Consider the following 115,343-nt stretch of genomic DNA (forward strand, 5'->3'; position numbering starts at 1 on the left):
AAACGGTAATGTCATTGTTGGCACCAATTGTTTTAACGAGACCCGTGCCTGTTACCACAAGTACGTTGGAGGCACCATCGAAAGTAGCCGAAGTGATAGTGGGCGTGACGACATTCGAGACAGTGATAGCGTTGCCAGTCAGATCGGCAGAGGTGGTGCGGCTGGCATCCCATGAGGCAGCAGCAGCGAGGTTGAAGCTGGTGGTATCAACAGCGGATGTGCCATTCTTGTTCAAAATACCGTTGATATTGAGCTGATCAACAGCATTGAGTGTCACCGTAAAGGAGGTCGCACTGGCTGCGGTGACGTTCGGTGAAGTCAGGGTGTAGGAACCGCCCTGGCCAGCAATCGACAACTTCGAAACATCAATCGTGTCGCCCGTGACCATGTTGGCACCGGTGACCACTAAGGTACCTGTGCTGGCATCATAGGTGGAGCTGATAACGATAGGCGCGGCATTCGACACAGTAATGGTATTGCCCGTCGTGTCTGAAATATCGCCCCCCGTGATGACGCTGTTCCAGTCATCGGCCGCAGCCAAATTATAGCTGGTGGCACTGGCTGCCGAACTCGTTCCGTTTTTATTGAGCAGCGCATTAACACCCGTAATATCAGCACCAGAGAGTGTCACACTGAAGCTAGTGGCCGAAGTGATTTCAACATTGGATGTGGTGGACAGCGTATAGGTCGCACCGCTTTCGCCAGTGATAGTCAGTTTAGTAACAGTGATGTCGTTGGTGGCGCCTACCGTTTTTACCAGGCCTGCACCCGTCACTACCAGCACATTGGTAGCTGCGTCATAGGTCGCCGACGTGATGGTGGGCGCACTCGCGTTCGAGACAGTGATGGCGTTGCCCGTCAGATCGGCAGAGGTGGTAACGGAGGTATCCCAATTGGCTGCCGCTCCTAGGTTGAACGTTGTCGTGTCTACCGCACTAGTGCCATTGTTGTTCAATACGCCATTCACTGCGATTTTGTCAACGGCACCTAGGGTCACTGTGAAAGCTGTTGCACTGCTTGCCGTAACATTTGCAGTAGCCGCGGTCAGAGTATAAGAGCCGCCTTGACCTGTGAGGGTCAACTTGGTCACGTCAATCGCGTCACCACTGCCCATATCGGTGCCAGTAACTGTCAAAATGCCTGTGCTAGCGTCGTAAGTTGCTGAAGTAATCGTTGGCGATACAACATTTGATACGGTAATGCCGTTACCTGTCGTGTCGGCAATATTGAGCGCTGCATCAGCGCCATTGGCCCAGTCATCTGCAGCAGCCAAATTGTAAGTCGTACCACCTACAGACTGCATGCCATTATTATTAAGCAAGGTGCGTAAGCCAGTTTTATCGGTCGCGGACAGCACGAGCGTGAAGCTGGTGTCAGAAGTGATTTCTACGTTTGCTGTATCAGTCAATGCGTAAGTACTACCGCCTTGACCAGTCAGCGTGAACTTATTGGCGATAATATCGTTGGTTGCACCTGCTCGATGCGTAAATCCAGTACCGGTCACTACCAACGTACCTGAACTAGCATCATAGGTGGCGGAAGTTATAGTAGGCGCGGCAACCGTGGCGGTTACGCCGTTACCAGTCAGATCAGCAACGACGACTGCTGCATCGGCACCTGCCGCCCAGTCTTCGGCCGCGGCAATATTGTAGGTTGTGCCACCGGTAGAACTTGTCCCGTTCTTGTTGATGATCTGGTTGATTCCTGATTTATCTGTGGCGCTTAGGACTATGGTAAATTGGGTATTGCTAGTAGTGGCGATATCTACATTACTGGTATCAGTCAGGGCGTAGGTGCTGCCACCTTCACCTGTAAATGTAAATTTATTAGCGGCGATATCATTGTTAGCACCAGTCAATTGCAAGAAACCTGTGCCTGTAACAACCAGTGTTCCTGTACTCGAGTCGTAGGTGGCTGAAGTAATCGTGGGTACAGGTACATTTACTACCGTCAGCGGATTGGTAGAGTCGGAAATATCACCACCAGTAATACTACTATTCCAATCGTCAAATGCAACTACATTATAGGTTGATCCACTAGTCGAGCTGGTACCGTTCTTATTGAGCAGGCTATCAACAACAACCCTGTCATTGCCACTTAACTGCACAGAAAAAGTGGTGGCATCCGTAATTTCAACATTGCTAGAAATGACCAGTGTGCGCCCAGTCCCTCCTTCACCAACGATGCGAAGTTGGTTCACTGTGATGTCGTTGGTCGCGCCTATGGTTCTTACCAGGCCTGTGCCCGTGACAGACAGGATACCTGTTGCAGCGTCATAGGAAGCAGAGGTGATGGTCGGTGCGGTGACGTTAGTAACGGTTACGCTGTTGCCAGTCAAATCAGCAGGTGATGCGGCTGTCACATCCCAGTTGGCCGCGGCTGCCAGGTTGAACGTGATGGGCCCCGTTGCGGAACTTATGCCGTTTTTGTTCAGAACGCCGTTGACAGCGATTTTATCTGCGGCACCCAACGTTACTGTGAATGAAGTAGCACTACTAGTCGTCGGATTGCTAGTTGCCGCAGTCAGCGTGTAGGTGCCGCCTTGTCCAGTCAAACTGAGTTTGGTGACGTCGATCGTGCCACCGTTGGTCATATTGGTGCCAGTTACCACTAAAGTGCCAGTGCTGGCATTATAGGTGGCACTCGTTACTGTTGGTGGAAGTGCTCGTATGTTGGAGAGAGAAAGATCATCAATGGCCAAATAATGAATTTGGTTGCTGTTGGAAGTAGCAGTTATCTTTATATAAGCGATGTTGACGAAACCTGAGGTACTAAAGTCGACTAATTGCATTGCCCCGTTACTACCCGTATTAGTCGTGAAGTTTTTGGTCGTACCGATTTGATTGTTGCTGGCATCATAGGCTTTGAATACCAAATTCTGCGCTGCATAACCAGGCACATAGTTTTCAACCTTAATGGAATTTGCTGTAAATAAATTTCCGCCGATAAATGACAAAGTTACCGAAGTTTCGTTATTGCCAGCCGAGGCAGCTTTTGAAGCCAGCAATGCATATGTGCCCGGATTTGCGTAGCTATAAACCCCTTTGGTAGCACCATCAATTTTTAATTGATAATTTGAATTTCCATTTACTTTATAGATGATGTCGCCGGCTGCACTGTCTACAAGTCCATAAGAAACAAAGTTCGAGCCAGCAGTGAAGGTCACCGTTGCGCTGGCGATGTCCAATACGTTGCTATACAGCGCGGCTAACTGTTGGTCGACAACAACAGCCGTTTCAATATTGCCTTGTCTAACTTCAAGATCCCAGTTTGCATTAAAGATCTTGCTGCCTGTTAAGTCGTTTGAGGAAGCAATGTCGGCAGAAGTTAATGTTGCTAACTGAGTAGTAAAATTTTTCCCTGTATTGGCGCCGATATTACAGCCGTAAAGCAAAATATCAGCATCTTCACTCAAGCTTTGTCCAATTGCATTTAACTCTGTCGCATGCGCTAGTACGTTTGATTCATTCAGAATCAGCGAGCCAAGATTGATAGACGCTTCTTTTCCGTATGAGAGCAAATGGAGCGCATCTATACCAGTCCGTCCCGTTAGGATATCCGCAATTTGTTTGAGACCGTCTTTTGTTGAATCAAGGACATGGATCTCTTTATCCTGATCAATACCTTGTAGCAAGGTATTGAGGTCTTTGACGTTATCCTCAATAAAGATTATTTCAGTACGCAGTTTTGTCCCCGATGCAGGAGGACTTTGCAATGTCTGCCCCAATAGCGGATCACTCTTGATAACCAGTTCACCGTTCAATGATTTAGAAGGATTCGCCGCGTGGTTATCATCAAGACGTTCTTGTTGAATGCTCAGATCGAAGTTGGAGTGTTTCATGCTTCATTTCCTTTACTATTGAATTTAGGGGCAATCACATTTGCCGAGCTGCCGCTTGGATCAGTCCAAAAACTCATTTTGGAATATTTATCAAAAAGATCTGGCGGCAGAATAGTTCGTCGCTCAGTGAATTCAACTTTTGGCTTTACTCTGTGCATGCCAGGTATTCCCAGCTGCAAATCAAAGTCAGGGGCGTCATATTCAACGTTATTAAAGTCATGTTGAAACAGCGGCTCACCTATAAATTCATAAACGAGAGGAATCACTTTCTCTGGTGCTTGAGCCAGTAATTCATAGTCAATAACCAGCAGAGATTTTGCATTTTCACCATAAAAGGCCTCTCGTAAAGCAGCCCACGCAAATCCGACTAGTTGCTCGTGTTGCGCCAAACCTTCACACCGTTGATATACCGTGCTGCGCCCCATGTTGCTACCAAATAGCTTGGTATATTCATAAGGATTACTGCGAAATCTGCGCTCTATGCTGTCCATGACCCAGGCTACATTACGAACACATGCAATAATTTTGGCGTCCGGGAACATATCTAATATCGTTGGCAATTTTGCGCACCACATTCTATTCGTGTCAAAAATAACGTCTTTGTCAGACTCTGTCTGGTAGTAAGAGTTGAAGAGACCACATAAGAGATTTTTTCTTTGATCGGTATTAACTTGCGAAGAGAATTCGCTACCTGCGCTAACTAAAGAAAGTATCGAATTGACGAATGAGCCTACAGGACTGCTCATGCCAGCATGAAACCTAGGATTTTGTAGAAGCAGCGCAGCTAATAGTGTTGAGCCGGATCTTGGTAAGCCTGTGATGAAGTGATAGTGACGATTAGACATGGTGAAAATGAGATTATTTAATTTTGATGAAATTTTTTGAGGCGGCAAACTGCTTCTTCAAGGGCGAGTATATTTGTATCAATACTGTCATCTGGTTCAATGAGAATTTCGTATGGACTGTGTACCCTGGTAAGTTGTAAGTCGTTTTGGTGTTGAGCTTCTGCATATCGGCCTTTACAGTCTCTCTGCTGGCAAATGTTGCGCGGAGTAGAAATATAAATCGCTTTCATCTTGGTTTCGCCAATAATCTTACTGGCTTCGTTTCTACCTGCTGATGTGGGAGATATTAAAGCTACTATTATAAAGATATGGATTTGATTTAGTAGCTTTGCCATTTCTGCGACACGAAGGTATGGCTCTTCTCGGTCTGCAGTGCCAAAAACTAGATTTTTTAATATACCTCGGCGAAGCTCATCGCCATCTACGATGTAAACAGGGCGATTCACACTGCGTAAGTCAAACGCTAAAGCTTGGGCGAGTGTTGTTTTGCCTGCCTCAGATAGGCCTATGAGCCACCAAGCAATTGGAGTCGCGGACAGCGTGGTAATTCCAGTGTTTAAATTTAAATTCATCACATGTGAATCGCTGATTTTCTTGATTGGTTTTCGAGGCTTACTTTAGTCCGCAACATATCTGCGATTAAGCGAGAAGGGGCGGTGTTGTAAGTGTGTTTTATATGCAATCTAAAATTTAAGCAATTATTGTGCCTGAATTTTAAGTTATGCCATTAATGGTAAATATTTATTGTCTTTAATTGTCGTGAATTCTCATGTAAAAATATCTAAATTACATGTTAAATAAAATATTACATGTAATTAATGGAGGGTGTTGTGACTAGTTAAAGATTGCCTGGTAGAACATTAGTGGGATGTTCTTGACAGTTTGAGGAGCGTTCGTTGGCGCTATTACAGGGGTTAATGTCCAAAAATGTCTCCCAAGAATCGTATGGTCGCAATAGTAATTGTCTTGTGCCAGAATAGGGGAGCTTGGTGCTGAAAAAATTAGCAACATCGGTGTTCGGAACTCATCCGACAAGCCTTTACGAGGTAATTCTTTAGCTTCAATCAGACGTAATTCAACCGTGCCCTCTGAGGTGTGGGCAATAAAACTAGAGTGCAATGCACTGAGTGCTTGAGAATAAGAAATGGACATAAGCTCGACAATTTATTTGGGGGTGATTGTTTAACACACTATCAGAGAAATACTGAAAATTCTAAACAGGCCTGAAATTTTGTAGCAGCAATTGCTGTGCCATTTACTCGATTCATAGGAATGAAAATTGCTAAATTAGTTCCTAGCATTTCAAGTTGACATCAATGTTTGTGTTGAAGTTGTATTTTTTTGATTTAAATGTCAAACACTTTCAAGGGGGTGTGCTGCTTTGTTATTCTTGCCCAAACCATTGTCAATCCGGCATGCTGTTATCGAAGATAGTGATTTCTTTTTGATGTTATATCGTGATAGCCGTGATGATTTGCTTGCTGCGCCTATTGCTGGTGCTGTTAAAGAGCATTTGATACAAATGCAGTTCTTAGCACATCGCAGAGGTATAGAGCAACAATATCCGAATGCTATATATTTTGTTGTAAGCAATAATGCACAACCAATTGCTCGATTAGTGATTAGTATTGAAGAAAACGAACTTCGATTAATTGATGTGCTCGTCCACAGTAGTGCCCGTTTGCAAGGAACAGGTTCACTTTTAATAGCTGCTTTAAAAAATTATGTGGATCAGAATTTGTTGAGTATGAGTTTGTCGGTTATTCGTACCAATTCGGTGGCTTTGCACATCTATCGAAAGTATGGATTTGTTGATATTGAGGATGATGGTTTTGTAATGCAGATGTGCTACCGAACTGTCGGCCAAACGGCCAGTATGTGAGATTTAAATAATTTGATTATGAATGCCTATGTCTCCTAGTACGTACCTGCGCCTACCATTTTCCTTTGATCTTCAAAAATTAAAGAATGATTTGGCGATTGCAAGTCAGGGGAAGTGGATTTCCCACTTTAATACGAGCGCCTATGAACGTGATTGGTCTTGTATTCCCTTACGTTCAGTCGGAGGACATGTTGACCATATTTTGCCCATTGAAAGTGATCAGTTCGCAGACACATTTATCCTTGAAAGATGTACTTATTTTCAGGAAGTGATTCAGCAGTTCGCTTGTGAAAAAACATCAATTCGGTTGATGTCGCTAGCGGCAGGTGGCGAGATCAAAGAACATAGAGATGCAGGGGCATGTTTGGAAGATGGCATTACCCGCTTACATATACCAATACAAACAAGTCCAGATGTTTTATTTCGTATTGACGGCGAGGAGGTACATTTTTCTGCTGGCAACACTTGGTATTTGAATGCAAGTTGTCTGCACGGTGTACGTAATCCAAGTCCATATGCGCGGGTGCACTTGATGATGGATTGCATTACAAACCCATGGCTGGAAAAGATTTTTTTGGAAAATAATTGGGTTGCCAGAGAAAAGTTTGCGTATGAGGATCCGACTATTGATGACGCTAACGTGACTCGAGTGATTGAAATGCTACTGCGAAGTGAGCATGCGAGCGCGCACACAAGAGCGAAACAGTTACAAGATATTTTTGAAACTAGAAATCGTGCATCTATTAATACAATTTAATAATGTTGTTAAGCTGTAAGTTTTATCTTGGCACATCGTTTGCTTAGTGATGTAAGTGCATAGTGAATATGCATAGTAAAAAATGAAAAGATGAAGTGAATGTTTGATACCAATAGAGAATGATTAATTTTACAGAAAAGGAATAGCAATGGACGTTTTTATTGGAACAGTAATGGCAGTTGGCTTTAACTTCGCGCCTCGCGGCTGGATGTTCTGTAATGGGCAGATTTTGTCAATTGCTCAAAATTCTGCGTTGTTTGCACTTTTGGGAACAACTTATGGCGGCGATGGCATGAGTACATTTGGACTGCCAGATTTGCGTGGACGTGTTGCTGTTGGTGGTCAACCCGGCGGCCCAGGTCCTGGTCTCACGAATATTGTCATGGGAGAAAAAGCTGGAACAAACAATGTAACTGTTATCGCTACTGGTAATGTCTCAATTTCTTTGACTATTGCGAATTTGCCAGCACATAGTCATCCTGCGACAGTAGACATTAGCGGCTTGGGCGCGACAACCCACGTGACGGTTGGTGCTGGTACTACAGGGGTGCTTGCAGCCGCGAGCAATAACGGTGGATTAACTGCCACTTCAGGTGGCCAAAGTGGGGCTGCTATTTATTTACCAGCTGGAACGGCGCCAACAAGTCCAGTTGACCTAGGCGGTGTTACTACGGCAATTACCGGTTCTGCAAGCGCTGCCACCCAAAATACTGGAAGTGGGACGCCTTTGGTAGCGCCGGTGTCAACTTCTGCGCTTACATCCATTATGCAGCCATATATCGGATTGAATTATATTATCGCGACCGAAGGAATTTTCCCTTCAAGAAACTAAGTTTAGGCACTGAGTTTTACTATTATTTTTTTATACCCTACTCTTCACAGCCGGATTGTTCACTGCAGTCCGGTTTTTTTTATTCTTTTTTTCGCCTTCGCTGATATTGCTTGTTGTTTCTTTCGGTTTCATTAATTAGGTATCGCATAATTCATCAAATTCTTGTGACATTGGCTAAGTTATAGGAAAACCACAGACTTGGTACGCTCTGTTAAAGTTAGTTCCGCTAGAATTCAAATTCGTGTAAATTCCAACATTGGCTTGGTGACTAGTTTTGTTAAAACTAAGAGTGGAAACTGGTGCAAATTAGAACACTTTTCTTTCTAAAAATAGCGATTAATAGCACAGTTGGTTTTGATAAATTTTTATTGATTTTGTAGTGAAAAAAACTTCATATTCATTATTGCCATTATTTTGTGCGGTCTTTTTTTCTGAGGCTAGGGCAGATATTTTTCGTTGTACCAATGCCGAAGGGAAATTGGTGACCTCTGATCGACCAATTCCAGAATGCGCGAATCGCACTGTGAAGGTGTATAAAAATAACGGATATTTTAAAAAAGAAATTGCTCCACCCATGTCAGCGGAAGAGAAAAAGCGTCTTGAGATTGAGGCTGAAAAAAGAAAAGCGCAACAATTAGCCGATGAAGAGAGAAAGCGCGAAGAACGCTATTTACAGGCGCATTATGAAAGCGAAGCGGATATTCAAGTTGCCCGCAAACGAGCCACTGATGCTTTATTAGAAAAGAAGCGTCTAGCCAATGAGCAACTTCAGGGCTTGAACCAAATTATTTCTGGTTTGCAGTTGGAGTTAAAAAATACCAAAAAACCGTCCAAAGAATTTGATTCTATGCGACAAAGGGCGGATGATTTAACGAGCAGCATTAACAAAAGTCAAAATGCGATAACGTTTTACGACCAAGAAATTGCTCGCACCAATCAAGAGTACGATCAAACCTTGCAACGCTATCGCCAAGTCGTCAGAAAAGCGAAATAGCAAGTCGTCAGTCTGAATCACAAACCATCGCAACAAATTTGGCTCGAGGTGCGAGAGCGATAATCCTCAATGAATTCGTCAAAACTACCTTGCTGTGTTTGTTCCATTTGTGCTTGCTGTTCGAGAGAGCTACGTGTTAACTCGGCAAAGTAGGCACTGGTCTCAGCGTCCGGTGGATTAGCTTTGAAATGCTCAGCGAAATGACGGCTTTGCTTCAATGCGAATTGATTAAATGAACCCTGCTCTTGTCGAATCGCAGCTAGCACTTTCGCGGATGGGGTTAAATCTGGGTTTTGCAATTTGCTTCGCTGAGTCTGCAAACTCTGCTGATGTTCATTGCCTCCAGCTTGCTTGTCCAATAGTGCCGCTAACGGAGCGATTTGCTCGATGATTTGTTCACCCCAGTGTTGTAAGCTGATGGCTGTGCCTTGATTTTGCAGCATCAAATTGGGCGCTCTGCCATGTTTCACCGTTAAAGCGAAATTGCTCAGATTTTCTTCGCCCTCGGTATTGTTAGTTGAGGCACTTTCATCGAGCGCGCAAAATAAAAGGAATGCATCGAGGAAGCGTGAGGTTTCTAGATTGATGCCAAGTGCTTCAAATGGATCGACATCCATACAGCGTACTTCTATATATTGCACGCCACGCGCGCACAATGCTTCGACGGGACGCTCACCTGTTTTGATGACACGCTTGGGACGTATCGTCGCATAAAATTCATTTTCTATTTGCAGCACATTGGCATTAATCTGCATCCACTCGCCGTCTTTTTTTATGCCTAATTTTTCATACGGTGGATGTGGCTTTCTCACTGCCAAAGAGAGGCTGCGCATGTACTCCAGTAAGCTATTGTAAGGCGGCACTAAACCATCTTGAACATTGTTTTGATAGCCGAGATCACTCATACGCAAGCTAGTTGCATAAGGTAAAAATAGCGTGTCATCTGACAAGCTTTCTAAGTTGTGCTGACGACCACGTAAAAAGTCTTTTGATAAAGCTGGCGAAGCTCCGAATAGGTACATCAGCAGCCAACTGTAGCGATGGAAATTGCGGATCAATGCAACATAGCTTTCCGATTGATAGTCGCGATCGGAGCGCTCATCGTTGGCTTCTGTTTTGAGTAACTTCCACAAGTCTTCAGATAAAGAATAATTGTAGTGAATCCCCGCGATGCATTGCATACTTTTACCATAGCGCAAGGCTAAACCTCGACGATAGACATGTTTGATCATGCCTATGTGCGAGGTGCCGTACCAAGCGATAGGAATATCTTTTTCTTCTGGCAAATCGCAAGGCATGGAATTATTCCATAACATTTGTTCGCCAAAGTGTGCGTAGCTATAGCGATGAATCAAATCTAGTTTGTTGAGCGCGATAGAAATATCAGGTTCCGCTGGGGTAATAAATTCTAAGAGCGATTCGGAATAGTCTGTAGTAATTAGCGGATGAGTTAAAGCCGATCCCAGCGCGACAGGATGCGGCGTTATCATCAATTTGCCCTGATCATTGACTCGTAAAGTCTCTCGCTCTATGCCTCGCAAGCCTTGACTGAGCAAAGGTAAATTGGCATCGCTGTCGATTAATTGTAGGCGCTGTTTGAGCAAATCGCTGATTGAACTTTTCAAGGGAACATCCTTCTTGTGTACGGTATTTCATCGTCTGAAATAGCTAAGGTCTATAGGATAGCCGAAATTTGGAAAACGCATATTGATCTGAGATTTTTCCGCCTGTGCTTGGCGAGCTCATCCTTAGTTTTGTAGATAGCAGTCAATTATTTCAAGCGCATGAAATCTCGTCGAATAAATTTCTATCTGATTTATTTTAAGTAAGTGAAGCTTAAAAATAGAACAAGCTATATTTCTGATGATGCAACAGGTCGGTAAATTTTACAGTGGAAGGGGCAAGTAGTTTAAGATCTCGCCTGGAAGAAATTTTGGGATATTTTTGCGATGAATGCAGTGTGTGGTGTTGATTTTGGAACCTCGAATTCTACTGTTGGCTTGGCTAACGGTGGACGGGTTCAGTTATTAAATCTAGAGGATGGCAAGGCGACTTTGCCTTCCGTTATTTTTTTCAATGCAGATCTGGATGAAGTGAATTACGGTCGTGCTGCCTTGATGGCTTATTTGGATGGTTATGAAGGGCGCTTAATGCGTTCCATGAAAAGTTTGTTGGGAACCAGTTTGATTGAAGGCCAAACCGAAGTATTAGGACGTCGTCTGCCGTATAAGCAATTGTTAACGCAATATATCGCTGAATTAAAACGACGTGCAGAATTGGCTGCACAACGCTCGTTTTCGCAAGCGGTTTTTGGGCGTCCTGTGCATTTTATTGACGATAGCCAGAGTGCCGATCAGCTAGCAGAACAGACTTTGCGGGAGATCGCTCAGGCGGTTGGTTTTAAAGAAATTTCATTTCAGTTTGAACCGATTGCTGCTGCTTTAGATTATGAGTCGCGCATTGATGCGGAAGAGTTAGTATTGGTGGTCGATATCGGTGGTGGTACTGCAGATTTTTCTGTGATTCGATTGTCACCGGAACGTCGCAAAAAGATAGAGCGACACGAGGATATTCTCAGTAACACTGGGGTGCATATTGGTGGCACTGATTTTGATAAATACCTCAGTCTTCAGCAACTCATGCCTCGTTTGGGAATGGGCGGGCGACTTAGCAATGGGATAGAAATGCCGTCGGCGAATTATTTTAATTTAGCGACGTGGCACACGATTAATTTGGTCTACTCGCAAAAAGTGGTGCGTGAAATTCAAGATATTTGTCGCGATGTTAATGATGCAGTTTTGCGTTATCGCTGTGAGTGTTTCTTGAATTTGATCGAGCAAAGAGATGGTCATTGGCTAGCTTTAAAAGCAGAGCAGGCGAAGATTCTATTAAGTGATCACCCTAGTATTTCAGTAGAGCTAGAGCGTTTGCGTAGTAAGTCTAAACCAGAGCATACAGCTGAACTGTTAGTGATGACACAAGAACATTTACAGCTAGCGATAGCGCCTCTATTTACACAATTAAATCAAACCATCGCCGCCGCAATCTCTAATGCCAATGTCAAAAATGAACAAATTGACACAGTATTTTTTACTGGCGGTGCCAGTGGTGTACGAGGTTTGCGTGAAGATTTGTGCCGCTTGTTGCCACAAGCTAAATTAGTGCAGGGAGATATCTTTGGTAGTATTGGCGCGGGTCTGGCTTGGGATGCGCAACGCCGTTATGCTTAAGCTGAAAACATAGCATCGCATTTGATTTCGGGGGTGGAATAAATTCTTATTTGTGTTGTAAAGTCGCTCCGATTTTGTTGTTGCACGGCAAAGTAGGTGTTATATACTGAAAGCACTTTGTTTGTGTGAGTTTCCAACAAAATTTGGGGGCGGCATGTCAGAAAATCTTGAGGATGACGAGATACTTATTGAGGAAGACCTCGATAACGACGCCTTGGCCAATATCGCTCAACGTACCTGGAAAATCGCGATTGTCGATGACGATGAAGACGTTCATCGCGCAACCGAATTCTCACTGCTGGATGTCAAAATCCTAAATCGTAGACTCGAATTTATTCACACGTATTCTAAAGCTGAAACCCACCAGCGTTTTGCGGTGGAGTCTGATATCGCCGTGGTTTTACTTGATGTGGTGATGGAGACGGAACACGCTGGTTTGGATTTGGTTTGCTTTATTCGTGACGACTTGAAATGGCGCGATACACGGATTATTTTGCGCACGGGTCAGCCTGGTTATGCGCCAGAAGAAGACGCGATCCGTGATTACGATATCAATGATTACAAAACCAAAAACGAACTCACCCGCAAGAAATTGTTGACTGCATTGACCGCCGCGATTCGGTCTTACGATCAATTACGAACGATAGAGGCAAGTCGGCGTGGCCTACATCAAATCATCACATCCAGTTCGGCGTTCTCAATGCAAGATGGCATTGAAGGTTTTGCTTCTGGTGTTATCACTCAAATCGCTGCTTTGTGTGGAGTACCGTCGGAAGGCTTGTTATGTGCTCAGTGTGATGAAGCGCTGCAGTTTGATAATAGTTTTCGTTATAGCGTGATTGCATCTGCCGGGCATTACAGAAATTTGATGAATCGTCCGATCGATGAGATCGATAATCCCATCATTCGGGACGCTCTGCGTCGTGCTTTATCCGAACGTGTTTCCTTGTTCCAAGAAAATAATATGACTTTGTATTTTTCGGGGCGAGGCAAACGTGCAATTGCTGCATTTATAGAACTACCCTATGCATTGACTGAAATCGATCATCAATTACTAGAGATATTTTGCTTTAATTTGGGTGTTTGTCTGGACAACCTCGGCTTGGTCAGTCAGTTAAAAAACTATGCGTTCCGCGATCAACTTTTGATGCTGCCAAATCGCCTGAAGTTTATTGAGCAACTCAATAGCGCGATCGACAATGTGACGCCAGATCAAATGTTGGTATTGATCGATATCGACGATTTTGCCGAGATCAATGATGTATTAGGACACCGGTATGGTGACTTGTTATTACGTGCGGTGGCGAATCGATTGCAGCAATCTTTGGGGAATCAAGTTTTTATCGCGCGCATAGGTGGAGATATCTTTGGCTTGTTGGGAAATACCGCAGCCTTGGTGCCCGAAAAATTGCAGGCGCTTTTTGACGCACCTTTTATTATTGATGACACTTCACATTCTGTGTCTATGTCGATGGGCTTGGTTGCCTTGGATTCGTATTCGCAATCCGGTGCCGATGTATTGAAGGACGCTAGTATCGCATTGAAGCGTACCAAGTCGTATCAGCGAGGCTCGCATACTTTGTACACGCGTGAGATGGGAATTGAGATACGTGAACGCGCATTGCTGATGCAGCATCTGCATAAGGCATTTGATGCTGAGCGTTTGTTTCTGATGTATCAGCCGCAGATACGATTAAGTGACCGTAAGGTGATTGGTTTTGAGGCTTTGTTGCGTTGGCGTACTGACGAAGGGCAAATGATTGCGCCTACTGATTTTATTCCGTTGGCCGAGCATTCCGGTCTGATTATTAGTTTAGGTGCTTGGGTCTTGCGCACAGCTTGTTATACCATGGCGCAGTTACTGGAAAAAGGTCATACGCTCGATCGCATGGCGGTAAATGTGTCGGTAATTCAATTTCGCCAGCCTGATTTTATTGAATTGGTAAAACGAGCTTTGCATGATAGTGGTTTGGCGCCGCGTTATTTGGAATTGGAAATTACTGAGTCGGTCACCATGAGCGGTACCGATCAATTTGAAGATGCATTAGCGAGCTTGAAAGCCATCGGTGTGCAGATTGCGATTGATGATTTTGGCACCGGATTTTCTTCCCTCAGCTATTTGGATAAGCTGCCCGTTGATCGTTTAAAAATTGATCGCGCCTTTGTGATGCAAATAGATACGGTGGGTGGCCCAAGAATCGCAGAGCTGATTACTCAATTGGGTAAAAAACTAGGGCTCAGTGTGATCGCCGAAGGTATAGAAACGGAAACCCATTTCGATGTTCTCCACAAAATGGGGTGTGAGGAAGGCCAGGGCTTTTTGATTGCCCGTCCTATGCTGGACAACGCGATAGATACTTGGCTTATGAATTGGAGGCAGTGAACTTAGGCGTAGGCAGCGTAGAGCTAGTGACTCAGATCCAAATATGAGATCTTTACTAATCTCGCCTTTGATCGTAAATGAAGATTTTCCATTAACGCTTATTTCTCTTTGCTTCGAATATATTCCAAATAGCCTTTCGCTCGTAAGTCGCACGCTGGGCAGCTACCGCATCCATGTCCCCAAGGATGCAAGGCGCCACGTTCTCCGAGATAGCAAGTATGAGTGTCTTGCCGTATGACTTCAATCAAGGCTTGACCACCTAATTGCTCTGCCAAGTGCCATGACTGGGCTTTGTCTATCCACATCAATGGCGTTTCTATAGTCAGGCGACTTGCCATGCCCAAATTGATAGCGACCTGTAAAGCTTTCAGACTGTCGTCCCTACAGTCTGGGTAGCCAGAAAAATCCGTCTCGCACATGCCGCCTACCAAAACTTCTAATTGCCTGCGGTAGGCGAGGGTTGCTGCAGTCAGCATAAACATTAAATTGCGACCCGGTACAAAGGTATTTGGCAAACCATTTGCTTGCATTTCTATGGCGATGTTTTCCGTCATCGCAGTTTGAGAGAGCTGAGAAATTAAAGACAAATCTATGATGTGATCTTCGCCTAATTTACCGTCCCAAACGGGCGATAAGGCACGCATTTTTTGTAAAAGCTGCGGCCGCATACTCAGCTCGATGGCATGCCGTTGACCGTAATCAAAACCTATAGTTTCCACATAATCATAGCGTTCCAGAGCCCAAGCGAGGCAAGTGCTGGAGTCTTGCCCACCACTAAATAAAACTAAAGCGCGTTTGGATATATTGGTCATAAATAGTCGAGGAAAATAATACGTAAGGATAGTTTAGCTTGATCATGACAGCAAATAGATCGGTCAGTGATTTTCGCTGAGAAAGCGATGCTCGAATTATCTCATTGTTTTTTTATGGAGACGATTTTTTGCTCTACCTGATCGCCGTTGGCGTCATGGAAGCTAATGCGTACGGGATAGTAATCAAGTGTTGTCGCTAGCCATAACTCGATTTGCTGACCTTTCGCATCGGGCGGTGGCGCCTTTTGGATGTGTAATACCTCAAGCTCGCCTAGCGTGGTTTGAATTTTGTGGGTCTCGACTAATTTAAAAACCCAAGGATCGGCATCGCGTAAACCAGCCACGAATATCTTCCATTCATGACCTGTTTGCAATTGAGTTCCAGCCGTTCTTGCTAATGCGACTAGTTGCCAAGTTGCGCTCAGTCGGTCTTGCTCGCCGCCTTTAATGGGGTAAGTGAGGTCGACATCAGAAAAACTGATGATCTTGCTTTGCCGATCAAATGTGGTGCTGGCTTCATCACGGCGAAAGCGCTTTTCCAAGAATTTTTCAGGCGCTAGTCCGTATTGATCAACACTACCTGTGCTACTGGTTTTGAGAATTTTTCCAAAGATGGCGACACTGGTTTCAGAGTTTATGCGGTAGCTTTTATTTATGCTGTTTGCTTCGTTGATTTGCCAAGATACTTTGGCTTCACCGCTAACGGGAATACCTTTTTGACTTGATTTAACGGCGTAGATTAATTCTGCTGATGGAGGTAGATCAAGGAGTTTGGTTTGGGCGTGACATTGCTCAATTGATGCACCTAGCGTAATGAGCATCATTAAGCTTGCTGATATTGTGGCGCTGATATTGAAAGTATATTTTTTCAAAAAACTACGGGACTCATTTGTCATCTTCAACTACTCGCTTTTTAAATTCTGTCACTACTTGGTTGGTCACAGTGCCATTGCTTTCAGTATTTCTGATCTGCACCGGATACCAATTCAGCGAGGGTGCGAGCCAAATATCCAGTTTGGAATTGTAGGCCCCTGGGCGTGGCGGGCGAACAATATGTATGGCTTTTAGTTTTCCACCGTCTGCGATTAATTTACTTTCAATTTCTTCTTCACCAATAATCTGAAACAAAAAATCACTGGCATCACGACCTTCAGCAACTTGCACACTGAATTCGCGACCCGCGGAAAATTGCGCTGGATTTCCATTTCCCATTGCAGCTAATTGCAGCAATAAACTGACGGCATCTTGCGCGCCATTTTGCATAGGTACAGTCTTGTTGCTGGCAGAAAAGGTAATCGTCTTAGCAAAATGATTGAAATGTATTGCTGTTGCTGCTTTGGTTTTTCTCTCGTCCGTGCTGGTGCCGGGCATGAGTCCAAATTCGCCAATATCCCCTTCACTGCTGAGTGTATATAAATTAAATGTCGTCACAAGTAAATTGACGCCAACTTCCAGTTTAAGATTGTATCGGTTGTTATAGACCTGCCAGGATAAAGTAGCAACGCCCCGGGTTGGGGTATCGTTGACTTTAGTATGCGTGACATCTAAACGCATTTCTATTGAACTGGGTATTCGTATACTGACTTGGCCAGTGTGATCTTTATCAGATGAGTTACTGTCGACAGGCAGCGCTTCGCTGGTGGTAATAACTTCTTGTAATAAGTCCTCTGGTTGAATCGTGGAGGGATTGAGTGGTTCGAGAACCAGCTCTTTGGTTTTTGTTTGAGAAATACGTTTCTGAATTTTTGCGCTAGGCTTAGCTTGCAATAGGGGCTTAGGGCTGGTTTCCTGAGGTGCTGTTTCATTGCTTGTCGTGATGGTTGGACGCAAGCTGATTTGAATAGCGGGCTGAGACTTTTGTAATGTCTGTGGCGTCCAATCGGCCCAGATGGTAGATCCGAAAAATAGGACGTGCAGTAGGATAGTTGCAAGCGAAAAAACCACAGTTTTACGCTTGATTGCATGTTTTAATTGCTGAAATAGAAAAAAGACTTTTGCCATAACGCTAGTGTAATCGTTCTGGCTTATTCTTGCGACAGGTGCCAGCACTCAGTACTTGGCTTCGAGGTCGTTAAATTGGTTGTTGCTTTTATTGGGAAAAGGAAAAATGATGCAAAATCCGTTTCAGAATCATACTGCGGGAAATATGGGAGCAATGAACGATCCCTTGGCATTTGTAAAAAAACTATGGGGCGACATGCAGTTACCCGGCATGGTGACGCCCACGCTTTCCATTGATGAACTGGATAAGCAAATTAAGGATTTAAAAACAGTTGAATCCTGGCTTACCGTTAACATGAATATGCTGAAGGGAACGATCCAAGCTTTAGAGGTGCAACGCGCGACTATTGCCGCGTTAAAGAGTATGGGGGAGAGTTTTGCCCAAGCGACCAGTCCTGATACGGATAGTACCAATAAGTCTGCGCCAACTGGATTTTCGTCACGGTGGCCTATGCCGGAAACCAGCGCCCCGAAGACAGCGCCACGGCCAGCGGTGCCAGAGCCTACGCTAGAAGATGAAATGGATGAGGACGACGAGTCCGATCTGGGGGCGCCGGAAGAGGATGCGCCAGTTGCGGACGAGCCAATCTTAAAAGCTGCCGCTAAATCTTCGGCTGTGTCCGAAACTGAGGTCGCAGCGACACAGAAAAAATCTGACTCCACTCAAGATTCGGCAAGTCAATCTGAGCGTAGCGGTTTTAGTAATCCAGCGGCGTGGTGGACGGTTTTGCAAGATCAGTTTAAGCAAGCTTTGTCTCACGCGATGCAAGACGAGGTGGCGGCTAAAACCGCGAAGGACGCTGCACCATCAACTAAATCATCCGCTAAGGCAGTAAAGGCTTCAGCGAAAACAGCGCCGAGAACCAAGTCCAAGGTGGTGCAAGCTACGGTCAAAGAAAGCAGCGCTGGCAAAAGCCTAAAGGCGAAGGCTGCTGTGAAAACAACTACGGTTAAGACGACATCACCATCCAAGTCGCTCCCTAAATCGATTCAGAAAACACCATTAACTTCTAACCGTAAGCCGAAGCTAAACTAAGTTTGGAAGAGTTGTTGTTGAAATTCTGTAGCTAGTACAACTAAAGATATTATTTGACCGCAAGCTGACTTCTTGTCGTTGGCGTAATCGGCCAGTTCGCGGTGCTATTTCTTGTGACATTAGGAAAATTTATTTTCCTAATGCTTTCTCAATTTCTGCAACCAAGCCTTTGTTTTCAGGGGTTGTGGTGCTGGCATAGGCCGCCAACACTTTGCCATTGCGGTCAATTAGATATTTGTAAAAATTCCATTTGGGGGTTGTGCCCGTTGCTTTGATGAGTTGCGCATAAAATGGATTGACGTCACTGCCTTGTACCGATGATTTGGCAAACATGGGAAATTTTACGCCATAGGTATTGAAACAAAAATCGGCAATTTCTTTGCTAGTGCCTGGTTCTTGTTTGCCAAAATCATTGGAAGGAAAACCGAGTACAACCAATCCACGTTCTGCATATTGGGCGTAGAGCGCTTCTAAACCTTCATATTGTTTGGTAAATCCACAATAACTCGCGGTATTGACCACCAACGCGACTTTACCTTTGTACTGGCATAAATTTTGTGGCGCTTCATCTTGCAGGCGATTAAAGCTATGCTTCAGAATCTCGGGACATGCTGCTTCTTGTGCGGATGCTTGACCCGGATTGAATGTCGCAATGCTGGCGAATGCGAATGATATGCCGATAATTATTTTTGAAAATGACATGATGACGCTCCTGAGCAAAGAAAAATAAAGTAGAAAATAAAAAGAAATTGTAAAAAATTATCTTAACGTACTTTGCTGATTGTTGCTTGGCGGGTTAAAGTGCGGAATTAAGCGTAACTCAGCGGACTTTAGTGGACTTTTTAATTCGGTATTTATGCCTCATTTTGAAAATAAGATTTGTAATCCAACTCAGCTTCACGCGCAATTATCTAAGTTGGCGAAGCCCATCGTTTTAACTAATGGCGTATTCGATCTCTTGCATCGTGGTCATGTGACTTATCTGGCGCAGGCCAAAGCGCTGGGCGGGTCTCTGGTGGTTGCGGTGAATACTGATGCTTCGGTGCGCCGACTGGGAAAAGGTGCGGAGCGACCCATCAATACTTGTGCAGATCGTATGGCCGTGTTGGCTGCGTTGGAGTCCGTTGATCTGGTCATGTCATTCGATGAGGACACGGCATTGCAAGCGGTCGAGATGGTACGGCCAGATATCTATGTAAAAGGAGGGGATTACGATATGCAGGCGATTCCCGAAGGCCAAGCTGTTTTGGCATATGGTGGACAGGTTCGTGCGATTGATTTTGAGCACGATCGTTCCACCACTAAAACCTTGCAAAAATTACGCCAAACAGTCACCTAAATTAACTCGTCAATTCTCATTCATCAATTTAAATGATTGACAGATATTGCTAGGATTAATTTCCGCCTGCGAAGTCATTTTGACGCCAGGCTTCATACACTACGATGGCTACCGTGTTAGATAAATTCAAGCTACGATTATCGGGGCGCATAGGAAGGCGTATCCGTTGTGCATTTGGAAAAGATTCGCGTAACTCAGGCGCGAGTCCGCGAGTCTCCGCGCCAAATACAAAATAATCGCCAGGTTTAAACTGTGCTGCGGCAAAACTCGAAGAGCCGTGTGTTGTGAGCGCAAACATTCTCTCTTTCGCTGGCTGTTCTGAATCTAGAAATGCAGCCCAATTTTTATGCACTTTCATTTGTGCATATTCGTGATAATCCAATCCCGCACGTTTTAGTTTGCTATCTTCCAAAGGGAAACCAAGTGGCTCAATTAAATGCAATTGCACGCCGGCATTAGCGCATAAGCGGATGATGTTGCCCGTGTTGGGAGGGATTTCTGGCTCGACTAAAACGACGTTAAACAAGATGCAGCCTCTTTCTTTGTTGACTTTAAGTTGGAATTTTAAGTTCACATCATAGCGCAACATAGGATAATTTTGCTGGATGCGAGGATATTGCAATCAGGCTTCATACCCAAATTGTGCGCGCAAAAACGAAGTTGCTGACTTTCTTTGCGCCAAATCGTTTTAATACTTTAGCTGCTTCGTTGAGCGTTGTTCCGGTTGTCATGACATCGTCGACAATCGCGATGTGCTTGTTGTGGATTAAGTGGCTCATCGCTGGCGGAATGGTGAAAGCATTGCGAACGTTTTTATGTCTAGCGTCCGGGTGTAAGCTGCTTTGTTGCAAGGTGTCGCGTGTGCGTAAGAGTATATCGTAATGAACCGGAACGCCGAGATCGGCACCCAATGGTTTAGCTATTTCTAGGGATTGATTAAAACCTCGTGCGATCAGTCTTTGCCTGCCTAAAGGTATGGGGCAAATGAGATCAGGTAAGGTGTCTTGCGGAGTGTTTTGCGGCAGGCTGCTGATTTGATTCCTGAGCTCTGTAGCGAACGCTCTTGCTAAGCCTAGATGGTGTGCAAATTTGAGTGCCAGTACCAAATGATCAATCGGCGGCACGTAGTTGCAGGCAACGATGGTTCGGTCAAAATGGGGTCGCTTCTTTAGGCATGCACCGCACAATGGATTTCTTATTGATGTGGCGGGGAGTGGTAGGGCGCAACTATGACAGCGCTGGCTCAATTTGGGAAAGAAATCATGCTGACATTGCTGGCAGATTAAATTATCACTTTGATCCTTGCAAATCGCGCAGTAGTTGGGTAGCACGGATTGCAGTAATGGTTGCAGTAAATTGCGCCACATTTTGTGATGACTCCCTAAGCGAGATGTATTGCGAAGTGATGCGGTGCCATGCTAATTGGTATGAGAATTTGGTCTGTAATATTGTTTAAGGGGGGAATTAAGTTATTTAAGAGTGGCAGTCAAAGTTGGCCTGCAAGCTAGCGTAATTTAATGTTCACTTTAGTGGCCAAAAATGCCCATTGAAATAGGCTCTGTCAGAATCCGATGCGCACAAGGAGAAACAGGTAAACTACGTGCTTTCCTATTTTTGTCATTGGTGTGACTTTAGCATGCCAATTTTGAATTATGCTCAGCGCGCCTATCCAGTTATCCACCGTCCGTCGTTTGTTTGCAACTCCAGAGCGCTTGCAAGGCTCGCAATTTTTGCGCCGAGAAATTGCAAATCGCATGCGAGAGAAGTTGGAGTTAGTCAAAATCGAAGCGCACGCAGCGTTAGATGCGGGTTGTGGCGACGGTATCGATTTACCTTTGCTTGGCACGCGTTTTCCGCAGGCGCAGATTTTTGGATTAGATGCTTCTTGGTCAGCCTTACGTAGTGGTGCGCAGGCGCAAAGCGGCGCACGTCAGGGATTGCGTCGCATGTTGGGGCAGTGGCTGGTCGATGGCGTTTTAGGGAAATCTGGTTCGTCAGCGCTATCTAATTCTAATGCGCATTTGATTTGCGGAAATTTTGCACAGCCGAGTTTGAAGAAAAATAGTCTAGATGTGTTGTGGTCGAATCTGGCCTTACACTGGCATCCACAGCCCGATTTGGTGCTGGCTGAATGGATGGGGTTGCTGCGCGTCAATGGCTTGGTGATGTTCTCCAGTTTTGGCCCCGACACAATGATAGAGCTACGTCAGGCTTTTTCCAAAATAGATGATTTTCCGCATACTTTGCCCTTTGTCGATATGCATGATTTGGGCGATATGTTAGTGCAAGCGGGTTTTGCTACGCCTGTCATGGATGTCGAAAGAATTACTTTGCGTTATCAAGACGTGAAGCAATTGTTTGCCGACGTGCGGGCATTGGGCGGCAACCCATTATCGACGAGGCGTTCTGGTTTGCTTGGTCGTAACGACTATGCAAAGTTAGTGGCTGAACTGGAGAAAACACGTGGGGCAGACGGTCGCATTCCTTTGAGTTTTGAAATCGTCTTCGGTCATGCATTTAAGCCCCAGCCGAGCAAGTTGGCCACAGGGGAGTCAATTATCCGTTTCGATTTTCCCAAGAGAAATGAAAAGTAAATTGCCATTTTGGCTAATTAATGTATTTATTACTTGGTTTAGGCTTGCGACTTTCCAATACCAGAATTGCCGTTTGTCAATATGATTTTGCGCAGACGAACCATGATTTCTTCTTGATATAGCTCAGCTTTACGCTTTATACTCTCGCAGTTGTGGAAGTTGCAGGCATTTTTTTTGTGCAACTTCTGTTGAAAATTCTAATAGGTTTTTGGGGAAATCATGAAACATGCTATGCGATTAAAGTCGAGAACGCTGGGTGCCTCTTTGGTGCTGGGTGCTTCGCTTTTGGCTGCTGGGATGCCAGCTTGGGCGGTAAAAGATAGCCCAGGTGGTCCTGCCGTCAAGCAGTTAAACCTGCAAACACCCGTGACACAAATCGCGGAGCAGATTTATTCCATCCATAACCTCATGCTGTATATCTGCTTGGCGATTTTCGTTGCAGTATTTGGTGTGATGTTTTATTCCATTTTGAAACATCGTAAATCTTTGGGTCATAAGCCTGCTACTTTCCATGAAAGTACAACGGTAGAGATCTTGTGGACTATCGTACCTTTCTTCATCGTTATTGGTATGGCATTGCCTGCCACTAAAACGGTGGTGGCGATGAAAGATACCGCTAATGCGGATATCACGATCAAAGCCACTGGTATGCAGTGGAAATGGGGTTACGATTACCTCAAAGGCGAAGGCGAAGGTATTTCCTTCTTGTCCACTTTGTCCACGCCACGTACCCAAGTTGGTGCGCCAGGTGTAGCACCTACCGAAGCACGTAATTTGAATTATTTGCTGGAAGTCGACAACGAAGTCGTGGTTCCTGTGAATAAGAAAGTACGTATTATCACGACCGCTAATGACGTGATTCACGGCTGGACTATCCCAGCTTTCGGCGTAAAACAAGATGCGATCCCAGGTTTTGTCCGTGATACTTGGTTCAAAGCTGAGAAGATCGGTACTTATCGCGGTCAATGCGTTGAGTTGTGCGGTAAAGAACATGCTTTCATGCCTATCGTTGTGAAGGTTGTTTCAGACGCAGATTACACAGCATGGGTTGATGGCAAGAAAAAAGAGATGGCTGCGAAAGCTGACGATCCTACTAAAGTTTGGACCGTGGATGAATTGAAACAGCGTGGCGAAAGCGTTTACGCCGCTAATTGCGTTGCTTGTCACCAAGCGAACGGTAAAGGTGTACCAGGTGCATTCCCAGCTTTAGATGGTTCAGCAGTCGTAGCTGGTCCGAAAGCAGCCCAAGTTGATATCTTGTTGAACGGTATTCGTGGCATGCCAGCATGGAAAGCGACTTTGTCAGATACAGAAATTGCAGCGGTAATTACTTATAGCCGTAATAGCTGGTCGAATAAGTCCGCAGAAAATATCGTCCAGCCAGCCGAAGTTTTGGCTGCGCGTAAGTAATTGAACAGGAGATAGAGATGAGTAATACAGTAGCTGATCACGCACACGATCACTCTCATGGTCATGATGACCACGCGCATGATCACCACGATCATCCACATGGCTGGCGTCGTTATTTATTCGCGACTAACCACAAAGATATCGGTAACTTGTATTTGTGGTTCGCATTCACGATGTTGATGGCCGGCGGTGTCATGGCCTTGTTGATTCGTAGTGAATTGTTCCAACCAGGTTTGCAATTGATGCAACCTGAGTTCTTCAATCAGTTAACTACCATGCACGGTTTGGTGATGGTTTTCGGTGCGATTATGCCGGCTTTCGTTGGCTTCGCTAACTGGATGATTCCTTTGCAAATCGGCGCGTCCGATATGGCGTTTGCCCGTATGAATAACTTTTCATTCTGGTTAATGCCACCTGCAGCTATCTTGTTGATGGCTTCTTTCTGGGTGCCAGGCGGCGCGACTGCAGCGGGTTGGACTTTGTACGCGCCATTGTCGACACAAATGGGACCTGGTATGGACATGGCGATTTTCGCTGTGCATATCATGGGTGCTTCTTCCATTATGGGTTCGATCAACATCATTACAACCATCTTAAACATGCGCGCTCCTGGCATGACCTTGATGAAGATGCCAATGTTCTGCTGGACATGGTTGATCACAGCTTACTTGTTGATCGCGGTAATGCCAGTATTGGCAGGCGCGATTACCATGACTTTGACAGATCGTCATTTCGGTACTTCTTTCTTTAACGCTGCTGGTGGCGGTGACCCAGTCATGTACCAACACATTTTCTGGTTCTTCGGACATCCAGAGGTGTACATCATGATTTTGCCAGCGTTTGGTATCGTTTCTCAGATCATTCCAGCATTTGCACGTAAGCCTCTGTTTGGTTATGCGTCTATGGTGTATGCAACTGCTTCTATCGCGATTTTGTCCTTCATCGTGTGGGCGCATCACATGTTTACAACGGGTATGCCAGTGACGGCGCAGTTGTTCTTCATGTACGCAACCATGTTGATTTCTATCCCAACTGGCGTGAAAGTGTTTAACTGGATCGCGACAATGTGGAAAGGTTCGATGACTTTCGAAACGCCTATGTTGTTTGCCGTTGGTTTTATTTTCGTATTCACGATGGGTGGTTTCACCGGTTTGATTTTGGCGGTAACACCAATTGATATCCAGTTGCAAGATACTTACTATGTTGTCGCTCACTTCCACTATGTATTGGTAGCAGGTTCTTTGTTTGCCTTGTTTGCAGGTTTCTACTACTGGGGACCAAAATGGACAGGCTTCATGTACAACGAAACTCGCGGCAAGATCCATTTTTGGTTGTCTTTGATCTTCTTTAATATCACCTTCTTCCCTATGCACTTCTTGGGCTTAGCAGGTATGCCACGTCGTTATGCAGATTACCCAGCACAATTTGCTGACTTTAATATGATTGCTTCAATTGGTGCTTTCGGTTTTGGTTTGATGCAGGTGTACTTCATCTTGTTCGTGGTCATTCCATCGATCAAAGGTGGTAAGCCAGCAGAAGCAAAACCATGGGAAGGTGCCGAAGGTTTGGAATGGACAGTACCAAGTCCAGCACCATTCCATACATTTGAAGAACCGCCAGTTGTCAAATAAATGTTGCGATTGACCCCGATGTAAATCGGGGTCGAAAAATAAAGAACGAAGATAAAAAACAAAAATGAAAAACCAAAAGAAAAGTAATCTCACCACGGCACTAATTTTAGCCTCGGTTGTGCTAGTGTTTTTTATTGGCATTTTTGTTAAGCAGACTTTGTTTCGCTGAGCTTGAATCGGATTAGGCATGTCGGATGAACTAAAGCAAGAAAATAAGCAAGAGAACAAGCAGGAAAATAGGCAAGAGATATCAGAAGTTCAAGTTGAGAATAAAAAACTTAATTTCCTGATGTTGAAGAAATTAGTTGTCATTGCCGTTGTGATGTTTGGTTTTGGCTATGCTTTGATTCCGATTTATAAGCAGATTTGTGAAATTACGGGCATCAATATTTTGACGCCTAAAGATATTTCTGCTGATGCGGTAGTGAATTCGCAAGTAGATAAGAGTCGCTTGGTAACAGTTGAATTTGATGCGAATACACAAGGTCCATGGCGGTTTCGCCCTACTGTGTCGAGCTTGCAAGTTCATCCTGGTGAAATGGCGCAAGTCGTGTACGAGGTTGTGAATAAGCAATCTTATAAAATGGATGCGCAAGCGATTCCTAGCTATGCGCCGCAGCAAGCTGCAGCATTTTTCAAAAAGATGGAGTGTTTCTGTTTTAAGCAGCAGACTCTGGAAGCAAATGAAGCACGTCAAATGCCCGTATCATTTTTTATTGATCCTGCATTGCCAAAAGAAGTAAAGACTATTACTTTGTCTTATACTTTTTTTGAGGTTGGCCTCCAGCCGACGACTGGTAAAACTGGATCATAAGATACGGGCAAGAGATGGATGACTTAAAACAGGCAAGCAAACGCAAAGCCTCATTTTTAGCAACAATGAAGGCGGTGTTGTGGTCGTTTTTGGGCATACGTAAGAGAAGTGCCTATGAAAAGGATGCAGCACAGTTGAATCCAGTTCATGTCATTATTGCAGGTTTGATAGGTGCGGCGATCTTCATTACGATCCTGATTGTGATTGTAAAAAACGTCGTAGCGAAATAAAAAATTAGTGAATTTTAGTTAATAAATTAGTTAATAATTGAGTTTAAAAAATTGTATCGGGAGATGGAAATGAGTTCTCATAACGCTAGTGCACCGCACTATTTCGTGCCAGGTCCTTCACAGTGGCCAGTATTAGGTGGCATTACTTTACTGCTGACTATGCTTGGCGCATCCGCTTGGGTAAATGGCGCAACTTGGGGTGCTTACCTGAATTTCGCAGGTATTCTCCTGACATTAGTCGTTTTGTATAAATGGTTCGGTGATGCTATCGCAGAATCTGAAGGCGGCAAATACAGCGCTCGGATTGATACATCTTTCCGTTGGAGTATGAGCTGGTTCATTTTCTCTGAAGTGATGTTCTTCGGCGCATTCTTCGGTGCCTTGTTTTATGCACGTAGCATCACGATGCCGTGGTTAGCTGATTTGGATCATAAAGTATTGTGGCCTGATTTTGCTGCAGTTTGGGGTGGAGTTGGTCCAGCGGGTACTGTGGAAACATTTAAGACCATGGGACCTTTCCCTATTCCAACGATCAATACAGCGTTGTTGTTGGCGTCAGGTGTTACTTTAACTATTTCTCACCATGCTTTACGTGAAGGTCATCGTGCGAAAACTTCATTTTGGTTGTTTGCGACGATCTTGTTGGGCGCAGTTTTCATGGGCTTCCAAGCTTACGAATACATGCATGCATATAGTGAATTAAATCTGAAATTGACTTCTGGTATTTATGGTTCTACGTTTTATATGTTGACAGGTTTCCATGGTTTCCACGTTACTATGGGTGCGATTATGTTGTCTGTGGTTTTATATCGTCACTTAAAAGGCCATTTCACTCCAGATCATCATTTTGCGTTTGAAGGCGCTGCTTGGTATTGGCACTTTGTTGACGTAGTATGGCTGGGCTTGTATGTTGTTGTGTACTGGTTGTAATGCATTGATTTAATTAAACAAAAAGCCGCACTAAGTGCGGCTTTTTGTTCATACAGAGATACGGTATTAATGAATGCTAATGAATATTAGTGAATGCCAGTCGGCTGTATTAAGCCAAAGTGATGCGCGATCAGAATTAAGATAAACAAACTAACTGAGAAGCCGACACGAAAAGCCAGAGCTTTCACTGTACGGTTGCTCTTACCTTTATCTTTCATTAAGTAGATTAAAGCTGAGCCCAGACTGAACAGTATCAGTAAGAAGGCGATGGCGACCAAGATTTTCATGTGACTCACTTTTTCTGCAAAAGCCTTATTGTAATGCTTAAGTCTATTTTGATCCGTATCTTGCCTTTTGTTGTGACCGCTTTGTTGTGCGCCTTGGGTATTTCTTTGGGAAATTGGCAAACCAGGCGCGCGGAAGAGAAGGAAATTTTGGCGCAGCTCATGCAAGAGCAAATGCAAAAGCCAGCACTGAACTTCACTAAGGACATGTTAGCGACGGACTTGAAAGTATTTCAACGACTTAAATTGCGAGGCCAGTTTGTCAGCAATTGGCCTCTGTATTTGGATAATCGTCCCTTACATGGCACAGTCGGTTTTTATGTCTTGATGCCATTCAAGTTGGAAGATAGCGACGTAAGCATTTTGGTGGCGCGCGGTTGGTTTCAGCGTAATCCGGTAGAACGCACTAAAATGCCGGAGCTTGTCACTGAGCAAGGAATAATAGAACTTGAAGGACTTGTTCGTGATCATTTAGATCGCACCATGCAGCTTGGGCAAAACGAGGCATTGAAGGCTGGTGCGATTGTGCAAGGTTTGTCTTTGGATGATTTGCGCAAGCAAAGTGGTTTAAAAATGATAGATAGAGTGCTTGAGCAAACTTCAGATGCTAACGATGGACTAGTCCGTGACTGGCCTAAGCCTTCTGCTGGTTCTGATAAGCATAGAGCATATGCATTTCAATGGTATGGATTAGCCTTAATGGCCGCCATCTTTTTTGTAGTGACAGGAATTCGTCGTGGAAAACGTAGACAATAGAAAAATCGCAGGTCGTTGGAAATTATTCGCTGTGCTCGCCGTATGCGCTGCACCTATGATCGCATCGTATTTTACTTACTATGTGATTAAGCCTCAGGCAAAAAATAACTATGGAACCATTATAGATCCACGTCAGTACCCTATGCCTGAGCTAACGATGACGAATGAGGAGGGAGCGAAGCCTGCCACCTTAAGCGAATTAAAAGGCAAATGGCTGATGTTGCAAATTGATACGGGAAATTGCGCCGAAGCTTGTCAGCGAAAATTGCTTGAAATGCGGCAATTACGCCTCGCGCAAGGTAAAGCGATGGATAGGATAGAGCGGGTTTGGTTAATTACCGATACTCAAGCGCTTGATGCCCAAATAAAAGCGGGTATTGCAGGTACCCACTTATTGCGTACTGATCGCGCGGCATTAGAGAAATGGTTGCCTACTGAGACTGGCACGCAGATTCAAGATCATATCTATGTGATCGATCCATTGGGTAATTTGATGATGCGTTTCCCTAAGGATGCTGATCCGAATAAAGTTAAAAAAGATATTGGGAAATTGCTCAAGGCCTCAGCCATCGGTTAATTGACTAGTTCTCTTTTTTATCTGTTTGCGCTGCGTTAGTTGCGCTTATCTGGACTTTTTATGTTTATCCAAATCGCTATTTATGGACTATTGATCGCCTTATTTCCCTTGGCGATTGTTTGGGCTTCCAAGGACAGTAATAAATACCGCAAGTTAATTGCGGTGACTTTGTTTCTTACCTTTGATTTGATTATATTTGGCGCGTTTACACGCTTGACTGATTCTGGCTTGGGTTGCCCTGATTGGCCGGGTTGCTACGGTCAAGCAAATCCTTTTCAGGCGCATAACGAGATTAAGGCTGCGGAAGCCTTGATGCCGACCGGGCCGGTAACGGTCATGAAGGCTTGGATAGAAATGATACATCGCTATTTGGCGACCTGTGTTGGCGTCTTGATTACCGCTCAGATGATCATTGCATGGTGGCGTCGTTCTAGCTTGCGTCATTCTCCTTGGTTGGCGACTACCTTGTTTGTCTTAGTGCTGATACAAGGTGCATTTGGCAAATGGACGGTCACTATGAAGTTGCAGCCGATTATTGTGACCATTCATTTATTGCTGGCCTTGACTCTGTTGTCGCTGTTGGTTTGGGCTTGGATGCGAGAATCCCCACCTTTGGTGGTGTCGGTTCAAGCATGGCTACGACGATTGCTACCAATTGTGTTCTTGGTGCTGTTGGCGCAAATTGCTTTAGGCGGCTGGGTTAGCACCAATTATGCGGCATTGGCCTGTCATGATTATCCGTCTTGCAATGGTGAAGTAATACCTGACTTGGATTTTGAGCACGCCTATGTTTTGTGGCGAGAATTGGGTAAAACCGCCAGTGGTGATTACTTGCCGCACTCGGCCTTAGTCACCATACAATGGGTACATCGTAGTTTCGCTTGGATCGTTTTCCTGAGTTTAGGCTTGACAGCATTTCTATGTCGAAAGCATGAGGTTTTGAGGGCGAATAGTAATGCGATTATTGCGGTACTTTTAATGCAATTCTTAAGCGGTGTCGCGACGGTCTATTTTTCTTGGCCCTTAGCGATTGCTGTTTTGCATAATGCGGGTGCTGCCTTACTTGTGCTGTTGCTGAGCATGTTAAACTATCGAGCTCGCGCCAGCACTTAAGCTAGGCATGATTTGAATTCCTAATTGCCATTTCCCCAAAAGCACCACATTTACATGACTAAACCCAGCACTTTGAGTAATCGTTTTTTTCAATACCTCGCTCTGACGAAGCCTAGGGTGACGCAGCTCGCTGTGTTTTGTGCGGTGATTGGCATGTTTTTGGCAACGCCCACTTTGCCAGATTGGAAAATACTCGTCGCCGCAACGATAGGTATTTGGCTACTCGCGGGAGCTGCTTTTGCTGTCAACTGTTTGGTAGAGCGGGAAATTGATGCACGTATGGCGCGCACAGCACGTCGTCCTAGCGCACAAGGCGAATTGAGCACCCAGCAGATTTTGATTTTTTCGGCGTTGATAGGTGGTGCCGGTATGTGGGTGCTCTATGCGCTCGTAAATCCTTTAACAATGTGGCTAACTTTCGTGACCTTTGTTGGCTATGCCGTGATTTATACGATAATTTTGAAGCCTGCAACGCCGCAGAATATCGTGATTGGTGGCTTGTCCGGTGCTATGCCACCAGCACTTGGTTGGGCTGCGGTGGCCAATGAAGTGCCTATGCAGGCATGGTTGCTGGTGTTGATTATTTTTGTCTGGACCCCGCCCCATTTTTGGGCCTTAGCTATGTATCGTCGTGATGATTATGCAAAGTCGGGTTTGCCTATGCTTCCTATCACTCATGGTTTGGAATTCACTCGTTTTCATATTTGGCTCTATACCATCGTTTTATTCGCAACTACCTTGTTACCTTACGCTGTCAAGATGAGCGGCCTAATTTATTTGGTCAGCGCGGTTCTTTTAGGCTTGGGTTTCTTATGGTATGCGTGGCGTATTTATCGCCACTATGACGATGTGTTGGCGCGTAAAACTTTTACCTTTTCTATCGTCTATTTATCTTTGTTGTTCGTTGCGCTCTTAGTCGATCACTACATAAAGCTGTGATATGAAAACTTCTTCTTTAGCTTCACGTTTGCGCTCACCTTTGTCCTCATCTTTGAGTCGTCGCGGATTATTAATTCTGTCTTTGGTGGCGGCATTTAGCCTAGCCGCATGCAATAAGACTGAAACCGCAGAAAAATTTATCAATACCGATTTAACGGGTTTGCCATACGGTAAAGAATTTACCTTGACCGACCAGAATGGTAAAACTCGCACGCTGCAAGACTTCAAAGGCAAAGCGGTCGTTTTGTTCTTTGGTTACACCCAATGTCCAGATGTTTGTCCGACCACGATGTTTGAAATGGCCAAGGTTATGACGCAGTTGGGGCCTTTGGCTGATAGAGTACAAGTGCTCTTTGTCACCGTCGATCCTGAGCGCGATACGCAAGCTTTATTAGCTGCTTATGTTCCTAATTTTGATAAGCGCTTTTTAGGTTTATATGGAGATGCAGCGGCGACCGCTAAAGTGGCTAAGGAGTTTAAGGTGTTTTATCAAAAGAGCGCAGGAACAACACCGGAAAACTACTCCATGGATCACACTGCAGCGAGCTATGTATTTGACCCAGAAGGCCGCATTCGTCTCTACGTTCAATATGGACAAAAGCCAGAAGCCATTGTGCATGATTTAAAGATTTTGCTGAAATAAGTATCCGGTTCAAAATACTCGGAACAAAGAAGTAGCGAAGGATAAAGTAAAAGAAAAAGGCACCCAATCTACATTGAGTGCCTTTTTTAATGCTTACTAACTTTGACAATAGTTGTAAATCTTAAATCTTAAGCATAGCTACTTAAAGAGCTTTTCATTTTTTTCAAAGCAGCGCTTTCGATTTGACGTATGCGTTCTGCTGAAACGCCATATTCATCCGCCAGATCATGTAAAGTCGCGCCAGAGCCATCATCATTTTGTAACCAGCGTGATTCGATAATATGGCGTGAGCGTGGGTCAAGTTTCGCTAATGCGGACTCTAAGCCTTCACTTTGTAAGCGATCATATTGCTGTGCTTCGATAACTTGAGTCGGCTCTTCCGCTTCCGTTTTTAAGTAAGCGATAGGTGCGAATTTCTCATCTTCGTCATCGCTAGAGCCATCCAAAGCGACATCACGACCAGATAAGCGCATTTCCATTTCAATTACGTCTTCGCGCTTAACGTCGAGCTTGCTAGCCAGGCTATCAATTTGTGAAGGTGTCATGGAATCCAGACCTTCTTTGTTTGAACGCAGATTAAAGAATAACTTACGTTGTGCTTTCGTTGTCGCGACTTTCACTAAGCGCCAGTTTTTCAAGATGTATTCATGCATCTCCGCTTTGATCCAATGCATGGCGTAGGACACCAAGCGGACTCCTTGATCAGGGTCGAAGCGTTTGACGGCTTTCATTAAGCCAATATTACCTTCTTGAATCAAATCAGCATGTGGTAAGCCATAACCTAAGTAGCCACGAGCGATGGAGACTACCAGACGCAAGTGCGACATAACTAATTGTTGCGCGGCATTGAGGTCATTATGTAATTTTAATTTTGTCGCGAGGTTAATTTCTTCTTCGTGCGACAACATAGGCAAACGATTGACGGCAGAGATATAGGCATCAATATTGCCCAGCGTGCCAGTGAAACCCAGTGCTAAAGCGGTGCTGTCCGAAGAATGCAAAATGCCTTGTGCTGATGTTTGTGTCATGTTTCCTCCTGATATCAAATCAGATTAATTCCGTAAAGCGGTGCCAAAAATTATTTTCAGGCACTTTCAAGTTCTAATATTAGCACTCAATCGGGATGAGTGCTAATTATCTGTTTATTTAGTCGAATTTCAAGAGGGATGTGTAAAAAATTTAATTTTTTACCGATTATTTGAGATGCTTTTTGATTATCGAAAAGCGCTAATGATCATGTGGTTTAAGAAGCTAAGTATCTGATATCAATGAGGAATTTTCGACAATTGACGTCTGACCGATAAATAAGCGCCGCACAGACCCAAAATCTTACTCATAAGGATTAAACCTAGGCTTGGTAGTAGCCCTAGTGGACTAAGATGAAATTCGGATGCATATAATTTTGCAAATTCAGCGATAGCTTGGTTGAGTGGATGTAAAGATAAGGCGACCAAACCCAATGCCATGCCACCCGCTAGTATGCCAAGCATTGCACCTGTGTAGTAATAGGGTTTATGAATAAAGCTATTAGTCGCGCCTAACATGCGGCTGACACTGATCTCTGCTTGATGTGAGATCACTTGCAAGCGGGTAGCGTTAAACACCACCACGATCACCACAACGGCTAACGTCCCTGCGAGGAATAATAATGCCATCTGCAATACTTGTAATAAAGCTGCTAGACGTTTGACCCACTCAGAGTCAACTTGGACAACATCGACATTATCTAAGCCGCGCAAACTGGCTGTGAGTTGCTCGGCTTTATTGCTATCCGCATTGGCAAGAGACAGTACATAAGCATCGGGTAGTGGATTGCCTCCCAAAGTTGCCAACACTTCCGCGAGGCTATTGGTACCTTCCATGGCGGCTAAGGCTTTATCTTTTGGGACAAATTTTACTTTGGCGCTGACTTTGAGGTCTTTTAGTACATTCCTGATCGGTGCCGCCATCGCTGCGGCATCGGTAGTGGCTAATTCGGGTTTTAAAAATACACTGATCTCGGGCTCGATGGAAAGTTGGGAGGCTACGGGACGTATATTTTCTAAGACGGTCAAACCCGCGATAGGCAACGCGAGCGCAATGGCGACGACCAGTACATTAAACAGAAAATTACCTGGTGCTGCGCGCAAGTGAGTGAGCGCTGCACGCAGGGCGTAGGCATGTTGACGAAACCAGTTAGTCATAATGAGATTTTATCCTTACGAATCTTTTTTAAGCATGTGCCATTGAGGTGAGGGGAGTGGCACCGCTTAGCGCTACAGCAGCCTCGGCAGCCTCAGTTGAAACCGATGGAATTACCGCAGAAGTCCAAGAATCAGTGACTTCGCCTTTGCTTAAATAAATAACCCGATTTGCTTGCTCTAAAAATTGCTCATCGTGACTGGAGATAATGCAAGTCACGCCCGAGCGCTGAAAGGCCTTTAATGCATTGATGACGATCACTGCGTTTTCCCGGTCTAAAAAGGCGGTTGGTTCGTCGGCTAGGATGATCTGTGGGCGATTGACAATGGCACGTGCGATGGCAACACGCTGTTGCTCGCCACCAGATAACGAGAGCGGCGAAGCATCCGCTTTGTCTTGTATATTTAAACGCTCTAATGCTGCGTAGGCTCGGGTTTCCGCATCCGCCATCGATTCGCCCACTACGATCATGGGTAACATCACATTGGCTAATACGCTGCGATCTAGTAACAGACCTTGTCCTTGCAAAATCAGCCCCAGTTTGCGCCGCAGGTAGGGCAGGCTGCCACTTTTCAATTTGCTGATGCTTTGACCATTCATCATGACCATGCCGCTACTTGGTTTTTCCAGACCCGCGATCATTTTGAGTACGGTAGATTTGCCCGCGCCCGAAGGTCCGGCTAAAAAAACCAACTCACCGTCACCAATAGAAAACGAGACATCGCGTAAGGCGTAAATGTCGTTGGTATAGGCTTTCGATACATGTTGAAATTCAATCATTGCGATTTATCTCTCTTTTGACACTGTCATCACTCAGTTATTACTGGGCTAATGCTTAGTTGCTGCTTAGTTACTACTCAATTGAGTAAAGCATCTACAAATTCTTGCGCATTAAAAGCTTGTAAATCTTCAATTTGCTCGCCAACACCGATGAAATACACAGGAATCGGACGAGTTTTAGCAATCGCCGCCAAGACGCCACCTTTGGCGGTGCCGTCTAATTTAGTGATGATCAAACCAGTCAATTGCAATGCATCGTCAAAAGCTTTGACTTGTGCCAAGGCATTTTGTCCGGTATTGCCGTCTATGACCAGCAAGACTTCTTGCGGTGCACCGTCCATGCCTTTGCCAATAACGCGTTTGATTTTCTTGAGTTCTTCCATCAAATGCAATTGAGTTGGTAAGCGTCCTGCGGTATCCACCATGACCACATTGGTACCACGTGCTTTAGCGGAAGCGACGGCGTCAAAGGCGACTGCCGCCGGATCACCAGATTCCTGCGCGATGACGGTAATGTTGTTACGTTCGCCCCAAACCATCAATTGCTCGCGGGCTGCAGCACGGAAAGTATCGCCAGCCGCTAAAACCACCGACTGATTATGTACTTGCATATGTTTAGCCAGTTTGCCGATAGTCGTAGTTTTGCCTGCGCCATTGACGCCAGCAATCATCATGACTAGTGGTTGATGACGACCTAGTTCAAATGGTTTTTGTAAAGGCGTTAACAAGTCGAGTAATAAGCTTTTGAGCGCCGTTTTGACTTGTTCGGCTTCAGTTAATTTTTCTTCTTTGACTTTGCGCTTGAGATGATCCAATAAATGCACGGTGGCTTCGACGCCGGCATCAGAAGTTAATAGAGCGGCTTCTAATTCCTCATACAAATCCTCATCGATTTTGGCACCAACGAACAAAGTCGTTAAATTCGACGAGGTTTTTGCCAAGCCTTGCTTTAAGCGGGCTATCCAAGACAGCTTGGCAGGTGCCGTTTCAGGGACTACCTCGGGTTTTACTTCTTGCGCTGCGGTGACTTGAGGTGACGCATCAACTGCTGCGGTCGTTGGGTTATTGGGTGTCGCGTCGGAAGCTGTTAGTCCGCTCCCCGCATCCTTGACCACTTGGGCGCTCTTGCTGACTTCAGCGTTGGCATCGGTACTGGTATCAGCGCTGCTATTGGTGGAGACTGGCTCGGGTGTTTTTTTTCTGAAAAAGCTAAACATGGATCGGTGTTGGCTCAAAAATAGTAAGTGTTGAGAGGGTTCGTGGCAGTCGCATCTCACTTCAATTGCATTTGACTTGTCAAATATTTACGTCAAATCAGGAAAATTGACCTTGAAGATCAGAGAACGACAGACCTGCTACGAAAAACCTTTAGAATGCTGCCATTCTAACAGAGCACACCGACGATTTTCTGCCGCCGCTATGAATCACAACAAGAATCACACTAATCAAAGTTCGCCTGCAAAGCACCCACCATCCAAGCGGGCTAATCATAGCCAAGCTAGTCACCAAATCCGAATTATTGGCGGCGATTGGAAGCGCACCCCTTTGACGGTCATCAGCGCCGATGGTTTGCGCCCTACGCCTGATCGAGTGCGTGAGACGGTGTTTAATTGGCTCAACCATTTGTTCCATAGTCGGTGGCCGCAAGTTACTTGTCTGGATATGTTTGCGGGTAGTGGTGCCTTGGGTTTTGAAGCCGCCAGTCGTGGTGTGGCTAAAGTCCTCATGTTTGAAGCGTTTACGCCCGCTTTCAAACAATTGGAACAAACTAAGGCTAAGTTAAAAGCAGAACAGATTAGTTTGCAGCGAGGCGATGCTTTACTTTTGGTGAAGCATCTCATTTCTCGTGGTGAGAAATTCGACTTGATATTCCTTGATCCGCCATTCAATTTGGGTTTTTTAGAAAAAATTCTGCCATTTTGTCGAGATTTGTTAGCGCCAGAAGGCGTTTTATATGTCGAGTCGGAACAAGCTTTAAGCTCGCAACAAGATGTTTCTTTGCCAGATTGGTGCGCGGGTTGGCAAATCGTGCGACAAGATAAAGCGGGCAGCGTGTACTTTCATTTGTTGCAACGCAACACCCAGTCCGGTGAAGCCGATTAAAATCTGGGATAATGCGCATCTAAAATTAAATATCAAGTCTTTCTACAGCTTGCAACTGTTGATAAGAACCTGATAAACAATCGCACACTACACACCAAGGAAAAGAAATGGTTACAGCTGTTTATCCAGGCACCTTTGATCCGCTCACGCGCGGCCATGAAGACTTGGTACGTCGTGCTTCGGGCTTGTTTGATACATTGATCGTCGGTGTTGCCGACAGCAAAAATAAAAAGCCTTTTTTCTCGCTCGAAGAACGCTTAAGCATCGCTAATGAAGTTCTTGGACATTATCCTAACGTTCGAGTCGAGAGCTTTTCGGGTTTGCTCAAAGACTTTGTCCGTAAGAACGATGCGCGGGTCATCGTGCGTGGCTTGCGTGCAGTTTCTGATTTTGAATATGAATTCCAGATGGCAGGCATGAATCGTTATTTATTGCCCGATGTTGAAACCATGTTCTTAACGCCATCTGATCAATATCAATTTATTTCCGGCACCATCGTGCGTGAGATTGCCCAATTTGGTGGTGATGTTTCAAAATTTGTGTTTCCTTCTGTCGATGCATGGTTGAAGAAGAAAATCACTGAGCAAAATAAATAGCAAAAACTAAGTAGCAGAAATTAAGCACGAAAAATTAAGCAACAAAGACTAAGTGGCAAAGATTAAATATGGCTCTATTAATTACCGATGATTGCATCAATTGCGATGTATGTGAACCTGAGTGTCCTAATGAAGCGATTTATATGGGGCCGGAGATTTACGAGATTGATCCCAATAAATGCACGGAATGTGTAGGCCATTACGATGAGCCGCAATGCCAGCAAGTCTGCCCAGTTAGCTGCATTCCGTTCAATCCAGCGTGGCGCGAGAGCAAAGAGCAATTGATGGCGAAATATGAAGCGCTGCAAGCTGCTGCTAAAAAATCTTAAAATTTCAAACTTAAAACTCGAAGTTGGGACTTGAACTTGTGACTATCACTGGCAAGAATTAATACAAATTAATCTTCCAGTGATTCGCAAACGCGATTTCGTCCTTGTTCTTTCGCTTCATACAAAGCTCGATCAGCGCGTAGCAATAATGTCTGTGCTGCGTTCTCAATTTCCCCCAGATTATGATCATCCGATAGTGTCGCTATGCCTATCGATAAAGTGACATCGCACAAGCCCGTCATACTCAACATAAAGGTTTTATCGGCGACACTTTTACGTATGCGTTCTGCTACGTGTTTGGCATCAGTGTGATGGGCATTCACCAGTAAGACGATAAATTCTTCACCGCCAAATCGACCCAAAGTATCACTTAGACGAAGTTCTGCTTTGATACGTTTCGCCGTTTCTTTTAAAACTTCATCGCCACCGTGATGGCCGTGTACATCATTGATTTTTTTGAAGTGATCAATGTCCAGATACATGCATGAAATGCCGTAATGCTGGCGGCGCGCACGCGCAATTTCTTCCAGCATACGTTGCTCTACATGGCGCCGATTGCTGACATTGGTTAAGGCATCGGTGAGTCCGATTTGCGTCAGTCGTTCGCTATTGATCACGTTCTCAAGACAGATGGCGATGATAGAGCCAAGTCGCTCGATAAAATCAGTCCCCATATCACTAATGAAGCGTTCCGGCTTGTTGCTACCTAAATTTAAACTGCCTAATAGTTTGCTTTGGCGTATTAATGGGATGATGGCGACGCTGGAAGCTTGTTCGAAACAAGGTGCAAAAAATTTCGCGTGCTGTGAGGCTTGATATCGACCTAGTACGGGTTTTTTCAAAGGCTTTCCATATTGCCGCAAATCAGTTTCGTTTTGGACAAATAGCAGGAAAGGAAACTCGGTATTGTCGATCTTGAGATCAGCCAGCATCTCTTGCAAATTATGCTGAGAGTTGATTAAAGAAAGCGTCACTTGATCGAGTTCACAAATTTCTGCCAGCGTCACAAAAATGTGTTGAATCAGTTCGCGAAAACTTTGTGAACCTATGAGTTGAATATCCAGTGTTTGGTGGCGGGATAAGATTTCCTGATTGTGACGTGCTTCCATCAGCAAATCATTTAATTGTGCCCGTACTGCATCGAGCTCTTGTTGCACAGCATCCCCATGTTGACTGGTCGTGACGGTAAATGACTTATCCATGAAATCTCTCGCGAGCTGTGGTTTGAATAAAAGCTTTTTTGCAACAATGTCATCACTGTATCACAGCCAGCTATTAGCAACAATTGTCAATAATCACCAATCAGTTACTCATCAATGCCGATAAAAATGCCAATGTCAACTCACACTGTCTCTTCTAGCGTGGGTCGCGGAGATTTGTTTTTGTCTGCTTTTACTCGAATGGATTATCTTATGTAAGCACGTGTAAGCACGCAAAAAAAATCCCGGATGACAACCATCATCCGGGATTTTATTGGATTGCTTATTGGACGGTTTAGACGTTAAACAAGAAGTTCAAAACGTCGCCATCTTTCACCACGTATTCCTTACCTTCAGCACGCATCTTGCCCGCTTCTTTTGCACCTGCTTCACCTTTGTGGGCGATGTAGTCGTCGAAAGCAATGGTTTGGGCGCGGATGAAGCCGCGTTCAAAATCAGTATGAATCACACCCGCCGCTTGCGGTGCTGTATCACCGATATGTATGGTCCATGCGCGCACTTCTTTGACGCCGGCGGTGAAGTAAGTTTGCAAGCCTAAGAGTTTAAATGCGGCACGAATTAGGCGATCTAGGCCTGGTTCTTCCATGCCCATATCTGCCAAGAATTCGGTTTTGTCGGCATCATCTAAGTCTGCAATTTCAGATTCGATAGAAGCGCAAATTGCCACGATAGGGGCATTTTGAGACGCAGCGTAAGTCGTTAATTGATCGAGTAAAGGATTGTTGGTGAAGCCGTTATCCGACACGTTGGCGACATACATGGCTGGCTTTGCCGTGATTAAACACATAGGTTTGATCAAGGCCATTTCTTCTTTATCTAAACCCATGGCGCGGATTGGTTTGGCGTCGTTCAAACCAGGCATGATTTTCTCAAGCAAAGTCACTAGTTTCAGCGCATCTTTATCGCCGGAGCGGGCTTTTTTGTTTTCGCGATGGATGGCTTTTTCTACCGAACCCATATCCGCCAAGCACAGCTCAGTTTGAATGACTTCGATGTCGTCTAAAGGACTAACTTTGCCCGCGACGTGGATCACGTTGTCGTCTTCGAAGCAACGTACTACGTTCACAATCGCATCTGTTTCGCGAATGTGCGCTAAGAATTGGTTACCCAAGCCTTCGCCTTTGGACGCGCCAGCAACTAAGCCCGCGATATCGACGAATTCAACGATGGCGTTTTGCACGCGTTCTGGTTTAACGATTTCTGATAATTGCTTTAAACGCGGATCTGGTACTTCGACTACGCCGACATTGGGTTCTATCGTACAGAAAGGATAGTTTTCTGCCGGAATGCCTGCTTTGGTCAAGGCATTGAAAAGTGTAGATTTGCCGACGTTAGGCAGGCCGACGATACCGCATTGAAGACTCATGATGAACTTTACTTAGAAAAAACTGAGAAAAATTGGGAATAAATTGAATTCACTCAGGTGTATCAGACAGAAATAGAACAAGTACAAAATTTCAACGCATGCTTGGAAATTTTGAAATATTCTAAAAATAAGGCGCTATTTTACACCAGCACCTTTCGAAACATGCTATTTGCGCGGTTCGTGGGTGGTAGAGCGAGTAATGTTTGGACTAATGATAAGGCTAATTTCAGCTTGCTGGATGAACATCGTAAGCGATCTTGGTACCCGATAATCGATGCAGGAAAATAGCCAATAAAATGGCGGCGACCGTCAGTCCCAGAACCAATCCTATCCAAAAGCCCGCCGCTTCCATAGGCTGTGCTGGATGCCACGGGAACCAACTGGGCGCCAAGCCCAAAATGCCACCTATGGGTAAGGCAAAACCATAAAACGCCATGATGTGAATTAGCATGGGAATACGCGTAATTTTATAACCGCGCAGGGCGCACGATAGCGTCACTTGTGCCGCGTCAGATAGCTGAAAAATTGCTGCGAGCAAAAGAAGATTAGCCGCTACCGCTTGCACCGCAGGATCCGAGGTGTAGGCGGCTGCCACCTGATGTCGGAACAAAGTCATCAAGGTGGCTGAAAATACAGCGAACACTAAAGACACGCCAACCCCAGTCCAGGAAATAAAGCGTGCCCGAACGACATCGCGCTCCCCCAAAGTTTGACTAACTCGCGTGGTCAAGGCGATACCTAAACTCATGGGTATCATGAAGGCCAGTGAAGAAAAATTGAGCGCAATTTGATTGGCAGATATTGCAACCACACCAAAGCGCGCGACCAATAAACCCACGGCACAAAACGCCGATACTTCCACAAAATAGGTCACGCCTATCGGCAGGCCAATACGCAACATAGACCGAATCTCGCTCCATTTGGGCGCTTCTTTGTGAGTGAATGGAAAGGTTTGCTTGTACGCTTGGGCGCGATGAGTCCACCAAATCATGGCACCCAGCATCAGCCACATTCCTACGCCTGTGGCGATCGCACAGCCGGTTGATCCTAATTGCGGGAAGCCCCATTTGCCATAGATGAATAGCCAATTGACTACGATATTGAATGCTAAGCCGAGTAAGGCAATGACCATTACAGGCTTGGTGTGATTCAGGCTAGTCGTGTAACTATACAAAGCGCGATACATAGCGAACGCTGGCATACCGATACTGATCACGCGTACAAACTCGGTCGCTTTAGCTTGGACGAAGGGCTCTAATTGTAAATAGTCGAACACGCCCGTAGACAGATTAAGGACAAGGCAGGCAACAAGGCCAACACCCAAACCCATCCACATCGCCTGGCGCATGATGTGGGGAATTTTGTTAAATGCCGAGGCGCCCACTTCATGCGCTACCACCGCATTGACCGAAATCATGACGCCCATGACGGTTACCAAAATAATCGACCAGAGTGAAGCGCCTAAGGCAACGGCTGCTAAATCTTGAGCGCTAAGATGGCCGGTCATTGCCACATCAGCAACAGACATGCCTACAGTTGCTAACTGACCAATCAAGACTGGCCATGCGATTTGCCAAAGTTGGGCAACTTCGGTGCGGATTTGGGTTTTCATTGATGAGGAGAGCGGGCTTTTAGATTGACAGGTATCTTACCTGAAGTGCCAAAAATGGTGGTTGTTGTGGTTTTTTAAATTTTGCTAAATCCGCTTGACAAAGGGGATGGTTGATCTTAAAGTGATATCACTTTGATTTCTATTTACCTGTTGCCGTTAAGGTAAATTCATGCAGTTTTTTTATGGAGAATTTGATGAGTACAGAAAATCAAGGAATAACAAAAAAAGTTATTCAAGAGCGTCAATTGCAATCCTTAGATGGTTATTTCATGTTGTTGTGCGGCGTGGCTTTGCACATAGCGGGGATTGTTTTGTTGCTTACCGGAACCGAGCCACATTTGTTGACCATAGCCCTTAAGCTTTTGTTAAATGTGATAGGCACGATGATTTTTGCGGGTCTGTATATGTTGCAACCGAACGAGGCTGCATTGCTTTCTTTGTTTGGTCAATATAGAGGGACGGATCGCAGTGAAGGTTTGCGTTGGGCAAACTTTTTGTACACCAAACGCAAAGTCAGTTTGCGCGCACGCACTTTGAATACACCGCCTTTAAAAGTAAATGATAAACGAGGCAATCCCGTAGAAATCGGCGCTGCCATCGTGTGGCGGGTGAAAGAGACGGCATTAGCGATTTATAACGTCGATGATTTTGAGCGTTTTGTGCAGGTGCAGGCCGAGGCGGCCTTACGCCATCTCGCATCTCAGTACGCTTATGACGATGCTGAAGACTTGGCTGAAGGCGAGACAACTTTGCGTTCTGGAATGGATGTCGTGGCCGATGCGATGCGTCAAGAATTACACAATCGCTTTGTGGCGGCTGGTATTGACGTTGAAGATGCCAAATTGACGCATCTGGCTTACGCGCAAGAAATCGCGCAAGTGATGTTACGTCGTCAGCAGGCTGAAGCCATTATCAGCGCACGTAAAAAAATTGTGCATGGCGCGGTGAGTATGGTCGAGGAAGCTTTGCAAGGTTTGTCAGAAAGAAAAATTGTCGAGTTGGACGATGAGCGCAAAGCCGCAATGGTCAGTAATTTGCTAGTGGTCTTGTGTTCGGACAAAGAGACTCAACCCGTGATCAATACAGGCACTCTGTATAATTGAGTATATGGGAGATCTGAGATGGATAGTATCTTGCCAGTGATTTTGATTATTATTGTCGCGATGTTGGCGCCACGGAATAGGACTTGCGCAAAACAGACGCTGGCGTCGTTGTGTTCGCCTCGTCGTACATTTGTACTGTCTTCGGCTCCACGCCTAGCCAGCGCAATTTTGCGTAAGTCCTAAAATAGACAAAAAATAGCTCAAAAAAAAGTAAAGCCACGCGCTGGTGTTTGTTGAAGGCCAAAGCCAGCGCGCATCACCGTAAAAATTAGGAAAGTGAAATCTGTGACTGAAATTACACAAACCAAATATCAAACACGCCAATGGGTAACTCTGATGTGGGTGTTTTTACCCTTGCTAACTTTATGTGTCGGCTTGTTTGATGGCCGACAACTGCCTTTTGCTTTGCTGCTGAAAAGCTTGTTCTTGATCGCGGTAATTAATTTGGTGGTGTTAAGCATCTTCGGTCACTTGACGATCAAGTTGGATGAGCACAGCTTGCAGTGGCAATTTGGTATTTTTCCTTGGCCAAAATGGCAGTTAGATTTGTCCGAGATAAAGCAGGTCGAGGTTTGCCAAACGCAATGGTTTGAAGGTAAAGGCATACGTTTTACGCGTGAAGGTATGTTGTATAACGCGGCTGGTAACGGTGCTGTGCGTATCACAAAAGCCGATGGCAAAAAAATCCGCATTGGCTCGGCAGAACCTGAAGTCTTATGCGCTCGATTGTCGGTTTTGTTGTTGAATCAAGCTTCGACTCAAGCTTCGAATCAAGCGAGATGAACGACGAGTTCGTTTGCCCCTACATGGTTTGATCAAATTAGTATCTTGGTAGCAGTTCTAAAATATTCTTGATGGATTATGGCAAGCCCAGGTAAAAAATCATTTCCCTTACGTATCGATCCCGTTCTCTGGACGGAGATCGAACGCATGGCTGCGCAAGAGCTACGCAGCGCGAATGCGCAAGTGGAATATTTGCTGCGGCAAGCCTTACTTCAACGCGGCAGAAAAATACCTGCACCTGGCGAACAAGAGCTTGGTTCGGATTTGGATTCGTGAAGTTGTTAGATTGAGATGTATGTGGAGCTTTGACTATTTAGTAATCTACGCGTCACTCGCTTGTCTCGTATATTGAGTCCTATGTATGACTAAGCCCAGAACTTAATCCACATTTTGGTTTGAAGTTGCATGCAATTGCAAAAGAAGTTTTGCAAAAAAATCCCTCCTTGGTTTTACCTTTCCCTACAGCTTTGAATAATTTGTCCAGCGCTCAATTGAGTAACTGCGCGAGCATCGTTAGTGCACGCCTCCGTCATTTTCTACTCCGCACGGGCGTGTTATTGAGCATTATACGTGCTTTAAACATATGACTTATGAATAATTTATTTCATTTTTTACTTATTTTCTGAAAAGAAAATAAGTGCGTGAATTTGTAAATAAAATCAAGAAAATTTTGCTGTTAATACCACTTTAAATGTCTTTTTGAAATTAAATTTTCATTTTTACCATGATAAGTGCGGCATTTATACATCACTGCTCAATTAAAGAGAAAAGATGTTTACGTCCAAAATGTAAATTCTTGTATTATTACGAGTTGCTTTACCTTAATAATGAAAATATTATTTCATAATTGATGGGCAGGGAGGGGAGAAGTTGCCCTGTTTTGTCGCAGTATGTAAATTTTTTTCAATAAACACGAGAGAGAAAATATGAAACTCAAACAGATGACTAAAGCTCTGGTAGCTGTTGGTGTGGTTAACACACTGGTAGCGTTTGCACCAGCTTTCGCTCAGCAAGCCCCAGAAAAAGTTCAAAGAATTGAAATCACTGGTTCCAGCATCAAACGCACAAACACAGAGACTACAGCCTCTGTTCAAATCATGACGCGTGAAGACATTGAACGCACGGGTGCTACTACTGCCTTGGGCATCCTCACCGATTCCGTCGCGGTGGGTACTAGCTTGAATGCCGCATCTACTTCTTCTGGTGGTTTTGCAACGGGGGCGTCAGCTGTTGGTATGCGCGGTTTGGGCAAAGTTGCCACTTTGGTTTTGGTCAATGGTCGTCGTATCGCACCTTATGGTTTGTCTGATAATGCACAACAAAATTTCACGGATTTGAATGCAATTGCTTCAGATTCTATTGACCGTATCGAGATATTGAAGGATGGCGCGTCCGCTATCTACGGCTCTGACGCGATTGCAGGTGTAATTAACATCATTTTGCGTAAGAACTACCAAGGTGCGCAAATCAAAGCTGGCTACACAACAACCGAGAATTTGTCAGATCGTCGTACTAGCAATGTTTCTGCGATTTATGGTTACGGTGATGTGGCTAAAGATGGTTTCAATACTTATTTGACGATCGAAGGTAATAAACGTGATGGCTACACCACTGGTGAAATGCGCAATCTGTACCCAGATTGGCACCGTTTGACACCAGGCCGTTCTACTTGGGATGCGAAGAGTCAATACTCTCCAACAGGTAACTATTTCTTTAGCAGTACCAACATCGTAGCGGCACCTGGTTGCCCAGCAAGCGATATTGATCCAACTGATAAGCAATGTAAGATGGATCTTTTGCCGTACTCTGGGCAAACCACTAACAGTGAACGTTATGCCTTGGCAAGTAACACACGTTTTAAAATTGGCTCAGACATTGATGCAAATTTTGAAGTCACTTACTCTAGTTCCTACGATTCCTACATCTTGGCACCATTTGCTACTTTTTCAACCACTCTTAATAGTGTTTGGTATAACGTGAATGCTGGCAAAATGGTTGGTCCATTCAATTACCCTAAATTGCCAATTGGACACCCAAGTAATCCATATACCACACCAGTTGAATATCGCGCTCGTCTGATGGACACTGGCAATGGTTTTAACTTCAATAAGACTAACTCCGATCAATATCGTGCAATGTTGGCTTTGGAAGGCTCTTTAGGTAACTACGATTGGAAGTCTGCTTTCGGTCATATGGAAGCGACAGCCGATAAGGTAACTCGTTCACCTAGTGCAAAAGGTTATACTGACGCGATCATCAATAAAACTTATGTCTTTGGTAAGCAAAATGACCCAGCGCTATTGAATTCTATGTTCCCAGTCCGTACGACGAAGGGCAAATCTGCGATTACTTTCTTGGATGCTACTTTGACTGGCGAATTGATGCAATTGCCAGCAGGTCCATTGTCATTCGCGGTAGGTGCTGATTTCCGTCACGAAGCCTATGAAATGAAGAGCTCAGACAATGTCTTGAATGGTGAATTGGTCACGGTTTCTGGTTTACAAGTAAAAGATACACGCAATCAATATTCGATCTTCTCTGAAGCGACTATTCCTGTCGTGAAAAACTTGGAAGCAAGCGTTGCATTGCGTGCCGATAAACAAGGTGACTTCGATGCTCACCTTTCTCCAAAACTTGGCTTGCGCTACACAGTAACAGACAGTTTGTTGTTACGTGCTACGGCATCCGGCGGCTTCCGCGCGCCAAACATCGTTGAATCAGGTAATGGTTTGGGGCGTAGCTCGGTCGCTAATGGCGTTAATGATTTGCGTCGTTGTCCAATCGCTGTCGACTTAAACAATCTGGTCCAAAACAATCCTGCGGCAACGACTGGCGATAAAACTTTGGCGAATAATTATCGTACTGCTGATTGTTCATCTAGTTTATCCACTTTTGTTTCTTCTAATCCAAATCTGAAACCTGAAACTTCACGTTCATACACTTTTGGTATGGTATTTGCGCCGTCCAAACAATGGAATTTCGGTATTGATTATTACAATATCGAACGTAAAGATGAAATTGGTATACGTTTGGTATCGGATATTCTTAAAGGTGAAGCATCTTTGCCAGCAGGTCAGTTGACACGTGTGGATAACTCCGCTACAGACAATGAGTTTTTGGCGTTGGTGAAGAAGTATGCCCCGACTAATACGATTAACTTCCAAAATATTGGAAAACTTGGTTTGGTGTATAACCCATACGTAAATTCCGGTAAAACTCGTGCATCTGGCTTAGACTTTGATGTTAAAACAAATTTCAAGATTGATGGCGTAGGTACTTTGCGTGTGAATCTCGATGGTAACTACGAGATGAACTACCAAATATATAGTGTCGCTGATGGCAAATGGAATAAGAACACGGTTGGTACATATGATCGTGGCGGGCAGTTAGGTGCGAAAGTGACTGCAGCATTGAAAACAGGCAACTGGGACAATGCCGTAATCGTTAACTATGCTAGCGGCTATAGCGCAAACAGCTTGGATTCTCCAACTTACTGCGCAACACAAAAAGTAGCAGCTGAGTATTTGGCAACTTGTGCACGTATTGATGCTGGTATCACAACTAACTACAGCTTGACATACTCTGGCTTTAAAAATACTAGACTCAATTTCTTTGTGGGTAATGTGTTTGGTGCAGAGAACCCAACTAGCTGGCGTGGCGGTTGGGCTCCAAACTTCCGTACTTTCTATTTGAACGGTACTTACAAGTTCTAATTAAGTCAGTGTTTGAAATCTGAACAGAGTGTGAGCTCTGTTCAATACAAAAAAACCCGTGGCACGATTTGTGCGACGGGTTTTTTTATGCCTAACTTATGTTTAACTCATGCCTAATTTAAAGGAATATTTATTTGGCGATGGTATGCAATTTCGTCATCGCATCAGCAAATTCACCCTTGATCAGCATAGGAATAATCTCCAAACCACGCGCAATTGATTCATCAATCAAAGGTTGTTCCTCTTTACGTGGTCTATGCAAAACAAAATCAGCAACACCTTGCTGCAAATTCAAAGTACGTGGATGACCAATGCCGATGCGCATGCGCCAATAGTCTTGTGTGCCTAGAGCCGCCGTGATGTCTTTCAGGCCGTTGTGCCCACCCGATGAGCCGCCCTTTTTCAGCTTGGCTAAACCCGGAGCGATATCGAGTTCGTCATGCACGACTAATACTTGTTCAGGTGCGATTTTATAAAAACGACAGAGTGCACCAACGGATTGTCCAGAACGATTCATAAAAGTCTGTGGCTCTAACAGCCAAACTTCCTCACCCGCAATGCGTGTCTTGGCGACCAAGGCATTGAAATTTTTATCGCGTTGCAAGCTACTACCCGCAAGTTGATCGATCAGCCAAAAACCTGCATTGTGGCGGGTTTGCTCATATTCAGGGCCGGGATTTCCCAAGCCTACGATTAGTTTGATGCTCATAATAATTTTAAGGTCTATTTCCGTAGGGCGGGTGAAACCCGCGCCGCACGGTCGCTCGATGTGCGGGCGGCGCGGGTTGCACCCGCCCTACAATTTTACTTCTTCTTCAACAGCGGCAACAAATAATGCCCAGTAACGCTATGCTCATTCGCCGCGACATCTTCCGGCGTGCCGCTCGCAATAATTCGTCCACCGCCGGCACCGCCTTCTGGTCCCATATCCACAATCCAATCCGCGGTTTTAATCACATCGAGATTGTGTTCAATGATGACCACAGTATTGCCCTGATCGCGCAGGCGATGAATGACTTTTAACAGCAGAGCGATATCGTGGAAATGCAAACCTGTGGTTGGCTCATCCAAGATATACAAAGTACGTCCTGTGTCGCGCTTCGACAATTCTAAGGACAATTTAACGCGCTGTGCTTCACCGCCGGATAAAGTGGTGGCACTTTGTCCGAGACGAATATAACCCAGACCGACATCTAACAGGGTTTGCAATTTGCGGGCGATTAAGGGCACTGGTTTGAAGAATTCATGTGCGTCTTCCACCGTCATTTCTAAAATCTCGTGGATGTTTTTACCCTTGTATTGCACTTCTAAAGTTTCTCGGTTGTAGCGTTTGCCGTGACAGACATCGCAAGGAACATACACGTCAGGTAAGAAGTGCATTTCGACTTTGATCACGCCATCACCCTGGCAAGCTTCGCAGCGCCCGCCTTTGACGTTGAACGAGAAACGTCCGGCGCTATAGCCGCGTTCTTTGGCAACCGGTACGGTCGCAAATAAATCGCGTATTGGAGTGAATAAGCCAGTGTAGGTCGCAGGATTCGAGCGTGGTGTACGGCCGATAGGCGCTTGGTCAACTGAGATGACTTTGTCGAAGTGTTCAAGACCGCTGATGCTTTCAAATGCAGCGGGTTCGGTTTGCGAACCATACAAATGACGTGATGCGGCCAAATACAAAGTGTCGTTGACCAAGGTTGATTTGCCTGAGCCAGACACACCCGTCACGCAAGTGAGCAAGCCGACTGGCAATTTCATTGTGACTTTTTTCAAGTTGTTGCCTGTGGCGCCAGCGATCACGAATTGCTTTTCGGGATTAAATGCGGTGCGTTTCTTCGGTACTTCAATCGCCAAGTCGCCCGACAAATATTGCGCCGTTAATGAGCGCTTGCTTTGCATGATATCCTCAAGTGAACCTTGGGCGATCACTTCACCGCCATGCACACCCGCACCAATTCCCATATCAACAATAAAGTCAGCACAACGAATCGCGTCTTCATCGTGTTCTACAACGAGCACACTATTGCCGATATCGCGCAAATGTTTGAGCGTGCCGATCAATCGATCATTATCACGTTGATGTAGGCCAATAGATGGTTCATCCAACACATACATCACACCGGTTAAGCCCGAGCCAATTTGTGAGGCAAGACGAATCCGTTGCGCTTCGCCACCGGACAAAGTATCTGCGCTGCGATCAAGAGACAAATAATCGAGACCGACGTTATTCAAGAAAGTGAGGCGAGAGCTGATTTCTTTAATGATGCGATCAGCGATGTCGCGTTTGGCACCCGTTAATTTTAACTTGCCAAAAAACTCCATACCTTCGCGCAATGGCATCGCGCTGATTTCATAAATCGCGCGCTCTTGTTTGCCTGTGCCGACCTTCACATAACGCGCCTCGACGCGTAAACGTGCGCCGTGACAGGATGGGCATTCTTTTTCATTGATGAACTTCGCCAATTCTTCTTTGACTGCCATCGAATCCGTTTCGCGATATCGTCTTTGCAAATTGGTGACGACGCCTTCAAAGCTATGTTCTTTAATGACGGTGCGACCTTTTTCATTCACGTAAGTAAAAGGAATACTTTGCTTGCCGGAGCCATACAAGACGACTTGCTGCGCCGCTTCTGGCAATTGTTCAAACGGCAGATCAAGATCGAAATCATAGAAGGCTGCCAGATTTGACAACATCTGGAAATAGAATTGATTGCGTCTATCCCAGCCTTTGACTGCACCACTCGCTAAGGACAAATTCGGAAAAGCGACGATGCGCTTAGGGTCAAAGAATTCGATGTGACCAAGTCCATCACATTCAGGGCAAGCACCCATAGGATTATTGAATGAGAACAAACGAGGTTCTAGTTCTTGCAAACTATAGCCGCAAGTCGGGCAGGCAAATTTATTCGAGAATAATTGCTCGTGTCCGCTATCCATATCAACGACTAAGGCGCGACCTTCAGCGATACGCAAGCAAGTTTCAAATGATTCTGCCAAACGCTGTTTGATTTCGGCTTTGACTTTGACGCGATCAACCACTACGTCAATCGTATGTTTCTCAGTTTTTTTGAGTTTTGGCAAATCATCGACATCGTAAATTTTCGCCGCATGCGTGCCACTTTGCACGCGGAAGCGTACAAATCCTTGTGCCTGCATTTGCTCAAATAAATCGACGTGTTCGCCTTTGCGATTCGACACCACCGGCGCCAAAATCATCAGCTTGCTGTCCTCTGGCATTGCCAACACCGCATCGACCATTTGCGATACGGATTGCGCAGCTAAAGGGTTTTCAGGATGATCGGGGCAGTAGGGTGTACCAACGCGTGCGTACAGCAAACGTAAGTAATCATGAATCTCTGTCACGGTACCGACTGTCGAACGCGGATTATGTGAAGTCGCTTTTTGCTCAATCGAAATCGCAGGTGATAGGCCTTCGATCAGATCGACATCGGGCTTTTCCATCAATTGCAAGAACTGGCGCGCGTAAGCGGATAAGGATTCCACATAACGGCGCTGGCCTTCCGCATATAAAGTATCGAAAGCCAGTGAGGATTTGCCAGAACCCGATAAGCCCGTAATGACGACCAGCTTATTACGTGGCAAATCGAGATTGATATTTTTCAGATTATGCGTACGCGCACCACGAACCCGGATCGCATCCTTTTTGGGGAGCGGCATGTCCACCTGATCGAATTCGATTTCTGCCGGTGCGGACTTGAGGGACTTCTTAGTTTTGCTAGTGGTCATGAAACAATTCCTGCGTGTGAATGGGTTCTAAGTGCAATAAAGAAAAGAATATTGATTCAATTCACGATATTTTCCGTTTTTTAGATGGAATTTAATCTCAGTCAATCGAACAAATGCAATTCTGAGTCGCATTTCGAAATGAAAAGCGAGCAACCTGATACTATAACGGGTTTTCAAAAATAAGCGCGAGTGTTGAATTAAATTGTCCCGAGAATCATGGTTGCGGGCGCAAGCACTCAGTTTTTGCTGTAAAAATTTTGTTGTAAAAAGCCTTATGAATAGCGCAACGCCTATGAGCTCACAACCGCTCGCCTCACCATCAGCTTCAAACAAGATGTCGCCTTCTGAAATCCGGGCGGGTACCTCTTTGGCATCGATTTTTGCGCTACGCATGTTTGGTTTGTTTTTGATACTGCCAATTTTTGCAATTCATGCCAAAACCTTGCCAGATGGTGACAATGTTGCTTTAGTCGGCATGGCGATGGGAATTTATGGTCTAACCCAAGCTTGTTTGCAGATTTTGTTCGGCATCGCTTCCGATAAATATGGTCGTAAGCCTGTCATTATTGTTGGCCTGATTTTATTTGCGCTAGGTGCTGTGATCGCGGCGATGTCGCACACGGTGATGGGCATCTTGATCGGACGCGCAGTGCAGGGCGCTGGTGCGATTTCTGCGGCGATTACTGCCTTGCTGGCCGACACGACACGTGAAGAACACCGCACGAAAGCGATGGCGATGGTGGGCGGTTCTATCGGTATTAGTTTTGCCCTATCTTTAGTGTTGGCGCCAGTCTTGTATCAACGCATAGGCATGGATGGCATTTTTATTTTGACGGCGATCATGGCGATTGCCGCGATAGCGGTAGTGATATGGATTACGCCAGATGCACCCTCATTGCCTGTCGTAAAAGTGCCCCTCATTGAAGTAGTAAAAAATCCGGAATTGATGCGTTTGAACTTAGGCGTATTCGTATTGCACCTAAGTCAGGTCGCCATGTTTGTCGTTGTTCCCTCGGCCTTGGTGCAATATGCGCACTTACCGCTTGATAAGCATTGGGAAGTTTATTTGCCCGTGGTATTTGGTTCCTTCTTCGTCATGTTATTCGCAATTATGCGTGGCGAACGTAGTGGCAAAATGAAACAGGTTTTTGTCTGGTCGATTGCATTATTGATGTTGGTGCAATTGGGTTTTTGGGGCTTCCTAGAAAACACCACGATGCTGATCGCGATGCTATTTGCTTTCTTCCTAGCATTCAATATTTTAGAGGCAAGTCAGCCTTCTTTAGTTTCTCGTCTAGCGCCACCTTCAGCCAAAGGCGCTGCTCTGGGTGTCTATAACACTTTGCAAGCGCTGGGCTTAGCCTGCGGCGGTTTTGTCGGCGGCTGGATGAAACAACATATCAGCGCCAGTTCCGTCTTCATATTTACTGCAGTTTTGTCCCTGATCTGGCTTATAATCGCAAGCCGGATGCCGGAACTGCCTAAGCGCGCCAGCAAACCGGATTCTGACAAATCTAGCGATGTCGTTAGCACGCCTAGCTAAGATTCTTGGAAACGCAGTAAGCAAATTTGTCCTCCTAAATGGAAAGCATTTTTGATCTATTGAAACACGCGAGTTACGTTGATAAATTAAAGGCAGGCATTAAGGATCCAGAATTGGATTGATAAGCTTGCCGATTTGAGAGTAGGAGACACATAAATGGCATCACTAAATAAAGTTCTGATTATTGGTAATCTTGGACGTGATCCAGAAACCCGCTACATGCCAAGTGGCGATGCAATGACTACCATTGCAGTAGCAACCACAGAATCGTGGAAAGACAAACAAACCGGTGAAAAGAAAGAAGCGACCGAATGGCATCGCGTTACTTTCTTTGGCAAATTAGCCGAGATCGCTGGTCAATACCTGAAAAAAGGTTCACAGGTTTACATTGAAGGTAGCTTGCGTACTCGCAAATACACCGACAAAGACGGCGTAGAAAAATACGCAACCGACATTCGTGCCGACGAAATGAAAATGCTAGGCAGTCGCCAGGGTATGGGCGGTGGTGGTGGTGCACCGATGGATGATGACGGTTACGGTGGCGGCGCTCCAGCTCCACGTCAACAGCAACAATACAGCGCACCAGTGCAGCAACCACGCCAAGCTCCAGCGCAACGTCCAGCGCCGAATTTCTCTGATATGGATGAAGATATTCCGTTCTAGGCTGGAATAAAAATATAAGTGTAAACAAGTTGAACGGAGCTATAGATATAGCTCCGTTTTTCTTTGTTTACACTATTTTATAGTTTGTTGCGTTATTCTGTAGCTTAATGGCTAAAGATAACTGTAAACAAAAATGAAGAATCCATTTGTAATCCGAATGTTGAAATTTGGATCAGGAGAGAGATTTCCGGTTTTGATTGATCCAAATACTTCTCAACCTGATTTCGATTCTACGGTCTATGTTCTGACGCAATTGCGTGCGACGAATAAAGCAACGAATACTATCATTCACCATTTACGTGCCATTATTGTGCTTAAATTGTTTTTGCTTCGTTCATGCATTGATTTAGATGAGCGAATCAATAGTGGTCAATTACTTCTGGGTTATGAATTGGATGAATTGACAAAAATTTGTAAGCAGCCAGTTGATTTTTTCTTGACGTCGATCACAATGGTTGGAGCGCCTCATTCAAAAGAATCTGTGATTAAAGTTAATTTTAGGCATAAACAAGAAAATAAACTTGCTCCGAATATCTCAGCTCAAACCGCTGTTAATCGAATCCATGCCATACGGGATTTCCTTGGTTGGTTAACGATGGATCGTGCTGCTCGATTGACCGAACGTGTTCGAAAAAACACACACGAATCCTGGGAGCAACTCAGGATCGGGTTGAATGCGAGAGTTTCAAATTCTAGGAGACGAAACCAAATCGGTCAGCGTGAAGGTGCAGATCCTCAGACAATAAAATTACTGTTTGAAACGGTACATTTAGATAGTGAACAAAATCCTTGGAAATCAGATCGCGTCCGGATCAGAAATCAATTGATCATTTATTGGTTGTTTCATACAGGAATACGTCGAGGAGAACTATTGAATTTAAAGATAACTGACATCAACTTCCGAGGAGACACCGTAACCATTGCACGAAGAGCTGATGACGAAGAAGATCCTAGACTTCACCAGCCAGTTGTCAAAACACGCGATAGAAAAATTCCCTTATCTTCGTCATTGGTTTCAATGACTCTAAATTACATTACAAAGTGTCGTTCTGAGATCGATGGATCCCAAGCACATCCATTTCTATTTGTTTCTGATCGCAAAGGCTCACCGCTATCGCTTAGCGTGATAAATGAAATTTTCTCTGATATTAGGAATTCAGCACCAGATTATTTTGAACATCTAACCGCGCACGTTTTACGCCATACCTGGAACGATAATTTCTCTAAAGAAGTCGATGAATTAAAATTGAAGCAGGGTGATGAAGAGTCTATGCGTTCTTTCTTGATGGGGTGGTCTCCTACTTCTGGTTCGGCAGCCACCTATTCCCGTCGGCATGTGCGAGAAAAAGCAAAACGCGTATCAGTTGCGATGCAGAACAAAATTCTCAATGGAGAATGATGAATGGATATTCGTTCGTCTCAGAAAGCTCAAGATGTCGATGATTTCTTGCCGCCACTTGTTCGGACGCTAAGGGGATCTGCGTTCGATCCTCGATCAACACGGTGGAGTTTTCATGATGGTGTAGAAACCTTTAGTTTTAATTTTAAGCTACTTCCCGCTCAAGTTTCGCCTGCATTGGTTCTGTCTATCAAACGTGTTCTCATTTGGTATTCGGAAAACCTCTCACCAGGTCAACTTGCAACTCATTTTAGTAATATAAAACGATTTCTTAGATTCGTTTCTGAAAGTCACAATGAGATAGAAGAAATATTAGTTCAGGATCTAATGAATTATAGAGCGTCCTTATCATTTCGAGATGAGTGGTATCTTGGAGCTGTAGTTTCATGTTTTAAAAAATGGTATGAGCTTAAAATTCCTGGTGTTTCGAAAGATGCGATACTTTTCTTAGATCAAATTCGTTTGCGTGGATCAGTTAAGGGCGAAGCGATACTTACCATGGACGCTAATAATGGTCCATTTACAAATATCGAAGTGAAGGCAATCCGTGACGCTTTAAATGATGCATATGCGAATGGCTCCGTTTCGCTCGAGGACTTTGTACTGGTTTATTTGTTCATTCTGTTGGGACAACGAAGTAGGCAGTTCGCTCTTTTAAAAGTATGTGACTTATTTGTTTGCGAAGTTGAAGCTGGCAGACTGGAATATGTTTTAAGAATTCCGCGAGTGAAACAAGGTGCAGCCGATTGTCGAGCGGATTTTACTGATAGGGTCATTACTTCTGACTTTGGAGAACTTCTCTATCAATATGCAAACTTGACTAGGGAAGGTTTTGTAAAATTACTAGAAGACCCTCGGCAGGCACCCTTGTTTCCAACCCACAGAAGTAATCTTAATCAGCCCCCACAATTTAAGTATCACAAAACGAGTAAGGTACTAGCGCAATCTGTGACGAAAACTTTAGATCGCCTAAAGGTCTGGTCCGAGCGAACTGGTCAACAACTGAATATCACTACTACACGATTTCGTCGAACTATAGGTACTCGTGCCGCAAAAGAAGGGCACGGCGAATTAATCATCGCAGAGCTTCTTGATCACACTGATACCCAAAGTGTGGGCGTCTATGTTCGCGCCACGCCTGAAATTATTGAGAGAATTGATGAGGCAATTTCATTGAAATTAGCACCGTTGGCTCGAGCGTTTAAAGGAACTCTTATTAACAACGAACGAGACGCATTACGTGGCAATGATCCAAGTAGTCGCATTGTAGATCCTCGTTTCAATGAAGATTTTAAGCCAATGGGCAATTGCGGTCGCCATGGCTCTTGCCATTTTCACGTGCCGATCGCTTGTTACACTTGTAAGAGTTTTCAAGCTTGGTCTGATGGCCCTCATGAGAAGGTGCTCACTTATTTGGTAGAGGAACGTGAACGCCAATTAAAAAGTACAGATGAACGAATTGCGTCTATCAATGATCGAACTATTCTGGCAGTCGCTCAGGTAGTCAGACTTTGTCGTGGAAGTTTGAGCAATGATGGAAATGTTCAATGAATAATTTGAAAATTTTCTCGCCAAAAAAGGAGCTGGAAGCAAAAGAGAATTTGTGTGCGCTTGTAAATGTCGCTAGGGAAGAGCTTTCCATTTTTGGAGCGAATCTTCCGTTTGACGATATCGCTTGGGATATAACCGAATATCTTGGTATAAAAGGTCATGGACGTAAACGGGTTCGTATTTTTTTCTCAAGTCAAGCGACTGTGGATTCATCCAGGCCTGATCAAATGGAAGAACCATTCTGTTCGTTCGCTAAATCATATGTCCGTTATATGCATTCGCTTCGACCAACGTTGAATCCAGCGTTTCGAGTTTCTGCATTGCGTGCGCTTGATGCGGCTCTAATTGAGTTTGGATCGAATGATCCGACACAAGTGAATGCGGCAGTACTTAATCGTGCTGCTGCGATAATTAGTGAAAGCCTCACTGAGACAACCGCTTATCGCGTCAGTATCCAGCTCGAGTTAATCGCAAAATTCATTGTCGAAAATCAGCTAGCGTCGATGCCCTTTCAATGGAGTTCTCCAACACGGAGGCCATCAGATACGATTAAGGTGGGAAAGATTTTTGATGATGAACGACAGGGTAAGTTACCCTCAGAGGCTGCTTTGGATGCACTACCTAAAGCGTTTCATTTAGCGACATCTTTTCCCGACGTTCTATATTCTTCCGTTGCTGCTATTTTATGTTCAGCACCTGATCGTATTGGTGAACTTCTATCACTTCCAATTGACTGCGAGGTCTCGGATAGTTTGTTTGATGGCACTACTGCCTACGGACTTCGATGGTGGCCGGCGAAGGGGGCGGATCCGATGGTGAAGTGGATCATACCATCGATGGCTCCGGTGGTGTCTCTAGCAATAAGTCGAATCAAGGAGATTACGGCACCTGCTCGCGAAATTGCTCAATGGTATGAAACGAATCCGGATGAACTATATTTGCCTGATGGGCTTCGACATTTTGCGGGTAAGGAAAGCTTGAGCCTGGCAGAACTTGGTGAAATACTCTGGATTCGCCCAGGTATATCAAAGCCAACAGTGCGGCAATGGTGCGTCTCGAATGGCGTATCAGTTTCGAACGGAAGTGTCGTTATGGCTGATATTGCACAAGTGATGGTGAAGTTATTGCCGGAGGGTTTTCCATATTTGAATCGTGCTACTCACTTGCGATACTCTCAAATTTTGTGCTTGACTCGGAAAAACGAGACACACTCAAATAGAGCAACATACCGTTGCATGATTGATCCAGTCACCATCAATCAAGTTAACTCCGCATTCGGGGCAAGGAGTAAATTTGGTTTTGAATCTATCTTTGATCGGCTCGGTTTTTTTGAGGACAATGGAGAACCGATTCGTGTTTCAACACATCAGTTTCGTCACTACCTCAATACACTTGCTCAATCTGGCGGATTGACTCAGCTCGATATTGCGAAATGGTCCGGACGTATCGATATCCGACAAAATAATGCCTATAACCATGTCACCGCAGATCAAATGGTAGTGAAGGTTCGTGCGCTTATAGGCGAATCATCGAGTCACCATTTGCCCATTGCAGAATTGCCCCGAAACATCCCTATTTCTAGAGACGAATTTGCGCGGTTAAAGATATCTACAGCGCACACAACAGATTTTGGATTTTGCCTACATGACTACACGATGTCGCCGTGTGAACTCTTTGCAGACTGTATCAATTGCAATGAGCATGTTTGTGTCAAAGGAGATCAGGAAAAAACAGAATTTGTTCGTCGGCGCTTTGAAGAGTCAAAGGTTTTATTGGCGAAGGCTGAGCTCGCTAAGAATAATGGTTATTATGGTGCAGACCGTTGGATGGACCATCATCAACAAATAGCGACTCGCTTAATGCAACTATGTGACATATTGAAAAACCCAGCTATACCAATTGGGTCTGTCGTTCAATTATCTAACCTACCGACTGTTTCTCGCATATCACAGGCGATGGAAGACCGAGGCGAAGCGGTGGTTAAATTTCACAGAAACCGTAAATCATCGTTTGCCTCGACAGGGACAAGTAAGAAGGAAAAATAATGTCGAAAACACGCGCAAAAAATTTGGACCCTGAATTACTTGAAGTGATCGTTGGGATTCTTGATGGTTGGTTTGGAAAGTTGACATGGGATCTGTTGATAAAGGCCATTGAGGAACGAACTAAGGTGTTGTATACAAGGCAGGGTCTAGATAGACATTCGCGCATTAAGAACGCTTACTCGCTTGCGAAGGCAAGGATGAATAAAACTCTAGGAATTGTTCCGATACGTGACCTTTCGCCGACTGAATCAAATGCATTATTGGATAGATATGAACGGTTAGAGGCTGAGAATGCAAGATTGAAATTCGAAAATGATCAATTTTTTGAACAATTTGTACGTTGGGCATACAACGCACACTTAAGAGGACTTAGTGAGAACTATTTGAATTCTCCACTTCCTAGCGTTGATCGAGAACGGACTATCGAAAAAAAGAAGAAATGAAGTTACGTTTATCTATCTCAAAATACGTGCCTCAAATTGAATTTGCAAATCTATTTGTAACGCACATAAATGCGTGATGATCTAATTGAAGGTACATAATTGGTTTAGATAAGATGTTGTGTCTCAAGTTTGCTATGCCACTGACTGTTCGATGAATTAAAGTTCTACTAAGTTCGGAGGCGGTCGAAGCAGACCGATTCTTTCGCGACAGCTCAATAAATGTCAGCTTCTAGCGAGATCAATTATGACGACAGATAAGACTTTGAAACAATCCGAGCGTGAGCTTTTTCTGGAATTGGAAGCTTTATGCACCGCTCCTGGCTTCATTCATGCAATAGCCTATTTCAGCACACGCGACAATATGATTTTGTATGCAGATGAAATGAAGGTGGATGACCTTATGCCTCTGCATGGTCGAGATCGGTTGGTGCGTAATGAGGTGAACGCGCTCATCGGGTTGATGGTCAAGCGTGACATTGATTACACATTGCCAGATGAAGTCACTTTGGAACGCTATGTCGAGTGCAGCGAAGCTTTATTGGAGAAAATTCACGGCTCCATGAGTAGCGCCATGTGGAAACAATTTCCCCAAAAAGATCAATGGGGGGCTTCTGTGCTTCACGATCTGAAGGGCGCTTCTTCAAGTGGGGAGATGATGCGTGAGGCAATATTCTATGGAGGAGAGTCCGCATACGGGTTCCATTATCGCGACATTGCGCCGCTTCGATACGGACGAGATGATCCTTGGATAGTAGCTCACATGGGTTTTTCCATCAAGGACGCCGCTACTGTGGTGAAGGCGGTAGGACATTTGTTGAACGAGAAAAGTACGGATGTTTTCCACTCGATCAATCACCCACGTCCGTTCTCTCAATCATTCTTGCCAGGGTATGAGTTTAGTGCTGCGGAAATCATCGCTAAATCGAAGCTACCGCTGGAAACGGTTGAGAAAATTTTGACCGCCTTCGCTTACCCAGAGGGAGAGCGCAACATTCAGTTTAATGCGGTGGACGACCGTAACATGGCGGCGATACGTCCATTGATCAGACGTGGCGACCACTATGTTCTATTCAATATTTATGATTTGAGTGAGGTGTTATATCAAGCCCCGTTTTTCTGGATATTACAAGACGAATCTTACCAGCCGACTGCACAGTACAATCGAGGTGCGTTCACTGAGGACTTCGCGGAAGCTCGGCTAGTCAGTGTATTCGGTCGTACGAACGTCAAGGTGAACGTAAATCTGCTGCGTTCTAAGGACGTGTTGGGGGAGTTCGACGCACTGGTATTCTTTGGAGACTTGGCGATCGTGCTGCAAGCGAAGTCAAAGCAATTGACGGCAGCCGCTAGGAAAGGCAATGAGGCCATGTTGTTGAGCGATTTCGGCAGCGCTGTCCAGAAGGCGTGCGACCAAGGGTATGACTGCGGGAAGCTGTTGCTGGATCCGTCGGTACGGCTAGAGGACGTGAGCGGCGTCCAAGTTTCCAAGCCTGCCATGATTAGTCGCGTCTATGTCATTTGCTTGATCGCCGACCATTATCCTGCGCTATCTGCTCAAGCACGTCAATATTTGAAATTCGAGCCTTTGGAAAAATTGGCGCCACCATTCGTGATGGATGTGTTCCATTTGGACGTCATGGCTGAAATGCTAGACACGCCTCTGCACTTCTTGAGCTATCTGGATCGGCGATCAAACTATCACGAAACTGTGGTGGCGAATCATGAGCTAAATATTCTGGGTTTCCATTTGGAGCGCAATCTCTGGGTGGAGGATGGCGTCAACTTCATGTATCTTGAAGACGGTGTGGGGACGGGGCTTGATCTTTCTATGTTGGTTCGGCGAGAAAATATTCCGGGGCCGTGGACACCTCCTGGCATCTTGACGCGTATGCGGCAGCATCGAATAGGCCAGATAGTGAAAGAGATTGAAAAGAAGCCTAACCCTGCGATGTTGGCATTGGGCTTTCTGATATTGCGTATGGGCGAAAAATCGTTTGTGTCCTTTAGCAAGATTATCGACGACATTTTGCGTAGGGCCATGATGGACGGTGGGCGGCATGACGTATCGGTCCCACTTTTAGATGGTAAGTCAGGGTTGACAATTCATGTGAACATGGTGTCGCAAGAAGAGGCTGAACAGCGGCTGGTCGCCCACTGCGAAGTTCGGAAATATTTGGAGCGCGCGGAAAGTTGGTTCGGTCTGATTCTGGACGCTTGCTCTGGACAGATTCGTTTTGGCCTTCAGGTTTCAGGATCGTGGGTTTATGATACTGAATTAGAGGAAAGCGAGTTTTTTAAAATTCTGCGAAGAGGAGCCGCCGCAAAGCAGATCGCGCTGTCAAAGTTTAAGGCTAAAAAGATCGGACGTAATGACCGATGCCCATGTGGCAGCGGGAGGAAGAGCAAACGATGTTGTTACTCTTGAATATATGTTTTGACAGCCTCACACTGCCAAGATATAGGTTATTCCTTAGTCAGCAATTTTTTTTTTGAAAACTTTTTCAAATATGTTTGTTCACATCATAGCGACGTTTCATTGAAACTAAGTGCGATCGGATTTAGACTTTCCAGCAGGACTAGTCAACGCCATTCGTTCAGATTACGAGAAAGTAGCAGATCCATTTTTTTGGAACTTAATACGATAAATTTTGTTTTGGGGCGGCGGTTGCCTTTCAACCGACAAGGGGTATCAGATTGAGTACGAGCTAGTAAAGTTTATAACTCGCAAAGGCAAATTTAACCTTTTAGCAGCTTGATGCGCCTCTGCCTCCAGTCCATCGAGGACGATCTTCTGAATAGTAGACGCCTATAAGTCAGGCACTAAACACTATTTTCAATATTTCCTTTTTCTTTTTTGCGGTTGAGCGATGGTACTGCAACAAAAGTTGCGCGACATCGTCATCATCCGAATAAAAGTAGGCCGTTGGCGCATTTAGAACTTCCGCAATCTTTTGTACTATCGTGTAATCGGCTGTGTGAACAGCTTGTTCGTATCTGTTAATTCTAGTGCTTGATACAAACTCATCAATACCAGCTTTGATTCCTAAGATTTTTTGAGACAACCCACTTTCTTGTCTCAGGCTTTTCAGTCTGAGCGCGAATATTTCATTTCCATTATTCATTTTTTGTAGTCTTTATCGATAAGACTACGAGATTCGTAATTTTTGCAAATATTGAATACTACGACTTACGTAGTATGTGATATTCTTCCGACTTTTTAGAGGTCTTTAAGATAAGACTTCTTCGATACACCGCTGAATTTAATAAGGCGGTTTACACAGATATTTATGATTTCAACTCACAGCTCGTATAGCACGCCGTTTAGTTTTTCAAATGATGGTGGCGCATTTCAAAATTGGCGCTGCGTCGATCTAACATTGAATTTTCCTTACTTCTTTATTGAATTCGAATGTATTGAGGATCAAATGCCACACCGGCAGTCGAAAATAGTATGCCGAGGTGAGGATTTAATAGAACTATGTATTCAGATCAGGGAGCAAGATAATCTCACATTGACGCAAATTGCATTACTGAATCCATCAACGAGGAATGCAAATAGAGGATGGACATTGATTAATATAAATCAAATCCTCGAAGCGGATTTTGAAGAGTCCAATCAAGTAACTTTGATATATGTTGCTGATGATGGGGTCAAATATGCTGACTACCTAGATTCTGAACAATTGAATCTCGCGAAGAATACGAGGACTTTGATTCAGTTAGGCCTGCAGTAGTCCGACGGTTTTCTTCGTAAATTTCTTAATGCATGGACAATCTACTCAATTCTGATGCAAAGCACTTATATGAATTAAAACGGGTCGGGATTGCTACGTTCTTTAGAATCATGAAGCTCTGGAAAGTTTCTGAATGCAAGCAGCGGAAATTGCTGTTTTGTCCGCCGGTCGAGATATTTGATGCATGGCGTAATGGGAAAAGTTTGTCGGCGATTAACCAGCGGTTATTAATTCGGTTGTCACTTGTCGTGGGAATCTATAAAGATTTGCAGATAGTTTTTTGGAGTTCAACTGTCCGCGCTGATTCCTGGGTTTCAACGGCCAATTCCAAACCTCTCTTTGCAGGACTGTCGCCAATTCAATGGATGTTAGCTAACGACAATGAGCAGATAAAAAAAATACGAGATTATTTACAAAAAATGGTCTTGGAAAGAAACAAAAATTTCTAACTTGTATGCGCTTTCGGTGGGCGAAATGGGTTGACGAAAATTAGAAGATTTATGGTCTACCTCATTTGAAGGCAAAGTTCACATATCTGAAATCAAATTGCTGGCTCTAACTTCGAATAAACGACGATGATCCTATTCCTAGATTTTGATGGCGTATTGCATCCTGATCCTTGTTATGACCAAGGAAAGCAATTCTGCTTTTTGAAGAGACTTGAAAGCGTTTTACTTGAATTCCCTGATGTCGAGATCGTGATAAGTAGTACTTGGCGGGAGAGTCGATCAATTGAAATGCTTCGTGGCTTTTTTATACCAGAGATACAGCAACGAATTGTTGGGGTCACACCAAACTGGCGTGATCATGAAGAACTGTTTGATGTAATAGGTTACCAGCGACAAACAGAGATTGAAGCTTGGATACGAACCTCTGGTGAGCCATGGCTGAAGTGGGTTGCAATCGATGACAAATGTTTCCTGTTTAAGCCATTTTTGCAAAATTTAGTCCGGACTCGGCCAGATACAGGGTTCGATGAAATAGCTGAGAAGAAATTGCGCGACCTACTTTCCAAATTCTAGTATGAAAAATTGGAAGTTCATTTTTACCTAAGTTTTAGCTGAACATTTGAAGAAGATTTTGTTTAGAAGCTGTAAGCGTCCACTTGATTGCCATCTCGCTTAAGCGAACGGATGGTCTAGTGTCTTCAATGCGATTACTTATATAAAGTTGCAAATGCCTCTTGACCTGTGGCGTGTGTGTCGATTTGTTAGGGCATCTTTTAGTAACTGAAAATCTGGTATCGACATATGAGTAAACAAAAAGAATGGGAGATGACTTTGGTCGATTGCGACGATGGTAACGGCGATTGTTATTTAGAATTTCCTCCAGATGTATTGACTCATCTTCGATGGCAAGCGGGTGACGTGATTGATTTTCAAGTGGTTGATAATTGTTTTTACATGAGAAAATTGGATGAATTGAGCTAGCATGACTTAATCAGAACCACTATCGTGATTTGCTGGGAATACCAGAAAAATTACCAGCATCAGTTTTTTGATTCGGGTTATTACTTCACTTATCTGTAACCTAAATTACAAAAATATCTAAGTTGAAAGTTGTTTTATTTGCGATTTTTCTGATCATGGCGTTATTTACTTGATCGATGGTTGCATAAATAAAAGGACCTGTTCGACGTTTTGTGGATCACCTAGATCGTCAAGCAGTTTCTCATCTAACTTTTCTTTCGCGCCACCAAGAGCCCAGCTAACTGCAGGATGTCTCAACGGCAGGAAGGAGGCAACCTGGGTTGCGATATGCATTGATCTTTCTTGTACTCCCCATATTACAAGGAGTAGGAGAACACGCTGCTTGTTGTTAGCAGCTAGCGCTCGAGTCACATCCAGTAAATCTTCGTCGTTGCCTTTGACCGCCAGCAATAGAAGTAAGCGTGAAGCGATCACTACCGCAAGCTTGTTCAGCAATTGGGGTGTGATTTGGGCGAGAGTTTCGGGCGCGACTCGTTCATATTCCGCCAATAATGCATGAACAGCAGATAGCCGAAAGCTCAGCTTGCCAGGGCTTGTGGCTAATTCAAACAGTTTGGTCTGGTGTTTGACCTCTTTGGATTGCATAAGTAATTCAAATATCGCATATCGAAGATCCGAATCGCTGGTGTCGATTGCCAGATGGTATAGCTTGTCCGAAATATCTGAGTCAAGCGGACTCAACTTTGAAATAGCTACAACTGAGGCGGCTGCAATTGGATAACTAACACTCTCGCCATAATGCGACATACTTGGCGACCATTTGTCATGAGCAAGTATCAGAAGTGTTGCGAGGTGATTTGAATGCGGTTTTGAGTTGATCAACTCGACTAGTGCCTGCCGAACGGGGCGACCTTTTACAGAAACAAAATTCAATATTCTAGAGGGAAGAGGTGCAACCATCGGTGTTGCAATAGCATTTAGCGCAAGGGCGACAACACTTGCAAAACGATTTGAAAGCCCTACTTCAATCGCATTGGAAAGTCCGTGACGAATCGCCGCCTTGATTGCCACGACAGCACTATCTGGTGCTGCACTATAGGCAAGAAGCCAATGTATGTCCTCAGCCATGAATACAGACACGTGTTGATCCAAGTTGAGGCGGAAAACGCGTACTGTTTCACTGACTTCGTTCTCGCTCTTCAAGAGTTCAATCCCTAGTTGAGAAAGAGTGGGCAATACGGAAGTGAGTAACGCAACGGATGCCAAATAAATTTCCTTAAAAACTGGTAAAGCGCTGTTTAGTATGTCTGAAACTTCTGACGCCTCAATCACGGCGTCAAATTTTTGATTGGGAAGTTGCTGCAATTCGCTTAGGTCGATAGCCAATTCGATGAGTCGTCCTATGCGCCTTTTCTCGAAGAGCAACTTCGAAATCTGTGTGATTAACTCCGGCTCATTCTTCGCCATGCATAGCAGGGCTCCGTGTCGAACGAATTGATTAGTATGGCCGTCAAGTATTCGCTCCTTAAGTTTTTGTGAGAATAATGGATCCCATGTCTTGGTGAGTAAGGGCCATAGATTATCCTCGTCTTCTGTATCGAACGCACTGGTGAATGCACCAGCAATTTCATCAGCGCCAATTTGTTCAGCGTTTGCCATGGCCCGAAGCCAGTAAAACACTAGTTTGTTGGAGTGTTTGTGTTCAGCAATCCGTTTCCAGCTAATTGTCTTTCGCACGCGCTTAACATAAGCATCGATGAATTCCCCTGCAGTCCAACCATCGTCGTTGTCGCTTATATGCTCGATATAATCGTTGCTGTACTCTTCGTTGAGTATAGCCAGTTGGGTCTTCGCGTTCTCCAAGAGTTCAGCTTGGCTGGGAGTTCTAACTTCAATTGCCACATTGATTATTCTTTCGAATCCCTCTATGTCGTCCAGCGCACCTTCAGCTATGACATCAGTGGTGCTTGCAACTCCGTAACGAATCATTTTCTCCGCTGCGGCAAGAAAAGCTGGCGTGAGGCCTAACGCCAGGCGTCGAAGTTCTGAGACAAAATCAATGAAGAAATAGTCCCGCGAATCTGGCAATACTTCTACTATGAATTCCTGCAGTAGTGCCTTTACAGCAGGGTTCGCACGCATATTTGCGTACCATGTCTCATCTTGGTGGAGTGGTCTCCATATATGCATGTAGCCGAATCTATTATCTTGACGATGAAGTAGAAAGCGGGCAACCTCTGATACATCGCTTTGCGATGAGCCTACAGATGCGGCTAATTCGAGATTGGTCTCGAGTGCTCTTCCGCCCTTTGCGAGTTCAATAGCTATCCACGAATCTATTTTCTTCTGATTTTCGGATGATATTTTAGGCCTCAATTCAGGCGTTCTGTCAGTCGCCCGAAGTAATCTAGCTGAGGCGGCGATCCCCCATGTCCCCTCAGTGTTGTTTGACGACATCAAGATTTCTATGAGGTCGAGTATGCTCCTCTTCGCAACAAGATGTTTTTGAAGCAGCGCCTTCTCAATTCCAGCCTCGACACGAGGGTGATAGTATGTAATTGTTGATTCCACTTGACGAAGGTTACGCGCTGCGACGAAGAATGATAGGAGTTGGGATGTACTTTGTCCGTATCTATCACTCTTTTCAAACAATTCCTCTTCAATTTGGCGAAGTAAATTTATCGATAACTTTTCATTTGTCTTTAAGAGACCCCAGATGATTGCGGCCGCACTGACGCCGTTGCGCGCTTCAATCTGATCGACAACAGTGCGCTCGATCGAATTTTGATGAGCTCGACGAATCGCTTCGACTATCAGGGCAGTAGAATTATGTCTTTCACTGTTTTCGATCGTTGGTAATGCATCAAAAAATTTCTGAATTTCGAGTGGCGTAGCAAGTTCAGATAAGACACGCACCTCACTCCTCCTGGCTATCCCATGTAGCCTTCTAGGTAATGCGTCAATCCTAGTTTGATAAAGACGTTTACGTTCAGATTTGCCATAATGTTCGGCTTCCAATCCAACAATCCACGGCTTTACTGTGCCAAGTGCACCGGTAGCTTGGGCAACATCAAGTCTCGAAGTTGCGACAATAAAGCGATCATGTCTCGCCTGAGAAAAAAATTGTGATAGCTGTTCGTTCCAAGGCCTGGCAGCTGGTTCAAAGTCGTACCGTCCCCACGGATCTTCGATATCGTAGAGTACTGGTGATTCCGTTGTGTCCGAAATAAGCTGTTGTGGTCCAAGGGTAATCGGCACACGTGTCAACCCAGGGATTTGTTCGCGAAGCTCCTCAAAAAGCTTCCGTGTTGCCATTGTCTTCCCAGTGCCAGACTGACCAGTAATTAGTGCAGCGTGACGATCTCGTATAGCTGCAAGTAATTCAGGCCAGTTGGTTGGATAAACGTATTGATCAAGCTCAGGTGAACTTGCTATGTATCCACCGTGTCGCCGAATGAGTTGCTCCAGTTCTGACCTAGTCCAGTGGCCAGCGCCAGCGCCGGCGATTCGAAGCCGCGCTTCTTCGCGCAAGGCCCGCTGGCATTCTTTTAGTCCAGTATGAGGAATTCGAAAGCTTTCTGTTAGGAGTCTCTTGATGTCGGTCTCTAGGCGTTCCTCGTCTTGATTGCCAATGACTGCGACACGACCTGTTGCCCCCTCAGGTAGGTCGTGTTTTATGGATGCTGGCATGCTTTCCGACTTTGGCCAGATCCCAGCTCGACGAACCCGAAGATGACGCGTTCCGCCATTTAGACCAGCACTGGTGACTAGGAGGTATCGTGCGCTCGATTCCTCGAGCCGCTTTGCTGCCGATTTACGAACTTTTCCGTGCTTAAGAAGCTTCTGTATTCCAGCAACTGTCCACGCATCGCCCGAACGGCACTTAGCCTGAACAATTAGGCGATAGGTTCCCAATGAAATCTCAGTGGTGACACGACCTGGTTCATGCTCTTCTAGATCTGCCTCAACATCTTCTTCAGTTGCGGGTTCGAGAACAACCTCTTGAGCTAACTTAGCTGCGAGAACCAAATCGAGTGCCAGCCAAACTGAAACATCAATTTGGTACTCGTAACCCAATATTGAATATGCTCCAGACCCTCCCACAGCGGCATCTCCACTAAGGTGATCTGGTTTCGCACTTGCTAGGGAGTTAGTCGGCATGACCATTCTAGATCTTGACCTGCACTTGTGGCTGAATCATTGCTCTCAGTTGTGTATAGATAGGAATGTCGACCCCATCCTTCACTTCTAATGTGACTGCAATGCCATATGGGATCTCAACATCCAATACGTTCGTAGCGTCGGCCTTACAAGCGATATGTAGAATAATTTCCTCCCCCTCTTGAAACGCCGCAATCGCCTTTTCGCTCTCAAGCACTTCGTGCTGTACCGTTCCTCGATGGATTTGGTTGTGATCAGCATCTTGACGTGTCAGTCTAAGCGCGATTTCGTCCCATGCCCCCTTGGACGATAGTTCTAGCTTTGCTTCTCGTAGGTTTCGATGATCAGGATTAATGGGAGTAAACCATGCAAGTGTCACTACCAAACGCCTCCAATCCTTACGATTTGCAAGTGCAGGAGGGATCGGAAAACGAAATTCATGAACTTTACCGGCACCAATTTCTCCGACACCTAGCACAGTTCCCCGCTGTTCTGTGCAAGTAAGTACGCGCTCTATGTCGACAGTCCCGTAGCCCATGTATCGGGACAGCATTTCTTTTAGTTTTCGTCCATTCTGAGGGGTCTTGATTGCTTTGGTGATAGCAGCTTTAGCATCTTTATCATGGCGTGCTCCATGCACCAAGAGTGTCTTTATAAGAATAGAAAAAAAACGCTCGTCCAGCAGGTCGCCGTTCTTTTGCTGAAGATCGAGAAGTACCTCGTGGATGCGAGCCCCTCCTCGTGTCGAAAGAGCCGTTGCATTGCTCGTGCCACGGGTGTGAACACATTTCCCCAACTCACCTTGCTGGTCACTATCCCATGCAACACGTTGTCCTGGCTTAGACTTATACTTATCCAGTTTTAAGACGGTTCCTGCTGGAGGCACCTTATATAACTGGCGACCACCAGGAAAAAATATTTCCGGCTTAACCGACTTTCTGAATCCATGACCAAGTCGTGAGACTAAACTGAAAGTAGCTGAACTGGGTAGCAGATCAACACGGTCGGCAAGCTTGAATTCTCCAGAGTTGTCGGCATGTGTAGATCCAACAGTTAAGACATTCATTGCTTCTGCGGGGGAGAGTAATCTCCGGCCTGACAACTGCCGTTCTACGCACTTTAATGTATGTATAATCTTATCCTCGTCGCTCAACAGCACAAATTCTGAGGTGGAAATGCCGACATCGATATCATCCAAGTAGTTTCCCGCGCTTACACATATCAGCACGCGATACTTCCACGAAAGCCAGTCTAACAGTCTTGCAAGAGGGCTCGGTGTATGGACAAAAGGGCGAAAAGGATCACCTACGGATAGATTGATAATCTTGACCCCAGGTGCTTGGGGGGGCACATCTTCCGCGCCCTCAAACATTCGACGGACAGCTAGATGGATCCGATCCTCCAGAAAAACATTATCGGGGACATGTTCATCCCGAGTAAACTCATGAGGCTCCAATATGGGGCGAATATACACTTTTCGCGTAAGCGGCACTGAGTCGCCATCATCGAGTTCTCCGTGAACAAGAAGAGACGCCATTGACGACGCATGCTTCCTTTCGCCTAACCTATATTTTTCTGCGAGATTTTCAGGGTCGTCGAATAACACGCGATCCCTGAGAGCGGGATGATTCAAATTTGGCACACCATCAAGCAGAGCCACAATCGGATCGAGTTCGGAATTCCCCGGTTCAATTTCCGAAAGGTCACCTTCACCGTCCTCTACTGCAATCAAGGATTGACCGGTCGGACGGAAGTACATGATGCTGGAAAATTGAAATAGATGGATGTCTGTTCTACGGGTTGGCGAATTTAGATCGCTCAAGAGTTGTTGCACCGCCACGGCAGGAATTTCAGCCTTCACAGCATGAAATGAAATGTCTTTTAAATCAATGAATGCTCCTAATGTTCGCCCATCCAATTCTGCCAACATTGCTACAACTGCTGCTTCATTGAGTCGTCTTTTTGCGACGTTATCGCGATAGAAGAGTTCAATTTGAAACGTGATTTTCTGGTTTATATCTACTGGATCTAGCAGATCATTCCATAGGTTGATCATCCCAGTCTCGTCCAAAGACTCCTCAATTCCCCACCGACGGATGACGACGATTTGACTGAATATATCCTTCCACTTCCCAAGCCGATAAGGCATTGCTTTTTCGTTTTGCCATCTGCTCCAGAGAGAAAGCAACTCAGCTAAGCCTGCTTCGTTGACCATCGAAAGGAATAACCGTCCCGAAACGATCTTCGTGCTTCTCTTGCCCTTCGAATCGACCTCGTAGAATTCATCAGTCGGTTCGAAATCTTCTAAGTCCCACTCACCTAGCCATTCAAGGCCTGCAGCCTCCACCGCTTGCTTGAAATCTTCAACCCGCCCTGCGATCTCAATAACCAGAACTGCTTCAGGCTCTAGCCCTGCGACTGCGCCGCTAACTTCAGCGCGATACTTCTCGAAATTACTTTTTACTTCGGCAATTTGCCCACTTAGTCTTTTGACTTGAGTCCCATGATCAGGGAAGTGGGGCTTGCCAATCATCATGGGGCGGCCAACAGGAGGCGGAACAGTCTTGGCTCTAGGGAATATAAGAAGTGGAAGAAAGTCCGCCATCGATTTTTGTCTCCCGATCTAGTTGGTTTTTGTAGGGTTCAAACGAGCCTTCCACTGCTCCAATTTTTGTTGCGTAATTTTCTTAGCGTCGTCTGTTCTTTGTTCAAGGATGGCACGCCTTGAGATCGACAAACAAAGTTCCTCGACGTCAGAGAAATTCGCCCCTAGTAAATGTTTCGCCAAGGTCGCTGCAGTTATGCCATAGTTAATCCCAGTGCGCCGCGAAATTGACTCTATGAAGGCGCCCAATTGATCCCTAGTTGGAGTTGGCAATTCGATTCTCAATTGGAATCGGCGCCATACCGCGCGATCAAGCAGTTCAGGATGATTGCTCGCAGCCACAACCACAACGTAGTCGGGCAACTCATCCATTTGTAACAGCAATGAGCTGACCACACGCTTTATTTCGCCCGTTTCGTGGGTATCGCCTCGCTCTTTTCCCAACGTTTCGAATTCGTCGAAAAACAGAACACATCTTTGAGTTCGTGCGTAATCAAGCACTTGCTTAAGACGATTTGAGGTTTCACCTAGATAGCTTCCCACCAACGTCTCGTAGCGAATGACCAAGAGGGGGTACATTAGTTCGCATGCTAGCGCCTCGGCCAAAGAAGTCTTGCCGTTTCCTGGGGGGCCTGCTAGCAAGATGCGGTTGCGTGGTGATAGATTGTGCGCATGCAATAGTTCGAATCGATGCTGCTCTTCCACAAGCTCTCGGATCTGGGACGAGATTTTTTCCGGAAGGACTAAGCTGTCCAAGCCGCGATCTGGAGCTAGCTCGTATAACAAATCTTTGGGTCGAGAATTGCCCTGATCGATGCGCTGTGCCAAGTTGCGCGAGACTTGGATCGTGTCAGGTTGTATCGCTTTAGCAAGCCTATCGCTGAGAATTCTATGTCCCCGTAAGCGCTCTTCATTTATCAACTCCTCTGCTGCTCTGCGAAAACCTTGCTGATCGCTGTTCGTGGCGCTCTTCAATAGCCGTACTAAGAGATCCGCCTGTGCCATTCGGTACTACTCCTTGTTTCGTTTCACGCAAAATGGCCTGTCAGAATGTTCCAGAAGAAGCGCAATTCATTTTTTAAACCATTAAATTTATTCAAAATTGTACAGGGATCTGTCAAGCGGCGTCCAATATTTTCCAGTAGTAAGCGGATATTTGCTATGCATATTTCTTTATCGCCTTAGATTGAAACGTATTGACGCGATTTCCAAGTATGTTGAAATTAACAAAAAGTGGAAAAGTAACTGTGCTGTTTAATACGTCAGTTGAGCTTGTTGAATGGAGCTGTCAGTTCGTTTGAAGTGCTTTGGCGCATGTTTCAATCCCTAAGACAGAGTGGTAATCCTGCTAACGAGCACCTCGTTTTCTAATAGGATCCATTTGTGTCTCATTTAAATTGCCTTGAGATATGTTGTAAAGTCGTCGACGCCTGAGACAACTTGGGAGGAGCAGAACTGCTTTAAACCGATTTTTGATTCATTAAGTAGATTTGCAAGGGCTTTGTCGGTGAAAAATGCATGAGCACTTGCTAAAGCAATTTACAAAGTTGCAATATGAGTAACATTTTCATTGTGAAATTTTCGATTTCTGTTGTGCCTCACAATCGCATGAAGGTTTGCTTGTATGCGGGTAGTTATTAGATGTTTACTGGTAAGATTTTTCTGCCAATGGGCGGTTGCCATTAATGCTTGGCTCATATGTAGCGAGTAACTTCCACTCGTAATCGGGCTAATTCCATCTGCCCTTCAGTAACAGGCTTACTGTCTGCCGAAATTAAGTTGCCTTCTCGATCAGCCTTCACTAAGTTATTCAACGTCTGATTCGAAATATTCAACGTACTTGAAACTATCGCCATACTCTGACCGGTCTTGATCAATCGCACAGGCTCTAGCTTAAACTTTGATGTGCAACGTGCTCTTTTCATTTCAATTCCCTCCTAGCTTTATTTTAATCCTTCGATAAGAGATCCGTTTTGCTGGGGCACGCTCAGTTCTGCCTAGTTCACAATATCGAAAAACTAGCGCACTGTGGTTATGGTGCAAGACAGTAAAAGAAATAGCCGCAAAGCACCTTCAAAACACAAATTGAAGCGCAAAAAGTTTGCCTTTTAGATCAAATTTACGGCACACTCGCTACACGAAATTTTATTCTAATTTATTTGCTGAAAAAAATCGAAACGCGCTGACTTTGTTTGCGGCGTTTGGGGTTTTTATACAGCTTCGTTATGCTTTTACCGAGCAGCGCATATAGGTCAAACAAATGACTCCTGAATATCGAATCGATGCTGAAGAAAGAATTACCCTGTACCTCAAAGGTAATGACGTAACAAACATTAAATACATGCAAGTCGAGCAAACATACCGTGACTTAGGCTCTGAAATTCATGTTTGGAACGTAAAGACAAAAAACGGTAATTGGTGGGTTGTTGAAGGTGAGGGTGCGCCCATGAACCTCTACACCCAAGACGAATTTTATTTTTCTTCCGACGAAGCATATTCTTTTCACATGGGAATAACCCAAAGGCTGCAAGCAAGGCACCATAAAGAGTTCAAGCATATTATTGATGAACTGCCTTTGGATATTGACGGCATAAAATCCATAAACCGACGGCTTAATCTAGCGGCGGTAGATTTGAATAATGTTGTTGGGGTGGAGAATATTCAAAGTATAGGTTTGACATGTAGAGAGAGCTTAATAGAGTTGGCTGTTGCTCTTGTAGATGCCAATCCAACCATCTTGGAAGAAAACGGTCTCAAGGCTGCGGACTTCAAGGGCATCGCGAAAGTTGTAATCTCTATCTATGCCAAAGGAAATAGTAATAGCAATTTACGGAAATATAGTCGCAGCATGGCAGAAATGGCTTGGGATTATTCATCTTCAATTGTCCATTCGCCTAACAAAAATATTCCAGATGCAAAAATTTGCCTGTTGTTTACCTGCGCAACTGTTTCAATGTTTCAAAACCTCTATCTGAAGTTTTTAGGTTTTGATGCAGAGCAAAAATGTCCCGAATGTAAAAGCATGGACTTTAATTTACAGACAACCGACGATAAAAGGTTCACCATGCTTTGTAACGACTGCGGTCATGAAGAAGCCGTACAGTTAGATAGCTTGAGTGATCAACAAAAAACATAACTAACGTTCGAGCCAAACTGCCGCGAAGCGGCTCGCGTCAGCCCCTAAACTTAATGTCAGACCTCAAGAAAGTAGCAAATGGATACGATCGGCGTTCTCGACCATATTCGCCTGGCTTTGATACCTCAGCGGCATTGGAAAGCTCACGAATTTGCGTTCTTTCTGCATGACAGTGTTCTTCACGCACTAGTTGAATATGAGCAAAGCGGCGCGCACAATTGGGTTACAGATGCCTTCGAACAGATATCAAAGGACCACCAAATTGGGGATGACTTTGACATTCTTAAATTCATGAAGGAACAGGATCTTATTGAACCCTACAAACACCACTTAATCAGCCACTTGGTACTTCGGCTCGTAGGCGACATGCTGAATTTCCTATACGAATCATTCAGCGCTTTCGAGAAGAGAAAATTTACCGTTGGCTGGTCGCTTCTAAGAAAGCCGATTAAAGAAAATTTACTATTTCTTAGCTGGATTCTCGCCAACGAAGTCGAGTTCATCGAGAAATTCGAATCAGACAATTATAAAACACTCAACAACATCAAAAAAGACAAGCAAATAGAAATTTTTGATACGGCAATCAAGAAAATCCCAAACTCGAACGCCTTTAGTCCTGAACTTCTATGGGACCATATATACTCAAAAAACCACTCTTCCGGCTTTGAGCCAACGTGGCAACGAGCCACTCACTTAATCACATCACATGGTGATTTACTAAAGACAGGGGACTACACAATAAACCTCATATTCGATAACCCATACAGCAATCATCACTATGATCTGTTATACGGAAAACTCCCATATGTAATGATTTATTTATCCTCAATCGCTTTTGAATGTTTCAATCGCATTCTCAAGATGAATGAACAGACGTACAACCACATGGCGATCATTTCAATGGGTTGTTATGAGGCACTGTTTATGAACAATCGCCGCCCACCTCTGATCAGTTCGCTAAACAAGAGTTTCAAGCCATTCCTAAAGTGTATTCACTGCGGCAAGGAAATAAGGATAAATAAGAAGAATGCACCTGCGATGTATATAAGAGATCAACTGGCATGCGACAAGTGTGGCCTTCAGTCTGCATTCCCATTTTATTGGCTTATGGGGCGCTCAAAAGTAACAGTATCAGCTGATATTGAAAAGAACGGAAGGTTCGCAAAAAATGAGGTCTAACTGTCGGTTCAACACGTACGCCAACGCTGGCCATGGCTCTACCATTTTTATGGATAGTGTTGGTGCCCTCTGCACTTCGTGCTCCGGAGCTGGTTAACATTGGCGTTATTTCTTTTGCGTACATAGGGTAGTGGATGATCTCTTTTGATGAGGCAATGGCAAAGGTTGAAGATGGTGATAAGCCTTCAATTTTGTTGGGTAATGGTTTTTCCCGCGCATGGCGAAACGAAATATTTAACTACGCAAATTTGCTTGAAGCTGCCGACTTTAAAGATCGTGAATTAGAAATTCGGAAGCTTTTTCAGCTTAGTAAAACGTATGATTTTGAAGCCGTGATGAGGTCATTTGTGTCAGTTAAGGCCGTGCTTGACGCCTACGGCGGCAACGAGGCTTTAGTCGAAAGCATCGGAAAAGACCAGCAACTTCTGAAAGATGCTCTCATATCAGCAATTTCTAACACCCACCCAAATCGACCAACTGAAGTTTCCACAGATCAGTTTACAACTGCGCGCCGCTTCCTTTCTCGTTTCGATCAAATTTTTACGGTGAACTACGATCTCTTGTTTTACTGGGCGAGAAACATGGATGCCTTGCCGCCCGAAAATTATTCGACTGATGATGGATTTCGCAAAGGCTGTAAATGGCAAGGACATGGAACAAATCAGGACGTATATTTTTTACACGGAGGCTTGCACATCTTTGATGGTGGAGCGGCAATCGAAAAACATGCGTCTACTAAACTAGGCACTGGTATCGTCGATTTAGTGAGGGCTAATTTGGACATAGGTAAATTTCCCCTCTTTGTTTCCGAGCCGACTTCTGCCAAGAAGAAGCAGAGAATAGAGCATAATCCGTACTTAGATTTCTGCTTTCGAGCCCTTGGTAAAGTCAACGGAACCTTCTTTATCCAAGGTCATTCAATGGACGTAAACGACAAGCATATTTTTGACAAACTGAAACAGAGTGGTGTCAATACGTTCTTTGTATGTATTTTTGGTGCTGAAGATAGTGAGGATAATTTGAGAGTTAAGGCTAATGCTCGTGCATACCTCGAATCGTCTAATTCTTGTGTTGAGTTTTTTGATGCGCAGTCTGCCTCAATTTGGGCATAACTTATCATTCGTATGGTACGGCTACGCCGATCCATAATTCAAACGTCCTGAGCGAAAAGAGTATGTCGTCATACCTTTTGCAAAATGCGCAAAATCCACCCTAATATAATTTCGCGCCAGAACATCGGCGTTATGTGTTCAGAAATGTCCGTTTCTTTTAAGTTTATTTCGCGTGACATGCATGATGAAAGAGCGTTCCGCGATTCTCCGGTTTGGATACATTGGGAAGAACCAGAGCAAGATGAATTGATTGCTCAATCGGGCGTGGATGCGGAAGTCGCAGGGGCAGAAAAATAGCATGTAATGAAGGTGAATACTATTTTCCTTGTCTTGGTTTGGAGCCACCACCATTAGTTCGTGGAACATTGATGTATGCCACGGCTATGGTCAAATGAAATTAGGATGCCGAAGGTAATTAATTTGGTCAGTGTGGACTTCCCCTAATTCCGTAGACACATCCTAAATTGCAAATTGGCACTGTTCGACAGCTAAGGGATTCGTTTAATTTAGCTTCTCGGCGGACGAACCTTAGTCGTCATCATCGTCATTGAACTCCGCATCTTTTTGAGATTGACATGGTGTGCAAAGATCGCCGTTTATGACGCTGTATACCGGTTCGTTATTTTGTGCTGTCTCAAGGCAAAGAGTGCAATAGCACTGCGCACATTGATAGTGATAAGCCATGAAAACTCCTTTTGGCAAAATTTTAAGGTAGGAAGGCGTAACGGCGAAGTCGCGAACAGCGCCGTTTGGCGTTGTTCGCGGCTGCTCCCTGTTAATAGAGTCGTTAGACCAATGAAGCACATACTACAGATGGTGAATTGCAGCCACCGCTACTAGCACTCATTTTTTTCTCGTTGCCGAATCACTATTGGGTGCGTCACTCTCCTGCGCAGTGATGCATTTCGAAAATTCGACATACTCAGGAAGTGCTTCTCAAGGAGTGTGTGCTTAAGTTTTCCAAGGTTCTTGCCATTGAGTCGATTTCTTTCAAAATCAACTTAGACTTGCTAGGTAGCGTTGATCGAGGCAAAAGAGTGTTCGAGTCTCTCTCGAACCTGGGAGTGTATCCCAACAATTTAGCGTAACCTGTAACACTTTTGCCCAAGCCTTCATAGAACCGCTCGAATAATTCCTCTTCTTTCCGTGCTGAAAGCAGTCGATATTGCGATTTGCAGAACGCGCATACCTGGATGTAAAACGGAATGAATAGTGGCCCCGCCGCATACTTTGCGTGCTCGAACGCTGTGCTGAAGTGCGATAGCGCCAGCGAGGTATTACCAGCAAACAATGCATTCTGTGCTCGTACCCATTCGTTGAGCCAATGGGGGGGGGTTAATAGCGCTACGTGCCATTCAGCTTCGGTGTATCGCAAATATTCTTTTTTATATATTTGCTCCATACAGTTTGGAATGTATCCAGTAAGGTTTAAAGAGCCAGGTAAGGTTCTAATTCCATCGAGCAGAGCTCGATATCGGTTGGATGACTGCTTTGCGAAGGCTTCATCGACGATGGGACTATCGTTGAAAAGCAGGTCAAGAACGTCGCTGCTGGGTTTTGAGTGGCCATGCTCAATTTTTTCGCATATCAAGTGGTCTCGCACAGGAGGTTCGAATGGCCCATAATCAATCAAATGGACATTGAGGTTGTGAGTAATCATTGCTGCAAACGCATGAATCGCGAATGCCTTGCTTGTAATAGCCTTCGGCAGGAGGTAAGTCAGCGGTTGAAGGGTTGGATAAAAGGTCTCCCATTTCATCCGGTTGTGCTTCCGTAATCGGTCGATCACTTGTTTGGATCGAGTATTGACTTGCATTGAGGTGAAGTCACGGAGCCATATTTGCTCATTTTGTGTCCCCTCTTGATGAAATTCGTGATACTGGTGAAGTTTATGCAATGTGATGCCTGTGATTTCACAAGCAACATCCGCGAATTTCCTCAAGGGCCAAGGCTCATTCAACGCAATAGTTGGCCAAGTGTCGTCAGACAACAGCTCGCTTGGTAGGTGCCTCGTCAGTGAGTGAAGACATAGACTGAGAAAGTACTGATAGCTGTAGTTTTGATTCTGCGCATTGCTGACGTGTTCTCTAACAAATTCTCGGTAGTGCTCAAGGGCCGACACGTAAAAGTTCACCGCCAGCTGGGAAACGCCCCAGTGAGAATAGCGCTCAGTGAGCATCGCCTTGATGTATTGGTGTAACTCATTATATTCATCAATAGACTCAAAGTCGGTTTTTGATAGATGATTGACATAGGCTTGAATCGTTCTGCTTTTCTTGATCTTCTGCGTATTCCTTGGAGCCAGCTGTGTAGTAATTACGACCAAGTCGTCGAGCGACCCATACGTACCATCTTCCTTTTTAATTGCCTTAAAAGCCTCTCGCAATGCAGTGCGTCGATCTTTCTCGGTGGCGGTTAAAGGGAAGGTTATGTCTTCGTTATCGCTATTCCACAGTCCTAGGCAGTCGCACACGACTTTGTGTAGGTGGCCTAGCGTCGGAAGTTGATTTGTAGTTGGCAGCATATTTTTCCTTTAGGTGAAGTTGTCGCTATCCTATCGGAGTGACTGCTGTTTTACTAAGTATCAAAATCGCGATATGTTCCATCACAGTGAGCGCTAAGGTTCGCCGGGATACAGCTAGTGTTATCTCTAAGTTCCCTTTGCGGTCCGATCCTCCATTATAGTGGCGTGGTAGTTACTTAAATTTTTTTAAAACTCTGATAATTGCACATAAGTAATATTCTAGAGGTCGATTGTAGATTTTATTTTGAGAATTAAAACTCATTTATAAACTAGATTCTGAAAAGGCGCCGAAATTAGATCTCCTTTCGCGACACAGATAAGTCTACTTCGAAAGTAATATTACTTACACGTGCTGAAAGTTATCGCTTCTACGGGAGCTTCGTTTTATGTTGTCTTTGACGACAAAAAAGATGTTGGTAGTTCCTTATGAAATAGGAATTCTCGACTCTAGAAAATGTAACAAAAGTAAAGTGTAAACAAGAAGCCTAAAATCATGAATTTTGTTTGCATAAAAGAGGTAAAAAGTGAAAACTTAATCATGCGCCAGTCTTAAAAAATATTGTTTACATTTATTAAGTGTGCATAACCGTTCTGAAACCTAGTAAGTTAATATAAGTAAACAATGGCCTATAACTCACTGATTTATAGGCTATTTTTATTTACGTTTAGGCAGGGGCGAGTTTAGTTTTGATTGATTGCTAAACGTAGTTCAATAACGGTTCCTTGACCAAGTTTTGAACTAATAGACAGCACAGCATTGAGAGAATCTGCTCGATCGCGTATGTTTTGTAGACCACGCCCGGCAGCGTAATTGGCCGTATCAAAACCAATGCCATCGTCTTCAATTCTAATCAAAACGTGCGGGTCGGAATTTGCCGGTGTTTTCAAACGGGTAGCGATGCTGATACTGCTAGCTTTGGCATGTTTGAGTACATTGGTAATGATTTCCTGAACTATTCGCAAAATTCTTAGTGCTTGTGGTGCGTCTAGCCAAGTTATTGCGGGCAAGTCATCCATTTGCCATAGCACCTTTAACCCAGCACCTTCAAGTCGATCACCAATTCGATATCTCAGTGCACCGAGTAATGTTGATAGATCATGTTCTATTGGCTCAAGTGACTCAATAACCAGCTTGAGATCATCCAAGCATTCTCGCAGTACCCGCCTTACTTGAGTGGAGTCTAGACTCTTGTTTTCCGCCATAGAAAGCGAAGTCATTAAAGATGAACCCACGCCGTCATGCATATCTTTAGCTAGCCTCTGCCGTTCAAGTAAAATTGCTTGTCGCTGTTCTATAGCGATGAGCTGATTATGTTTTTCTCGAAGTTCGGTTTCTTTTGCTACAAGCTTAGAGGATAAGGTCGCGTTTGCATTTTCGGCTATTTCTAAGGCTCCTAGATATTTGCGTTGAGTTGCAAAAATAAAGGAAATAAAAATCATTATCGTGCCATAAGGAGACATGAAAATATGATCAGGGTGTGTTTGTGACGTAATATAAGAAAGATCATGTACGCCGAAGCAAATCACAAAAAATAAAGACGCCGTCAATACAAATTGCTCGATACTTCGTGTTTTAAGATACTCCCTCGCAATCGAAATAATTAAGAGTATCGAAACGAAAACGAGAATCCAATGCTGCAATAATAATGCATTCATTTCCCATCGCCAAAAAGGTAGGGTAACGACCGTATTGACCAAGACATAGGCTGCAAAAGCAGCCTCTCTTTTGGGATAAGCTCGTCCATTGAGACGAATCGCGAACATAAAGGTGAACAGCAACATCCAAGAGATCGATGCATCGACAATTTGACCAAACCAAACTGAAGCAACTTCGTTCTCAGAAAAGTCTGTACTGTATTGTAAATTAACAATAAACCACGCGACAGAAGATAGGAACAGGATCCCGTGAATTGCTTCATTTCGTCTGACGAGAAAGAACTGTAGCGAAAGTAGTCCCATCAATAATCCAACGATCATTGTGGCTGACGGTAAGGTAGTTTGGAAAAAATGACGCAGTTTATAGGAGGTGTTCAAGTCTTGAGCTTCATCAAAATACAATGAGCCAACGGCATAGCCTTGAGCTTCCCGAAACGGAAACGCTAATATAATTTCAATCGTCTGTCCTGGCTGGGAAAGTTGTAACGGGACTGGGATAAACAATGGGTGATTCCATTGCATTCGCCAATTTTCTAAATTGACATAAGTCAGTTGGCGATTAACCCAAACCGAATAGGCGCCACCTCCCATGATTCTCGTCCCATACAAAGCGAGAGGACTTGATGGATTGACGTTTTCTGGAACGACATACGTGAAGCGAAACCAAGCTTGCGATATCTGAGAGTCCTGACCCGTAGCGGATGCAATTGGTAGCGGCCGAATATCTGGTGTTGAAACGCTTTCCCAATGCGCCAGGCTGAAATCTAAAGGACGTTGTGCTAGTTTTGAGAAATTAGTCTGTGTAAATTCAATATGCGAAAGTGGCTCTACCCAACGTTCTACGGATGTTAGTTTTTTGTCGCTTTGGCGGACAGGCTCTGCCCATATAAACATCCAAAATAAGGCTAAACAAGCGATGCTGCCGATGAGCCATAGCGCACCCCAAAGAGTCCGGTTTACGTATTGATTAATCTTTAATAAGCCCCAGTCGTCGCGCTTCATAGATCGCCTCTGTTTGCGAATGGACCTGCAATTTGCGATAGCAGCGTTGTACGTTGGTCTTGACCGAATTGATTGAGATATCCAACAAAGCGGCTACTTCCTTGAGTGTGAAGCCCTTTGCAATCAGGTTTAAAACAGTGGCTTCCTGAGCAGAGAGTGTTGGCGTGAAATCGCCAAATTTTTCTTTTGTTTGGCATAACTTTTCTGGCTTGTTGGTATTCAGAAATGGTGTATCGCTTAATGTCCTATCATTTAATGTCGTGGTCGGCATTGGCATTAATTGCTTTAACAATTGCCTTGCAATAACGGGCGAAATCGGACTTTCGCCACGGCGTAAAGAGCGAATATGCTCTGCCAATGTCTTATCATCAGCATCTTTGAGTAGATACCCCATTGCCCCCGCACGTATCGCGCCGAGCACATTTTGTTCATCCCCAAATACCGTCAGAACCATAATGACGCATGAAGGCCAGCAATCGACTGCTAGGCGAATAAGATCAATACCGCTTTGCCCATTTGGTAGCCCAATGTCAACCAAGAGCACGTCAGGTGGCTGACCGGAAAGTAAATTGAGTGCGTCAGGAAAGTTTGCGGCAGAAGCAGACAATGCCATGTCTGGTGCGTTAAGTAGCACTTCTTCAAACCGATGCCGAAAAATCGGATCGTCCTCAACTACTGCCACGTGATGAAATGGAGAAATGGTCATAATGGCATAGTTTACAACATTCATATCTGTCTGCGCATCACCTATATAGGTGACAGACGAAAGAATCAGACGTCCGTAAAATTCAAACAACAAAAATTTGTTGGGAAATGAATTAAACCAATGAATTGTCTAAATAACTCGCAATTTCAATCTGACGGCGATCTTATGAACCACATCTACCGAGTCATCTGGAACCATGCTACAGCGTGCTATCAGGCAGTCACAGAACATGGCAAAGCCCAAGGTAAAAATAATAAATCACGAGCGAAACTACGCCTCCCTACGACTATCTTTACAATAGGCGCGACCTTGGTAGGATTAAGCGCACCTAGCTTTGCCGCCAATGTTGGGGCACGAGTTGGTATCGGAGGTGCTGGCAATCCGTCACTAAACGCGATTGGCCTGAGTGGTGGCAAAGTCACCGCAGGTAGCGCTACCATTCATCAAAACGGTAGCAACACCATTATCAATCAGACCAGTAACAAGGCGGCAATTGATTGGAATAAATTCTTTGTTGGTGCGAATGAATCTGTGCGCTTTAATCAACCGAATGCCAGCTCACTAACCTTAAACCGTGTTACCGGCACCGAGTCAAGCGCCATCATGGGCAATCTCAGCGCAAACGGTCACGTGTTTATCCTTAATCCAAATGGCGTATTGTTTGGTGCAGGCTCACAAGTGAACGTGGGTGGTCTAGTCGCCAGTACTCTAGGTCTGACCAATGAAAATTTTATGGCCGGCAACTATCAATTTACTAGCATCAACAGCGGCAACCATAACGGCAGCGTCATCAATGATGGCAAGATTAGCGTTGCGCCGGGTGGTACGCTCGCGCTGATGGCACCGCTGGTACAAAACACAGGCACGCTTAGTGCCGCTGGTGGCAAAGTGCTGTTGGCCGGAGCGCAAGGTGTTACCTTGAATTTGCAATCCGATGGTGGTTTGGTCGGCTATACACTCGATGTTGGAAGTGCGCAAGCCTTGGTCAACAATGGCGGATTAATTGAAGCAGGTGGTGGCCACGTTGTGCTAACTGCTAAAGGTGTCGATGCATTGAGTCATGCAGTCGTGAACCATAGCGGTGTCATCGAAGCACGGACAGTATCAAATAAAAGTGGCGTGATTGAGCTATTGGCTGACATGCAGAGCGGAGCAGTGAATCTCAATGGCAAATTAGATGCCTCTGCTCCCATCGGTGGTGATGGTGGTTTTGTCGAGACTAGTGCAGCTAATGTACAGCTTTTGAGTAAGGCACTAGTCACGACCCATGCGGCAAATGGTGTGACCGGAAACTATCTCGTCGATCCGACAGACATCATCGTTGCAAATAGCGGCGGCAACATGACGCCTGGGGTGCTGGCGAGCCAGCTTCAGATGACCAATATTACCTTGCAAACTTTACCTACAGGCACGGGCAACGGTGATATTTTCTTTAATGATCCACTGACTTGGAACGCCAATAAACTTACATTACAAGCACATCGCAACATCAATATCAATGCCAACTTGAACGCGTCAGGCACTGCCAAATTAGCGTTGAATTACGGGCAAGAAACTAGTGATGGTGCCGGTAGTGACTACGTCTTGGGCAGCGGTGTCAAAGTGAATTTGCCTGCTGGTAGTAATTTCAGTACTAAGCAGGGATCGTCTGGCAGTACGAAAAATTATACGGTCATTACAACTTTAGGGCAGGCTGGAAGTCTTTCGGGTACTGATTTGCAGGGGATGAATTTGCCCAGCAATAATGGAACACCGAGTGGTTTATATGCACTTGGTGCGGATATTGACGGCGTCGCAACGCAAGGATGGAATGGCGGGGAAGGATTTTTGCCAATAGGAAACAATTACCCTTTTAAGGGGCAGTTTCATGGCCTTGGACATACTGTAAGTAACCTTTATATAAATAGACCATCATCAAGAAAAATCGGCTTATTTGGGGATGCTTACGGTGGCAATAATAATGTAGTAATTCGTGATGTAAGCATTCTTGGTGGCATGATAGTTGGTGATAGAGAAGTGGGAGGTTTGCTTGGACAAGGTCAATCAATTACGGTCTTAAATAGCAATAGCAGCGCGAATATTGTTGCAAATATTGGGTCTGCTGGTGGACTTGTGGGGATTATGCTTGGTGGAAGCATTAGCGGTAGTTCTGCAAGTGGAAACGTGACAAATAAAGACAATCAAGGTAGAGCCGGTGGACTCGTCGGAAATACTTCGGGCGAAGAAGTTGGTCTATATTCAAGCACGTTGATTACAAGAAGTTATTCCAGTGGTAACGTTAGTGGGGGCGATGTCGTTGGGGGATTGGTTGGTGGAAATTGGGGGGTAATAACGCAATCCTATGCAACTGGAAATGTAAGCTACTCAGGGGTGGGGGCTAATCCCAATATGGGATCTGCTAATGCTGGTGGATTAGCGGGGGCNCGAATGGAGGAACGATAAACAATAGTTATGCCACGGGTACAGTTTCTGGTTTTTCTTTTAATAGTGGTGGGCTTTTAGGTGGCAATGATGGCGTTGTAAGTTATAGTTACTCAACTGGAAATGTATCAGGTGTTAACAACAGTGGTGGTTTGATTGGTAAAAATTCCTCTCTTGGCAATGTAAGCGCAAGTTACAGTTCTGGTATAGCAAGTGGTACATCAAATGTACTTCAAACAATTGGGTTAAATGAAGGAGGTGGAGCAAGCACATCATTGTCACCCTCTAGTATGCGAAGTCAAAGTTCCTTTCCGGGCTGGGACTTCACTAACACCTGGCGCATCGTTGAAGGCAGCTCTTACCCCATGTTGCGCGTCTTAACGCAAGGCAAAATCAACCTCAGTGCTTCGGCTCGCAATATAGAAAAAGTCTATGATAAAACCGCGTGGTCTGGCGGTATCATTGATTATAGCGGCTTTACGGGTGGCGATACCGCAAGTAGTTTGTCCGGTACGCTGCAGTGGGGAGGTACTGCACAGGGGGCGATTAATGCAGGTAATTATTCTTTAATACCAACTGGGCTATATTCTCAAAAATACGAAGTGACTTATACCTCCGGTACGCTCACCATACAGCCGCGCCCAGTTAGCCTTTCCGTCAGCAAAACTTACAATGCCAACGCGAGTTTCGATAGCGGATTTGCCGTAACAGATGGCGTATTAGCTGGCGATTTGACACCCACCATTACGGGCACCGCGTCAGTTAGTAGCGCAAATGCGGGAACTTATACGAGCTTTGCGAATAATCAGTTGGTGTCCAATAATCCCAACTACACCCCCAATCCACTTTATGCGTACTCGGGCTCCTTAGGAAAAATCAGCGCAAATATTAACCCTGCGGCACTGAGTATGCTCGGTGTGTCTGGTAGTCGCATTTATGACGGAACGCGTGCTGCCAATTGGAACGATAATACTCAGTTGCTAGGTGTGTTGCCTGCTGACCAAGGGAAAGTTGCGCTTGTTTCTGGCTCAGGACTATTACGTGCAAAAGATGTAGGTACCCAAGAATTGATCTCGATTGGTTCACTCAGTATCGGCGGGACGGCAGCGTCCAACTATACACTGGGTACAAGCGGCAGTAGTTGGAATATACAGCCCGCTAACCTGGTTTTTACAACCATTGCGGACTCTAAAGTATACGATGGTGGTAAAAATGCAACTGGGCTCGTCAAATTGATTAACGGGGAGCTTTATGCTAACGATGAAATCGTTGGACCTGGGATGCTTGCATTTGATAATGCAAATGCTGGGAAAGATAAGGTGGTTAACGCCTCAGGTATCACGGTGAACGATGGAAATGGCGGGCGAAACTACAATATCAACTACCGTAGCGGAAATGCCTCAATTTCGCCACGTCCAGTAGATGTGGTTGTGCGCAAGACATATGACGGTGATGCTAGCTTTAATAGCGGCTTTTCTGTGAGTAGTGGAGTGCAAGGAGCTGATGCGATACCAATTATCTCTGGCACAGCAACAGTTAGTAGTGCGAATGCAGGAAGCTATTCTGCATTCACTGTCAACAAATTAGTCTCGAATGATCCAAACTATATTGTTTCTGGGTCAAGTTCCGTGAATGCGACGATAGATCGCGCCGCACTTTTTCTGAGTCTCACTGGAAGCCGCTCGTATGACGGGACTACAAATGCTAACTGGAATGACAACGTGAGCTTGTTTGGTGGCGGTCGTACTTTTGAGGCTGATAGAAGTAATGTCAAAATCGTTTCTGGAGCTGGTGTTCTAGCAAGTAAGAATGCTGGACGACAGGCATTAACAAGCACGGGTACGCTTACATTGGGAGGCAATGCTGCTGGTAATTATTTCCTTAGTACGGAGGGGAGCTATTGGGTAATTTCACCAGCTGAAATATTGTTTGGTGCGAAGGTGAACAGCAAAGTTTACGATGCAAATACTACCGCGACAGGCGAGATATCGAAAATCGGCGGACATTTTTTTGGATCAGACACTTGGACTGGGGGTATTTTGAGATTTGCCGATGTAAATGCTGGTAGAAATAAGCAGGTTAATGTCTCTGATATTTTAGTGAGTGATGGTAATGGTGGACGTAACTACATAGTTTCCTATCTCGACGGAAGTGGCTCGATTACGCCTCGCCCCCTCGATCTGTTCGCAGAATCTGAAACCAGAATTTATAACGGTACAGACATTTCAACCCAGCTATTCCGAGTACAGGGCTTAGCTTCTGGAGATACGATCCCGATCAGGGAGCAAGCATTTGTAAGTAGCGCTGCCATGGGGACGAATAAATCGACGATTTATATTAAAAAATATCAGATAAATGACGGGAATAATGGGGCGAATTATGCGGTTACGACCCACAATGCTGTTGGAACAATTACACCGTTGATTACCGATCCGCAAAGCAATGTTGTTCCAGCCAAAAATGGAGAAGGATTCACTTTATTGGGAACATTAAATGATATTACTAATAATAGTAAACTCCAGGTTTTGGAGGCCGGTGCCGACTATATTACTAACTTAAACGACGCGACCAAAGGTATTGTAGGTCTCGAAAATGTGAATAATTCTTCGAGAAAACTCTTGAATATAATTCGCGGCGCTGAACAAGGTGATATTGATTCAGCATTAAAAGACTTTAATAATGCAATGCACGCGTTAAAGAATCCAAATGATTTGCTTGGAAAATCGGCCAAATTTGTAGAAGGTGCAGGCCATGTTTTGCAAATAGTGAAGAATTTTGTTGTCCTAGGAAACTCCTTTTCGCATTCGCTTGATGGATCATTTAACGTTGGTGATCAAAATGATTTGTACCTTGCATCATCTTATGGAATCCCTGGAGTGAACGTCGTTGTCGCTGCGGTTACGTCTCCTTTTGAACTGGGTGCGCTGGCAATTGAACTTGCAAGTGGTGGAAGTATAGATAAAGCGTTAACTGCAAATCTTGATAGAGCAAAGAGTGTCAATGTGCAGTTTAATTCTTATGTGGACTATCTTGCGACCAATATTGCAAATGGATCTGTGTCGATTGAAGATGCTCGATATGGTTTTGATGTGAATAAGAACGTGCAAATTGAAGCACTGGTATCTATAAGAGACCAATACAGAAATATACCGGGTGCAACAACCTTAGCGCTGACTGGACATATGGGAGATACGAATAGGGTAATTGATGCAATAAATAAGGCGAAATCTGCGATATCGAGTGTTGATTTTCCAACTGTCATGAAGATTGCCGTTGCAAAAAAATTTTCTAATTAAAGCAGCGTTCGGTTACTACTAAACGCAAATAAACTATTCAAAATCCATGTTAACTGTAAAAATAAGATTCCTTTTAATTACATCATCTTTCGGACTCGCAAATACACTTATTGGAGTGGCCCAAAGTCAAACATTCTCTGAGCCTGAACGGACACAGTCTGTCTCGACTTCGGGTAATTCCTCGTTGTCACAAGAACAGGAAAAAGACCCGAATTCCAAAAAAGAACCGCGCTTTGATGTAAAAAAAGTGGTTCTAGTTGGTGCAACCCTATTTTCTCCGGAGCGATTAAGTGCTGAAATTGTAAAAATTAATAGCGGAAGCCACTCCTTTGGCGACTTACAATTGGCGGTGCAACGTGTAACTTCAATTTATCGAGAATCTGGGTACCCTATGGCTCGTGCCTATCTGCCCCCACAAAAAATGGAAGACGGTGTCATTACTATCGCCGTTTTGGAAGGGCGTTTGGCAGAGATACAGTTGCAAAACACTTCCACGTTATCTGATGAGAGAATTCGGGCCTATTTTTCTCAGTTGCCTGTAGGTGCCGCGCTACACAAGCCAACGATGGATCGCGCTTTATTGTTATTGGGGGATGTGCCCGGTGTCGGTAGTGTGGAATCGAGGTTAGCTGCAGGTGTGAATACTGGCGAAACTATTTTGATTGTCGACGTCAAACCTGCCTCCTCATGGTCGGGTAAATTGGAGGCAGATAATTTGGGCTCGCGTTACTCCGGTGCATATCGCGCCGGCGCTTCGATTGAAGCGCGAGGGTTGGTAGGTTATGGTGACAAATTCTCAGCAAATTTTTTGCTTAGTGACGAGAAAATGTTGTACGGGCGTGCTCACATACAGTTGCCCATCGGTGGACACGGGTTAACAGGTGGTCTCGGCATCAATCATTCTCAATACTTTTTAGGTGATATCTACAAAACGCTTGATGCGGTTGGTCAATCTGACACGTTGGAAACGACTATGCAGTATCCCTTGCGGCGCTCTACGTCATCGAATATCTATTTTCAGGCTGCGGTTGAGCATAAGAAATTACGTGATGAAGTGCGCGTGACAAATACCCAAACAGATAAGCGTGCGACACAAGCGAGCTTGAGTTTGTTGTCGGATTGGCGTGATACTTTTGGTGGTTTGCGTGCGAGTAGTTTCGCGAGTTTTACATTCGCCTCGGGTAGATTGGGTATCGATAGTGTCGACGCCGAAGCGATTGATCGTATCGCGGCTAAAACGACGGGTAACTTCAATAAAGTCTCATTTAGTTTTAACCGTCAGCAGGGCTTAACAAGCAAGCTAAGCTTGTCATTCGGCTTGCGCGGGCAGTGGGCAAATAAAAACTTAGACTCCTCAGAAAAGTTCTCACTTGGTGGCGCGAATGGCGTACGGGCGTATCCCGTTGGCGAGGCGTCTGGTGATAGAGGTTGGTTGGGGAATGTCGATTTACAATATCAAGTGTTACCTTGGTTAAATGCGAGTGTTTTTTATGATACTGGAAAAGTGCAGGTCAACAGCTTGCCATTTTTAACGACAGTGAATGATAAGCAGCTTTCAGGATATGGCATTGGTTTGACCGGGAATATCGATGCATTTGATTGGCGCTTTAGTTGGGCAAGACGCGGTGGAGTCGCAGCAACTGCAGAGCCCGATAAAGCCCAGAGGTTGTGGGTACAAGGCGGTTGGCGTTTCTAAAAGCGTTGGGTATTGGTTTTTTTACGCTGATGAACTTAACAGAGTGTTAACGATTTCTAGTAAATGAAGTTCGGCTGAGTACATATTAAATTATTTAATATTGCTCTTTTGGTTTGTTCAATAAATTGATATTTTGGATACTCCTGCACCAGATTGAATATCTGGTTTAATGGGGTCAATTCATACAGCTTACTTCGAATTCGAAGCAAGCTGTATGTGAATTTTCGCGTATTTGATGAGGTTGAGAACTTTATTCCGCTCGCAGAGAACCCAAGATGAATAGTAGCTAAGAAACTGAATTGTGCGACATCTCAAATCAAGTTCGGTAGCACTGTACTGGTACTTGGTATTTACTTTTCGATTTTGAACAAATTGTCACTAGGAGTACGATCAATCCGCAAACGTCGTGGATCGATCTGCACATACACTGGGCGAACTTTGCTGCGAAGTCGGATAGTATTGCGCGCCTGCTTGAGTGATTGCTTATTTAGCAGAATTTGATTGCTCTCTTTTTTGATTGGAAATTCTGTGAACAAGGCGATTTCTATGTCGTCGTTGATGGTCTCTTGCTCTTCTGCACCCGTCGTTTCATTGAGTACATATTTCAAGGCACTCAGATCGACTGTGGTTTCAAATTCGCCGTTCGCTAGTTGTACTGTCTTGGCATCGTGTACGGTGAAGTCATGGAACACCATGCGTTTGAATAAGTCGTCGATGATCTTGATTTGTGCCGCGTCTGCTTGTTGGTAGAACAGATTGAGTAGGTCTAAGGAAGTTGGCTTGCGTGGATAAGCAAAATCCTGGAGTAAATTGCGTAAGGCCAGATTGATTTTGTCCTCGCCAATCAAATGCATCAGCGCATACATACTATGTTGTCCTTTGTTGTAATAGATATGTGGTTCCATGCCTACGCTGAACAATGGTCGTTCGGTGTTTTGGCTATACGGACGCTGGCGCAAATATCGATCAATCGCTTGATGTATCGCTTCTAAATTACTCGCTTCGCCTTGGTATTTTTTGCTCATGACGAGTTCTATGTATTTGCATAACATTTCGGTCAACATGGGGTAGCCGCCCACGTAATTTGGATCAACGGAAAATCCAAAAAAGTGGTGTGCAAACTCGTGTGAGACGCCATTTAACAATGGGTTGTTTTTTATGCCGCGATTATCTAAATTGAAGAAGCGATTTTCCACCCCCAGATACATACCTGGTTGCGCGCTACCGAATGATTGCGCTTTGGCGAAGTAAGGGAGTTCGACCACGCTATATTCTTTGTCGGTGTACGGCTGTATATGTGTCGCAAAATAATCCATGGTTTGCGTCAAAGCTTCTAGCATTAAGGCATCATCTTTATCGTGCTTAGGGCTGCGATATAGTTGGATTTTCACATCCTTGTGTTGCGCTTTTATGATGTGAAAGTCCGCTGCAACGATGGCCAATTGCAATCCCACTTTTTGACTACTCTTGTAGTGAAAATAGTGACGTCCATTGTCTTGCCAATCTCTTTGTAACTGACCAACCGTGACCACGGTTTGCCGGCTTGCAATGGGTGTTGATAGCGTCGCTTCATAGGCTATATTATCTTCTTTGCTGAATTGATCTTGCGCGGTGGGCGCCGCCAACTTGACCGCTGCTAAGCCATGTTTGAGTCGTTCTTGTTCATCACTAATCATATAGCGTTGATCAAAGCCAAATTGCGGCAACACGTCTTCTAGCTCAATATAGCTACCGCCTTGCGTGACCCAATGTTCGCCATCTAATTTGGTAAATGCATTGTGCGTGACATCCAAAGTAAATGTGAGTTGTCTGATCTCCTGCGCGTGCATGGGTTGGTCTAAGATGAACCAATAAGTTTGATAAGCTGGATCGTAAGATGCCTGTTTTGCGCCTTGTAGTTTCACACTGTGTTGAAGATGAGCTTGCCTCAATACATTCACCATAATCTTATGTATGGTCTGTGATGTTTGATTGCGAATTTGTAACTCGCCTGTAGCTTGGTATGAGCGCTGTTCGGGTTGAATATGCAATTCAACTTTCACGCTTTCTATACTTGGTCTTGGCATGTCTTTGTATTGTTCGTAGCTCTTCTCGTAATGCGCCATCCACGCCAATTTATCTTTGGCGCTCATGTAACTATTAAAAACATTGGTTTGGTAGAACACATAGCTACCTGTACCGATAAAACTGATGAGGACGCATAACAATAAGACGCGACTTGTCGCTGTCCACTTACGGCTGCCACCACTGCCTATCATATTGCTGAAGATGCTGTAGTCTCCACGGCGCCAATACAGCACGGAAAGCAGCGCGAATAAGCCGCCTAGCGATAGCCAATAGGCGCTAATCCAATGAAAGGCTTCATGGTGATAAATCGTGTCCGCCATCTCTGAATAATAGAATTTTGGAACATACGCGAACACCAGCAAAGGATGTTTGATGCTAAAGGTTTTCCAAACGATGTTTAAACAAAATACGCCCATGCCCAATAGCAAACCAATCGCTTTGTTCTTTGCGAATCCTTGCAAGAATACGCAAAATAAAGCCACCAACAAAATGGGAATGCCCGCGTAGTAATACAGTAAGACGTACTGTGAAAGATTAATTTCATGCATGCCACGCTGCATGCCGAGAATTAATTGAAACGCAATCGCGGTCAACACGCTGAGTGTGATGAAGCTAAACAAAATCGCCACCACATTACATAGTTTTGCCAGATAAAAAGTGAGATTGTTAGTCGGGCTGGCGTCGATGATGGCGTGAAAATTCACTGCTCTATCATTCCAATAGAGTTCAACTGCGTACACAATCGCGATCAATTGTCCAAAGATGACTAAAGGCTCAATTAAGGATTCTAAAATCATCCCTGTGGTCGCGTAGTAAGGCCGACCACCATTGATAGGCCCGGTCAAGATTTCGCTTAACAGATGTACCGCAGTGAAGACGATGGTGATCAGTGCCAACACCAAGAACACGCGACTTTTCGCTAAACTCAAGTATTCCAGTTTGAGTTTGGAAAACCAAATGTCGATATGAAAATCTGCTAAGTTGTGATTCGGATTTACCGCTTGATAAGCTTGAATCGGCTCAGCAATCGTTCTTTCTGCAGCCTGCTTTTTCTTTGAATTTTCTTCGAACAATTTGAAAGAAAACTTTTGATAAGTGTAAGCAAACATCGCCGCACTGACAGCAAGCCACAGTAGACGATTGCTTAACAGGCTACCTGCTAAAATGGGTTCTAGCTGATTTCTTTGTGTGCTATTCCAGTAAGCGGACTGCTCAAAGAATGCGATCAGACCATACGGCTCAAGTAAGGCGGAAAAGCCATAGTTACCCGCCGTCAGTGGGGAAGAATTGGCGAGGATAGGCGAGTTCCCTAATACGGAGCCGATGATGTACAACACATAAACCGTGATCGCCGCAACATACATCGCTAAAGTGTTTTTAGTAAATATCGCAGTCGAAAATATGATGGAAACACAGAGCAAGACATTCGGCACGATGAAAATCGCAAAGCTAGATAAGTAGTAGAACGGATTGAAATTGCCCGCCTGTTTTGGGTCGAGAAATAGGGAGGTCGTCATCATCGCCAACAGCATGATCAGCATCACAAACAAGCTCGCTAACATTAAGCCTAAGTAACGACTGACCAGATACACAAACTTATCTAGTGGTGTGGTGTAAATGAAGGATTCGAATTTATGCTGGCTATCTCTTAGCAATACCGGCGTCGCTAATACGCACACCAAAAAAATAATATTTGGAGAGATGAAGAGCAATGTTTGCGTAATCGCATAGGAAGAATTGGCAAAGTTGCGTTGCGTCGTGATGAGTGCAGCTAGTGCAGAAAACAGCAAGACGCCTAGCCATAGCCCAGCTTGTTTGAGATAAATTTTGAGTTCGAACTTGAGCAAATTACCGAGCATGTTACCGAGCATGTTGTGCTCCTTGCTCAAATTTTTTCAAGGTCGCAAAGTACACATCCTCAAGGTTGGCGGACACGAGTTCAAAACCAATTTCTGGCTGGAATTCGCTTTGCACGAGTATCTGTGTTTGACCGACGACTAATCTCTCTGAGATAACATTGTATTTATTTTTGTATTGTTCAGTCTGATTGCGCGGCAGCAGCTTGCTCCAGATCGTGCCGTCGATTTCTTGTATTAAATGGGCGGGTTTGCCTTGTAGCCTTACCTCTCCATTGATCAAAATCGCCATGTTAGGGCAAAGTTGACTCACGTCTTCAACGATGTGGGTAGACAGAATCACGATCACGTTCTCGCTGATTTCGCACAACAGATTATGAAAGCGATTACGCTCTTGTGGATCGAGCCCGGCGGTGGGTTCATCCACGATGATCAAACGTGGCGAACCAAGTAAGGCTTGCGCAATACCAAAACGTTGACGCATGCCGCCAGAGTAAGAACTGACGTCTTTCTTTCTAACATCGTATAAATTCGTTTGGTGTAGCAGTTGTTCGATTTGCGCCTTGCGTGCTTTGTGATTAACCACGCCTTTGAGTAGTGCGATGTGATCGAGCAAGTCATAGCAAGATACTTTGGGATAAACCCCGAATTCTTGCGGTAAATAGCCGAGACAACTACGTAAGACATTCGGGTTCTGAATCACGTCTTTATTGTCAAAGCTGATTTGCCCATGACTGGCTTGTTGTAGCGTGGCGATGGTACGCATTAAAGTGGATTTGCCAGCGCCGTTCGGACCTAATAAACCAAATAAACCAGGTTCGATATCGAGCGAGATTGCCTTCAAGGCTTGCACGCCATTGTCATAGGTTTTTGAGAGATTACGTAGTGTGAGCATAATTTGAAATTCCTGCTGGTGACACAAAAAGTATTGATCGATTTCATCATACTGCTAGTAAAATAAAAATAAATAACCTAATGACGAACGACGCTTAAACCATGTCGAACAACCAATTCATCCGACAACACTCTTGAAAACGCTCATCAAAATTAGTATTGCGAGTGGTATCTATGCTGCTCTTTTGTATGCCATCTACCGACTCGATAATGCCGATTTGTTGATGGTGTTTGTGACGCTATCTTTGATGATTCCTATCGTCTATTTGATCTTCGATAAATATAAGCAAGCGCAAGTCATCGATCATTTGCAGCAAGAGACTTTGAAGGCTGAATTGAATTTATTGAAGAGTCAAATTAATCCGCATTTCTTCTTTAATACGCTGAATAATTTATATGGTCTAGCGATTGCGAAATCAGATCTTACGCCAGAGGTGATTCATAAGTTGGCACAAATGATGCGCTTTACGATTTATGATGGACGTAAAGATAGCGTGAGTGTGACTGAAGAAATCGCTTATCTAGAAAACTTTATTGAGCTTAATCAGATTCGTCAACAGCATCAAATTGATATACGGTTTGAGCAACATATTGCAGACCCTGCGCAGCGGATTCCACCCTTGTTATTTATTAATTTGCTGGAAAATGCTTTTAAACACGGAGTCGAAACTTTGGCATCGCAAGCCTATATTCATTTCAGTTTGAGTACGAATCAACAAAGAATTTCATTTAGCATTGAGAATAATTTTGATGCGCAAGTGCTGGCGAAGCATAAACTAAAAAGAGGACAAGGCGGTTTAGGCACGGATAATGTTCGGCGCCGCCTAGCTTTACTTTTTCCGAATAAGCACCAGTATCAAAGCTCAGTTGATGGCGACCGTTACTTTGCGAAAGTGGAGATAGATTTATGTTGATTTATACGATTTTTTCAGAGGCTTTGAGAGTTTTTGAATGAGACTGCGCTACTTAATTATTGATGATGAGCCCATCGCTCATACTTTGATACGGCAATTTGCCGATGATTTTGGCGCGCCAGATTCTTGTGAGCTTGATTTTGTGGGTAGCGTTTTTCGTGCATCGGACGCAGCAGATTTTTTGGAAAAGAACCAAGTTGATCTGGTCTTTTTAGATATCCAAATGCCAGGATTAACAGGTTTTGAATTTTTGCGGACGCTCGATAAGCCGCCTTACGTGATTATTATCTCTGCACACAAAGAGTATGCATTAGAGAGCTACGAGTATGCGATTATCGATTACCTGTTAAAACCTTTTAATTTTTCTCGCTTTGCTATTGCGGTGGAAAAAGTGCTGCAAGATATAACCAGAGTGAAGGCGATGGCGATGCAGGCGAGGTTGAAGGAGCGTCATCAAGCAGATGCAAAAACGATTTTTATTAAAGACGACAAAAAGCAACATCAATTGGCGCTGGATAAGCTGATCTATATTAAGGCGAATGGAAACTTCAGCTCTGTTTATCATGCGGGTGGACATATCCTTAGTCAGATGAAAATTTCCGACTTTGAGAAACTCTTACCCAAGGATAAATTTAGTCGCGTACATCGTTCTTATATCGTTGCTCATCATGAGATTACTTTAGTCAAAGCGAATGAAGTGGTTCTAGGGGGAACGGTGATTCCAGTCGGGCGGGTCTATAAAGATCATTTGGCGAAGATTGTTGGAGCTTGAATGGAATGTTTGGGGGGGGATGATTTCCATTTGCAATGATCGGTCTGTTTAAGTAATTTTGCCCCGGTTAGCTGCTCTGCCATTAAGTTAAACTATTGAGTTAAGCTATTTCGTAGGGCGGGTGCAACCCGCGCCGCTCAGGTGCTCAATGGGCTGGCGGCGCGGGTTGCACCCGCCCTACAATTCTATATCCGTAACTTAATAGCAGTACTGTTTAGCTGATCGTAGCCAATAGCCTACATTTCGTGGCGCACACTTTTAGCCCATATCCTATCGCCTATATTTTTTTAATCCTTCAATGCAGTCACTTCAATAATTGTTGTACGACGTCGTATATCAAGGTATAGTTTGTTGCCAATTCAGTGGCGTGTCATTGAATTCGGCCAATACACACAAATTACTAAGCCTATGAACAGCCAACTGTCTTCGGATCAAAGCACTTCAATTAGTCACAAAAACAGCAAAATTTCCCCCACTCGCGTCCGTTGGAGTATTTTGCTCATTCTTTTCTTGGTTACTACGATTAATTACGCCGATCGGGCGTCGATTTCGATTGCGGGGCCGGAATTGAGCAAAGCCTTGGGTTTGTCGAGCATAGAGATGGGCTATATTTTTTCTGCTTTTGCTTGGTCATATGTTTTGGCACAGATCCCTGGTGGTTGGTTGTTGGATCGTTTTGGTTCCAAAATCGTTTATTTTTTCAGTATTTTTTTGTGGTCGCTGTTCACTCTCTTGATGGGGTTTGTCGGTTTCTTTTCTGGTGCGCTGGCGATAGGTTTGTTGTTTGCTTTGCGATTATTGGTGGGGGCTGCTGAGGCGCCATCTTTCCCTGGCAATAGTCGAATTACTTCCTCATGGTTTCCTGTCAGCGAGCGCGGTTTGGCGGCGGCAATTTTTAATTCAGCGCAGTACTTTGCCACTGTGCTATTCGCCCCATTCATGGGATGGCTGGTACATACTTGGGGTTGGCCGTCGGTGTTTTATGCGATGGGAAGCTTGGGTATATTAATGTCTGTTGTTTGGTTATTGACGATTTATGGCCCGAATCATCATCCACGTATTAATCAGGCTGAGCTTGAATATTTGCAAGCGGGTGGCGCTTTAACAGATCTTGAAAATACCTCACATCAGACTTCTACGTCGGCAAGCTCAACGCCAGCATTGAATACGCTGGCTATTACCAAGCAACTGTTGTCGAATCGTATGCTACTGGGTGTGTATCTCGGACAATATTGCATCAATACCTTGACCTACTTTTTCTTGACGTGGTTTCCTGTATATCTTGTGACTGAGCGTCATATGACGATATTGAAGGCCGGTTTTGTTGCGGCGATTCCGGCGATTGCGGGTTTTACTGGCGGTATCTTGGGTGGTTATTTTTCGGATCGTTTGATACGTCGGGGTTTGTCTTTGTCGTCAGCTCGTAAGATACCCATCGTGGTTGGGCTTTGTATGGCGATGAGTATGATTTTTTGTAATTACATAGAAAGTGACACGCTGGTGGTGGCGTTGATGTCATTGGCGTTTCTTGGTAAAGGGATAGGCGCCTTGGGTTGGGCAGTAGTCGCCGACACCTCGCCCAAACAAGCAGGTGGCCTAAGCGGTGCTTTGTTTAATACCTTTGGTAATTTGGCTGGGATAACGACACCTATTGTGATTGGTTATATTTTGCACGCGACGGGTTCATTTGCTGGTGCTCTGGTGTTTGTCGCCGCCAATGCATGTGCTGCGATAGCGTGTTACGTGCTGCTCGTTGGTGAGATTAAGCGAGTGAATTTGACGTAATGAAGACGCTAAAGCTGGTTGCTGGCGAATTGTGTGAAATCTGATTTCTTTCGCGCTATGAGTTATTCCTTGGTCTCAAATTTATTGCTCTCAATGTTAAATACGGTGTCAGGAATACGCAGATGAGGCGCAATGGTATCCGGTGCTTCTTGTGGCGCAATGGTGTTGAGCCAAAGATCCATTTTGCTATTGGCCATCATGCCGCTGTCGGCTTCTAGTCTATCGGTGTGTTGGTGACGCCCCTTTTTTTCCAGTTGGCGCAAATGTAGATCAGAGTTGCTGACTGAGTTGCTAGAGGTGTTTCTATTTTCATTCGCTAGTTGCTCGCGGCTTTTAAACAAACGCTCGCGACGCTGTCTTTCTGCAGCTTCCTTTTGCTGTTTCTGCTTGCGTGCCTCGATACGATTTAAAGCGAGTTGCATTTCTGGCGTTCGCTTAATTGCAACTTCTCCAGTGGAAAACTTGGCGACAGCGAATAATTTTTGTAGAAAGTTCACGATAGGCTCACGTACTCGGTTTTGATTGAAATGTTTAATGTTCGGGCCAACGATAGACGTTTGTTTGCATCTCGACATCAAGGTCAGCAAATTGGCTATTGCAAAGACTGTGCCTGTATTTGCATTTTGCTTCGTTTTACAAATTGCATTTCAGATCATCGGTTAAAAAATACTAAGATGTGGCTAACCGTTATTAAATGAATCTAAATTCTGATGTTTGTAAAATGTTTGTTGATGCCAGATCTAGGTGTAAAAATATCTGTTGTTCTGTTATTTTTTACGTGTAAGGGGCGTGCTAGCTAGTATTTTGAGGTCGGCTTCTTTGTATAGTAGTGCTTAGATCAGCGACTGCAATGTCGGTTTTTATAAGGAAATTTGCAAGGCGAGAAGGTGGGTGGAGAAATTTGGGTGAGACGTGAATTGTACTTATTTCAGGTCATAGATGGGTGTTGGTTTTAGGGGCACGAAATTCTTTACGCCATTGTTGAAATAATGCAGGAGGCATGGGTTTCGCGATGAAATAGCCTTGTACATAATCGCATCCAAACGCGTAGAGTTGATCCCAGTCGGCCTGTGTTTCTACGCCTTCGGCAACGACTTGTCGCCCAAGATCATGGGCCAGATCTATGGTGGAACGCACGATTAAGGCGGAATCATGGTTGTCCGCCATTGCCGCAATAAAGGATTGATCGATCTTAATATAATCAACCGGTAGTTTTTGTAGATAGCTTAAAGATGAATAACCGGTGCCAAAATCGTCGATATACAGCGGTATGCCTTGTTCCCGCAGGCTACTAAGAATGCGTAGAGAAAATGCTGGATCGTCCATCACCATACTTTCGGTGATTTCCATTTCCAGCAGACCTGGTGCTACATCCCAAATACTCTGTAAATATCGAACATTTTCTAATAAATTTTCTTCTCGTAAATTTCGCGTAGAGAGATTAATCGCGATCGGTAAGGAGCAATTGCTTTGCTGCCATTCTTGATTGAGTTTAAGGGCGGCTTCTATCACCCATTCGGTGAGCGGTTTGATTAATCCAGTGTGCTCCGCTAAGCTGATAAATTCTATCGGCGGTATCATTCCGCGTTCGGGATGTTGCCAACGCACCAGTCCTTCAGCACCGCAAACATGGCCATCTGACATGCGAATCTTGGGTTGAAGGTAAAGCACTAGTTCATCGTTTTCAATCGCGCGCCGTAATTGTCCTGCCATTGCCAGGCGGGCAGATTGGTCTTTGTTTTTTGCATGGTCGAACACCGCGTAATTTACACCTTTTCGTTTCGCGTGATGTACCGCGATATCCATATGCCGTAGCAAATCGTGTGTGGTCGTCCCATGAGCTGGATAGAATGCGATGCCACATTTCACGGCGACATCCAGAGTGATGTCGGCGATAGGGAAGGGCGTGGCAAGTTGCGCGTCGATTCGGTGTATGGTGCGTATGGCGGCATTCATATCGCTGTCAGGCAATAAAATGGCGAACTCATCACCACGCAGCCTTGCCAGCATGGCGGCGTCGGGAATAGTTTTTGAAATTCTGACGGCGAGTTCCCGTAAGATCTGATCACCTTGATTAAAGCCTAAAGCTACATTGATTTCATTGAGGCGTTCTACATTAATTTGTAACAAGCCAAAACTGCTGTCGTTACGTTTACAGGTGTCGATAGACACGCTGACTAACTCGGTGAACTGAGTTTCGTTCGGCAATCCGGTAAGCGTATCGAAGCGGGTGAGCTTGATCATTTCTTCTTGGCTTTGTCTTTGCTCCGCACGTGTTCTTATTGTGGAAATTCCGAAAGCTAAGTCTTCGGCCGCTTCAGATAACAGGGTCACCTCATCTACGCCAAACGCATCTGGTTCCGCTGCATAAATAACGATACCACCGATAATTTCGCCATTGACTATGAGTGGGCATGCTACACCGCAGGCATAGCCAGGTAATGCAGCGCGCCATGGGATATAAGCGGGATCAGTTAGAATATTTTTGACTACGGCGGTCTTGCCTGTTCGTATTGCGGTTGCCACTGCACCACGACCAAATTCATTATCAGCCCAACTCCCATGTAACTCTTGTAAAGCAGTCATACCGCCAGGATGACCGTCTTGTGCCATTACTTTGACTGAATGGAAATCATCATATTCTTTGTACCAGACCGATGCCATAGCGTAATTGCCTGCTTCGACGATGGCGGCGCACATGTTATTTAATAGACCCTGTTCATCTTTTGCCCTCAGCATGGTGCGGTTTCCAGCACTTAGAGTTTTTAAAGCGCGGCTGACATTCTCTAATTGATGAACATGCTGAGATAGTTGTGTGTTTAAAAAGCTAATTTTTTCTTCGGCATTTTTGCGTTCAGTAATTTCGGTTCCTAATACGTAATAACCAATTACCTTTTGATCAGGATTAAAGTGGGGCAAGTAGCGGATTACTTGCCACGTATCAGGAGATGGCTGCCAATCATAGCTTTGTGCATTGCCTCGTAACACTTGGTCGATTAAAGGCGCTGCAGCTTGATAGCGACTTTCGTCTAAAACATCTTTTACCAAACAGCCCGTGATGTCGCTTTTATCCTTGGCAAATCGTTCATGGTATTGTTGATTGGCATAGACGTAGCGCTGTTCCGTGTCGACCAAAGCGATTAACGCCGGTAAATTGTTGATCAAACTGCGTAGATGCTCTTCGCTCTTCTGTAGCTGCACTGTGCGCTCCTGCACGCCTTGCTCCAGAATTTCATTTTGCTCCTTAATCATACGTTGCGTTTCGCGCGCGTTAGTTTCGTCTCGAAATACTAAAACTACACCTATCGTTGTACCACTACTATCTTTGATCGGCGCTGCACTATCTGCGATAGGACAGCGCCGACCGCTGCGCGCAATTAGTACAGTATGATTGGCTAACTCATGAACCTTGCCAGTCGCTAGTACATCTGCGACCGGAATAATAGCTGGTAAGCCAGTGTGCTCGTTAACGATGTGGAAAATGTCATTGATGGGACGTCCGATTGCCTCTTGTAACGTCCAGCCAGTAAGTTGTTCAGCGACTGGGTTCATGCGAGTAACCCAACCTTGGACATCTGTCGCTAAGACTGCGTCACCAATCGAGTTAAGCGTGATTGATAAACTTTCTTCACTCGCACGTAAAGCTTTTTTTTGCCTCACTGCTTCGTTAAGTTGGCGACGAATCAAGATAAAACTCGCTAACAAGAGCAGAATGAAAACCAGTGCAACTGAGAGACTGGCGCTCACCAGAAATTGCCTACTACGTTGTTGCTGCTGATTGCGATCCTGTAATAAGCGCAATTCCTCGGTTTGCATTTCGCCCAATAGCAAAAACATACGTTCACGTGTTGCTTTCAATGGGGCGTTTGCAATATAGGCGTTAGCCGCTTCACTTCCTTGTGTCTTACGAATTTCTTCCGCTTTTTGTGCGATGGCAAGGCGTTGGTTTATTATTAACCGTAATTGTTGCCAGCGCTCTTGTTGTTGCGGGTGATCAGCAGTGAGTCGCTTGATCTCGGCCAGTGTGGCTTCACGATTGGTGATCGCATCATTCCGTTCAGCTAAACGTGCGGCATCGCCTGTTAAACGATAATTCTGCGCGCTTAATTCAATTTGATAGGCGTCGCCATTGGCTCGTGTCAAATTATTCAAGACTTGATAGGTGTGAGCTACCATACTGGTTGCCTGTATCGTGTCACGTGCAAGCTGCCAAGTGATGACGCCCAGTAAAGAAACTACGACTATTGCTCCACAAAACGCCAAGAGAGCAACGCGTTGGAAATTTTTTAGGATTTTCAGAAAATGCTCCTAGTATCGGTGTCGAATTACTAAAGAGGTTCTTGCAATCTAAATAGAATAGGAATCTCGTCTCATTATAGCCATATATGGCTATAGTTTTTATCTAAGTTAACTAGATTAAATAATACTGTTGTCGATTGGTAGCGAGTATGCTGAATGATAGTTTAGGCGCTAAACCTTAGCGAAAAGTGTTTGAAGGCTATTATGTATTTGTGGTGGTTTAGAAAGAATACGCATAAAAATATGCGTATCCAGCTTATTCAAGACTTATTCGCAGTCCGGTAGGTTTGCAGATGAATACTAGTTTCGGTGTTTTGAATTGCTTTAATCAGACGTATACGCTCAAGAACACTAGAAAGTTCCGATAGATTGGCGGCGCGTAGGCTTGCGATCAAATCCCAGCGTCCATTCGTGTCGTGAATCTCTTCTATGCCGGGCTCGCCTAGTAGTGAGGCAATGACGGCGCGTGTTTCATTGCCTTCGACGGCAATACTAATCCAAGCATGGATTTCGTTTTGTTGTGCATCGGGTCGCAAACGTACGGTGTAGCCGACAATAATGCCATCGTCTTCTAGCTTGGTGATTCGATTATTGACCGTGCCACGCGATACTTTCAACTTATGGGCGAGGCTAGCGATGCTCAAGCGCGCGTTGGTACGTAACAAGCTGATTAATTGTTGATCTAAAGCGTCCATTTTGATCATTTCGTCATTTTGGTATGTCATTTTGGCAGAAAATTGACGATTTTCATACATTTATGGCGATTCTGTTTAACATATAACTTCCGTAAGATGTTCACATTAAGTTTTTAAAGAACTTACGCAAAGTTGTTGCAGCGAGATTTACCCGGCTTTTGTCGAGATTTTAGGTCGAAATTTTTTGAAAATCACGACCTAAATCTGCAAGGTAAAAATGCTTAGATCGCTACTGGCTGGTTGTGGAAATTTTGCGCAAGTTTTCATTAGTCGCTAATAAACTAACGGAGACCATCATGACTAGTACCCAACAGAACAGTAATCCAAGTAATCTAAACAACAAACAAACCATCATGCCACGACGTGCGGTAACACAGTATCTCAGTGCAGAACGCGTTGCCGAAATCATCAATAAGCGCGGCATAGGTGCCTGCATTACCGGTGTGGCCTCTTACATCAATCAAGATTTTTTGCGTTGGAATTCTTTCGACAAATGCGCTCGTGTCGCCAATCACTCTGATGTGGGCGTGATTGAGTTGATGCCGATCGCCGATGACAAAACTTATGCCTTCAAATATGTGAACGGACATCCTAGCAATTATCGTTTCAATTTACCCACCGTAATGGCATTTGGTGTTTTGGCTGACGTAGAAACGGGCGTACCAGAATTAGTCAGTGAGTTGACTTTGACTACAGCCATCCGCACAGCGGCGATGTCCGCAGTAGCCGCCCGTGCCTTGGCACGCGATAATTGCAAAACGATGGCGATTATCGGCAATGGCGCACAAAGTGATTTTCAGGCTTTAGCTTTTCATCATTTACTCGGTATCGAGATGTTCCACTTGTTCGATATCGACAGCGCCGCGACTGATAAATTGGAAGCAAATCTCTCCAGAATGGGTGTGCAAACCAAGCGCTTTGCTAGCATCAAAGAAGCAGTAAAAGGCGTGGATATTATTACGACGGTGACTGCGGATAAAACCAATGCCACGATTATTACGCCCGACATGATAGAACCTGGTATGCACATTAATGGTGTAGGTGGCGACTGCCCTGGTAAAACCGAATTGCATGCAGATGTGTTACGCATGGGACCGGTGTTCTGTGAATTCGAACCTCAATCACGTATCGAAGGCGATATGCAGCAAATGCCAGCAGATTTCCCTGTAACTGAGTTGTGGACCGTATTGTCGGGTAAAGTCCAAGGACGCAGCAGTGCCGAACAAGTGACGATCTTTGATTCAGTGGGATTTGCTTTGGAAGACTACTCGGCTTTGCGTTTTATGCGTGATGTGGCAATAGAGTTAGGCATGAGCGAGACGCTCTCCTTGATACCTGCGATGGCGGATCCTAAGAATTTATTTGGTTTTATTGACCATCATGTTGCATCATTGGCTACGACCAATGTTACTACTCGCGCAAGCGCGGCGTTTGTTTCCTGAGTTGAGAGCCGCGTCTGCAAATTAGTTGTGCAGGAAATGTAGATAAATCAAGTAATTTACACATAGTCCAAAGCCCGATTTCTCAAAGAGAATTCGGGCTTTTTTTGTTTTAAATAGAAAAAACGAAAAGAAATTGAAGAAAATCGAAAAAAATCAAAAAAAAAATGAAAAAAAACCGAAACTTGTAAGTATTTGTGTCAACCAGCCCAAGATGTTCAGCGTTTTTTTCCTAACAGAATCATTGTCACCTAGTGAAATGACAATGTGAAACGATTAAGAAATATAGGGAGTTATAAAATGATTTACGAAATCTTAGTTCGCCCATCCTACAACAAGTTGATGACTTCCGATCATTTGATCTGGATTGATAGTCAAATGCCAACACGCTTCTTTGAGCAATGGCTGCGTGATCACGCTTTGTTAGATGGCAGCGGACGCTCTCCTATCGTACGTTGGGGCATAGTACAAACGCAACGCCCAGCACATTTTCAATTGGCGACGCAAGAAGGTGCATTGACTGAACGTATTGCCGAATTAATGAGTGGTGCGACACATTTGGGTGAATTACCGATGTCAGTACGCGATACTGCACAGGCGAAATCACCGGTATTTTTGGCCGCTTAAATTTAGTTTTAGCTTAGTTTCAGTCTCAGCCAACTAAATACCTAATAAAGTAAAAGCTCCGTTGTCTAGCACGACGGAGCTTTTTTATTGTCGCCGCAAAGCATGCAAACGATCTGATTTTGCTGAATATAATGCGAAGTCTTTTTGAGTGGTGCTGTTTGCTTTGGCGATATCCAATTCTTGCTGCGCCGCCTCTAGTTCACCTAGACGGAAATGCGCAAGTCCCAACCAGAAGTGGAATTCGTGATAATCGGGGGCACGTTTCAGCTCTCTCTGAAACAAGATTTTAGCGCGCTGAAAATCGTTTTCTTCCATCGCCTTTACACCCATATTGAAGAAGTGAAATGGTGGGTAAGGCTGCTTGCTGAGTAGTTGCTCATTTAGGTTGCTGGCTTCTGCGATACGATCTAAGTTTTCTAAAGTTTGTACCATATTTGACATCGCCACTAGGCTGTCAGGATCGGTTTTTAATGCCATGTCCAGCGTGCGGTAAGCATCTAGATACTGTTTGTGGCGCATGTAGATGACGCCTAAAGTGTTGTAGGAGTAGGAAAACTGTGGATCGGCTTTGATAGCTTCTTTAGCCCACCAGTAGGCCTGATCGATTTGATTCCGCACCAGTGATTCTGCTGCTCGATTATTCATATACATCGCGACAATGGTGTTTTCTTCTAAATCTATCGTGCGTTGATTCGCGGTGTCCTGCGGCGGTAAGAAATCGATGGTCATTTGGTAATTCTGATCAAAATGATTTTTCTCATCAAAACGTTTTTTCCCCAATACGATGTTGACGTGGCCGCTTGCGAAGTACAGCCCACCGTTACGACTCCAATCTTCTTTAGTAATCACTTTTTGGTATTGCACAGATAATCCCATCTCTTTGGCTAAAGCCGCCGTCATGATGACCAGAGACAGACAATTACCGGAGCGTGCAGCAAACGCTTCGCTCGCGGTGCGGGTGTAGGATGAGTCGTATTCAAGTCGTAGTTGCGCTTTGTTATATAAGGCATTAAAAAGCGCTCTTTGATGACTAGTTGAGCGAAGTTGGCTGACAATCTCTGTGGCAATGAACTGTTTCATGGCCGCATCCACCGCAAAAATATGATGGTCTTTAATGGGGTTGGTATTGGCGGCGAACAGATCATCGCGGAACAGATCTTGGCGCACTTGTTGTATCGGCGGTGGGGTAGCGCAAGCGCTGAGAAGTAAGGTCAACAAAAACGCAATAACTTTTGATCCCGGCCAAGGATGGATGGGGCAAAGAAGATTATTCGACATGATTATTCTCCTTCTTAGTTTCAGCGTGAGTGGGCTAGATGCTCAGTGGATTAAATTGGATTAAATTGGGTCAAATTGAAACCAAGCGATGCGATACCAAGCAAGAAGATTTTGGTTTGTCATGTCCGAGTCATATCAGAGTCATATTTGCCCTTTACATTCCTGCACTTTAGCGAAGTTTTAGCAATAAGTGTTTGAATTTGAGTGTTTAGGGGAAAACGATGCAAAATAAAGTGATGACAGGCTTGACCATGCTGGCGGCTACAGCCGTTTTGGCGGCTTGTGGTGGTAACGATAGCGTTGAGCAAAAAAACACGCAAGCTTCCGTTTCAGGTGTATTTTTGGATGCTGCAGTAGAAGGATTAGAGTACGCCGCGAATGGCGCTAGCGGTGCGACTAAGCAAAGTACCAGCGCCAGTGGTGGTTTCACTTGTTTGAGTGGCGAGACAGTCGCATTTAACATAGGGGGCATCAATTTAGGTTCCGGTGCATGTAGCACCACCATCACGCCTTTAACTTTAGCTGGTAGCGACAAGCTTAGAGATGACAAAGTAGTCAATCGCTTACTGGCTCTGCAATTGTTAGATACAGATAATGATCCTAGCAATGGCATACAAATTTCAACTGCGGTGAAAACGGCATTAGCTTCTCAAACTTTGGACTTTGGCCTAGCGCCCGCGGCCTTCAATACAGCAATGAGCGGCGTATTGGCCAAACTGCCAACGAACTATCAAAGTCGTACAGTCGATAATGATAGACGCACTTTGGTAAGTGAACATTTTGAAGATACTTTGGCCTCGAAGATGGCGACTCCGTTCGTAGAAACGATCACCCAAACCAATACCCTAGGCAGCGTCAGCGCCAGCATCACACGTTATCAAATTCAAGCTACTGATAATTTTTACGTGCCTTATGAGGGAAATATCGCGGCGATTAAGGCCGATTTTCCTAAAGGTTTTCTGCCATCTTACGGCTCCGGTTTAACTTTCAAAGGCAAAGCCGCTGATGGCAGCTTAGAGTTTTATGGCATCACAGATCGCGGTCCTAACGGCGATGGTCCTAAAGTGCCGAATGCCATGATCACGGCGGGTGCAACGGGAACTAGCGATGGTAAATTTTTCCCTTCACCTAGCTTTACGCCTTCGATAGGATTGATCTCTGTAGGCAAAACCGGAGCGGTCTTGAAATCGAGTATGCCGATCAAATTCTCCAGTACGATTAATGCCTCGGGCTTAGCTATCGCGGCAGGTAAAGTAGGCTCTTCTGGTGAAGTGCCTTTGACTGATGCGGTGAAGTATGAAGCAGGTAGTAAAGCTGTATTTAGCGATTACGGTTTGGATACAGAATCGATCGTGTTTGACGCAGCGCGTAACGCTTTGTGGGTGTCAGATGAATACGGCCCTTTCATTTTAAAAATCGACATCAATAGCGGCATTATTCTGAGAAAATATCAGCCTGGTACAGGTGCCGCTGATCTGCCAGCCGTATTATTAAAACGCCGTGCTAATCGCGGTATGGAAGGCTTGAGTTTAGAAATCGCCAGCGGCAAATTGCATGGCTTTATACAAAGTCCACTCGATGACGGCAAGGCGAATTACCTCGTCCCCGGCGCAGCTACTACCAGTAGCGAAAGCATCAAAGACTATGCCAAATTTAATCGCTGGGTAGAATTTGATCCGACCACTGAAACGACCAAATTGTATGCCTATCCTTTGGACTCCACCATGTACTCAGGCGGGAAAACAGGTGGCGCAAAATTAGGTGATCTGGTGTCATTAGGTAACGGCAAGTTCATCGTGATTGAACAAGGTGCTGGTGTCGATGGCAAAGTATTTAACCGTCTGATGTTGGTGCAAATTCCTAACAACGTAACGAACATCGCTGCCATCGGAACTGATTTAGAAAAGAGCAGCATGACGGGCGCCGCTGTGAATGCCGCCAACTACGCGAATGTGGTAACGCTGAAGAAAACACTTTTATTTGACCTGAACGCAGCAGGCTGGTTAGCAGAAAAAGCGGAAGGCTTGGCCTTGGTCGACGAGAATACTTTGGCCTTGGCCAATGATGATGACTTCGGCTTGAAAACGATAGTTCAAACGGCTGCTGGCGTGAATGTTGAGGGTGCCGATATTACCAAATGTACCGTCGATTTGAGCGGTGCAATTACTACAACGAGTTCAGCGACCGGCTGCGCTGTCGGCAATACCACACGTATCAGCCGCGGTGCAGATAGTGAGCGACCAAATCGTTTATGGCTGATTAAATTCACCAAAAAATTGAATGACTTTATTGTGCCCTGATGAGTCGTTAAATTTAAAAATGGCCGCTAAAACAATTTGAGATTGGCTTAGCGGCTTTTTTATTAGTTATTAAGGAACAAGTTCTATTTGAGTCGTAAATTAGGTGTAATACTCCGAGCTATCTTTTTATGCTCATCATGCAGATGAAATACGCTGATGACATCAATCAGGCGATCGGTTTCCTCTTTCATACTGTGCGTGGCGGCGCTGGCTTGTTCGACCAGAGCTGAATTTTGTTGTGTGGTTTCATCCATGTCCATAATGGCTTGATTCACTTGGGTGATACGTTCAGATTGTTCGTGACTATCGGTCGTGATTTCACTCATGATAGTGGTGACACGTTGTATGCTGGCTACCACTTCGTTCATGGTTTCACCTGCTTGGTCGACTAGTTTGCTACCGATACTCACTTGCGCTTCCGATTCGTGAATAAGTGCTGTGATTTCTTTGGCCGCCGAGGCGGAGCGTTGCGCCAAACCTCGTACTTCACTTGCCACCACTGCGAAACCACGTCCTTGCTCACCTGCACGTGCCGCTTCTACCGCTGCATTGAGCGCGAGGATATTAGTTTGAAAGGCAATCGAATCAATCACACTGATAATATCGGCAATGCGTTTTGATGAATGGTTGATCGCAGCCATTGAATCGATGACCTGAGCGACAACAGCACCACCTTTGACAGCGGTTTCGGAAGCACGGGTCGCCAATTCATTTGCTTGATGGGCGTGTTCATCGTTGCGTTGAACGGTAGAAGTGAGTGCGCTCATGGCGCTGGTTGTGCCATGCAGAGAAATTGATTGTGCTTCAGTACGGTTTGATAAATCAAAATTGCCAGAAGCAATTTCGTTGGAAGCGACAGCGATTGAATTCGCGCTTTGGTGAACAGCGGCGAGAGCTTTCGCCAAACTTTCACTCATGTCTTTTAGTGCCTGTAACAGCAAACCTATTTCGTCGTCATTGTTGACCGCAATGGTTTGATCCAATCGTCCAGCAGCTACAGTTTGCGCAATTTCAATGGCTTGATTTAAGGGGCGAGTGACTCCTCGTGCGACAAAGATTGATGAAATGATCTGCGCAAGGCAGGCTGCTAATAGGCACGTGCCAATAATCCAAAGCATAGTTTGATTGCTTGCTTTGCTAGTGGCAATCATAGTGGATGTTTCGCTTTCTAAACGTTGTAGGCTGCTATCGAGTTCTGATCGTAATGCTTTAAATTCCTTGGTTGCCGTTTGCATCGATGCAATACCAGTATTAGGGTCCATTGAAGCCAAATCGATCGCACTCAGTACTGCTGTTTTGTATTTGGCTAGAATAGGTAAAATTCGTTCTACAGTTTGTTTAGCGCTAGGATTGGTCCGTAGTTTTTGTAAATCATTGGTAATGGTTGAGGTCTTCTGCTCTATGCCCTTAGTGAGTTTGGTAATGGCGGCCTCGTCCATGCTGGCCATAATTGCGATGTTGGCATAGATTTCCGCATTCACTTGTCCTAAGGCGATTGTCTGCGTTGAGATAATGCGAAATCCTTCAAACGTATTTTCCTTCAAATCCTGTAGTCGTCGATCTTGTTGCTGCATGGAGAGGTAGGCCATGACACCAATAATAATTAGGAAAGTCATGGCGATGGTCGGGGCGATGAATAGTTTGTGAACGATTTTCATGTTCATGCCTTTTGAAGACTAGACTTATGAATTGCAGACACCCCAAATGCCATATTGAGCTACGCTAGATAGCTCAATAGATTTTTGGGGTTTGGTTAGATAACGAAACTTTGCGCGTGAGATCTATTTATAAATAAATACCGCCACAAACAATGGTTTCGCCAAGTCGTTCGCAATACATGGCTTTGGGTTCTATCTTTTTGTTTTCCGGGTTGGTGAATTTATATTCCTGCCAGAAGTGAGGTTTGGTTTTTGCAAATTCCACACGTTCTTTGACAAAGGCTTTGCCGTCGATGTCAGTAAGCTCCATCAAATTTTTACCTATCATTTTGACGTTGGCACCGTGAGCGTGCACGACGCCATCCATTCCATAAACGACAATATAGAGATCACGGTCTGTGAATTTGCCTTGCTTTGTATTGAATTCTTCGTAGGCTTTTTTGTCACCATTCGCTTTAATGAAAGCCACTGCTTTTTTGACCATCGCTTCCGCTTCGGCTTTGCTGGCGCCACCTTCAGCAGAATGACTTAAGGAACTAAATAGTAGAGCAGATGTAGTGAGTAATATGTGAAACAGGCGGGAGGGAGTTGACGAGAACATGGTAATTCCTTTCGTATAGATTCAAGAATGAGATCGAAAAACGAAACAAACCAAAAAAACTCTCAACAATTCTAAGACAAATATGTGTTAGATGGAAATTTTATTCAAACTAGATTTTTAATGTGGTATCGCAATTGGTAATTGATGAAAAATAATTTAGTACCAATTGTATTTTTGATCTGCCTCAAGCTAGCGAAACAAAGACGATTGGCACAGGATATTTCTCTTTATAGTGAAGGTTTTTGATTTGTAGGAGTTGGCTTATGCCTAAGAATTACCAAGATATTACTCAGTCGATTTCTAGCTCATTGGCCAAATTACGCACCGATACGCCAGAGGTGATGAAGGCCTTTTCTATGTTGGCACAGGCGGCGACTAAGGATGGCGCTTTAGATAAAAAGACCAAGGAATTAATCGCATTAGCGCTGGGCATTGCCGCGCATTGTGATGGCTGCATAGGATTTCATGTGCAGGCTTTGATCAAACTGGGAACTACTCGCGCAGAATTAGAGGAGATGCTGGGGATGACTGTATACATGGGCGGCGGACCTTCTTTGATGTACGCCGCCGATGCTTTGACGGCATTTGAGGAAATGTCGACTTAGAAAACGCCTAAGTTTGATGCGAGCGATTTTGCAAAATGGATGAGATCGTCCAATTAGTGAACAATCACAGAACAATTACCGCGCAAATACAGGCGGTCTTTGCTCGGCATCTGATGGGGTTACCTGAGTCACCTATGTCAGTGACGTAAGCGGTATCTGTGGCATTCGTGCTGTCAATGGTGGTTGTAAAATCATTTGCTTGATCTCCGGTAAGCAAGAGCCACAGTTAGTGCCGCAATGCAGGCGCCGTTTCAGATGTTGTAGGACATCTGATTGGTTTGTATTGCTTGGTCGGTTTGAGCAAGATGGCTCGTCGGATGTAGTACTTAGCGTCTCGATTTCTTGCCGGATTTGCGCTTCATCCACATTAAGACAGGTGCAAATAACTTTGTTCTTGATCTTGTTTGCATCTTGTTCGGGTGGGGCCTCATTGAAGAGCAATGATTTGGTTTGCAGGATGCTAGTTTGATCGGACAAAAGTTTTCTTAGCCAAGACTCAGCGCTGATATCACCTGCTAAGGCGATTGCTTGGATGGTACTTTTATGCTGATTGTCATTACCGATGTTATTGCCGACGTCAGCTGCCTGCGGTGCCAATACTATGTGTCGAGAATTGCCACGCTTTTTATCGTCGTAACGCAACACCGACTTACCTTGAATCCCCATTAAGTTTTCTATTTGCTCAGTGACCTGTTTATCCACGGCTTGTGTATGTGCAGCACGAAATATCAGTCCCTGTTTATCACGACCAAATGGAACACAACTGGCATACGCGAATAACCGATAAAACTGACGCAAGCTTTGTTGCACGTTGAGAATTTGAGTTTCATCGAGCCAAGCGACAACTAAAAATTGCCACGGACATTCTGCTTTCGTGATTTTGATCGCACTGTGTTTCAACTCGGGTTGTTTAGAGTCTGGATCTATTGCTGGATTACTGAGTGTATTGACGCCTAACCCAATTCGATTCTGATCTGTCTCGCCCGATACAAATTCTTCACCCCAGTGCATAGCGACAAAAGTTTGTCCCGTTTGTAAGCTATCGCTAGCGCTGGCTATGAATCTTTGCATGCCACGTCCATTACTGACTTCGACCAGATCACCGTCTTTGATAAAACGTCGCTCCATATCTTGAGCCGCCATTTCGATGACAGGTTCGGCCGCGTGTGCAAATAATTGGGCGACCGTCCCCGTGCGACTCATACCATGCCATTGATCGCGTAAGCGACCGGTGTTTAACGCAAACGGATAATGTGGATTGGTTTTTTCTATGGTTGGTGAGTAAGCGACATTGATAAAACGGGCGCGACCATTGCTAGTGGCGAATTGATGGTCTTCATATAGTCGGGCTTTTCCTTGATTTGCACCTTCAGGGAAAGGCCATTGTTGTGGACCTTGTTTTTGTAAGATGTCGTAGCTTAAACCCGTGATGTCGAGGTCACGTCTACGAGTGCTTGCTCTGTGTTCGTTCCAGATTTCTTCTGGTTTGGCGTAAGAAAAATCGGGCGACTTCTTATTTAATTTTAAGGCCAATTTTTGTGCGAATTGGCATGCGATTTCCCAGTCATGTCTGGCTTCACCTGGTGCGCTGATAGCGCCGTTGACACGTGAGATGCGACGTTCTGAATTAGTTACCGTGCCGGATTTTTCTGACCAGGTTGAGGCGGGTAACAAAATATCGGCGTATGGCACAGTGGCGGTGCTGGCGTAGGCTTCTTGCACTATCACAAGCTCCGCTTTGAGCAGCGCTTCGCGGATCAAATGTTGATCGGGCATGGATTGCGCGGGATTGGTGCAGACGATCCAGAGTAATTTGATCTCGCCTAGTCTTACCGCTTCGAACAATTCCACTGCGGTCTTGCCAGGCTGTGCCGGCACCTCATCTATACCCCACAAGGCGGCGACTTCGGCACGGTGTTCTGGCTTATTTAAGTCGCGATGTCCTGACAGTAAATTTGCCATACCACCGACTTCACGACCGCCCATGGCATTTGGTTGTCCGGTTAAAGAAAATGGTCCGGCACCGGGTTTGCCTATTTGTCCTGTCGCGAGATGTAGATTGATTAAGGCTGCGTTTTTTGCCGTGCCCGATGCCGATTGATTTAGACCTTGGCAATACAAAGATAAGACTGCTTTGGCTTGACCAAACCACTGCGCCGCCAAGTGTAAATCTTGCTCTTTAATCCCACAAATCTGCGCCACTTTAGCTGGCGTAAAATCGCGCACGGTTTTTTTAAATTCGGCAAAACCTTCCGTATGTTCGGCGATGAAATCATGGTTGAGATAATCTTCCCAAAGGCATAGATGTAATAGCCCGTGAAACAGGGCAACATCAGTGCCCGGTAAAATCGCTAAATGTAAATCCGCATCGCGTGCAGTGTCGGTGCGGCGTGGATCGACTACGATCATTTTTAAATGTGGATTATTTTCACGTGCTCGCTCGATGCGGCGATACAAAATCGGATGAGCAAATGCGGTGTTGGAGCCCGCGATAAACAAGAGATCAGTATGGTCGATATCTTCATAGCTGCACGGCGGTGCGTCGGAACCTAAAGTCTGCTTGTAGCCTGCCACTGCGCTCGACATACATAGGCGTGAATTGCTGTCGATGTTATTCGTACCGATCAAACCTTTAGCGAGTTTATTGAAGACGTAATAGTCTTCCGTCAGTAGCTGTCCCGAAATATAAAATCCCACGCTGTCGGGACCGTGTTCTTTAATTGTTGTAGCGAATTGATCTGCCATACTGTCTAAGCAGCTCTCCCAATTTATTCGCTGTCTGGTTTGCGTGCGATCACTACGCAACTCTGGATACAGCGCACGTACTTGTTGTTGCAGTAATGGTTTGGCGCTCAGATGTAAATTACTACCTTTGCTGCATAATTTACCGAAGTTGGCCGGATGATCTGGATCACCACGCACGCCGGTGACTTGCTTACCGTCGGATTCTATAATGACACCGCAACCGACGCCGCAATAGCAACAAGTCGATTTAGTTTCTAGTGTAGCTACATGAGTTAGCTTGGTCTCGCGCATAGTGTCATTCATGATTTTTTAAACCGATTAGTCTTCGATCACCTGATTACGACTAGGTTTCAACCGCTAGTGTTAACAATTCATTCGCGTCAAGATAAACCTGATCGGCTTCGACTTTGACCATGAATTTTTGGGTGCAACCTTCATCGGGTGAAACGGCGCATCCAGTCGGCAATTCGATATTCCAGTTATGTAAAGGGCAGGCTACTTTTTCGCCGAAGACGATACCTTGTGATAGAGGGCCACCTTTATGTGGGCATTTGTCTAAGAGCGCGAACACTTTATCTTCCGTGTTTCTGAAGATCGCCACATCGGTTTGCGCTTGACGTTTGACGACGCGCGCACCGAGCACAGGGATGTCGTCTACGCGACAGATGAGTTGCCATTCTTGGGTCATGGGATTTCCTTTGATTTGCTTAAATTTTAGTGTTCGACGAATATTTTCTTTTTTTTCAGCTATAGGTATCGACAAAAGCTTGAGTTCCGATAAATACTCCTTCCCCTTCAAGGGGAAGGTTGAGATGGGGATGGGTTGCTGGCGTTGATTGAGGTTTTCTTCTTCTCGTCGAAACCCATCCCCACCCTAGCCCTTCCCTTGAAGGGGAGGGAATGTTCATCGTACTCGATACCTGTGCAAATACCTTCTCTTTTGATTACCCACCAATCCGTTCAAACTGCCGCGTATCCACTTGCGCCTTCTCCGGCTCATGCCAAGGATCAGCTTCACCTTCTAATGAAAACAGCAAGCGTTCATATAACTCTTCACGCCGTGCAGAATTTTCTAAAATTTGTTGTTTGACGTAGTCGAGACCAAC

The 115,343-nt window shown here is 44.8% G+C and carries 92 protein-coding genes and 1 pseudogene (1 of these 93 running past the window's edge); 53 read left to right on the plus strand and 40 right to left on the minus strand.

The genetic code is table 11. The features are described 5' to 3' along the window. The 4 genes from ACFFJH_RS08285 to ACFFJH_RS08300 form a co-directional block, all read right to left on the minus strand. A partial coding sequence (locus ACFFJH_RS08285) for a DUF4347 domain-containing protein (protein WP_390211593.1) occupies nt 1–3,841 on the minus strand: 3,841 nt, incomplete at its 3' end. After that, the gene (locus ACFFJH_RS08290) at nt 3,838–4,686 is read right to left on the minus strand and encodes a sulfotransferase family protein (protein WP_390211595.1); all 849 of its coding nucleotides are present in this window, start codon (nt 4,684–4,686) and stop codon (nt 3,838–3,840) included. The genes ACFFJH_RS08285 and ACFFJH_RS08290, both read right to left, overlap by 4 nt. 17 nt (nt 4,687–4,703) lie before the next feature. Then, a complete protein-coding gene (locus tag ACFFJH_RS08295) occupies nt 4,704–5,258 on the minus strand; it encodes an adenylyl-sulfate kinase (protein WP_390211596.1) in 555 nt (184 codons plus the stop codon). A gap of 262 nt (nt 5,259–5,520) precedes the next feature. Continuing rightward, a complete protein-coding gene (locus ACFFJH_RS08300; RefSeq protein WP_390211597.1) occupies nt 5,521–5,838 on the minus strand; it encodes a DUF6916 family protein in 318 nt (105 codons plus the stop codon). Between the two features lie 229 nt (nt 5,839–6,067). On the opposite strand from ACFFJH_RS08300, the gene ACFFJH_RS08305 reads away from it, so the two are divergent. The 4 genes from ACFFJH_RS08305 (at nt 6,068) to ACFFJH_RS08320 (ending at nt 9,151) form a co-directional block, all read left to right on the plus strand. Further along, nucleotides 6,068–6,568, plus strand: coding sequence for a GNAT family N-acetyltransferase (locus ACFFJH_RS08305; protein ID WP_390211599.1), 501 nt, complete (start codon nt 6,068–6,070; stop codon nt 6,566–6,568). A gap of 28 nt (nt 6,569–6,596) precedes the next feature. Further along, nucleotides 6,597–7,325 carry an aspartyl/asparaginyl beta-hydroxylase domain-containing protein gene (locus ACFFJH_RS08310; RefSeq protein WP_390211600.1) on the plus strand — a complete coding sequence of 243 codons (729 nt, stop codon included), beginning with the start codon at nt 6,597–6,599 and terminating at the stop codon, nt 7,323–7,325. Between the two features lie 148 nt (nt 7,326–7,473). After that, complete coding sequence (locus tag ACFFJH_RS08315; protein WP_390211601.1) at nt 7,474–8,157, plus strand: phage tail protein; 684 nt, start codon at nt 7,474–7,476, stop codon at nt 8,155–8,157. Between the two features lie 379 nt (nt 8,158–8,536). Further along, nucleotides 8,537–9,151, plus strand: a complete 615-nt coding sequence (locus ACFFJH_RS08320) for a DUF4124 domain-containing protein (RefSeq protein WP_390211603.1) — start codon at nt 8,537–8,539, stop codon at nt 9,149–9,151. A 17-nt stretch (nt 9,152–9,168) separates the two neighbouring features. On the opposite strand, the gene gshA is transcribed toward ACFFJH_RS08320, so the two are convergent. Further along, nucleotides 9,169–10,764 carry a glutamate--cysteine ligase gene (gshA, locus tag ACFFJH_RS08325; protein WP_390212381.1) on the minus strand — a complete coding sequence of 532 codons (1,596 nt, stop codon included), beginning with the start codon at nt 10,762–10,764 and terminating at the stop codon, nt 9,169–9,171. A 336-nt stretch (nt 10,765–11,100) separates the two neighbouring features. Here gshA and ACFFJH_RS08330 point away from each other — a divergent pair, with 336 nt between their 5' ends. Continuing rightward, on the plus strand, nt 11,101–12,381 hold the full coding sequence (locus ACFFJH_RS08330) for an Hsp70 family protein (protein ID WP_390211605.1): 1,281 nt from the start codon (nt 11,101–11,103) through the stop codon (nt 12,379–12,381). A 154-nt stretch (nt 12,382–12,535) separates the two neighbouring features. Continuing rightward, a complete protein-coding gene (locus ACFFJH_RS08335; RefSeq protein ID WP_390211607.1) occupies nt 12,536–14,764 on the plus strand; it encodes a bifunctional diguanylate cyclase/phosphodiesterase in 2,229 nt (742 codons plus the stop codon). Nucleotides 14,765–14,862: 98 nt separating this feature from the next. On the opposite strand, the gene queC is transcribed toward ACFFJH_RS08335, so the two are convergent. From queC to ACFFJH_RS08350, 3 genes are all read right to left on the minus strand, one after another. After that, nucleotides 14,863–15,576 (minus strand): 7-cyano-7-deazaguanine synthase QueC, encoded by a 714-nt coding sequence (gene queC, locus ACFFJH_RS08340; RefSeq protein ID WP_390211609.1) that lies wholly within the window; start codon nt 15,574–15,576, stop codon nt 14,863–14,865. A gap of 101 nt (nt 15,577–15,677) precedes the next feature. Further along, nucleotides 15,678–16,472, minus strand: a complete 795-nt coding sequence (locus ACFFJH_RS08345) for a DUF3108 domain-containing protein (RefSeq protein WP_390211611.1) — start codon at nt 16,470–16,472, stop codon at nt 15,678–15,680. Further along, on the minus strand, nt 16,462–17,577 hold the full coding sequence (locus ACFFJH_RS08350; RefSeq protein WP_390211613.1) for a DUF3108 domain-containing protein: 1,116 nt from the start codon (nt 17,575–17,577) through the stop codon (nt 16,462–16,464). Before ACFFJH_RS08350 ends, ACFFJH_RS08345 begins: the two co-directional genes overlap by 11 nt. A 106-nt stretch (nt 17,578–17,683) precedes the next feature. On the opposite strand from ACFFJH_RS08350, the gene ACFFJH_RS08355 reads away from it, so the two are divergent. Continuing rightward, entirely contained in the window at nt 17,684–18,613 is a 930-nt protein-coding gene (locus ACFFJH_RS08355; RefSeq protein WP_390211614.1) for a PhaM family polyhydroxyalkanoate granule multifunctional regulatory protein, read from the plus strand. 129 nt (nt 18,614–18,742) lie between these two features. Here the strand turns inward: ACFFJH_RS08355 and ACFFJH_RS08360 are convergent, their stop codons facing one another. Then, nucleotides 18,743–19,315 (minus strand): glutathione peroxidase, encoded by a 573-nt coding sequence (locus tag ACFFJH_RS08360; RefSeq protein WP_390211615.1) that lies wholly within the window; start codon nt 19,313–19,315, stop codon nt 18,743–18,745. Nucleotides 19,316–19,469: 154 nt separating this feature from the next. Here ACFFJH_RS08360 and rfaE2 point away from each other — a divergent pair, with 154 nt between their 5' ends. Further along, nucleotides 19,470–19,952, plus strand: a complete 483-nt coding sequence (rfaE2, locus tag ACFFJH_RS08365) for a D-glycero-beta-D-manno-heptose 1-phosphate adenylyltransferase (RefSeq protein WP_390211616.1) — start codon at nt 19,470–19,472, stop codon at nt 19,950–19,952. A 55-nt stretch (nt 19,953–20,007) separates the two neighbouring features. Here rfaE2 and trmL read toward each other — a convergent pair whose 3' ends face one another. Continuing rightward, on the minus strand, nt 20,008–20,478 hold the full coding sequence (gene trmL, locus ACFFJH_RS08370; RefSeq protein WP_390212384.1) for a tRNA (uridine(34)/cytosine(34)/5-carboxymethylaminomethyluridine(34)-2'-O)-methyltransferase TrmL: 471 nt from the start codon (nt 20,476–20,478) through the stop codon (nt 20,008–20,010). A 103-nt stretch (nt 20,479–20,581) separates the two neighbouring features. Continuing rightward, entirely contained in the window at nt 20,582–21,319 is a 738-nt protein-coding gene (locus tag ACFFJH_RS08375; RefSeq protein ID WP_390211617.1) for a ComF family protein, read from the minus strand. Between the two features lie 285 nt (nt 21,320–21,604). On the opposite strand from ACFFJH_RS08375, the gene ACFFJH_RS08380 reads away from it, so the two are divergent. From ACFFJH_RS08380 to ACFFJH_RS08410, 7 genes are all read left to right on the plus strand, one after another. Next, complete coding sequence (locus ACFFJH_RS08380; protein ID WP_390211618.1) at nt 21,605–22,546, plus strand: methyltransferase domain-containing protein; 942 nt, start codon at nt 21,605–21,607, stop codon at nt 22,544–22,546. A 219-nt stretch (nt 22,547–22,765) separates the two neighbouring features. After that, nucleotides 22,766–23,956 (plus strand): cytochrome c oxidase subunit II, encoded by a 1,191-nt coding sequence (coxB, locus tag ACFFJH_RS08385; RefSeq protein WP_390211620.1) that lies wholly within the window; start codon nt 22,766–22,768, stop codon nt 23,954–23,956. A gap of 17 nt (nt 23,957–23,973) precedes the next feature. Beyond that, nucleotides 23,974–25,587, plus strand: a complete 1,614-nt coding sequence (gene ctaD, locus ACFFJH_RS08390) for a cytochrome c oxidase subunit I (protein ID WP_390211622.1) — start codon at nt 23,974–23,976, stop codon at nt 25,585–25,587. A 64-nt stretch (nt 25,588–25,651) separates the two neighbouring features. After that, the gene (locus tag ACFFJH_RS08395; RefSeq protein ID WP_222612416.1) at nt 25,652–25,756 is read left to right on the plus strand and encodes a cytochrome oxidase small assembly protein; all 105 of its coding nucleotides are present in this window, start codon (nt 25,652–25,654) and stop codon (nt 25,754–25,756) included. 18 nt (nt 25,757–25,774) lie between these two features. After that, entirely contained in the window at nt 25,775–26,401 is a 627-nt protein-coding gene (locus ACFFJH_RS08400; RefSeq protein ID WP_390211624.1) for a cytochrome c oxidase assembly protein, read from the plus strand. Nucleotides 26,402–26,415: 14 nt separating this feature from the next. Beyond that, a complete protein-coding gene (locus tag ACFFJH_RS08405; protein WP_390211625.1) occupies nt 26,416–26,631 on the plus strand; it encodes a DUF2970 domain-containing protein in 216 nt (71 codons plus the stop codon). Between the two features lie 69 nt (nt 26,632–26,700). Beyond that, nucleotides 26,701–27,561 carry a cytochrome c oxidase subunit 3 gene (locus tag ACFFJH_RS08410; RefSeq protein ID WP_390211626.1) on the plus strand — a complete coding sequence of 287 codons (861 nt, stop codon included), beginning with the start codon at nt 26,701–26,703 and terminating at the stop codon, nt 27,559–27,561. Nucleotides 27,562–27,647: 86 nt separating this feature from the next. On the opposite strand, the gene ACFFJH_RS08415 is transcribed toward ACFFJH_RS08410, so the two are convergent. Further along, nucleotides 27,648–27,848, minus strand: coding sequence for a twin transmembrane helix small protein (locus ACFFJH_RS08415; protein WP_390211628.1), 201 nt, complete (start codon nt 27,846–27,848; stop codon nt 27,648–27,650). 33 nt (nt 27,849–27,881) lie between these two features. Here ACFFJH_RS08415 and ACFFJH_RS08420 point away from each other — a divergent pair, with 33 nt between their 5' ends. Genes ACFFJH_RS08420 through ACFFJH_RS08440 form a run of 5 tightly spaced genes read left to right on the plus strand, consistent with a single transcriptional unit; the run spans nt 27,882 to nt 31,873 of the window. After that, nucleotides 27,882–28,601 carry an SURF1 family protein gene (locus ACFFJH_RS08420; RefSeq protein WP_390211630.1) on the plus strand — a complete coding sequence of 240 codons (720 nt, stop codon included), beginning with the start codon at nt 27,882–27,884 and terminating at the stop codon, nt 28,599–28,601. Between the two features lie 55 nt (nt 28,602–28,656). Beyond that, the gene (locus tag ACFFJH_RS08425) at nt 28,657–29,178 is read left to right on the plus strand and encodes an SCO family protein (protein ID WP_390212386.1); all 522 of its coding nucleotides are present in this window, start codon (nt 28,657–28,659) and stop codon (nt 29,176–29,178) included. A gap of 60 nt (nt 29,179–29,238) precedes the next feature. Beyond that, a complete protein-coding gene (locus ACFFJH_RS08430) occupies nt 29,239–30,291 on the plus strand; it encodes a COX15/CtaA family protein (protein WP_390211632.1) in 1,053 nt (350 codons plus the stop codon). Between the two features lie 54 nt (nt 30,292–30,345). Beyond that, nucleotides 30,346–31,230, plus strand: a complete 885-nt coding sequence (gene cyoE, locus ACFFJH_RS08435) for a heme o synthase (RefSeq protein WP_390211634.1) — start codon at nt 30,346–30,348, stop codon at nt 31,228–31,230. Between the two features lies 1 nt (nt 31,231). Then, nucleotides 31,232–31,873, plus strand: a complete 642-nt coding sequence (locus ACFFJH_RS08440) for an SCO family protein (protein ID WP_390211635.1) — start codon at nt 31,232–31,234, stop codon at nt 31,871–31,873. A gap of 128 nt (nt 31,874–32,001) precedes the next feature. Here the strand turns inward: ACFFJH_RS08440 and rpoH are convergent, their stop codons facing one another. From rpoH to ftsY, 4 genes are all read right to left on the minus strand, one after another. Beyond that, nucleotides 32,002–32,901, minus strand: coding sequence for an RNA polymerase sigma factor RpoH (gene rpoH / locus ACFFJH_RS08445; RefSeq protein ID WP_390211637.1), 900 nt, complete (start codon nt 32,899–32,901; stop codon nt 32,002–32,004). A gap of 237 nt (nt 32,902–33,138) precedes the next feature. Beyond that, nucleotides 33,139–34,056 (minus strand): cell division protein FtsX, encoded by a 918-nt coding sequence (locus ACFFJH_RS08450; protein ID WP_390211639.1) that lies wholly within the window; start codon nt 34,054–34,056, stop codon nt 33,139–33,141. Nucleotides 34,057–34,084: 28 nt separating this feature from the next. Beyond that, nucleotides 34,085–34,834 (minus strand): cell division ATP-binding protein FtsE, encoded by a 750-nt coding sequence (locus tag ACFFJH_RS08455; RefSeq protein ID WP_390211641.1) that lies wholly within the window; start codon nt 34,832–34,834, stop codon nt 34,085–34,087. 77 nt (nt 34,835–34,911) lie between these two features. Further along, entirely contained in the window at nt 34,912–36,051 is a 1,140-nt protein-coding gene (gene ftsY / locus ACFFJH_RS08460) for a signal recognition particle-docking protein FtsY (RefSeq protein WP_390211643.1), read from the minus strand. A 202-nt stretch (nt 36,052–36,253) separates the two neighbouring features. On the opposite strand from ftsY, the gene rsmD reads away from it, so the two are divergent. The 3 genes from rsmD (at nt 36,254) to ACFFJH_RS08475 (ending at nt 37,862) form a co-directional block, all read left to right on the plus strand. Next, on the plus strand, nt 36,254–36,937 hold the full coding sequence (gene rsmD / locus ACFFJH_RS08465; RefSeq protein WP_390211645.1) for a 16S rRNA (guanine(966)-N(2))-methyltransferase RsmD: 684 nt from the start codon (nt 36,254–36,256) through the stop codon (nt 36,935–36,937). Nucleotides 36,938–37,044: 107 nt separating this feature from the next. Continuing rightward, the gene (gene coaD, locus ACFFJH_RS08470; protein ID WP_390211647.1) at nt 37,045–37,533 is read left to right on the plus strand and encodes a pantetheine-phosphate adenylyltransferase; all 489 of its coding nucleotides are present in this window, start codon (nt 37,045–37,047) and stop codon (nt 37,531–37,533) included. Nucleotides 37,534–37,601: 68 nt separating this feature from the next. Further along, a complete protein-coding gene (locus tag ACFFJH_RS08475) occupies nt 37,602–37,862 on the plus strand; it encodes a YfhL family 4Fe-4S dicluster ferredoxin (RefSeq protein ID WP_390211649.1) in 261 nt (86 codons plus the stop codon). 68 nt (nt 37,863–37,930) lie between these two features. Here the strand turns inward: ACFFJH_RS08475 and ACFFJH_RS08480 are convergent, their stop codons facing one another. The 3 genes from ACFFJH_RS08480 to ACFFJH_RS08490 all read right to left on the minus strand — a co-directional run bounded on the left by ACFFJH_RS08480 (nt 37,931) and on the right by ACFFJH_RS08490 (nt 42,060). After that, nucleotides 37,931–39,064 carry a GGDEF domain-containing protein gene (locus tag ACFFJH_RS08480; RefSeq protein WP_390211651.1) on the minus strand — a complete coding sequence of 378 codons (1,134 nt, stop codon included), beginning with the start codon at nt 39,062–39,064 and terminating at the stop codon, nt 37,931–37,933. A 292-nt stretch (nt 39,065–39,356) separates the two neighbouring features. Continuing rightward, nucleotides 39,357–40,448: a redox-regulated ATPase YchF gene (ychF, locus tag ACFFJH_RS08485; RefSeq protein ID WP_390211653.1), complete on the minus strand. Its 1,092-nt coding sequence runs from the start codon at nt 40,446–40,448 to the stop codon at nt 39,357–39,359. Between the two features lie 226 nt (nt 40,449–40,674). After that, the gene (locus ACFFJH_RS08490; protein WP_390211654.1) at nt 40,675–42,060 is read right to left on the minus strand and encodes an MATE family efflux transporter; all 1,386 of its coding nucleotides are present in this window, start codon (nt 42,058–42,060) and stop codon (nt 40,675–40,677) included. A 194-nt stretch (nt 42,061–42,254) separates the two neighbouring features. Between ACFFJH_RS08490 and ACFFJH_RS08495 the strand changes: the two genes are divergently transcribed. The 5 genes from ACFFJH_RS08495 to ACFFJH_RS08515 all read left to right on the plus strand — a co-directional run bounded on the left by ACFFJH_RS08495 (nt 42,255) and on the right by ACFFJH_RS08515 (nt 47,659). After that, a complete protein-coding gene (locus ACFFJH_RS08495) occupies nt 42,255–43,163 on the plus strand; it encodes an SPFH domain-containing protein (protein ID WP_390211655.1) in 909 nt (302 codons plus the stop codon). Between the two features lie 18 nt (nt 43,164–43,181). Further along, on the plus strand, nt 43,182–43,346 hold the full coding sequence (locus ACFFJH_RS08500) for a hypothetical protein (protein WP_390211657.1): 165 nt from the start codon (nt 43,182–43,184) through the stop codon (nt 43,344–43,346). Nucleotides 43,347–43,448: 102 nt separating this feature from the next. Further along, the gene (locus tag ACFFJH_RS08505) at nt 43,449–43,946 is read left to right on the plus strand and encodes a hypothetical protein (protein ID WP_390211659.1); all 498 of its coding nucleotides are present in this window, start codon (nt 43,449–43,451) and stop codon (nt 43,944–43,946) included. 78 nt (nt 43,947–44,024) lie between these two features. Beyond that, nucleotides 44,025–44,222, plus strand: coding sequence for a type II toxin-antitoxin system antitoxin (locus ACFFJH_RS08510; protein WP_390211660.1), 198 nt, complete (start codon nt 44,025–44,027; stop codon nt 44,220–44,222). Between the two features lie 650 nt (nt 44,223–44,872). After that, nucleotides 44,873–47,659, plus strand: a complete 2,787-nt coding sequence (locus ACFFJH_RS08515; protein WP_390211662.1) for a TonB-dependent receptor plug domain-containing protein — start codon at nt 44,873–44,875, stop codon at nt 47,657–47,659. A gap of 130 nt (nt 47,660–47,789) precedes the next feature. Here ACFFJH_RS08515 and pth read toward each other — a convergent pair whose 3' ends face one another. Then, entirely contained in the window at nt 47,790–48,368 is a 579-nt protein-coding gene (pth, locus tag ACFFJH_RS08520; protein ID WP_390211663.1) for an aminoacyl-tRNA hydrolase, read from the minus strand. Nucleotides 48,369–48,463: 95 nt separating this feature from the next. Continuing rightward, nucleotides 48,464–51,331 (minus strand): excinuclease ABC subunit UvrA, encoded by a 2,868-nt coding sequence (gene uvrA / locus ACFFJH_RS08525; protein ID WP_390212388.1) that lies wholly within the window; start codon nt 51,329–51,331, stop codon nt 48,464–48,466. A gap of 361 nt (nt 51,332–51,692) precedes the next feature. Between uvrA and ACFFJH_RS08530 the strand changes: the two genes are divergently transcribed. From ACFFJH_RS08530 to ACFFJH_RS08560, 7 genes are all read left to right on the plus strand, one after another. Then, entirely contained in the window at nt 51,693–52,943 is a 1,251-nt protein-coding gene (locus tag ACFFJH_RS08530; protein ID WP_390211664.1) for an MFS transporter, read from the plus strand. Nucleotides 52,944–53,099: 156 nt separating this feature from the next. Next, entirely contained in the window at nt 53,100–53,606 is a 507-nt protein-coding gene (ssb, locus tag ACFFJH_RS08535) for a single-stranded DNA-binding protein (protein WP_390211665.1), read from the plus strand. Nucleotides 53,607–53,739: 133 nt separating this feature from the next. Continuing rightward, nucleotides 53,740–55,005: a tyrosine-type recombinase/integrase gene (locus ACFFJH_RS08540; protein ID WP_390211666.1), complete on the plus strand. Its 1,266-nt coding sequence runs from the start codon at nt 53,740–53,742 to the stop codon at nt 55,003–55,005. Nucleotides 55,006–55,008: 3 nt separating this feature from the next. Further along, nucleotides 55,009–56,556 (plus strand): site-specific integrase, encoded by a 1,548-nt coding sequence (locus ACFFJH_RS08545; RefSeq protein ID WP_390211668.1) that lies wholly within the window; start codon nt 55,009–55,011, stop codon nt 56,554–56,556. Further along, nucleotides 56,553–58,601: an integrase gene (locus ACFFJH_RS08550; RefSeq protein WP_390211670.1), complete on the plus strand. Its 2,049-nt coding sequence runs from the start codon at nt 56,553–56,555 to the stop codon at nt 58,599–58,601. Before ACFFJH_RS08545 ends, ACFFJH_RS08550 begins: the two co-directional genes overlap by 4 nt. After that, a complete protein-coding gene (locus ACFFJH_RS08555; RefSeq protein ID WP_390211671.1) occupies nt 58,601–59,044 on the plus strand; it encodes a hypothetical protein in 444 nt (147 codons plus the stop codon). Before ACFFJH_RS08550 ends, ACFFJH_RS08555 begins: the two co-directional genes overlap by 1 nt. Before the next feature lie 244 nt (nt 59,045–59,288). Further along, complete coding sequence (locus ACFFJH_RS08560; protein WP_390211673.1) at nt 59,289–61,469, plus strand: YecA family protein; 2,181 nt, start codon at nt 59,289–59,291, stop codon at nt 61,467–61,469. Between the two features lie 388 nt (nt 61,470–61,857). Here ACFFJH_RS08560 and ACFFJH_RS08565 read toward each other — a convergent pair whose 3' ends face one another. Then, the gene (locus ACFFJH_RS08565) at nt 61,858–62,166 is read right to left on the minus strand and encodes a helix-turn-helix domain-containing protein (protein WP_390211674.1); all 309 of its coding nucleotides are present in this window, start codon (nt 62,164–62,166) and stop codon (nt 61,858–61,860) included. Between the two features lie 165 nt (nt 62,167–62,331). Between ACFFJH_RS08565 and ACFFJH_RS08570 the strand changes: the two genes are divergently transcribed. The 4 genes from ACFFJH_RS08570 (at nt 62,332) to ACFFJH_RS08585 (ending at nt 64,208) form a co-directional block, all read left to right on the plus strand. Beyond that, nucleotides 62,332–62,778, plus strand: coding sequence for a hypothetical protein (locus ACFFJH_RS08570; RefSeq protein WP_390211675.1), 447 nt, complete (start codon nt 62,332–62,334; stop codon nt 62,776–62,778). Between the two features lie 32 nt (nt 62,779–62,810). Next, a complete protein-coding gene (locus tag ACFFJH_RS08575) occupies nt 62,811–63,227 on the plus strand; it encodes a hypothetical protein (RefSeq protein WP_390211676.1) in 417 nt (138 codons plus the stop codon). Between the two features lie 126 nt (nt 63,228–63,353). Beyond that, nucleotides 63,354–63,800, plus strand: coding sequence for an HAD domain-containing protein (locus ACFFJH_RS08580; protein ID WP_390211678.1), 447 nt, complete (start codon nt 63,354–63,356; stop codon nt 63,798–63,800). 228 nt (nt 63,801–64,028) lie between these two features. Next, complete coding sequence (locus tag ACFFJH_RS08585) at nt 64,029–64,208, plus strand: hypothetical protein (protein ID WP_390211679.1); 180 nt, start codon at nt 64,029–64,031, stop codon at nt 64,206–64,208. Nucleotides 64,209–64,373: 165 nt separating this feature from the next. Here ACFFJH_RS08585 and ACFFJH_RS08590 read toward each other — a convergent pair whose 3' ends face one another. The 4 genes and pseudogenes from ACFFJH_RS08590 to ACFFJH_RS08605 all read right to left on the minus strand — a co-directional run. Next, a complete protein-coding gene (locus ACFFJH_RS08590) occupies nt 64,374–68,369 on the minus strand; it encodes an nSTAND3 domain-containing NTPase (RefSeq protein WP_390211680.1) in 3,996 nt (1,331 codons plus the stop codon). 7 nt (nt 68,370–68,376) lie between these two features. Further along, nucleotides 68,377–70,974, minus strand: coding sequence for a S8 family peptidase (locus tag ACFFJH_RS08595; protein WP_390211681.1), 2,598 nt, complete (start codon nt 70,972–70,974; stop codon nt 68,377–68,379). A gap of 18 nt (nt 70,975–70,992) precedes the next feature. Beyond that, a complete protein-coding gene (locus tag ACFFJH_RS08600; RefSeq protein WP_390211683.1) occupies nt 70,993–71,979 on the minus strand; it encodes an AAA family ATPase in 987 nt (328 codons plus the stop codon). A gap of 698 nt (nt 71,980–72,677) precedes the next feature. Next, a pseudogene (locus ACFFJH_RS08605) lies at nt 72,678–72,899 on the minus strand (transposase); the annotation flags it as partial. A gap of 335 nt (nt 72,900–73,234) precedes the next feature. Between ACFFJH_RS08605 and ACFFJH_RS08610 the strand changes: the two are divergent. The 4 genes from ACFFJH_RS08610 (at nt 73,235) to ACFFJH_RS08625 (ending at nt 76,698) form a co-directional block, all read left to right on the plus strand. Next, nucleotides 73,235–74,110: a hypothetical protein gene (locus ACFFJH_RS08610; protein WP_390211685.1), complete on the plus strand. Its 876-nt coding sequence runs from the start codon at nt 73,235–73,237 to the stop codon at nt 74,108–74,110. Between the two features lie 78 nt (nt 74,111–74,188). Next, nucleotides 74,189–75,289, plus strand: a complete 1,101-nt coding sequence (locus ACFFJH_RS08615; protein ID WP_390211686.1) for a hypothetical protein — start codon at nt 74,189–74,191, stop codon at nt 75,287–75,289. Nucleotides 75,290–75,423: 134 nt separating this feature from the next. Continuing rightward, nucleotides 75,424–76,401 (plus strand): DUF4917 family protein, encoded by a 978-nt coding sequence (locus ACFFJH_RS08620; protein WP_390211687.1) that lies wholly within the window; start codon nt 75,424–75,426, stop codon nt 76,399–76,401. A 144-nt stretch (nt 76,402–76,545) separates the two neighbouring features. Further along, a complete protein-coding gene (locus ACFFJH_RS08625) occupies nt 76,546–76,698 on the plus strand; it encodes a hypothetical protein (protein WP_390211688.1) in 153 nt (50 codons plus the stop codon). A 625-nt stretch (nt 76,699–77,323) separates the two neighbouring features. Here the strand turns inward: ACFFJH_RS08625 and ACFFJH_RS08630 are convergent. From ACFFJH_RS08630 to ACFFJH_RS08640, 3 genes are all read right to left on the minus strand, one after another. Continuing rightward, nucleotides 77,324–78,925, minus strand: a complete 1,602-nt coding sequence (locus ACFFJH_RS08630; protein WP_390211690.1) for a hypothetical protein — start codon at nt 78,923–78,925, stop codon at nt 77,324–77,326. Nucleotides 78,926–79,606: 681 nt separating this feature from the next. Next, nucleotides 79,607–81,583, minus strand: a complete 1,977-nt coding sequence (locus ACFFJH_RS08635; protein ID WP_390211693.1) for a sensor histidine kinase — start codon at nt 81,581–81,583, stop codon at nt 79,607–79,609. Beyond that, nucleotides 81,549–82,382 (minus strand): response regulator, encoded by an 834-nt coding sequence (locus ACFFJH_RS08640; RefSeq protein WP_390211695.1) that lies wholly within the window; start codon nt 82,380–82,382, stop codon nt 81,549–81,551. Before ACFFJH_RS08640 ends, ACFFJH_RS08635 begins: the two co-directional genes overlap by 35 nt. A 72-nt stretch (nt 82,383–82,454) precedes the next feature. Between ACFFJH_RS08640 and ACFFJH_RS08645 the strand changes: the two genes are divergently transcribed. From ACFFJH_RS08645 to ACFFJH_RS08655, 3 genes are all read left to right on the plus strand, one after another. Beyond that, nucleotides 82,455–84,731, plus strand: a complete 2,277-nt coding sequence (locus ACFFJH_RS08645) for a two-partner secretion domain-containing protein (RefSeq protein WP_390211697.1) — start codon at nt 82,455–82,457, stop codon at nt 84,729–84,731. Between the two features lie 131 nt (nt 84,732–84,862). After that, nucleotides 84,863–88,006, plus strand: coding sequence for a YDG domain-containing protein (locus tag ACFFJH_RS08650; RefSeq protein ID WP_390211699.1), 3,144 nt, complete (start codon nt 84,863–84,865; stop codon nt 88,004–88,006). 184 nt (nt 88,007–88,190) lie between these two features. Continuing rightward, the gene (locus ACFFJH_RS08655; RefSeq protein ID WP_390211701.1) at nt 88,191–89,702 is read left to right on the plus strand and encodes a ShlB/FhaC/HecB family hemolysin secretion/activation protein; all 1,512 of its coding nucleotides are present in this window, start codon (nt 88,191–88,193) and stop codon (nt 89,700–89,702) included. A 350-nt stretch (nt 89,703–90,052) separates the two neighbouring features. Here ACFFJH_RS08655 and ACFFJH_RS08660 read toward each other — a convergent pair whose 3' ends face one another. Then, a complete protein-coding gene (locus tag ACFFJH_RS08660; RefSeq protein ID WP_390211703.1) occupies nt 90,053–93,640 on the minus strand; it encodes a M1 family aminopeptidase in 3,588 nt (1,195 codons plus the stop codon). Continuing rightward, entirely contained in the window at nt 93,630–94,520 is an 891-nt protein-coding gene (locus ACFFJH_RS08665; RefSeq protein ID WP_390211705.1) for an ABC transporter ATP-binding protein, read from the minus strand. The genes ACFFJH_RS08660 and ACFFJH_RS08665 overlap by 11 nt, the downstream gene beginning before the upstream one ends. A 133-nt stretch (nt 94,521–94,653) precedes the next feature. On the opposite strand from ACFFJH_RS08665, the gene ACFFJH_RS08670 reads away from it, so the two are divergent. The 3 genes from ACFFJH_RS08670 (at nt 94,654) to ACFFJH_RS08680 (ending at nt 97,990) form a co-directional block, all read left to right on the plus strand. After that, complete coding sequence (locus ACFFJH_RS08670) at nt 94,654–95,433, plus strand: sensor histidine kinase (RefSeq protein ID WP_390211707.1); 780 nt, start codon at nt 94,654–94,656, stop codon at nt 95,431–95,433. A 37-nt stretch (nt 95,434–95,470) separates the two neighbouring features. Continuing rightward, complete coding sequence (locus ACFFJH_RS08675; RefSeq protein WP_390211709.1) at nt 95,471–96,205, plus strand: LytR/AlgR family response regulator transcription factor; 735 nt, start codon at nt 95,471–95,473, stop codon at nt 96,203–96,205. A gap of 348 nt (nt 96,206–96,553) precedes the next feature. After that, entirely contained in the window at nt 96,554–97,990 is a 1,437-nt protein-coding gene (locus tag ACFFJH_RS08680; RefSeq protein ID WP_390211711.1) for an MFS transporter, read from the plus strand. A gap of 62 nt (nt 97,991–98,052) precedes the next feature. Here the strand turns inward: ACFFJH_RS08680 and ACFFJH_RS08685 are convergent, their stop codons facing one another. From ACFFJH_RS08685 to ACFFJH_RS08695, 3 genes are all read right to left on the minus strand, one after another. Beyond that, nucleotides 98,053–98,487 (minus strand): hypothetical protein, encoded by a 435-nt coding sequence (locus ACFFJH_RS08685; protein ID WP_390211712.1) that lies wholly within the window; start codon nt 98,485–98,487, stop codon nt 98,053–98,055. Nucleotides 98,488–98,923: 436 nt separating this feature from the next. Further along, the gene (locus tag ACFFJH_RS08690; RefSeq protein WP_390211714.1) at nt 98,924–102,166 is read right to left on the minus strand and encodes an EAL domain-containing protein; all 3,243 of its coding nucleotides are present in this window, start codon (nt 102,164–102,166) and stop codon (nt 98,924–98,926) included. 383 nt (nt 102,167–102,549) lie between these two features. Continuing rightward, nucleotides 102,550–102,984 (minus strand): Lrp/AsnC family transcriptional regulator, encoded by a 435-nt coding sequence (locus ACFFJH_RS08695; RefSeq protein ID WP_390212390.1) that lies wholly within the window; start codon nt 102,982–102,984, stop codon nt 102,550–102,552. A gap of 353 nt (nt 102,985–103,337) precedes the next feature. Here ACFFJH_RS08695 and ACFFJH_RS08700 point away from each other — a divergent pair, with 353 nt between their 5' ends. Continuing rightward, nucleotides 103,338–104,426 (plus strand): ornithine cyclodeaminase, encoded by a 1,089-nt coding sequence (locus ACFFJH_RS08700; RefSeq protein ID WP_390212392.1) that lies wholly within the window; start codon nt 103,338–103,340, stop codon nt 104,424–104,426. A 297-nt stretch (nt 104,427–104,723) separates the two neighbouring features. Continuing rightward, nucleotides 104,724–105,050 carry a hypothetical protein gene (locus ACFFJH_RS08705; RefSeq protein ID WP_390211716.1) on the plus strand — a complete coding sequence of 109 codons (327 nt, stop codon included), beginning with the start codon at nt 104,724–104,726 and terminating at the stop codon, nt 105,048–105,050. 84 nt (nt 105,051–105,134) lie between these two features. Here ACFFJH_RS08705 and ACFFJH_RS08710 read toward each other — a convergent pair whose 3' ends face one another. Then, on the minus strand, nt 105,135–106,328 hold the full coding sequence (locus ACFFJH_RS08710) for a tetratricopeptide repeat protein (protein ID WP_390211717.1): 1,194 nt from the start codon (nt 106,326–106,328) through the stop codon (nt 105,135–105,137). Between the two features lie 221 nt (nt 106,329–106,549). Here ACFFJH_RS08710 and ACFFJH_RS08715 point away from each other — a divergent pair, with 221 nt between their 5' ends. Next, nucleotides 106,550–108,628, plus strand: a complete 2,079-nt coding sequence (locus ACFFJH_RS08715; protein ID WP_390211719.1) for an esterase-like activity of phytase family protein — start codon at nt 106,550–106,552, stop codon at nt 108,626–108,628. A gap of 83 nt (nt 108,629–108,711) precedes the next feature. Here ACFFJH_RS08715 and ACFFJH_RS08720 read toward each other — a convergent pair whose 3' ends face one another. Together ACFFJH_RS08720 and ACFFJH_RS08725 are read right to left on the minus strand one after the other, a co-directional pair. Beyond that, on the minus strand, nt 108,712–110,286 hold the full coding sequence (locus ACFFJH_RS08720; protein WP_390211721.1) for a methyl-accepting chemotaxis protein: 1,575 nt from the start codon (nt 110,284–110,286) through the stop codon (nt 108,712–108,714). A 127-nt stretch (nt 110,287–110,413) separates the two neighbouring features. Next, entirely contained in the window at nt 110,414–110,887 is a 474-nt protein-coding gene (locus ACFFJH_RS08725; protein WP_390211722.1) for a cache domain-containing protein, read from the minus strand. Nucleotides 110,888–111,150: 263 nt separating this feature from the next. Here ACFFJH_RS08725 and ACFFJH_RS08730 point away from each other — a divergent pair, with 263 nt between their 5' ends. Continuing rightward, nucleotides 111,151–111,492: a carboxymuconolactone decarboxylase family protein gene (locus ACFFJH_RS08730; RefSeq protein ID WP_390211723.1), complete on the plus strand. Its 342-nt coding sequence runs from the start codon at nt 111,151–111,153 to the stop codon at nt 111,490–111,492. A gap of 132 nt (nt 111,493–111,624) precedes the next feature. Here the strand turns inward: ACFFJH_RS08730 and ACFFJH_RS08735 are convergent, their stop codons facing one another. The 3 genes from ACFFJH_RS08735 to nirB form a co-directional block, all read right to left on the minus strand. Beyond that, nucleotides 111,625–114,540, minus strand: a complete 2,916-nt coding sequence (locus tag ACFFJH_RS08735) for a nitrate reductase (RefSeq protein WP_390211725.1) — start codon at nt 114,538–114,540, stop codon at nt 111,625–111,627. 40 nt (nt 114,541–114,580) lie between these two features. After that, complete coding sequence (gene nirD, locus ACFFJH_RS08740) at nt 114,581–114,925, minus strand: nitrite reductase small subunit NirD (protein WP_390211726.1); 345 nt, start codon at nt 114,923–114,925, stop codon at nt 114,581–114,583. A 256-nt stretch (nt 114,926–115,181) separates the two neighbouring features. Next, nucleotides 115,182–115,343 carry the end of a nitrite reductase large subunit NirB gene (nirB, locus tag ACFFJH_RS08745; RefSeq protein WP_390211727.1) on the minus strand. Its footprint extends 2,268 nt past the window's final position, so 162 of the gene's 2,430 nt are visible here — the last part of the coding sequence; its start codon lies off the right edge, out of view; the stop codon is at nt 115,182–115,184.

Origin of the sequence: Affinundibacterium danionis (assembly GCF_042432465.1) — a bacterium.
In the GTDB taxonomy this organism is placed as follows: Bacteria; Pseudomonadota; Gammaproteobacteria; order Burkholderiales; family Burkholderiaceae_D; genus Undibacterium; species Undibacterium danionis.

Bases quoted from the DNA above. Each gene is read 5' to 3' on its own strand.
- ACFFJH_RS08290 (WP_390211595.1), bottom strand. From the start codon at position 4,686: ATGTCTAATCGTCACTATCACTTCATCACAGGCTTACCAAGATCCGGC.
- ACFFJH_RS08295 (WP_390211596.1), bottom strand. From the start codon at position 5,258: ATGAATTTAAATTTAAACACTGGAATTACCACGCTGTCCGCGACTCCA.
- ACFFJH_RS08300 (WP_390211597.1), bottom strand. From the start codon at position 5,838: ATGTCCATTTCTTATTCTCAAGCACTCAGTGCATTGCACTCTAGTTTT.
- ACFFJH_RS08310 (WP_390211600.1), top strand. From the start codon at position 6,597: ATGTCTCCTAGTACGTACCTGCGCCTACCATTTTCCTTTGATCTTCAA.
- ACFFJH_RS08315 (WP_390211601.1), top strand. From the start codon at position 7,474: ATGGACGTTTTTATTGGAACAGTAATGGCAGTTGGCTTTAACTTCGCG.
- ACFFJH_RS08330 (WP_390211605.1), top strand. From the start codon at position 11,101: ATGAATGCAGTGTGTGGTGTTGATTTTGGAACCTCGAATTCTACTGTT.
- ACFFJH_RS08335 (WP_390211607.1), top strand. From the start codon at position 12,536: ATGTCAGAAAATCTTGAGGATGACGAGATACTTATTGAGGAAGACCTC.
- queC (WP_390211609.1), bottom strand. From the start codon at position 15,576: ATGACCAATATATCCAAACGCGCTTTAGTTTTATTTAGTGGTGGGCAA.
- ACFFJH_RS08345 (WP_390211611.1), bottom strand. From the start codon at position 16,472: ATGACAAATGAGTCCCGTAGTTTTTTGAAAAAATATACTTTCAATATC.
- ACFFJH_RS08350 (WP_390211613.1), bottom strand. From the start codon at position 17,577: ATGGCAAAAGTCTTTTTTCTATTTCAGCAATTAAAACATGCAATCAAG.
- ACFFJH_RS08355 (WP_390211614.1), top strand. From the start codon at position 17,684: ATGATGCAAAATCCGTTTCAGAATCATACTGCGGGAAATATGGGAGCA.
- ACFFJH_RS08360 (WP_390211615.1), bottom strand. From the start codon at position 19,315: ATGTCATTTTCAAAAATAATTATCGGCATATCATTCGCATTCGCCAGC.
- rfaE2 (WP_390211616.1), top strand. From the start codon at position 19,470: ATGCCTCATTTTGAAAATAAGATTTGTAATCCAACTCAGCTTCACGCG.
- ACFFJH_RS08375 (WP_390211617.1), bottom strand. From the start codon at position 21,319: ATGTGGCGCAATTTACTGCAACCATTACTGCAATCCGTGCTACCCAAC.
- ACFFJH_RS08380 (WP_390211618.1), top strand. From the start codon at position 21,605: ATGCTCAGCGCGCCTATCCAGTTATCCACCGTCCGTCGTTTGTTTGCA.
- coxB (WP_390211620.1), top strand. From the start codon at position 22,766: ATGAAACATGCTATGCGATTAAAGTCGAGAACGCTGGGTGCCTCTTTG.
- ctaD (WP_390211622.1), top strand. From the start codon at position 23,974: ATGAGTAATACAGTAGCTGATCACGCACACGATCACTCTCATGGTCAT.
- ACFFJH_RS08395 (WP_222612416.1), top strand. From the start codon at position 25,652: ATGAAAAACCAAAAGAAAAGTAATCTCACCACGGCACTAATTTTAGCC.
- ACFFJH_RS08400 (WP_390211624.1), top strand. From the start codon at position 25,775: ATGTCGGATGAACTAAAGCAAGAAAATAAGCAAGAGAACAAGCAGGAA.
- ACFFJH_RS08405 (WP_390211625.1), top strand. From the start codon at position 26,416: ATGGATGACTTAAAACAGGCAAGCAAACGCAAAGCCTCATTTTTAGCA.
- ACFFJH_RS08410 (WP_390211626.1), top strand. From the start codon at position 26,701: ATGAGTTCTCATAACGCTAGTGCACCGCACTATTTCGTGCCAGGTCCT.
- ACFFJH_RS08415 (WP_390211628.1), bottom strand. From the start codon at position 27,848: ATGAAAATCTTGGTCGCCATCGCCTTCTTACTGATACTGTTCAGTCTG.
- ACFFJH_RS08420 (WP_390211630.1), top strand. From the start codon at position 27,882: ATGCTTAAGTCTATTTTGATCCGTATCTTGCCTTTTGTTGTGACCGCT.
- ACFFJH_RS08425 (WP_390212386.1), top strand. From the start codon at position 28,657: ATGATCGCATCGTATTTTACTTACTATGTGATTAAGCCTCAGGCAAAA.
- ACFFJH_RS08430 (WP_390211632.1), top strand. From the start codon at position 29,239: ATGTTTATCCAAATCGCTATTTATGGACTATTGATCGCCTTATTTCCC.
- cyoE (WP_390211634.1), top strand. From the start codon at position 30,346: ATGACTAAACCCAGCACTTTGAGTAATCGTTTTTTTCAATACCTCGCT.
- ACFFJH_RS08440 (WP_390211635.1), top strand. From the start codon at position 31,232: ATGAAAACTTCTTCTTTAGCTTCACGTTTGCGCTCACCTTTGTCCTCA.
- rpoH (WP_390211637.1), bottom strand. From the start codon at position 32,901: ATGACACAAACATCAGCACAAGGCATTTTGCATTCTTCGGACAGCACC.
- ACFFJH_RS08450 (WP_390211639.1), bottom strand. From the start codon at position 34,056: ATGACTAACTGGTTTCGTCAACATGCCTACGCCCTGCGTGCAGCGCTC.
- ACFFJH_RS08455 (WP_390211641.1), bottom strand. From the start codon at position 34,834: ATGATTGAATTTCAACATGTATCGAAAGCCTATACCAACGACATTTAC.
- ftsY (WP_390211643.1), bottom strand. From the start codon at position 36,051: ATGTTTAGCTTTTTCAGAAAAAAAACACCCGAGCCAGTCTCCACCAAT.
- rsmD (WP_390211645.1), top strand. From the start codon at position 36,254: ATGAATCACAACAAGAATCACACTAATCAAAGTTCGCCTGCAAAGCAC.
- coaD (WP_390211647.1), top strand. From the start codon at position 37,045: ATGGTTACAGCTGTTTATCCAGGCACCTTTGATCCGCTCACGCGCGGC.
- ACFFJH_RS08475 (WP_390211649.1), top strand. From the start codon at position 37,602: ATGGCTCTATTAATTACCGATGATTGCATCAATTGCGATGTATGTGAA.
- ACFFJH_RS08480 (WP_390211651.1), bottom strand. From the start codon at position 39,064: ATGGATAAGTCATTTACCGTCACGACCAGTCAACATGGGGATGCTGTG.
- ychF (WP_390211653.1), bottom strand. From the start codon at position 40,448: ATGAGTCTTCAATGCGGTATCGTCGGCCTGCCTAACGTCGGCAAATCT.
- ACFFJH_RS08490 (WP_390211654.1), bottom strand. From the start codon at position 42,060: ATGAAAACCCAAATCCGCACCGAAGTTGCCCAACTTTGGCAAATCGCA.
- ACFFJH_RS08495 (WP_390211655.1), top strand. From the start codon at position 42,255: ATGAGTACAGAAAATCAAGGAATAACAAAAAAAGTTATTCAAGAGCGT.
- ACFFJH_RS08500 (WP_390211657.1), top strand. From the start codon at position 43,182: ATGGATAGTATCTTGCCAGTGATTTTGATTATTATTGTCGCGATGTTG.
- ACFFJH_RS08510 (WP_390211660.1), top strand. From the start codon at position 44,025: ATGGCAAGCCCAGGTAAAAAATCATTTCCCTTACGTATCGATCCCGTT.
- ACFFJH_RS08515 (WP_390211662.1), top strand. From the start codon at position 44,873: ATGAAACTCAAACAGATGACTAAAGCTCTGGTAGCTGTTGGTGTGGTT.
- pth (WP_390211663.1), bottom strand. From the start codon at position 48,368: ATGAGCATCAAACTAATCGTAGGCTTGGGAAATCCCGGCCCTGAATAT.
- uvrA (WP_390212388.1), bottom strand. From the start codon at position 51,331: ATGCCGCTCCCCAAAAAGGATGCGATCCGGGTTCGTGGTGCGCGTACG.
- ACFFJH_RS08530 (WP_390211664.1), top strand. From the start codon at position 51,693: ATGAGCTCACAACCGCTCGCCTCACCATCAGCTTCAAACAAGATGTCG.
- ssb (WP_390211665.1), top strand. From the start codon at position 53,100: ATGGCATCACTAAATAAAGTTCTGATTATTGGTAATCTTGGACGTGAT.
- ACFFJH_RS08540 (WP_390211666.1), top strand. From the start codon at position 53,740: ATGAAGAATCCATTTGTAATCCGAATGTTGAAATTTGGATCAGGAGAG.
- ACFFJH_RS08545 (WP_390211668.1), top strand. From the start codon at position 55,009: ATGGATATTCGTTCGTCTCAGAAAGCTCAAGATGTCGATGATTTCTTG.
- ACFFJH_RS08550 (WP_390211670.1), top strand. From the start codon at position 56,553: ATGAATAATTTGAAAATTTTCTCGCCAAAAAAGGAGCTGGAAGCAAAA.
- ACFFJH_RS08555 (WP_390211671.1), top strand. From the start codon at position 58,601: ATGTCGAAAACACGCGCAAAAAATTTGGACCCTGAATTACTTGAAGTG.
- ACFFJH_RS08560 (WP_390211673.1), top strand. From the start codon at position 59,289: ATGACGACAGATAAGACTTTGAAACAATCCGAGCGTGAGCTTTTTCTG.
- ACFFJH_RS08565 (WP_390211674.1), bottom strand. From the start codon at position 62,166: ATGAATAATGGAAATGAAATATTCGCGCTCAGACTGAAAAGCCTGAGA.
- ACFFJH_RS08570 (WP_390211675.1), top strand. From the start codon at position 62,332: ATGATTTCAACTCACAGCTCGTATAGCACGCCGTTTAGTTTTTCAAAT.
- ACFFJH_RS08575 (WP_390211676.1), top strand. From the start codon at position 62,811: ATGGACAATCTACTCAATTCTGATGCAAAGCACTTATATGAATTAAAA.
- ACFFJH_RS08580 (WP_390211678.1), top strand. From the start codon at position 63,354: ATGATCCTATTCCTAGATTTTGATGGCGTATTGCATCCTGATCCTTGT.
- ACFFJH_RS08585 (WP_390211679.1), top strand. From the start codon at position 64,029: ATGAGTAAACAAAAAGAATGGGAGATGACTTTGGTCGATTGCGACGAT.
- ACFFJH_RS08590 (WP_390211680.1), bottom strand. From the start codon at position 68,369: ATGCCGACTAACTCCCTAGCAAGTGCGAAACCAGATCACCTTAGTGGA.
- ACFFJH_RS08595 (WP_390211681.1), bottom strand. From the start codon at position 70,974: ATGGCGGACTTTCTTCCACTTCTTATATTCCCTAGAGCCAAGACTGTT.
- ACFFJH_RS08600 (WP_390211683.1), bottom strand. From the start codon at position 71,979: ATGGCACAGGCGGATCTCTTAGTACGGCTATTGAAGAGCGCCACGAAC.
- ACFFJH_RS08610 (WP_390211685.1), top strand. From the start codon at position 73,235: ATGACTCCTGAATATCGAATCGATGCTGAAGAAAGAATTACCCTGTAC.
- ACFFJH_RS08615 (WP_390211686.1), top strand. From the start codon at position 74,189: ATGGATACGATCGGCGTTCTCGACCATATTCGCCTGGCTTTGATACCT.
- ACFFJH_RS08620 (WP_390211687.1), top strand. From the start codon at position 75,424: ATGATCTCTTTTGATGAGGCAATGGCAAAGGTTGAAGATGGTGATAAG.
- ACFFJH_RS08625 (WP_390211688.1), top strand. From the start codon at position 76,546: ATGTCCGTTTCTTTTAAGTTTATTTCGCGTGACATGCATGATGAAAGA.
- ACFFJH_RS08630 (WP_390211690.1), bottom strand. From the start codon at position 78,925: ATGCTGCCAACTACAAATCAACTTCCGACGCTAGGCCACCTACACAAA.
- ACFFJH_RS08635 (WP_390211693.1), bottom strand. From the start codon at position 81,583: ATGAAGCGCGACGACTGGGGCTTATTAAAGATTAATCAATACGTAAAC.
- ACFFJH_RS08660 (WP_390211703.1), bottom strand. From the start codon at position 93,640: ATGCTCGGTAACATGCTCGGTAATTTGCTCAAGTTCGAACTCAAAATT.
- ACFFJH_RS08665 (WP_390211705.1), bottom strand. From the start codon at position 94,520: ATGCTCACACTACGTAATCTCTCAAAAACCTATGACAATGGCGTGCAA.
- ACFFJH_RS08675 (WP_390211709.1), top strand. From the start codon at position 95,471: ATGAGACTGCGCTACTTAATTATTGATGATGAGCCCATCGCTCATACT.
- ACFFJH_RS08690 (WP_390211714.1), bottom strand. From the start codon at position 102,166: ATGGTAGCTCACACCTATCAAGTCTTGAATAATTTGACACGAGCCAAT.
- ACFFJH_RS08695 (WP_390212390.1), bottom strand. From the start codon at position 102,984: ATGGACGCTTTAGATCAACAATTAATCAGCTTGTTACGTACCAACGCG.
- ACFFJH_RS08700 (WP_390212392.1), top strand. From the start codon at position 103,338: ATGCCACGACGTGCGGTAACACAGTATCTCAGTGCAGAACGCGTTGCC.
- ACFFJH_RS08705 (WP_390211716.1), top strand. From the start codon at position 104,724: ATGATTTACGAAATCTTAGTTCGCCCATCCTACAACAAGTTGATGACT.
- ACFFJH_RS08710 (WP_390211717.1), bottom strand. From the start codon at position 106,328: ATGTCGAATAATCTTCTTTGCCCCATCCATCCTTGGCCGGGATCAAAA.
- ACFFJH_RS08715 (WP_390211719.1), top strand. From the start codon at position 106,550: ATGCAAAATAAAGTGATGACAGGCTTGACCATGCTGGCGGCTACAGCC.
- ACFFJH_RS08720 (WP_390211721.1), bottom strand. From the start codon at position 110,286: ATGAAAATCGTTCACAAACTATTCATCGCCCCGACCATCGCCATGACT.
- ACFFJH_RS08725 (WP_390211722.1), bottom strand. From the start codon at position 110,887: ATGTTCTCGTCAACTCCCTCCCGCCTGTTTCACATATTACTCACTACA.
- ACFFJH_RS08730 (WP_390211723.1), top strand. From the start codon at position 111,151: ATGCCTAAGAATTACCAAGATATTACTCAGTCGATTTCTAGCTCATTG.
- ACFFJH_RS08735 (WP_390211725.1), bottom strand. From the start codon at position 114,540: ATGAATGACACTATGCGCGAGACCAAGCTAACTCATGTAGCTACACTA.
- nirD (WP_390211726.1), bottom strand. From the start codon at position 114,925: ATGACCCAAGAATGGCAACTCATCTGTCGCGTAGACGACATCCCTGTG.